We start from the raw sequence: 113,080 nt of genomic DNA, 5'->3' as shown, positions 1-113,080 counted from the left end.
TGATCTTCCGGATCGAGGACACGGATGCCGCCCGCGACAGTGAAGAAAGCTACGGGCAACTTCTCGACGCGCTGAAGTGGCTCGGCATCGACTGGGACGAGGGCGTCGAGGTTGGCGGGCCGCACAAGCCGTACCGCCAGTCCCAGCGGGGTGGGATCTACCAGGACGTCATCGCAAGGCTGGTCGCCGCCGGCCACCTCTACAAGTCGTACTCCACACCCGACGAGGTTGAGGAGCGGCACAAAGCCGCCGGACGGGATGTGAAGCTCGGCTACGACAACTTCGACCGCGATCTCACCGAAGATCAGAAGGCAGCCTACGAAGCGGAAGGCAGGCAGGCGGTCCTGCGTCTACGCATGCCGGACGAGGACATCACCTTTACCGACCTGGTGCGGGGGGATATCACTTTTGCGGCCGGGAGCGTTCCGGACTTCGCAGTTGTGCGGGCGAATGGTGCTCCGCTCTACACACTCGTAAACCCCGTTGATGACGCGCTCATGGGCATCACGCATGTGCTGCGTGGTGAGGACCTCCTCTCCTCGACGCCGCGCCAGATAGCCCTGTACCGCGCGCTTATCGATATCGGCGTCGCCCGCTACATGCCGCTGTTCGGCCACCTTCCGTACGTCATGGGTCAGGGCAACAAGAAGCTGTCCAAACGGGACCCGGAATCGAATCTCTTCCTGCACCGGGAGCGCGGCTTCATCCGTGAAGGTCTGCTCAACTACCTTTCGTTACTGGGCTGGTCCCTGAGTGCTGACGAGGACATCTTCACTGTCGACCAGCTTGTTGAAAAGTTTGACGTCCATGACGTCCTCGCAAACCCGGCCCGCTTTGATGTCAAGAAGGCCGAAGCGATCAATGGTTCCCACGTGCGTCTGCTGGACCCGGAGGACTTCCGGATGCGGCTCGTTCCCTATCTGCAGTCCGCAGGGTTGCTTGGCCAGACGATCAGCCCCCGTGAACTGGGGATCCTTACTGAGGCTGCGCCGCTCATCCAGGAACGAATCACCCTGCTCGGGGAGGCTCCCGAGATGCTCGGTTTCCTGTTCAGGGCGGACGACGAGATCGAGGTCGCTGAGGACGCCCGCAAGGGTCTGCCTTCGAATTATCAGGAGGTTCTTGATGCCGCTCTGCGCGCGCTCGAGCCGCTTGAGGACTGGAACGCCGAGTCCATTCAGGCGGCCCTGCGCGCGGCCCTCGTCGATGAACTCGGACTGAAACCGCGCGTTGCTTTCGGGCCCATGCGCACAGCGGTTTCCGGACGCAAGATCTCACCGCCCCTGTTCGAGTCCATGGTCATTCTCGGCAAGGAATCATCACTGGTTCGGGTGAGGTCGCTTCGTGAACAGTGAGGATGCCTTGCCGGCTATCGAGGGAGTGCTGTTCGACATTGACGACACGCTGGTGGATCTCGCCACAGCGATGGGGCGCACTCTCCATCACATCGGCGCGGAGACACTTGCGCACCTCAGCGAGGCGGAGTGGACGGAATACAAGGATCTGTATACCCGGGATCCGCTCGGTTACTACGAAGAGTTTCTCGCTGGAAAGCTGACCTTCACGGAACAGCGTATTCACCGTGCGCGGCATGCCCAGGCATCGTTCCTCGCTGACCCCCTTGAGGGCGAAGCTGCCGTGCGGTGGAACAATGCGTACGAAGCCGTCCTGCCGCTGCACTTCGAACCTTACGACGACGTCGTTCCTGTCCTTGACGCGTTGGACCGGCAAGGAATTCCGTACGGTGCGGTCAGCAACAATGTGCACGACTACCAGCGGGCCAAGCTGGACAAGGCCGGACTTCAGCGAGTTGCCGCGCTCGTTGGAATAGATGCCGTCGGCGTTGCCAAACCCGACCCGGCGATTTACCTGGAGGGTGCCCGACGGCTCGGCACCGACCCGGCGCACACGCTCTATGTGGGCGATAACGTGGCGTTGGACGCTCAGGGGGCGGACGCAGCCGGCCTGATCGGCGTCTGGCTCGACCGTCGTGGGGGTCAGGATGAGACTTTCTCGGGCCGCCGGATCACTACTTTGGACGACGTTTTGCGAATCGTGCAGGGAATCCGGTAAAGTCGTATCTCGGCGCGGACGGGGTTGACCTGCTGCGAAGCAGGGAAAAGCCGCCGGAAAGTGCCATTGGGGTATGGTGTAATTGGCAACACATTGGTTTCTGGTACCAACATTCTAGGTTCGAGTCCTGGTACCCCAGCGCTGTAAAACAGCAAAAATTGAGCGGATTGCCACTTCGGCATCACGGTCCGAATCAATTTGGTTCACAGCATCAGATGTGAAACAATCATCTAGCTCGTTTGGCGGGAAACCGGCAGGCAGCACAGTACTGGCCCCATCGTATAGCGGCCTAGTACGCCGCCCTCTCACGGCGGTAACGCGGGTTCGAATCCCGCTGGGGTCACAAAGGTTCCGCCTCAACCGGTTACGGTTGGGGCGGAATTTTCGTTTAAGCGGTCAATCCCCGCCTGGTCCTCCGGAACTGGCATGATGGGATCATGGATGCCTCGCTGCCCGACGCTGATGCTGCGGGACTTGTCGAGCTGCTGGGCAGCGTACGCACAACGCTCACGAGTCTCACGTTTCCGCTGGAGTCACCGGGCGCCGGTGACGCCCGGTGCGAAACGCGCGCCGCCGCAGCGCAACTCGATGACTACATCCTGCCCCGCATCAAGAGTCTTGACGCGCCACTGCTGGCCGTAGTGGGCGGGTCCACCGGAGCCGGCAAATCTACGCTCGTGAACGCTCTGGTCGGACACCCGGTGACGCGGTCCGGAGCGATCAGGCCCACCACCCGGCAGCCAATCCTGCTGCACCACCCCGCTGAAGGACACTGGTTCGCCGGCGACCGGGTGCTGCCGTCGCTGACCAGGCAGCGCGCCGTCGTCGTCAACGCGGGAGAGGAGTCTGTGCCGGCGTCGCAGATCTCCTCGTCGAACGACACCGCGGGAGCAGCTGCGTTGCTGCTGCAGCCGGACGCAACGATTCCCCTTGGGCTGGCGCTGCTGGATGCGCCGGACATCGACTCGATTGCTGATGAAAACCGCCGCCTCGCCTCACAACTGCTCGCGGCAGCTGACCTGTGGCTGTTCGTCACCACAGCCAACCGCTATGCCGACGCCGTTCCCTGGCATCTTCTCAGGGAAGCGGCGCAGCGCGACATCCTGCTCGCCGTCGTGCTGGACCGCGTTCCCCACGGCGTGGAAGAGGAGATTCGGGCGGATCTGCATACGCTGCTCGCCGCCGAGCAGCTGGGACACGCGCCCATCTTCGTGATCCCGGAGGAACGGCTGGATCCGCTCGGCATGTTGCCGCCCGAGAGCGTGGACCCGTTGCGTCGCTGGCTCGGTGCCATCTCCGCAGACGCTGAGGGACGGCGGGAGATCGCCCGGCGCACCCTTGAGGGCGCGCTGCGTGCACTGGGGCACCGGGTGGAGAAGGTGGCCGATGCCGTGGACCGGCAGGCGGAGACCGCCGGACGGCTCCAGGGAGTGGCATACGAGGCCTACGAGACGGCCCTCGACGCCGTCCTCGAATCAACCAAGGACGGCACCCTGCTTCGCGGAGAGGTGCTGGCCCGCTGGCAGGACTTCGTCGGCACGGGGGAATTCATGCGTGGACTCGAATCCACGGTTGGACGAATCCGTGACCGCATCGGCGGCTTCCTCACCGGTAAACCGCCGCGTGCAGTCACTGTGGAAAACGCCATCGAGACCGGGCTTCAAACCGTCATCGTGGAGGAAGCCGCGAAAGCTGCGGATCAGACGGAACGGCAATGGCTTGCCGAGACCGCCGGACGCGCACTGCTGGAGCCCGGAAGCCCGGTCATGTCGCCGGACTTCACCGATACGGTCGCCCGCGAGATCCGTGCCTGGCAGAAGGACCTGTTGGACCTCGTCCGCTCCGAGGGAGAAGACAAGCGCTTCGCAGCCCGCATGCTCTCCTTCGGCGTCAACGGTGTCGCCGTCGCGCTCATGATCGTGGTGTTCGCTTCCACGGCAGGGCTCACCGGAGGGGAAGTGCTCATTGCCGGCGGGTCCGCGGTTATCGGGCAGAAACTCCTTGAGGCCATCTTCGGCGAGGAGGCCGTCCGACGGCTCACCAGGACCGCCCGCATGCAGTTGCAGGAGCGGTGCGAAAGACTTATGGCCGAGGAGCGCGAGCGCTTCACCGACAGGCTTCAGGTGCTGGCGGACGAACCGTCGTCGCAGGATCTGCGCGCACTGGCAGTCAGCCTCACGGAACGGCGCTCGGTGGCGGAGGATCTTCGCAATGAAGGCTCTGTGCCGGAGAGTGGCCAGTGAGCCGTCACCGCGGGGAGGCATCCTCCTCCCGATTGCAGGTTCGTCTGGAAGCGCTGAACACCGCACGCGAACTCGCCGACGGGCGGGTGGACGACCGTCAGCTCGGGGCGGTCTACGACGTGCTGGACCGCGCGAGTTCGCGTAGGTCGCTCTCGTCCGCGCACACCGTTGTCGGCATCTTCGGGCCCACCGGGAGCGGAAAGTCCTCCCTGCTGAATGCGCTCACGGGCTCCGACCTGGCGGGCGTCGCGGCACGCCGCCCGACAACCGCCGAACCCCTTGCCGTGATCTGGGGCGAGGACGGCAGCGCAGACCTGCTCGACTGGCTGCAGGTGCAGAACCGCCACGTCATGCCCGACGGAGCGCCGCTGCTCGCAGTGTCCGGCGACGGTCACCGCCCGAAACGGAATGGTTCCGCTGATGGCGGGCTTATCCTGCTCGACCTTCCCGATTTCGATTCCACCGCGCTCGGCCACCGTGCGATCGTCGAGCGGCTCGCCGGGCAGGTCGACGTGCTGCTCTGGGTCACGGACCCCCAGAAGTACGCGGACGCCGCGCTTCACCGCGAGTTTCTGGAGCCGCTGGCAACGCATGAGTCCGTCACTCTCGTTGCGCTGAACCAGTCCGACCGCCTCTCCGGACAGGACCTCACGCAGGTAACCGGGTCACTCAAGCAGATCCTTGCCTCGGAGGGGCACAGCTCGGCGGTGGTGCACGCGATCTCCGCTGTCACCGGCACCGGGCTGGCAGGGTTGGCAGAGGAGGTTCGGGCGATTGTGCGCCGGAAGGAAGCTGCAACCGGGCGCTTGTCGGCGGATGTCGACGTGGCCGTCGAATCCCTGCGGGAGTTCACCGGACCGGAACTTCCGCCGCCGTCGAAAGCTGCGCGCAGCGCGCTCTCGGACCGGTTGGCCGGAGCGACCGGCGCCGACGCGGTGATTGACGCCGTCGTACGTTCCTACCGGCGGGATGCACACGCCGTCACCGGATGGCCCGTGACGCGATGGCTCGGCAATCTCCGTGCCGATCCGCTGCGGCGCCTGAACCTCAGGCGCAGCGATGTGCAGGAGTTCGTGGGCCGCACGTCCCTTCCCGAGCCGGGTCCCGCGCAGCGGGCGTCCGTTGACCGGGCGTTGCGCACGTTCGGTGAAGAGCTTTCGAGCGGCGCGGTGGAACCGTGGCGAACGGCCATCCGGGACGCGGCGAGGAGCCCTGAACCGGAGCTGCTCGAGCGTCTTGACGAGGCCGTTGCCCGCACCGATTTCACCTCCGGATCCCGCGCCTGGTGGTGGCCGGTGGCCGGTGTACTTCAGTGGCTGTTCCTCGCTGCGATGGTTGTTGGCATCGGGTGGTTGGCGCTGCTGGCCGGGCTCGGTTTCCTGCAGTTCCCGGTTCCCGAGTCGCCGACGGTCGAAGGTATCCCGGTCCCAACGCTCTTTGCGATCGGGGGAGTGGCCGCGGGCATAGCGCTCGGCATCCTGTGCGCCGGCCTGGCCCGTCTTGGCGCCCGCCGGCGGGGAAAACGCGTACGACGGCGCCTGGTTGCCTCGATCACGGAGACCACCGAGGCCGTGGCGGTCGGACCGGCCGCCGCCGAGATCGAGCGTTACAACAACTTCGTTCGGGCGGTAGAGACTGCAGGTTCACGCCGGTAGTCAGACCCGGAGGGCGACGAGCACCTTCTGAAGCGTCCGAAGGTTGCGGGTGGTTGTCGCGCTCTTGAAACGGGCCCGGTTGGTAAATGCGTTGAGCGGGCTCTCAAGCGTGCTCCCCTTCGGCGATTGCCACGCAGCAGCGACCGTTCCCAGCGCGTGGACCGGTTCGCCGATCGAACGCGCCAATTCGACCATTTCAGTGAGGACCGCGGGGTCCGAGAAGAGCGTGACGTACGTGTGGGTGGCGGGATCGTCCGCGGGAAACGGGCAATCGGCCACAATGCTTCCCACGGTGTCCGCCGCCAGCACCACCACCCAGGCTTCATATCCGAAGCGCTCCCTCAGGGCGAGTTCGCTCTGCGATTTCAGGTCGGCTGCCGTGAGGCCGCTGCTACAGACCACATTTCCGGATGCCAGCAACGTCTTGACGTCGGACACCGCCAGTGACCCGAAGGTCTCCCGAAGGTCGGCGGACCTGATGGTGATCCCGCCGACGTTCACGCCCCGAAGGAATACCGCGTATCTGGTCACGGAGCCAGCCTATTGGGCAGCGCAGGTCAAGACCTGCTATTCGGCTGATTTGCTGATCGCGTTGGTCAGTTGCAGGGCAGCGCTCACCACTACCTCGGCATGAATCCTGCCGGGCTGGCGAGTGAGGCGCTCGATGGGTCCGGAGATTGAGACCGCCGCAATTACACGCCCGGAGGGCCCGCGCACCGGAGCCGAGACCGAGGCGACCCCGGCTTCACGTTCGCCGAGACTCTGTGCCCAGCCGCGCCGTCGTACTCCGGCAAGCACCGTGGGAGTGAAGCGGGCGTTCTGAAGACCCTTGAGCAGCCGGTCATGGTCTTCCCAGGCAAGCAGGCACTGCGCGGCCGATCCTGCCCTCATGGACAACTGTGTGCCGACAGGGATGGTGTCGCGGAGACCGATCGGGCGTTCAGCGGAGGCGACGCAGACGCGCGCATCGCCCTGACGCCTGAAGAGCTGGGCACTTTCTCCGGTCGCATCTCGTAGCTGGAGCAGGACGGGGCCGGCGGACGCGATCAGGCGGTCCTCGCCGGCGGCAGAGGCAAGCTCCACAAGGCGGCTCCCCAGCACAAAGCGGCCCTGGATATCCCGGCTGACCAAGCGATGGTGGACGAGTGCGAGGGCAAGCCTGTGCACGGTTGGGCGAGCGAGCCCCGTTGAGGTAACCAGCTGGGCGAGCGTGGTCGGTCCGGCCTCCAATGCGTCGAGAACGAGTGCTGCTTTATCAATCACGCCGACACCACTAGAATTGTCCATAGACTGATATTGCCGTCTCATTATCTGAGACGCAAGTATCTGGACTAGCGCGGATCGCCGCGCTCCTGCTTCAGTTATTAAAAGATCTGATCGAAGGCACGCGGAGGAACCGGCCATGGGCAAGACGCTCGCAGAGAAAGTCTGGGAATCGCATATTGTGCGCAAGGGTGAGGTCGTAAACGGCCAGGCCGAGCCCGATCTGCTCTACATCGACCTGCACCTCGTCCACGAGGTCACGTCGCCGCAGGCGTTCGAAGGCCTCCGGCTGGCCGGCCGCAAACTGCGGCGGCCCGATCTCACGATCGCCACGGAAGACCACAACACTCCGACGATCGATATCGACCGTCCCATAGCCGATCCCACCAGCCGGACGCAGATTGAAACCCTGCGGGCCAACTGCAAGGAGTTCGGAGTGCGGCTGCACTCGCTGGGCGACGCGCAGCAGGGCATCGTGCACATCATCGGTCCGCAACTCGGCCTCACGCAGCCCGGCCTCACGGTCGTGTGCGGAGACTCACACACCTCCACGCACGGTGCTTTCGGAGCGCTCGCGATGGGCATCGGTACGTCCGAGGTCGAGCATGTCATGGCTACCCAGACACTCCCGCTGAATCCGTTCAAGACCATGGCAATCAATGTCGAGGGGACACTGAAGCCGGGCGTCACCTCGAAGGACATCATCCTCGCCGTCATTGCCAAGATCGGTACCGGCGGCGGGCAGGGCTACGTGCTGGAATACCGCGGCTCCGCCATCCGCGCACTGTCCATGGACGCACGCATGACCATCTGCAACATGTCGATCGAAGCCGGTGCCCGTGCCGGCATGGTCGCGCCGGATGAGACCACGTTCGAATTCCTCAAGGGCCGCCCGCACGCGCCGCAGGGCGCGGATTGGGACGCCGCCGTCGAGAACTGGCGCACCCTGCGTACCGACGACGACGCTACGTTCGACGCCGAGGTCTTCCTGGACGCCAATGAGCTGGAGCCCTTTGTCACCTGGGGAACCAACCCCGGGCAGGGCGTGTCGCTCAGTCAGTCCATCCCTTCGCCGGACGATTTCGCCGATGAGAATGAGAAGGCTGCGTGCCAGCGTGCGCTTGACTACATGGCGCTGGAAGCCGGCACGCCGATGAAGGACATCCGGGTTGACACCGTCTTCCTGGGCTCGTGCACCAACAGCCGGGTCGAGGACCTGCGCCTGGCGGCGGACATCATCCGCGGCCGGCAGAAAGACCCGAAAATCCGCATGATGGTGGTTCCGGGCTCCGCCCGTGTGCGCCTCGAAGCCGAAGCTGAGGGTCTCGACAAGGTCTTCAAGGACTTCGGCGCCGAATGGCGCTTCGCCGGCTGCTCGATGTGCCTGGGCATGAACCCGGACCAGCTGGCGCCGGGGGAGCGGTGCGCGTCGACGTCGAACCGCAACTTCGAAGGCCGGCAGGGCAAGGGAGGGCGCACGCACCTCGTCTCTCCGGTCGTTGCCGCAGCCACCGCCGTTCGCGGAACCCTGAGCTCGCCCTCGGACCTGGACCCCGTACCGCCAGCCGCTGCGCTGCCCGCTGAGAACGGCTCCACGAGCCACGCTGCCTGATTCGGGCAAGAGGAGAACACCATGGAAAAGATCACCACGCACACAGGGATCGGCGTTCCACTGCGGCAGAGCAACGTGGATACCGACCAGATCATCCCCGCCGTCTACCTGAAGCGGATTACGCGCACCGGATTCGAAGACGCGCTGTTCTCCGCCTGGCGGAAGGACGAAAACTTCATCCTGAACAGGGAGCCGTTCAACCGCGGATCCGTGCTGGTTGCGGGACCTGATTTCGGCACAGGCTCCTCCCGTGAGCACGCGGTCTGGGCCCTGAAGGACTTCGGCTTCAGGGCGGTGATTTCCTCCCGGTTCGCGGACATCTTCCGGGGTAACTCCGGGAAGCAGGGGCTTGTGGCGGCCCAGGTTGCTCAGGATGACATCGAGCTGATCTGGAAAGAGCTCGAGAACCACCCGGGCACCGAGATCACCGTCGATCTTGAGTCGCGCCTGGTCACCTGCGGCTCCATTGTTGCTCCGTTCCAGATCGATGACTACACCCGCTGGCGCCTTCTGGAGGGGCTCGATGACATCGGGCTGACCCTCCGGCACGAAGAGGACATCACTGCCTTCGAGTCCGAACGGCCGAGCTTCAAGCCCAAGACGCTGCCTGTCCGCACCTGAACTCCGCACCAGTGCAAGGAAGATCACTCACTGCACCGGAATTTAGGGCTGAACCCGGCCGTTTGAACTACCTGGTGGGATCACAACGATCCCAACACGATCCCGCTCGCGGGCCGTCGGTATTTCAGTCTGCTAACAGTAGCTCCTATGCTTAGCACGGGTCTTTTCTGCTGTTGGGGCTTACACGTTGAAGGAAAATAGGTGTTCATGGGTAGCGTTCTGACAATCCGTGGTGGTGTCCCTCTTGCAGGCAAGGTGACCGTCCGCGGCGCCAAGAACCTGGTGCCGAAAGCAATGGTTGCGGCGCTGCTGGGAAGTGCACCGTCGGTGCTGAGGAACGTCCCTGAAATCAAGGACGTCGACGTCGTAACCAGCCTTCTGAAGCTGCACGGCGTAGAGGTGGCCAAGGATCCGGTGACGGGTGATCTCACCATGGATCCTGCCAACGCCATGATGGCGGCATCCAAGGATATCGACGCCCACGCCGGCGATTCCCGAATCCCCATTCTTTTCTGCGGCCCTCTCATGCACAGCATCGGGGAGGCTTTCATCCCCGATCTGGGCGGATGCAAGATCGGCGACCGCCCCATTGATTACCACCTGCAGGTGTTGCGAAACTTCGGCGCCGTCGTCGACAAGCGCCCGGGCGGTATTTCCATCTCCGCTCCGAAGGGCCTTCACGGCGCCAAGCTGGAACTCCCGTACCCGAGTGTCGGCGCCACCGAGCAGGTGCTGCTGACGGCTACCCGTGCCGAGGGCATCACCGAACTGAGCGGCGCCGCTGTCGAGCCGGAGATCATGGATCTCATCGCTGTGCTGCAGAAGATGGGCGCCATCATCACAGTGCAGACGGACCGCACCATCCGCATCGAGGGCGTGGATGAGCTGAGTGGCTTCAACCACAAGGCCATTCCTGACCGCAATGAGACGGCTTCGTGGGCGTCTGCTGCGCTTGTGACCCGTGGCGATATCTACGTCGAGGGTGCCCGCCAGCTGGACCTCACCGCTTTCCTGAACACCTACCGCAAGATCGGCGGGGCGTTCGATGTGAACGACGACGGCATCCGCTTCTATCACCCGGGCGGGAAACTTTCGCCGTTGGTGCTGGAGACGGACGTCCACCCGGGGTTCATGACCGACTGGCAGCAGCCGCTGGTGGTTGCGCTCACCCAGGCTGAAGGCGTATCGATCGTGCACGAGACCGTGTATGAGAACCGGTTCGGCTTCACCGACGCGCTGGTACGCATGGGCGCCAACATCCAGGTGCACCGTGAATGCCTCGGCAGCGTTCCGTGCCGTTTCGGTCAGCGGAACTTCCTGCACTCCGCGGTGATCTCCGGTCCGGTGCAGCTGCACGGAACCGATATCGACGTGCCGGACCTGCGGGGTGGCTTCAGCCATCTCATCGCCGCACTGGCAGCGAACGGAACGTCCCGGGTCACCGGCATCGAGCTGATCAACCGAGGCTACGAGCGGTTCCAGGGCAAGCTTGAGGGACTCGGCGCGGACTTCGACATCTCAGATTCCTCAGAGCCGGGAACCGGCCGCTAAGCGCGGCCGCATCAGCATGACTGAACCCGTCTCGTCCCGCGCCACGTTCGCGGTTCTCGCGGCTTTCATCCGGCCGCTCATGAATGCCCTGATGGCCAAGAAATGGAGCGGAGCCGAGAACCTTCCGCGCGACACCGGCTTCATCGTCTGCCCCAACCACGTCACCGAGATCGACCCAATTGTGATCGCGCACTTCCTTTACAACAACAAGGTGATGCCACACTTTCTCGCGAAGGCCTCGCTATTCAAGGTCCCCGTGATGGGCACAGTGCTGCGTGCCACACTGCAGGTGCCGGTGGAACGCACGACGGCGGGCGCGAACCATTCGCTCGATGTCGCCAAGGAGGCGATCGAGGACGGCGGCGGAATCATCATTTATCCCGAGGGCACGCTGACCCGTGACCCGGATATGTGGCCCATGAAGGGCCGGACGGGAGCCGCGCGGCTGGCCCTGCAGACCGGCGCGCCGGTTGTGCCCATTGCGCACTGGGGTGCGCAGGAGGTGCTCCCGCGGTACGCGAAGCGCCTTTACCTGTTCCCGCGCAAGACATCCCGCGTCCTCGTCGGGAAGCCGGTAGACCTGTCTGACTTCCGGGGCGGCCCCATCACGCGCACCACGCTGGACGCAGCGACCACCCGCATCATGGACGCGCTTACAGAGCTCGTTGCCGAGCTACGCGGCGAAACGCCGCCTGCGGAGCGATGGGACCCCACCGCACGAAAGCAGAAGCAGACGGGCCGGAACTTCGAGTCCCCCGCGGGTGAGGGTCAGTGACGCGTCGGCCACCCGCCGTCGTCGCCGTCCTGGGGGCCGGCAGCTGGGGGACCACCTTCGCGAAGGTGCTCGCGGACGCGGGTGCGCGTCACGGCACCCAGGTGCGGCTGTGGGCGCGCCGTCAGGAAATCGCTGATGAAATCAATACCCGTCACACCAACAGCCGCTACCTCGCGGACACGGTGCTGCCGGACAATATTCAGTGCTCCACCGACGTCGCTGCGGTTCTTGAAGGCGTCGAGCTTGTGGTTATTGCCGTTCCCGCACAGTCCCTCCGGTCCCAGCTTTCAGCATGGAAACCCCTGATCTCACCGGACGTCGTCGTCGTTTCGCTCATGAAGGGCCTGGAAGTCGGCACGGATGACCGCATGAGCCAGGTACTGGCCCAGGAGCTCGGCCTGCCCGCGGACCGCATAGCTGTCGTCTCCGGCCCGAACCTCGCCATGGAGATCGCACGCCGTGAGCCGACCGCCTCCGTGGTGGCCTGCCCGGACGCCGAGGTAGCCACGTGGGTTGCCGCGGCCTGTACCGCCACGTACTTCCGCCCCTACACCAACACCGATGTGGTCGGGGTGGAAATCGGCGGCATTGTGAAGAACGTGATTGCCCTGGCTGTCGGTATCTGCGAGGGCAAGCAGATGGGTGACAACACCAAGGCCTCTGTCATCACGCGCGGACTTACCGAGACAACACGCCTGGCCGTTGCGCTGGGAGGCGAACCTGAAACCATGTCAGGGCTGGCGGGCATGGGGGACCTAATCGCCACGTGTTCCTCATCGCTCTCGCGCAACCACACCGCGGGCAGGCTGCTGGGGCAGGGACTCACCCTGGACGAGGTCACAGCCCACATGAACCAGACCGCCGAGGGCATCAAATCCGCACAGGCTGTGGCCGACCTCGCGCGCCAACTCAATGTCTATATGCCGATAACGGATAGTGTTGTTGCCGTACTTCAGGGAAACCTGTCCGTACATGACCTCGGCCCGCGCCTGCTGGCCCGCGAACTGAAATCCGAAGGCTAACTGTGACCTCATCTGCGAAGCCCCGCGTCCTCGTGCTTTTCGGCGGGCGTTCCAGCGAACATGCCGTCAGCTGCGTGACCGCTGCGGGAGTGTTGGATGCAATTGACCGGAACAAGTACGACGTCGTTCCGGTGGGGATCGCGAAGAACGGCCAGTGGTCACTGGTTTCCTCCGACCCCTCCCAATGGTCGCTGCGCTCCTCGGTGCTTCCCGAAGTCCCTGTGTCATCGGAGTCGGTGGTACTGGCAACTGCATCCGACGGCGAAACGGCGCAGGAACTCGTTGCGACCGCCTCCGAGCAATTGCCCCGGAGCCTTGGCGCGGTGGACGTCGTACTCCCGCTGCTGCACGGTCCCTTCGGTGAGGACGGCACCCTGCAGGGCATGCTCGAGATGGCCGACGTGCGCTACGTCGGTGCGGGCGTGCTCGCCTCCGCAGTCGGGATGGACAAGCACTACATGAAGGTGGTGTTCGCGGCCGCCGGGCTCACCGTAGGACCGTACGAGGTCATCACAGACCGGGATTGGGCCCGCGACCGCTCAGCATGCCTTGACCGGGCCGCGAAGCTGGGCTTCCCCGTATTCGTCAAGCCCGCCCGCGCCGGATCGTCCATGGGCATCTCCCGGGCTACCTCAACGGCGGAGCTCGAGGCCGCTGTGGAAACCGCCCGGGCATTCGACCCGAAGGTGATCGTTGAAGCCGGAATCGTTGGGCGTGAGATCGAGGTCGCCGTATTGCAGGGCCACGGCACGGAAGCGCCACGGACCAGCCTGCCCGGAGAAATTGCGGTCCAGCCCGGCGAGCACGAGTGGTATGACTTCGAGGCGAAGTACGTTGACGGTTCCGCGGCTGAGCTGAGCTGCCCCGCCGACCTCCCGCCCGATGTCACGGACCAGGTTCGGGAGCTCGCTGCCCGCGCTTTTGACTCCCTCGGTACGGAAGGGCTCTCGCGGGTCGACTTCTTCTACACCCCTGCCGGCGAGCTCATCATCAACGAGATCAACACCATGCCGGGGTTCACACCCATCAGTATGTATCCGCAAATGTGGGCCAAGTCGGGGCTGACCTACACAGAGCTGATCGACGAACTCATCGAGTTGGCGCTGGAACGCAGGACGGGCCTGCGCTAGGCGCGGCAGGCACCAGGTGATGACAGAGCCGAAGCGGACAACCCTGCGGGACATTGCCGAGGCGGCGGGCCTCTCCAAAGCAGCCACGTCCTACGCGCTGCGTGGACTTCGTGGGTCAGAGAAGACGGTCGCCCGGGTCCAGGCCATCGCAAAGGAGATGGGATGGACAGCGGATCCCGTAGCGCGGGCCCTCGCGGGCGGCCGGAGCGGCAACGTGGCGATCATCGGATCCCTGGGAGATCTCTGGCGGCAGGGTCTCGCGGTGATGCTTTCGGAAGCTCTGCACGATCAGGGCATGTTCTCGGCCATAGCGGACGTGGACACGTCGCCGGAACGTGAGCATAACGCGTTGCGGACGCTCGCTACCCGCCGGGTGGACGCCGCAATAGTGCTTCCTGTGGACCCGTCCGCCCTGTACTGGGCCGAGGTTCCGGAACGGATCCGGTTGGTGTCGGTCGGCGACGCGCTGCTTCACCGCCCGGTTGCCCGTACTGTCCTCTTCGACAACGAGTTCGGGATCAGCACTGCACTGAATCACCTCGCCGAATTGGGGCATCAATCGATCGGACTGCTGGCACCGTCGCTGCCGTCCACGCCCGGGCGCCCCGCGCAGCTGCTGGTGGAAAAACTCGGCGCGGACAAGGGACTGAGCGTTGCTGTTGCGCCGTCGACGTCGTCGGTAGCTGGGGCAGCAGAGGCGACAACAGTGCTTCTCGCCGGGCCCGAGCGTCCGACGGCGCTGCTGTGCCTGAGCGACTCGCTCGCTTTTGGTGCCTACCGGGCCTCCCGGTCCCTCGGCCTGTCCATCCCCGAGGATGTCTCGATCATGGGGTTCGATGACAGCGAGTTGGCCACGCTCGTCAGTCCCGCGCTCACCACCTTCGGCTGGGATGAGTCTGCCATTGTGGCGGCCGCGATTGAGTCGGTCATAAATGACGACGTCCCCGCCTCGGTCTCTTTCCGTCCCGAGTTTCTGGTCCGCGGCTCCACCGGGCTCTGCTCACGCCGCAACTGACTCCGTCGGGGGCTACAGTGCGTGAATGCGCCACCCCACTGAATGGCTCTCTCCCGGCTCCAGGACAATCAGGTCGGTGCCGGAGTTGAATGCGTCCGGCGGACACGTCATGGGTTCGGCGGCAAGGCCCAGCCGCGACACCGCCGGGTTCGGCTTGTCAGCGGTGTGGATCTGTACCCAGGTGCATGACTCGTCGAAGGTGATGGCTGCACCGCGGCCGTCGGCTGCGTGCACCGAAACGGTGGCGGCGCCGTCGTCGTACGTGATGTCCGTGTAGGCGTGGTCAACGAAGGTGTCCCCGATGGGACGCGGCTCGCGGAAGTCGAAGTGGGACGACGCCACTGACATCAGCTCTGTCGGGATCAGCCGGTCTTCGGTCACCTGCAGGACCGTTGACGCGGGGACCTGCAGCGTCCAGTCATCCACGAGTCCTTCGCCCGCGACAAGGTAGGGGTGCGCCGATGCGCCGTAGGGCGCTGCGGAGGGTCCGGGATTCGCGGCGGCGATCTTGGTCGTGAGGCCACCGTCGTCCAGCGTGTAAAGCACCTCAACCTCGAGCCGGAACGGGTAGCCCTTCTGCGGGATAACCGATGCCGCCAAACGGACCGACGCAGGGAACTGCTCGACCAGCGTCCAGTCCACCCAGCCGAGCAGTCCGTGGATGGCGTGGGAGCGCTGCGGCTCCGTCAGCGCGAGCTGATGCGACTCACCGTTGAAGGAATACTTGCCGTCCACCACACGGTTCGGCCAGGGCACCAGCACGGCGCCGCGGAAGGACGGGCGGATTTCCTCGGCATCGTAGGGCACAACGAGGTCCCGGCCGTCATGGCGGAGGTAGCGCAGGGTTGCTCCCACGCTGGCAATCGACGCCGTGTAAGGACCGTGCTGGAGGGTGTACTGGGTACCGGACAGGGGGGTGGAATCGGTAGTTTTCATCGAACCCAAGTGTAGAACCTGAGAGCGACGGCGGCGCTAGCTGTCCGTGGGCAGGTCCACCGTGTCGTTCAGACTCAAACACTGTTCCGACTGCTCGACCTGCGAGACGGCACCGCCGAGATCGACCAGGACTGTGCTGGAAGCGACCTGGTTGGGGTCGAAAAGAACCTCCACGGCAGGGTCGCGGCCGTAGGTTACGGCCGTCCAGATGTCCGTCTCGGTGGATTCCTGAATGATCCAGTCGACGTCGTTCACCGATGCGCATGCGTCGGTAGTGGGCCCGGGAACCTCGACTCCGCACCTGAGGACAACCTGCGACGGGTCACCCCACGCTGCCGTGGCCTGGCTGTTCGTTTCCCGCAAGTCGTTTCCCGCGACTTGTTTCGGCAAAGCGACCATGACGTTGGCACATGCAGGATTGACTGCATCGGGAGCCGCATCAACATCGACGATGGGAGAGCAGGCACTGAGCGACGCTACGAGCAACACACCTGAGCCGGAGGCGCTGAGGAAGGCGTGCAGTTTCAAAGGCATGGATTCAAGCCTAGCGGGCGCTGCGGCGGCACCGTTCCAGGTGGACATGGCGAGGATGTGCCAGTCGCCTCAGCCGCAACGGGCGAGCGCCTATCCCCGCGTCAGCCGGCCACCGGCGAGCAGGAACGCATCCTCGAGCAGCTCGTTGAGCTCCTCCACCTGGACCCGGGGCAGCCGTACGAGGACCAATTGTGGCGACCTCTCGTGATGTGGCGTCCAGAAGTAGGTCTCCGGGTCGGAGCCCGCGAGAGCATCCCGCTCGTGCGTTTTCACGGTCAGGACGCCTGGTTCCCACATTCGCGCCATCAGGGTCTTAGCGAACCAGGCGGGCTGGCCCCAACTCGGTCGTTCCACTACGTCCGGCAGAGAGAGGCAGATTCGCCGCACGTCAGTTTCGGTGACCATGTCCTACTTTCCCACCGCTGAGAGGCGGCAGGCCAGGAGAAGTCAGGATTCGACGTCGGCCGCGTCTATCGCCCGGTCTGTGAGGACCGGCATCAGGGTCAGCAGGGCGAGTGTGAGAACGCCCATGATGCCGAACATCGCCTGCAGCCCCAGCCACTGCGCAAGAAGGCCGCCGGCTATGGCGCCTAGCGGCATGGTGCCCCACGCGAGCAGGCGGTATGCGCTGTTCACGCGTCCCAGCAGCCGGTTCGGCGTAATACGTTGCCTCAGGGATACGGTGATGACGTTCCAGAGCATGACCAGCATGCCACCGATGAAGAATACGAAACCAAGGATGTAGGGATTGTCGGTGAGCGCGGGCGCTCCGACGAAAAACGAACCGCCAAGGATCGTCAGGGCGAGGGACCTGGACCTTCCCAGCTTCCGTTCCGCCCATTCCGAGATGAAGGAGCCAAGGAACGCGCCGAGTGCGGAGGTGGTGAGGAGCACTCCGAAACCCACTTCGGAAAGCTGCATCGCCGACGACGGGCCGACGGCGAACAGGACGAAGAGCGCAAAGGCTGCACTCGACGCAAAATTGAACGTTCCCGTCATTATTGCGAGCGTTCGCAGGATCTTCTGGTTCCAGAGGAACCGCAGGCCTTCGGCTATGTCGTACCGCAGCGTGGTTTTTTCTTCGCGTTCGATCCGGAAGCTCCCACGCACCAGGAACAGCGCGCCGACGGCGGCGAGCCACAACGCAGCGGGAACAGCGAATCCGCCGATGAGTCCGGCTGCCACAAGCAGTCCACCCAGCGGAGGGCCAATGAATTGGTTGGTGGTGAGCTCGACGGCGTAGAGCCGTCCGTTCGCCCGTGAGAGCTGATCCCGATGGACCAGTTGGGGCATGATCGACTGCGCGGATGTGTCGTAGAGGGTTTCAGCAACTCCCACCAGGAGTGCCGTGACGTAAAGCGCCCAGATGGACCCGAGATCAAGGAGGATGACTCCGATGAGCAGGGCGGGCAATGCGGCGCGGGTAAGGTTGGCTATCAGCATGAGCCGGCGGCGGTCCAGCCGGTCCGCCAGCGCGCCGGCAGTCAACGCGAAGAGCAGCCATGGAAGCGTAGCGACGAAGGACAGTCCCGCGATCAGGGTGGGCGACTGGGTGAACTGAATCGCGAGCAGGGGCAGCGCGATCTTGAAGACGCCGTCGGCAAGGTTGGAGAGACCGGATGAAGTCCAGAGTTTCCAGTAGGAAGCGCCGAGCGGCGCCCGGACCCGATCATTGACTTCAGTGGAGTCGCTTGCCATGTGTGAACAGTCCCACAGCGATTGGGGAAACTCAAGGGCGCCGCTGCGGGTGTCGGCGGAAGTGTTCCGAACCGCAGTGAGTACCATGGGCAAACTGACTATCGGTGGGGACGATCGGTTTGACCACGCGTGATTACTTCGAGGACGCGCCGCATCGGCCGGATGACGTCACCATGCGCGAGGGAGACGTCTAAGGAATGTTGCTTCCGGACGCGGGAGCCGGTAACGGCGGTCCAACCCAGGAAAAGTCGGGCCTTACCGGACTCATCAGCGATGTCATGAGCGCACTCGGTGAAGTCGGCGTCGGTTTCCTGATACTCCTTGAGACGGTATTTCCTCCCATTCCCAGTGAAGTCGCGCTGCCGCTGGCAGGGTTCCTGTCACAACAGGGCGGCATGAATGCCGCACTTGCACTGGCCCTGGCGACCCTTGGAAGCTATGCCGGTGCCTGGGCTACTTTCTCGGAACGCAGTACCACCTGGTCGACCAGTACTCCCGGTACTTCGACATCATGATCTACGCGGCTCTCGGGATGCTGGTTGTCTGGCTTATCGTGCGGCGGGCACGACGGCGCCCGGCTGGCTAGTACCGCAGCGGTCCGTTCGCACACCGATCGCCTCTCCACAGGCGTCACTGGAATGTCCTATCCGACAAGTACGGTGGAACCATGCCACTCACCGTTGCCCAGTTGAGCGAGTCTGCCCTGCTGGAGCGTATCCTGCCACGCCTCAGGGGAGGCCCCGGCGAATCTGCAGGCGTACTCCTCGGACCCGGTGACGACGCCGCCATGGTGGCCGCTCCGGACGGCAGGGTGGTGGTTTCCATCGACACCCAGGTCCAGGACATGGACTTCCGGCTGCAGTGGCCCAACGGATACAGAACCACGGGGTTCGACGTCGGATGGAAGGCTGCGGCCCAGAATCTCAGTGACATCAACGCCATGGGAGGCCGCCCCACCAGTCTGGTGGTCAGCCTCACGCTGCCGGGAGGCACAGCGGTCTCCTGGGTTGAGGATCTCGCGGATGGTCTCACCGCAGCGATTCGTGAACTTGGTGCCTCGACCTGCGCCGTGGTCGGCGGTGACCTGGGACGGGGGGCCGAAATTTCAGTTACGGCTGCCGTTACCGGTTCGCTGGATGGGCGGCTGCCGGTGGCCCGTTCCGGAGCGCGGCCGGGGGATGTCGTCGTCCTCGCTGGAACGGTCGGGCGCGCAGCGGCCGGGTTGGCCCTGCTGGAATCAGCCCATGATTACAGTTCGCTGGGAGCTGAACTTCGGGAATTGGTCGGCTCCCAGTGCAGGCCGTGTCCGCCGCTGCATTCGGGCCCCGCCGCGGCCGTCGCCGGAGCAACGGCAATGATGGATATTTCCGACGGCCTCGTGCGGGACGCCCAGCGCCTCGCCTCCGCCAGTTCAGTGCGGATCGACTTCGATCCCGCAGTTCTCCGACGCCTTGCCGGACCGCTCACACCGGCCGCTGATCTGCTGGCCAGGGACCCGCTGGAATGGGTTCTGGGCGGCGGAGAGGACCACGGGCTGCTGGCCACGGTTAACCCAAACGTTATGCCGCTGGCAGGGTTCGCTGCGGTAGGCTCGATAGAGGCCGGACTTGCCGAAGTGACCGTCGGGTCACAGTCTCCAGCCAACGTGGGATGGGATCACTTTGCAGACTAAAATCACCGCAAACGCGACAGCGATGAAGCGATGGTTAAGCAAAGCTGAAGAATCTCTCGGCAATCACAGCGACCGGCTGAATGCCATCAATATCTTCCCAGTGGCCGACGGTGACACCGGCACCAACCTCTACTTGACGGCCAGAGCGGCTGCACAGGCCGTTGCTGACGTTGAAACACATGATCTGGGCGAACTGCTGAAAATCGCAGGTCAGGCTGCCATGGAGGATGCCCGCGGCAATTCGGGCACTCTTTTCGCCGTCTTCCTGGCTGCGATAGCTGAGCCTCTGCACGGCGCTTCCCGACTGTCCGGGCCATTGCTCGCAACCGCGCTCAACCGCGCACAAATCCGCAGCTGGTCTGCGCTCAGCGACCCGGTTCCCGGCACAATGCTCTCTGTCCTCGAGGCAGCAGCCATCGGTGCAGCCACAGTAGACCAGTCGAACCAGGGTGATGACAGCAACCACGCGCTCGCCATGACGCTGCAGGGCGCCGTGGAAGCCGCACTCGAAGCCGTCGTGAACACCGAAAGTCAGCTCGGCGCGCTCACCGAAGCCCAAGTCGTGGATGCCGGGGGAGTGGGGTTCCTCCTCATCATGGACGCGCTGCGAGCAGCCTCATTGGGTGAAGAGCTGCAGGATGAGCTGCTCGACGGCCTGCACGGTTACGACGTCCAGGCACCGCATATCCACAGCAGCATGCCCGCTGAGGGCGTCGAAGTGATGTGCACCATCAATCTCAGCCCCCTCGATGCCGCGACCCTGCGCCTGCACCTGGACGAGGTCGGTGATTCCGTGATCATGAGCGCCGTGACGGAAGTCGAGGAAGGCTACCGTTGGCGCGTGCACGTTCACGTTCCTGAGGCCGCGTTGGCCCTGAAATTCATCGAGGAAGCCGGCGAGCCCAGCCACATCGCGATTACGCAGCTCGCAGGAGCGGGCGCGGTCGCGCCTCAGGACCCTCACTGAAGCGACGGGCAGAAGCGGCACGCCCCTGATTGCAGGTCCTGCGTTACGGGCCGCTTCGACGCGTACCCGGCGCTAGGGTGGAAGCGGATGCGCGGCGAAGCGCTCCTCTTGCTCTGAAGGACGGAAGAACGCACGATGCCCGCTGTCACCCGAAACGCGCCGGAACGAACTGCCCGGTTCGGATTCGCCTTCATCGGCGTCCTTCTCATTGCGGTCAACCTGCGCGTTTCCTTTGTCAGCGTTGGGCCCGTCCTCGCCAACATCAGCAGCGATCTCGAACTATCCAGCGCCGCGGCAGGTCTGCTCACAGGCCTGCCGCTCATCGCCTTCGCAGTTTTCTCGCCCATAGCGCCCGCATTCGCTTCCCGTCTGGGGCTCGACCGGGCGCTATGGATTTCCCTGCTGATCCTCGCTTCCGGAATCGTGCTCCGATCACTGCCCGTCCCAGGCTTCATCTGGGTAGGTACCGCCCTGATCGGTCTTGCGATTGCGTTCCTCAACGTCCTCCTGCCATCTCTGGTGAAACGGGACTTTCCGACGAAGGTGAGTCAAATCACCGGAAGCTACACCGCAACACAGGCCGCTTTCGCCGCGATCGGGGCCGCCGTCGTCGTACCGGTAGCGCAGACTTCGCCGGCAGGATGGCGGCTGGCCCTTGGTATCTGGGTGGGACTGGCACTGATCGCCATGGCGGTCCTGCTGCCGTGGGTGCGGCGCCACGCGTCTGGCACCGCGCACGCTGTCACGCCGCCCGCTGCCTACCGGTCGCCGTGGGGATCGGCCTTGGGCTGGCAGGTGACGCTTTTCATGGGGCTGCAGTCGATCGCGTTCTACGTCCTGATGGCATGGCTGCCTACCATCGAGCAGAGCCGAGGAGTGTCAGCGACGACAGCGGGTCTGCATCTGTCCGTTTTCCTGCTCGTCAGCGTGTTCGCGAGCCTTGCGACCGGCGGCATACTGAATCGGGGGTCGGATCAGCGCCTTGTGTCGTTCACGAGCAGCGCGTTGACGTTCGTTACCTTCCTCGGGCTCGCGGTTGCGCCGGCCTTCACGCTGTTGTGGGTGCTGTTGGGCGCGGTCGGCTGCGGCAGTCTCATCGTGATCGCACTGTCCCTGTTCAGCCTTCGAACCGTGAACTACCCGCAGGCCGCTGCCCTGTCCGGTATGGCCCAGTCTGTCGGGTATGGCTTGGGAGCGGCCGGCCCCGTGATGTTCGGCGCGCTGCGTGATGTGAGCGGAGACTGGACGCTTCCGCTCATTGTCACGGCGGGCATCATGGCCGTACTCGCGCTGATGGGCGTGCTTGCAGGAAGGGAGAGGGTGATCAGCCGTGAGGCGGCAGTCAGCGCCGGAGCACCCTAGGCGGAAACGGCCAACTCCGGCTCCGGAGTAACTCCGCGGGCGAGGAGATTGTCACGGGTGGCATTGATGACGCTGATAAGCGCCACACGCAGGTCTTCCTCCAGATAGCCCCCGCCTCCGAGAGGCACCCCTTCACCCTGCTGCACCTGGTCAAGGAGAGCCAGGCCTGCTGGGGTGAGGGTAACGAACGTCACGCGTCGGTCGGCTTTGCTCTTGCAACGGGTGATCAGTTCGCGGGCTTCCAGTCGCTCCAGGGCCTTACCTACGGTTTGAGCCTGGACCCGGACGGTCTGAGCCAACTTCACCTGGCTCATCGACCCGACGGTGGCTAGCACCTTCAGGATGGTCACGCCGGAATGGGTCACGCCGAGGCTGCGCAGCCGCTCATTGTCGCGGTTTTCATTCAGCCTGGCCGCTGTGCTCAGCAGACGGCTCGTTGACCAGTGCGAAGTATCCATGCCTCAACCTTCTAACCCCGAAAGAGGTGCGCACCGGGGTAGTGCTGCACACTCGAACTAGACCCGGTGGTACGGCACCGGCGGCGCCATCCCACGGACGGTAGGAATTTCCCTGAATTAAGAAGCGCGCTTAGTGAAGTATCCTATGCGATGAAAGTTGACGTTTGAACCATTGAAAGGATGGAACCGTGGGCGAATCCGTCTCCTTTGAGGCTGACGAGGAGATCTGCGCACCCGGTCCTGAAGCGGAACTGTCCGTTGCGGGTGCTCGGCGGTCGTTCCTTGAGGAGATGCAGGATCTCGTTCTGTCCACCTCTGACATGCAGGAATTCCTCAACGAACTGGCGGAGCTTTCAGCCCGCAGCGTGAGCCGGAACGGGGAAGACATCCTTTGCGGCATCACTTTGCTGCGCCGTCGTCGTGCCGCAACTGTGGCGTACAACACCGACAAGGCGAAAGCCATGGACGAGTTGCAGTACGCCTTCAAGGAAGGTCCGTGTCTCACTGCAGCCAGGGAGCAGCGCACCATCGTGGTGGAAGACTTCCGCACGGACGAAAGGTGGCCCGACTACGCGGGGGCGGTCTCCGAACATGGTCTCCGCTCGATTCTTTCGGCCCCCTTCACGATTGGGCCGGGTGCGCAGGCCGCGATGAACCTGTACTCGTACCGCCCACAGTCCTTCAGGGATAATGAAATCGACTTCGCCGAGTCGTATGCACGGCAGGCGTCGAAGGGACTGCAGCTTGCGCTTCGGATGTCGCACTACAGCGAGGAAGCCGACAACCGCAGCCGCGCCATGGAATCGCGTACGGATATCGACGTGGCTGTTGGCATTGTGATGGCTCAGAATCGGTGCTCACAGGTCGAGGCGTTCCAAATCCTGCAGCGTGCCTCGAGCACGCGCAACGTCAAGTTGCGGGTCATCGCGTCGGAAATCGTCCAGCGGGTCTCCGGTTCTTCCCCCGCGACCCATTACGAGGACTAGCAACATCGTCAGAGGCCTCCGCTAAGCTCGCACTGTCATCACGATGGTTCCTGCAACGCGCAGGAGGGCTGTTTCAGGAAGGTATATGGACAACAGGCGCACGCCCGAGCTTGCCACACCCTTGCACCTGAAACTGGGCAGTACCAAGTCGCTAAAGGCGCTCCAGGACAGCCTGGGGATTCACACAGTCGGTCAATTGCTCAACCATTTTCCTCGAACCTACCTTGCCGCGGGGGAACTGACTGCGCTGACTGACGTTCCGCTTGACGAAGAAGTCACCCTGATAGCGCGTGTCCAGTCCGCCAACTCCCGGCGTATGCGCACACGGAAGGGCAAGCTGCTGGACGTCGTGATTACCGGTGACGACGCCGGACGACTCGGCACCATGCACCTCACGTTCTTCAATAGTTTCGCGGCTGAGCGGCAGCTCACGGTCGGCACCCGCGCTATCTTCTCCGGTAAGACGGGCAGCTACCGTGGGCAGCTCACTCTCACCAACCCCCGGTTCTCCCTCCTGAACGAAGGAGAAGCCGGGGTGGATGAGCACCTGAGACCGGTTCCTGTTTATCCGGCAACCGAACAGATCAGCAGCGAAACAATCAAGAAATGCGTCTATCAGCTCCTCGACGGCCTCGTCCACTCGCAACTGAACGATCCCATTCCCGCGCACATCGCGCGCCGCGACCGGCTCATGAACATCACGCAGGCATACGAGATGATCCACCGCCCAAACGAGGTGGAGGATGCCTACCGTGCCCAGCACCGCTTTCGCTACCAGGAAGCCCTGGTCTTGCAGACGGCACTTGCACGACGGCGGGCGGAGGTGCTCGCAGAGGAAGCTACGTCGCGCCCACAGCGCCGGGGTGGCCTGCGCGAGCAGTTCGAAGCTTCGCTCCCGTTCGCCCTTACCGCCGGCCAGCGGGAGATAGGGGAGCAGCTGGCTGCGGATCTTGCTGCAGCGCACCCCATGAACCGATTGCTCCAGGGAGAGGTGGGATCGGGCAAGACACTCGTGGCGCTCAGGGCCATGCTCCAGGTCATTGACGCCGGAGGGCAGGCGGCGCTTCTGGCGCCGACAGAAGTGCTGGCCGCGCAGCACTATCAATCCATCACGCGGACGTTGGGCCCGCTGGCCGAGGGAGGCATGCTTGGGGGTGCGGAGGACGGCACCCGGGTGGTGCTGTTGACCGGCTCCATGTCGACAGCACAGAGACGCGAGGCGCTGCTTGCCGCCGCTTCCGGTGATGCGGGCGTTGTGATCGGAACCCATGCACTCCTGTCCGAGAACGTCCAGTTCTTCGACCTCGGACTGATTGTGGTGGATGAACAGCACCGCTTCGGTGTTGAGCAGAGGGACGCCCTCCGGGCAAAAGCGGCCGCGGCACCCCACATGCTGGTCATGACGGCCACGCCGATACCCCGGACCGTCGCCATGACGGTGTTCGGCGACCTGGACGTCTCCACGCTGACGGAACTGCCTGCCGGCCGTGCTCCGATTACCACCCACGTGGTGGGGCTCTCTGAGAATCCCCGTTGGATCGACCGCGCATGGGCGCGGGCAAGGGAAGAGATCAACGCCGGCCGGCAGGTCTATGTCGTGTGTCCCAAGATCGGCGACTCTCAGATGGAAGCAGACAGCGCAGACGCGCTGGAGCTGTACGAGGGGCCATCGGCACCGCGGCAGGAGCTGACGTCTGTCGTGGAGCTGTTCGAGTCCCTCTCGGACGTTCCCGCTCTGGAAGGTGTGAGCATGGGACTGCTGCACGGACGGCTGGACCCGGCCGAGAAAGCGGCAACCATGGCAGAATTCAATGACGGAACTGTCAGCCTCCTGATCTCCACCACCGTTATAGAAGTGGGGGTGGACGTTCCCAATGCCACACTCATGGTGATCATGGACGCAGACCGGTTCGGCATCTCGCAGCTGCACCAGCTGCGCGGTCGCATCGGCCGTGGGGGACACCCCGGCACGTGCCTGTTGGTGACCCAACTGGAACCGGAGCACCCCAGCAGGGAGCGGCTCGATGCAGTTGCGTCTACGTCCGACGGATTTGAGTTATCCCAGAAGGACCTTGAGTTGCGCAGGGAAGGCGACATCCTGGGTGCCTCCCAGTCCGGCGGGAGGTCGGCTCTCCGCTTCCTCAAAGTCGTCCAGCATGCCGGAGTAATCGAGAAAGCACGGACGGACGCGCAGGAACTCGTCGATGCCGACCCCACCCTCGCGGAGCACCCCGAGCTCGAAGAGGCACTGGACCTCTACCTGAACGCCGAGAAGGAAGCCTTCCTGGAACGCGGGTAAAGGGGTAGTCCCCGTCAGGAAGCGCGGGACGTTGTTTTCCGTGATTTGCTGGCGGTAGGAAGGCGGAAACGGGACCGCTCTGAGGCCGGTATCAACGGTGCCCATTCGGGATGCCCTGCGAGATACCCGCGTACGGCGGGGCAGAACGGCATCACTGCAAGCCGCCTCCTATGGAGGTTTTCCAGCACGTTCCCAATGAAGTAGTTATCCATGCGTGACCGCCTGAAGCGCTGTTCGATGGTTGTGTGCAGCAGCCAGATCTGGCCTTGTCGCGCCTCGTATTGGAGATGGCCGACATTGTCGCCGTCAACGTACAGTTCGAAACGGCTCAACTTCATATTGTCCCGAACGGCCGTGCGCAAGTTGGTTGAAGAGGCGTTTGTGGAACGCAGGTCCATGAGAACTCCCACAGTCAAAATGAGGCTGATGAGGCTCGCTGCTGAACCGTACAAACAACTATAGCGACAATCAGTAGGCTGACAAAGTGTTTGGCCTTATCAGGCAACGCCGGAGCTGATCTGGCGAAGTGTGAGCTCGTCGCAGACCGTTTGGTAGCGTTCCATGGCGCGAAGATCCGGCGTCTCTGAATCGAGTTCAAGGAACAGGGTGTCGCACAGTTGAAAGAGACGGGATTCCGGGGTGGTGGAAAGGTCCGTCGGGAAGTCGTCGTCGAACTCGGCTAGTGGAGGAGGGTCAACGGAAAAACTATAGGGCGAGGATTGGTGAGGTTCTAGGATTGAGCGCGACTGAGCGTCCATAGTGGTGGCACTCCCACAAGTAGTTCTTACTGTGGCTCGCTGCTGAACCTGTTGCCAGTCTAGTCGGCTCTCATCGCGTGGCAACCCCGGGACCGGTTCACATGCTCCCGTCAGCGTGTCATCCATCCGTAGTCCATAGGGTATGCGGAGGCTGGTTCGACGCTTGTTTCCAAGAAACTAATAAGCATACTTCCAATTTGGCTTCGGGTGTGCCTACGCTTGTGGCACCGGATACTTCGGAAGAAGTCCTCTGCTATCAATCTCAAGGAGATACCATGATTACGCAGGAACATATCGACCGCATCCTTGACGGCAATGGCAACGTTGTCGACCAGGACGGAACTAAGGTCGGATCCGCGGGCCAGGTCTACGTGGACGACCAAACGGGAGAGCCGAGCTGGGTCACTGTGAAGACCGGGCTCTTCGGCACCTCTGAATCTTTCGCACCGCTGCAGGGTGCTTCGATGGAGGGCGACGACGTCCGCATCGCCTACACCAAGGACCAGGTCAAGGACGCTCCCAAGATCGATCCAGACCAGAACCTGAGCGAGGCGGAAGAAGAGGAACTCTACCGCCATTACGCACTGAGCCGGCCAGGCGGCGACTACGACGCAGCCGATCGCGGCACCTACAACGCAGCCGATCGCGGAACCTACTCCGGAACCACTACCGGAACTGACGATCTGGGTGATTCCCGTCCGGGCATCGCCGACACGGGTGAGCGGGATCCATACGACGCGGACCGCGGTGACCGGACCGTGGGCCACGACACCTCGGGTCCTAGCACGGATGACGCCATGACGCTGTCCGAGGAGCGCTTGCGGGTAGGTAAGGAGAGCCGGGAAACCGGACGGGCCCGACTGCGCAAGTACGTGGTGACGGAGAACGTAACGAAGACCGTTCCAGTGCAGCGCGAGGAAGTACGGATCGAGCGCGAGCCGATCACTGATGCAAACCGCGACGCTGCTTACGACGGTCCGGCCATCAGCGAGGAGGAGCACGAGGTAACGCTTCACGAGGAGCGCCCCGTGGTCGAGAAGGAAGCTGTGCCGGTTGAGAGGGTGCGCCTCGACAAAGAGGTCGTCACCGATGAGCAGACCGTCAGCGAGGAAGTTCGCAAGGAGCAGGTCGAGACTGACGGGACGGACGACACCCGCCGCGGACTCTGATCGGGGCGGCATCCAGCAATGAAAGAAAGCTGGCCCCGCCGCGTACTCCGATGGGCCGGAATTGGGCGCCCGGAAGTTTCGCTTCCGGGCGCCCAGCCCTCGCCGGAGCGCACCGACCGAATACGAAATCTCAACTCCGCGCAGCTATGCCGGGCATGGAGAATAAGTTTCCTGGCCGTTGTCAGTGCAAAATCTGAGGCGGAATTGGAAGAGCTGGCGCAGAAGCGGCGGTTCTACCTGGAGGAACTTGAGCAGCGGAATCCCGAAGGTTTCAGGGCGTGGCTTGAGACATCCCCATCAGCTTCGAGCGATCCTGAGCCGTTCGTGCTTAATCATCTGAACTCGGAGCGGCGCCGATTCGGCTCGTGCTGAAGGTCCATCTTCCTAGGGGCAACGTCGCGCTGTAGCGGACATGTATCGCGTTAGGCCCGTCCTGCGCTCCGCCGGCGCACGACGACGGCGGCGCCCGTTGCTGCTGCCGCACCAAAACCTGCCAGGAGGGCGAGGTTCGTCGGATCGGTGGCACCGGTGTCGTGCGCTGCTGTCTGGATGTTCAAGCCACGCTGTTGCTGGGGGGCAGGCGCGCGAACCACAGGAGTCTGCACTGCGGGAGCCGAGCACGCCGCAACTGCAGCATCGGCGAGGGCGATGAGGTGCTCAGGGTCGGTTCCCTCAGTCAGCCCCAGACGGGTGAAGGCGTCCTCAAACGAAGCCATTGCTGCAGCATATTGTGCTTCCAGCGCAAGAATCTCGGGAGTTGCGTAGGCTGCGTCAACCGCCTCGTGGGCCTGAGCGAGCGCCTCATCAGCTGCTTCGAGAGTTTTCAACGCTGCATCTGCGTCGACCTGAGCCTTCGCGGTAGCCGCGACGGCGATGTCGTATCGTTCTTGCGCCAGCTCACGCTGAGCTTCAGCGGCTTCCACTGCAGCAGCGTCACCATCGGCGTCCAGTACTGCCTGTCCGGCAGCAGCAAGGTCGGAGCTCGCTGTAGCTTCGGTGGACTGAGCTGCTGTCAGCACCGCTCGTGCTGCTTGCTCTGCAATCCAAGCGTCGTAGGCAGCAGCGTCCGCTGCGTCCAGCGCAGCCAGCTCCTCCGGAAGCGTTAGCTCTACCTCAACGTACAGCGGCTTTAGCTGGGCATCGAGCGATTCAAAGGTAGCAAGTGCAGCTCGGAGTTGATTCGCCAGGTTGATATCGACGGATGCGACGCCGAGCTGAGTCTTCAGGGCGCTCTGCGCAGCGACACATTCGGCCGATCCGGGAGCGGCGGATGCCGGCGCAGCGGTAAGAACCGTACCTGTGGCGAGAAGTGCTGAGACACCTACAGTAAGCAGGCAGGAGCCAGTATTCATCTGTGTTTTGACTTTCGTGAAAAGCCCCCTAGTCCCCCTTGAGCGGCGCGCGCCGCTCGCACTTCGCTGACGCGGCTGCTTTCGGCTGCACTTATTTGACCATGCGGAACCTGTTTCTGCCAGTGGATTAGAGTATTTCTTCATGAGTCGAATCATCGCCGGCGCCGCGGGCGGAACTCCTCTTGCCAGCGTGCCCGGCAATGCGACGCGGCCCACAACAGACAGGGTGAAGGAAGCACTGTTCTCTAGGCTCGACGCATACAACGTCCTGACCGGCGCGCACGTGCTGGATCTGTTCGCCGGGTCAGGATCACTCGGAGTGGAAGCGGCGAGCCGGGGCGCAGCAACTGTTGACCTCGTGGAGTCCGCGGACCGCGCGGCCGCAGTCTGCAAAGCCAACGCCGATGCCATGAACCGGGTCTTGGGATGGACCTGTGTGCGCGTGCACCGATCCAAGGTCGAGACCTACGTGAACCGGGTCCCGGACGACGCCCTCTGGGACGTCGTGCTCATGGATCCGCCCTACCCGCTGGGGGATGCACCGCTGGTAACCATCCTCTCTGCCCTGCTTCCGCACCTTGCCGAGGGTGCCGTCATCGTACTGGAACGCTCGTCCCGCTCGGGGGAGCCGGAGTGGCCGGACGGGCTGGAGCGCTTCGCCGAGAAGAAGTACGGCGAGACCCGGCTCTGGTACGTGGAACCGGTGTGACGTTCGCGGGCGTATAGTCCGGCGCCGGCCTGACCACCCGATCTCATCTAACTCTCATCTCTAGTTCATCTGCGCCCCATCCAGGGTCCGTACCGTGTCTGCAGAAACACGTAACACGGAACAAGGGGCGTTGATTATGCGGTTGTCCGTCATCGGATGCGGGTACCTCGGAGCAGTGCATGCAGCCTGCATGGCTAAGCTGGGACACGAGGTGGTGGGCATCGATGTAGACGGTGCGAAGGTAGCCGACCTCAGCTCCGGGAAGGCTCCCTTTTTTGAACCGGGACTGTCCGAGTTGCTTGCGGATGCGCTCGGGACCGGCAGGTTGCGCTTCTCGACCAATATCGCCGATGCTGCCGGTTCGGCCGTGCACTTCATCGCGGTTGGCACGCCGCAGAAGCGCAGCGAGAACGGCGCCGACCTCAGCTACGTCCATGCGAGCGTCGAGGCGCTCCTGCCCCACCTGCGCGCCGGGGATGTCGTGGTCGGGAAATCGACCGTTCCTGTCGGCACCGCCCGCGGCCTCTCGGCCCGGATCAGAGAGGTGTGTCCCTCAGCGACTCTGGCCTGGAACCCGGAATTCCTGCGCGAGGGTTTCGCGCTGAAGGACACTCTGGAACCTGACCGGCTCGTCTATGGACTGGAGAACGCAGACAGTGGAGCCCAGCTGATTCTTGACGAGGTGTACGCGCAGGCGCTCGATGACGGTCGTCCGCGCCTGGTGATGGACTATGAAACGGCTGAGCTGGTCAAGGTATCCGCAAACGCGTTCCTCGCGACGAAGATTTCCTTCATCAATGCCATGGCGGAGGTGTGCGAGGCAACCGGCGCGGACGTGTCCATGCTTGCGGATGCTATCGGTCACGACGCGCGTATCGGCCGGAGGTTCCTCAATGCCGGGCTTGGCTTTGGTGGCGGCTGCCTGCCCAAGGACATCCGCGCATTTATGGCCCGTGCCGGGGAACTCGGAGCCGATCAGGCCCTGACCTTCCTGCGCGAAGTGGACTCCATCAACATGAGGCGACGCTCCCGCATGGTGGACCTGGCGCGCGAGGTCTGCGGCGGATCACTGCTGGGGCAACGGATTGCCGTCCTCGGTCTGGCTTTCAAGCCCAATTCCGACGACGTCCGCGATTCCCCCGCGCTCAGCGTCGCCGCCCAGCTTCAGCTTCAGGGCGCTGCGGTTACGGCCAGTGATCCGCAAGCCGTTCCAAACGCATCGCGTCGGTTTCCGGACCTCGCCTACGCGGCGTCAGCCGAAGAAGCAGTACAGAATGTCGACGCCGTCCTGGTTCTCACCGAGTGGGACCAGTACCGCACGCTGGACCCGAGGGTGCTTAGTGAGCTGGTGGCACGTCCGGCCGTTGTCGATGGCCGTAACTGCCTGGACCCGGCCGCCTGGCGCGACGCGGGGTGGACCTACCGTGCGCTGGGACGTCCCAAGGCGGCGCTGTTCCCACACGCGGCCCGGGAACCGGAAGGCCCGCTATTAGTTCCGTCCGGACCTGCGATTCATGCGGCGGGCGAGATCGACGACGGCGCCGCCTCCCAGCACGATTGAGCCAGCCACAGCAGCGAGAATCAGGTAGAGCCACACCACGCTGCCCACTGCGTTCTCAGGAACGCTGAGCATCTCAAACCATTCCAGCGACCCCCCGACCCAGAAAACCGCGACCCCGAGCAAAACGATTACTGCGGGTGCACAATCCCAGCGCAGTACCCGACGCACTTTTGACCTGACTGTCTCTTCGAACTGCTGCGTGCCCATGCACTCAGTATCAGACAGCCGGCTGACCATTACTGCATGTGTCGTCGTGTCGTTAGCTAATCGGCACAGGTCCGTTACCGCTGGTCAACTTTCCCGTGGTGAGGGCTTCACAATGCTGTCCCAGCGGGAAGATTCGGGCCGTGACCTACCCCTCCAATCGTGGGAGTAACGGATCACCCGAAGCGTCCCTGGACGGTGCGATTCGGCCTGCGACCCCGCAGAGCAGAAACGGAATGGTCCCTATTTCCCCAGTGCATGCAAAAGTGACCGTCCTTCCTGCAGAACAATTGCAGGAGACAGGCACTCATGGTTCAGCGCCGCAGGTAGTGACCTACCGGGGTTCGTAGGACAGGCAGTCGGCGAGGTCGGAACCTGATCCGATCTTCACATCGTGCTTGTTGCACATGAGATGGCTGTTGTGTACGCACTCGTTGCGCTGGCAGGCTCCAACGTGCGCAAGGATCATCGGAAGGCCGCCCGTTTCCGACGTGTCGATGAAGGTGGCGCAGGAAGCGTGATCGGGACTGCCGCTGACCGTGATCGCGTACGCGGTGCAGCCGTCGTGATTGAAGGCACAACTATGAACACTGCAATCGGATACTTCTGTGATTTCCGCGGTCATGATTCCTCCGTCAGTGATGAGTCGGAAACTTTTATCCGTGCTGTACTTCAACGGTACTGCGGCCTGCGGCCGATGACACGGGTTCAATAGCGCATGAAATTTGCGCGTAAATCAGTGCCCGTCGTGGGCGAAATCGTCGTAGTCGGCGCCTGTGAGGACGGCCGCGGGATGCGGTCCCGCAGCAACAAGGGCAGCTTCCCAGTCGGGATCCCAGCGCGGGGTCGCGGCGAGCACAATATTGCCGGCGTGCTGCCCGGTGAACATAGCAACCTCACCGAGGGCAGCGACGTGGTATCCCGTGTCCTGCAGCAGGCGCGCCTGCGCGCGGGCGAACGCAAGCGGAGGGTCGTCGCCGACATTGACGAGCACCACGCCTCCCGGCGCGGCCGCCCGGGTGAGCAGATCGTAGACCCCGGGCGTGGCCAGTTCCGTGGCTCCGTCGGCGCCGGAGAAAACATCCAGTACGACGGCGTCAAAGGAGCCTGCGGTACAGGCAGCGAGTGTGTCGCGTGCATCTTCGATGAGCAGCGTGCAGTCAGTGCCCGGCGGTAGCGGTAAATGTTCGACAACGAAGGCCAGCAGTTCCCGTTCCCGCTCGACCGCCACCTGGCGCGAACCGGGACGGGTGGCCTGGACATAGCGCGCGAGGGTCAGCGCGCCCGCTCCAAGATGCAGGACGCGAATCGGTTCGGCTTCTGGTTTGAAAACGTCAAGGACGTTCGCGATCCTGCGGAGATACTCGTAGAACACGTTCCGGGGGTTGGCAAGATCGACGTGGGACTGCTGTGCGCCTCCGATGCTCAGGATGAAAGCGCCGTCGTTGAAGGCGTCCCCATCGATCTCGGCATGAGCTCCCGCGGCCCGAAGGTAGCGCGACGGTACGCTCATAACCGGTCCCGGAGCTCGACCAGGCGAAGAACAGCCTCGGCCAGCACCTCCTCCTTCTTGCAGAAGGCAAAGCGCAGTAGCGAACGTGTGCGGCGTGCGCCGTCCTCGTGGCAGAAGACGGGAACGGGGATGGCTGCCACTCCGATCAGTTCCGGCAACCGTCTTGCCAGCGCCGTCGCATCCGTGATGCCGAGGGGAGCTGCGTCGACCACAGTGAAGTAGGTTGCCTGAGGAACAAAGACCTCAAAACCGGCGGCGCGAAGGCCGGCACCGAGCACATCCCGCTTGTGCTGGAGTGAATCGGCAATGGAGCGATAGAACCCGTCCTCCAAGCCCAGGCCCAATGCCACAGCGCCCTGGAACGGTGTGCCCGAGCTGTAGGTGAGGAACGACTTCACAGTGCGGACCGCATCCACGAGTACCGACGGCCCGGTCAACCAACCGATTTTCCAGCCGGTCACAGAGAATGTCTTACCCGCCGATGAGATCGAGACCGTGCGTTCCCAGGCGCCAGGCAGCGTCGCTACGGGAATGTGTGTCGCCTGAAACGTCAAGTGCTCGTAAACCTCGTCGGTCACAATGATGGAGTCGAACCGCTCTGCCAACTCGACGACGCGTTCGAGTGACTCTCGTGAGAAGACTGTGCCCATAGGGTTGTGCGGATTGTTCACCACGATCACCCGGGTCCGCTCGGTCATGGCGTTCTCGAGTGCATCCAGATCCGGCTGGAAGTCGGGTCCGACCAGCGGTGCGGTGGTGTGCCGGGCTCCGCTGAGTCCAATGATGGCGCCGTAGGAGTCATAGAACGGTTCGAACGTGAGCACTTCATCGCCGGGCCCGGCGAAGGCAAGGATTGAAGCAGCGAGGGCCTCAGTGGCGCCGGTGGAGACCACGACCTCCCGCTCGGCGTCGACGGGGAGCCCGTAAAAGCGCTGCTGGTGGGCCGCGATTGCTTCCCGCAATGCCGGCAATCCGCGCCCGGGCGCGTACTGGTTCATTCCCGAGGTGATGTTCTCCCGGGCGGTGTTCAGGAGGACATCGGGCCCGTCCTCGTCGGGGTAACCCTGGCCGAGGTTGATCGCATTGTGCTGCGCCGCGAGCGCCGTAATTTCCTCGAAGATGACGGTACCAAGCCGGCCGTCGGGGGAGAGGAGGTTCGCACCCTGCGCGGTGCGCTGCCAGCCGGAGAGCCGGCCTGTAGCGACGGGTTGGTTCGATTCCATGTCATCCAGTATGTCGAACGCGCTGGGCCAGGACAGTTCGCCGGCGGAAGGGGCCGCGAACGAATGGGAACAACGCAAGGGCACAAAAGGGTACATTCGTTGTATGCGTCGAGCCGTCTGCCCCGGATCCTTCGATCCCATCCATAACGGCCATCTCGAGGTCATCGCCCGCGCCGCCAGTCTTTTTGACGAAGTGATCGTCGCTGTCTCAACCAACTACGCGAAAAAGTACCGGTTCGAACTTGAGGATCGGCTGGACATCGCCAACGAGACCCTCACCTACCTCCGCGGTGTCTCCGTGCTGCCCATGGGGGACGGGCTGCTTGCAGAGTTCTGTCGTGAAAACGGAGCGAACCTGATCGTGAAGGGTCTTCGTTCCAGCGCCGACTTCGAGTACGAGCTGCCCATGGCCACCATGAACCGCCAACTGGCCGGTATTGAGACGGTATTCATTCCTGCGGAGGCAAGCTATTCCCACCTGTCGTCAACCCTCCTGAAGGAAGTCGCCGCTCTTGGCGGTGACATTTCGCCGTTCGTCCCGAAAGCGGTGCTCAAAAGACTCCGGGAGACAACCTCCTGAAACTGGGGCTGCGCCAGTACAATCAAGACTCCTATGGCAGGCGGACAGAGGGGACAGCAGTGAGCAAGAGTCGAATCAAGCCGGAGGACTCCTTTCCTGAGAACCTGAACACGTTGGAGGACGATCAGGTCGAAATTCTCAACAGCAAGGTCCACCGTCAACTTGAGGTCGAGTATGTCGATGAGGGTATTCCGCATCCGGAGACCGAGAACCGCCAGGAAGAGATCAACGAGGAACTCGACGATCGGGACCTTTTATCAGAAGCTTCGACCAAGCATGCTGTCGAAAGATTCTCGGATGACTACAACGACGGCGGCGTAGGATCAGCAGCGCCTGAAACCTCAGTGCCGGAACGGTCACCGGAGCACAATCCGGAGCGACGCTTCTGAGCTTCTGATCAGAGCAGGTAGATGCTCACCTCAGCAGACTTCACACCGAAGAAAACCTCCGCGCCGGGCAGCAGATCCAGTTCCGCTGCGGCCGCAGTGGTGATTTCCGCACTCAGGTGACCTGCCCGTACCGTTGTTCGTCCTCCGTGCTGTTCAAGGTCGGTGATGGTCACGGCCAGCACGTTCCGTGGACTACCTGTCGGTCGAACCCGGTGCACGGCGACGGCGCGGGGACTGAAGATGGCGGCCGCTTCTTCCCCCGCAAGAAGTTCCTGATCCGTCAGGGCTGCCAGGTGCATTCCGGATGAGGTAAGCAGGCCCCCAGGCATCGTTGTGCCGGTCATCAGATTCACACCCGCCAGCCCCGCTGCGAAGGAGCTCCGGGGCTGCTCGAGGACTAACCGGGTGGGTCCGTCCTCAACGATCCGCCCGCCGTCGACAACCATCACCCGATCGGCAAGCAGCAACGCATCGACAATGTCGTGCGTGACGATGATCGCGCTGCGCCCCTCAAGCACCCGGCGAAGGGTCCTGCGCAGCATCGGCGCTACTGAAATATCGAGGGCGGCCAGAGGCTCATCCAGCAGCAGGAGCGCAGGTTCAGCGGCGAGTGCACGCGCCACTGCAACGCGCTGCGCCTGCCCGCCGGACAGGCTCGCCGGTCGACGGTCTGCGAGATCAGCGGCGTCGACTTCCTGGAGCCAACGGCGCGCTGCCTCCCTGGCGGTCCTGCGCGGAACGCCGGCACACCGCGGCCCGAAGGCCACATTTTCGAGAACCGAGAGGTGGGGGAAAAGCAGCGCGTCCTGAGCCAGCAGCGCGATGCCACGGGCGTGCGGCGGCAACCACGTGCCGTCGTCGTACAGGGTCTGGCCATCCAGGGCAGCCGTGCCGTGGTCGGGACGGACCAGGCCCGCCAGCACGCCCAGCACGGTGGATTTCCCGGCGCCGTTCGGACCCATGACTGCCACGGTCTCCCCGGGCGAGAGGGAGAACCGAACATCGACGTTCCGTGCGTCAATCTGCGCGCTGCATTCAAGGCTCACGGCGCAGACCCTTCGTGGATCCGGTGGGCGAGGGCAACCACGAGGACGGCAACTGCGACAAGCACGAGCGACAGCGCGACGGCGGCGTCCGGATCCGTCTCCCTCTGCAGATAGATCTCCAGCGGGAGCGTCCGCGTGACGCCCTGCAGGCTGCCGGCGAATGTCAGCGTTGCCCCGAACTCGCCCAAGGCTCGGGCGAAGGACAGCACGGCACCGGAGACAATGCCGGGGCCCACAAGCGGAACGCTCACCCGCCGAAGGACGGTGGTGGGTCGTGCTCCCAGCGTCGCAGCGACGGTCTCATACCGTGTGCCCGCCGTCCGCAGCGCCCCTTCCAGGCTCAGGACGAGAAACGGCAGGGCGACGAACGTCTGAGCGAGAACGACGGCGGCTGTTGAGAAAGCGATATCCACGCCGACAATCCGGAGCGACTCCCCAAGCAGCCCCTGGCGGCCGAACGTGTAGAGCAGGGCAATGCCGCCGACGACTGGTGGGAGCACCAGCGGCAGGAGGACGAGCGCACGAAGCAGTCGCTGCCCCCTGAATCGTGTCCGTGCGAGGGCGAAGGCCATGGGAACACCGAAGATGACACACAGCACCGTACTCGTTCCCGACGTCTGGAGGCTCAGCAGCAGTGCGGCGCGGGAGGAGTCGGAAGCAATCAGTTCACCGAACCGGGGCCAGTCAACACGGAGCACAATGGCAAGCAGCGGAAGTACCAGAAACAGGGCTCCCGTTGCCGCGACCGCGAGGAGCCACCGCGGGATTCCGGAGTAGGTTCCGCTCACTGGTTCGACCCGCCGAACCCGTGACCCGAGAGAATCTGCTGGCCTCGCGGGCCGGCCACAAGTTCGATGAAGTCTGCCGCCAGGGCGCCGCCCGATTCCGTCGCCGCAATGGGGTAGACATTCTGGGCCTGTGCGGCCGCATCAAAGGGCACACCGTCGACGGTTCCGCCCGCGGCTTGTACATCGGTCACGTAGACAAGGCCGGCGTCGGCTTGCCCCGAGAAGACCTTGCCAAGCACGTCCGTGACCGATCCTTCCTCGCTGACAGGTTCAATGGAAACGCCGGCGGCTTGCTGGACTGTGGTGGCCGCTTCGCCACACGGCACCTGGGCCGCGCACAGCACCACCGATACAGCCGGGTCAGCAAGCGACTCCAACGAGTCAATTCCAAGGGGGTTTCCCTCTGCCACTGCGATTGTCAGGACGTTGGTGGCGAATGTCCGGGGCCCGGACGCCAGTAGTCCTTCAGCGGCAACCTTCGCCATCGTCGCAGTATTGGCCGACGCGAACACGTCGGCGGGTGCGCCCGCGATGATCTGCGTTGCGAGATCGGAGGAGCCGGCAAAGTTCAGTTGGACGCTCACTCCGGGATGATCGGCTTCGAACTCCGAGGACATCTCCTCGAAGGGTGCCTGCAGGGAGGCCGCAGCGTACACGGTCAGCGTGTCCTCCGCCGCCGGACTCGTGCTGCCGCAGGCGGTCATGAAAAGCACGACGACGCCCCCGTTCACCGCTCGGAGCAGGTGGTGCTTCATCGCGGTCCGCCTGGGAGGCGCGTTGTGAAAGGGGTTTCGGTTGGCGCTGTTTCCACGATCACATTGGTGGCTTTGATGACTGCCACCGCAACAGTGCCGGGTTCTATCCCAAGCTCCCGCACGGCTTCGCTGCTCATGAGGGACACGACCCGGTGCGGCCCGCACTGGAGCTCCACCTGCGACATCACCCTGTCGCTGATCACTTCAGTAACCAGCCCGACGAAACGGTTCCGTGCAGAGGTGGCTACGCTGGACAGGTCCGAGGGAAGGACGGCACGATCCCGAGCCAACCGGGCTAATTCGAGCCCGTCTATTGAGAGCACGCCCGAGGATCGCGTGGCGGAGAGCGTCCCGTCTTCGACCCAGCGCCGCACCGTATCCGAGCTGACGCCGAGGAACTGTGCGGCATCCCGCACACGTATCTGAGTCATAATTCCAAACTTACCGCGGTATTTGCGAGGATTTTTCTCGAAATGCCACAGATTTCCCGATCGTTGGCCGTGTGGGAGCCCCACCAGTTTGGGGTGGGGCTTCGTTTCGGGCTAAGATGGTTCGTCGGTCACATGTTCTACAGGAGTTTTCATTAAAAGCGATCTCAGTTCGCCCCTGGTCTTCAGTGTCAGGGATCTCGGGCGCAGCCCGGGAACCATGCGAACAGTCGAAGAACATGTGCCCGCACCGAAGGATTTTGGTGTGGCGCTCATCGGCGTTCAGGAAGGCTCCGAAATGGAGTTGGACCTGAGGTTCGAGGCTGTACACGAGGGGATCCTGGTATCAGGAACCGTATACGTCGAAGTAACTGGCGAATGCGGCCGATGCCTTGACCCGCTCAGCTATGGCAGCAGTGTCGATGTGCAGGAACTCTTCTACTACGACGCCCCTGAGTCGGCGGAGGATGAAGAGGAGGACGTGCAGCGCCTGGTTGAGAACGACACCGTCGATCTTGAGCCGGTGCTGCGGGATGCGGTAGTAACATCGTTGCCGTTCCAGCCGGTATGCCGGGAGGACTGCCAGGGTCTGTGCGCTGAATGCGGTGCACGCCTGGAAGAGGATCCCGGACACCAGCACGAGGTCCTCGACCCCCGCTGGGCTGCTCTGACAGGGTTGGCCGGCGCGGCCGCCGGCCCTGAGGCAGCGGAACCAGAAGTTAAGACAGAGTCAGACAAGAGAGAAGAGAGTTAGTCGTGGCTGTTCCCAAGCGGAAAATGTCCCGCTCGAATACGCGTGCACGCCGATCCCAGTGGAAGGCTGTTGCTCCCAAGCTGATGAAGACGGTGGAGAACGGTCGCGTCACCTACAGCCTTGCCCACCAGGCCAAGGTTGTCACCGACTCCGCCGGTACCGAGCTGTTCCTTGAGTACAAGGGCCGCAAGGTAGCCGACGTCTAAATGCTGACGGCACCGCTTCACGGTGCTGCCGGCAACGATCGCGAAAGCGTCGCCTGCGTGGAAAGTTCTGAAGATCTTTTGAAGCGTCTCGGTGTCAGTATTGACGCCGAGACGCTTCGTCTTGCCCTGACGCATCGGTCTTATGCGTATGAGCAGGGCGGCATCCCCACCAACGAACGCCTTGAGTTCCTTGGCGACGCCGTCCTTGGCCTTTCGGTCACGGACGCCCTGTACCGGGACAATCCGGATCTTTCCGAGGGCGAGCTCGCCAAGAGACGCTCCGCCGTCGTCAGTACGCGTGCCCTCGCCGAGATTGCCCGTGGTCTCGACCTGGGACAACACATCCTGCTGGGGCAGGGCGAGAAGCTCACCAACGGGTGGAACAAGTCGTCCATCCTCGCTGACACCATGGAAGCCATCATCGGCGCCACCTACCTCAGCAACGGCATGGAAACGGCGCGGCGTCTGGTCATGCGCATTATCGGTCCGGTTCTGCAGGACGCTGCCGCGCTCGGTGCTGGAACCGATTGGAAGACCAGCATCCAGGAAATCGCCGCCGCGCAGCGTATGGGCGTGATCGACTACAAGGTCACCGGATTCGGCCCCGACCACGACCGCAGGTTTGAAGCCGTGCTTGTGATCGGCGGAACCAGCTACGGTTCCGGTTCCGGCCGCTCCAAAAAGGAAGCCGAGCAGGAGGCTGCAGCAGCCTCCTGGAAGCTGCTGCAGCTAGGTAATATCGATGCGCAGACTGACACGGCGGCACGTCAGTCCACGTGATCCCGGGAGCTCGTGATGCCTGAACTTCCTGAGGTGGAGGTTGTGCGCCGGGGCCTCGCACGCTGGGTCAGCGGGCGCCGCATCGAGGCGGTTGACGTTCTTGACCCCCGCTCGATCCGCCGTCACGCCCTCGGCGCTGAAGACTTCAGGGGTAATCTTGTCGGGGCTCGCGTCACCGATGCGGTGCGACGCGGGAAGTTTCTCTGGCTACCGCTCGCTACTGATGACGACGACGGCAGTGGCCCTGCATCGTCGTCCCCGCCGACTCCGGCCGGACTCCCGGCGGGCAGGGAACCGGTAGCGCTGATGGCGCACCTTGGGATGAGCGGACAGCTTCTGGTCGAGGACCATAGCCAGCCCGACGAGAAACACCTGAAGGTACGGCTGCGGCTCTCCACGGCTTACGGACGCGAACCGCTGCCGGCGGAGCTCCGTTTCGTTGATCAGCGAATCTTCGGGGGACTCTTCGTCACAAGCATGATGTCCACACCGGACGGGCTTCCCGGTGGGCTGGGGGAGCATCCCTCACCACTCGTGCCGCTCGAGGCGGCTCATATCGCCCGGGACCCGCTGGACCCGGCGTTCTCCTTCGACGAGTTCTACCGGAAGCTGCGGGCTCGGCGCACGGGGTTGAAGCGTGCACTGCTCGACCAGACTCTGGTCTCGGGAGTCGGCAACATCTATGCCGACGAGTCACTGTGGGCTGCCAGGCTGCACTATGCGCGCCCCACCGACACTCTCCGCCGGGCGGAAGCTGCCCGACTGCTTGCGTCCTGCCGCGACGTGATGACTCGCGCGCTCGAGGCAGGAGGCACGAGCTTTGATTCCCTGTACGTCAACGTCAACGGCGCCTCTGGTTACTTCGAACGTTCACTCAACGCCTACGGCCGGCAACGTGAACCTTGCCGGCGATGCTCGGCGGACGGTCTGGACTCGCGCATCCGGCGGGACACGTTCATGAACCGCTCCTCGTACACCTGCCCCCGATGCCAGCCGCGGCCGCGCAACGGACGGTGGTAAGTATCCCCTGACGTGACAAAAGTAAGTATGCTGATTAGATTCGATGTTTCAGCATCCGACACGTCAGGAGTAACGCGATGAAGAACAAGTTGGTTTTTGCAGCAGGCATGGCGGCAGGCTACGTTCTGGGCGCCCGGGCAGGTCGTGCCAGCTACGAGCAGATCAAGGTCAAGGCAAACGAGCTCTGGAACAGCCCTAAGGTTCAGGGCAAGGTTTCCCAGGCATCCGAGACGGTGAAGGCCAAGGCGCCCGAGGTTCAGGCGCAGGCTGAGCAGGCTCTGAAGAAGGCGCAGTCAGCGATGCATCGCGGCGGCGATAACGACACTCCGAAAGACCCGAACATGGAGTACAAGATCTGATCCGATGCGCTGCAGTACGTGTGACCAGCCTCTCCGTGACCGAAACGTGACAATTCAACGATAGGTATGTAACGTTGTGGATACGCCGGGCTCAAAAGCCCGGCTTCCTTCTGGTGGATTGCCTAATCCTGCCGCCGCCGGAAGGTCCGTTCGCTACACACTGCGGCAGGAGCGGGGGAACCAGATTAGCGGACTTCTGTGAAGTCCTAGGGGTGAAGACGCACCGGCTGTAATGCCGGCCGTCCGGGTGGCTCCCATCCGAATCCGACAGCTAACTCCGCAGGCGTTGGGAGAGGCTATTTCCGTGTCCAAAAACCGTCATATCGCGCGCCACCGTGCAACTCCGCCCAGCACCATGCAGATCGTGTCCAAGGCAGTCAGCTCGCACGCTGGCACCGTTGGCCGCCCTGCAGCTGTAGTTGTAGCAGCCTCCGGCATCATGTTCGGAGCCGCCCTTCCGGCCAGCGCGGGAACCACCACCACTTCCGCCACCGCCCCGGCCGCTGAGGTCAGCGTCCAGGCACCAGCGGCGCCCGTTGCCCCGGCCCCCGTCGTCGAGGCTCCTGCTGCTCCGGCACCTGCTGTAAACGCTCCGACCCACACCGTTCAGGCCGGAGACACCCTCGGCTCCATCGCCGGCAACTACGGTGTCAGCCTCGACGCCATCTTCGCTGCGAATGGTCTCGGCTGGGAATCAATCATCTACCCGGGCCAGGTCATCAGCTTGTCCGGCAGCGCTGCAGCCGCTCCGGCTCCTGCTGCAGCTGCTCCGGCTCCGGCACCGGCTCCCGCACCCGCACCTGCACCGGCTGCTGCCGCTCCGGCACCGGCTCCCGCACCTGCACCTGCACCGCAGGTTCAGGCAGCTCCGGCACCGGCAGAGACCAGCACCATGAACATCACCACAGCGTCCTCCAAGATCACCGTGGCTGACGGTTCTTCAAGCGGCGCAGGCGCCTCGATCCTCGCTTCGGCCCGGGCACAGCTCGCCGGCGGCGCTGTTCAGGACTGCACCCGCCTCGTTGAGATCGCAATGGCTGCAGCCGGCAAGCCCGTCGGCGACCTCGGCCCCATGCAGTTCGCTGCCTACGGCGCTCAGGTAAGCACGCCGGCCCCGGGTGACCTGGTCATCACCGGTGGCCACGTGGCTGTCTACGCTGGCGGTGGCCAGGTCATCAGCAGCGGCATGAATGGTGCAAACCTCACCATGCAGCACCCGCTGAGCGACCTCGCCGGCGCGTTCTTCGTGCGCGTCTAGTCTTCGGCTAGCCTTTCTCACTGGGGAGGACCTGAAAAGGTCCTCCCCAGTGGTGTTTAATGTCGAGGCAAGTGTCCGGGAGGACCAAGTAGAAGGACGGTTTCTCGCCCTGCCGGTGCCGCTGCACACCGGGATAGGCTGTCTTCCTCAGAGCGACGCACGGGAGGTAATGCCCTGCCATGGAACCGGAACACGTGATCAAGGCTTCGCGCCTCGTCAAGAAGTTCGGCTCAGTCTTTGCGCTGACGGGACTCGACCTGCGAGTCCGTGCGGGTGAAGTCCACGGGTTCCTCGGGCCCAATGGCGCCGGGAAGTCCACCACCCTCCGGCTGTTGCTTGGACTCATGCGCCCCACCAGAGGCTCCGTACGGGTCCTGGGTGTGGACCCATGGGTCGAGCCCGTCCGCGCGCGCCGGGACATCGCCTATGTGCCGGGTGATGTGAATCTTTGGCCGGACCTGAGCGGCGGTGAAGTGATTGATCTGCTCACCGGCCTGCGCGGCGGGGCGGACGGGAGGCTGCGCCGCGAGCTTATCGAGGAGTTCAACTTCGATCCCCGACGCCGGACACGGACCTATTCGAAGGGCAACCGCCAGAAAGCTGCGCTGATTGCGGCGTTCGCGCGGCCCGCGCACCTCTATCTGTTGGACGAGCCGAGTGCCGGTCTTGATCCAGTCATGGACGCCGTGTTCCGACGACAGGTCCAGCGTGTAAGCACCGAAGGTGCAACTGTCCTGCTCTCCAGCCACATCCTGAGCGAGGTGGAGCAGCTTTGTGAGCGCATCACCATCATTCGTGCCGGGACTGTGGTTGAATCGGGCACGCTGTCCGAACTCCGGCACCTCCGCCGCACGCGGTTTCTCGTAGCAGGGGCGCGGACTGCAGCTGTACTCGACGGCCTCTCCGGCGTTTACGACGTGCATTCGGTGCCGGGCGGCATCCAGTTTGACGCCGACCAGACGCACTTGCCGACCGTGCTGGCCCACCTCTCCCGGGCAGGACTGACGGGGATCACTGCCAACCCGCCGTCCCTCGAGGAGCTGTTCCTCCGGCACTATACTCAGGCCGGCGCGGCTTCGGCGGATCGATCAACGTGATGCCCGGGGTCCTGCCGGTGCTGCGGATGCACCTGGTCCGCGATCGTTGGTTCCTCCCGGGTTGGCTGGCAGGAATCAGTGTGCTCGGGCTGCTTGCGGCCGCAGCAGTGTCCAGCCAGTTCGCCGCGTCCGCTGAGCGTGCGGGGATCGTGTCCGTCGCTTCCGCCAGTCCCGCATTCCGGTTTCTCCGCGGGCTGCCGGACGGCACGGGCGTCGGCTCCGTAGTGTTCTTCCAGGGTTATGCCTTCACGGCTGTCCTGGCAGGACTCATGGGAGTTTTACTCGTGACCAGACACACCCGGGCCGAAGAGGAATCCGGTCGTAGCGAGATCCTTGAGTCGACTCCCGTTCCGCGCACCGCCGCGCTGACAGCGACCCTCCTGCTCAGCCTGCTGGCCTGTCTCGTCCTGAGCGGTTCCTCCGGACTCGGGTTCGCCGCCGCCGGGCTGCCGCTCGCTGGATCGATGCTGGCGGGCGGCGCAATAGGCGTCGTCGGCCTTTTTTTTGCGGCCGCCGCAGCGGTCATCGCCCAGCTCATGCCTACGGGACGCGGCGCAAACGGGGTTTCAGCGGCCGTCGTCGGCCTCGCCTATCTGATCAGGGGAATTGGCGACGCGCTGGGCGAGCCCGACGCCGGGCTTCTGAGAGTCGACCCGGCATGGCCTTCCTGGTTTTCCCCCATCGGATGGGGACAGCGGGTCCGCCCCTTCACTGAAGCCGATGCCCGGCCGGTGGTCGCCCTGGGCCTCGTGGCTGGAATCTTGTGTCTGATTGCGCTCCTGATCCGGAGTCGCCGGGATCTGGGTGCCAGCCTCCTCGGTGAACGGACCGGAAGGGAAAGAGCAGGGCGAACAGGTCGATCCCTGGTCGGCCTGGCGTGGCGGTTGCAGCGTGGCACCCTCGTGGGGTGGTGCATCGCCGGAGCGGTCATAGGAGGTCTGGCCGGCGGATTGGCTCCGGTGGTTACCGATGTGATTGCGGGCAACCCAACCATGCAGGACCTGTTTGACCGGCTGGCTCCAGGAACGGCCCCCGGGGCAGGAATCGTCGATCTCTTCCTCACTGCGCTGCTGGGCATCGCCTCTGTTCTTGCCGCTGCTGCCGGTGTGCAGGCAGTTCTACGGCTGCGGGCTGAAGAAGTGGAAGGAAGGGCGGAACTGTTGCTGTCCGCACCCGCCACCGCAGGCCGATGGGTCGCCGCGAACCTGGTGGTGGCGGGCATATCGATCATTGTTCTCGTCGTCGTGGCCGGGTGTTCCGCGACAGCAGGCCTTGCGCTGTCAGGATCCCTTGGTACACGGGGAGCGTCCGTTGTGGGAGCCAGCCTCGCACATGCCCCGGCCGCGACCATATTTCCTGCCGTGGCGGCGCTTGTTTACTCCGTGTTCCCGCGCGTGAGCATTGGCGCCGGATGGGGCTTCCTAGCCGCCGCACTGGTCCTGGGACAGTTCGGCGGCCTCCTGGGGTTGCCCGTCTGGGTGCAGGACCTGAGCCCGTTCCGCCACTCCTCGGCAATGCCCGTCGAAGAGTTTGATCCGATCAGTGCCGTGTTGCTGGTCGCTGCGGCCGCCACCTTCGCGGGGGCCGCCGCCGTGCTGATCGGCCGCCGCGACGTCACTGCCTGAACCCTGGTGAGGACTCAAGGAAGGGCGAAGACTCAGGAAACGGAGGAATGCCGTGGTGTTCGGCTGCTGTAGTGCTCTGCCAGCCGTGCAAAGCCCTCGTCCAGGCTCACTTCAGGTGTCCAGTCCAGCAGGGACCTGGTCTGCCGCTGGTCAAACCAGTGCGCCGTGGACAACTGCTCGGCGAGGAACCGGGTCATCGGTGGCTCACCGTCGGGGTTTGAACCCCGCCACAGGGTCTCAACGGCGCTTCCTGCCACTCTGCCGAGCCACCCGGGGACTGACCTGCGCGGCTCCGGCACACCGCCGGCTGAGCAGATGCTCCCGAGGAGTTCACCGATTGGCCGCGGTTCGCCGTTCGAGACAACCAGCGGCAACCCGCGCACCCACTCCATGCGCTCCAGTGCGGCACTGATGGCCGATGCGGCATTGTCCACATAGGTTGTGTCGACGAGCGCGGTACCGCCGCTGAGTAGTGGCAGCCTGCCCGCGCGGGCACGGTTGAGGACCCGCTCCACCAACTGGGTGTCGCCGGGCCCCCAGACGATGTGTGGCCGGATGACGGCGACGGACATACTGTCGTCGTTTGCGCCCAAGGCGAGGATTTCCGCCTGCGCCTTGGTGCGGGCATAGGACCCCCTCGCGTGATCAGGATCGGCCGGTTCAGCGCCGGCCCCAAACAGCGATCGTCCCGCGTGGGCCACCGATGGCGAGGAAACGTGCACGAACCGCACGACACCGGCTGCCCTGGCGGCCTTCAGGAGATCCGCTGTTCCGAGTACGTTGACCCGGTGGAACTCATCGATACCGCCCGTGAACGACACTTTTGCTGCGAGGTGGATAACGGCATCAACCCCGGCTGCAGCGCGCGCTACGGCCGTAGGGTCGGTCAGATGGCCCGAGACGTCGACGGCACCGGGCACCCCGGAGGGACGGCGCTGGAAAGTTCGGACGGCATGCCCATTCCGCACGAGCAGGGAGGCTACGGCGCTCCCAAGCATCCCGCTGGCGCCGGTGACAAGGACCTTCACGGCGTCTTCCTCCTGTGCCCCTCGAGAACTTCCTCAGCCCAGCTCGCCACGGCTATCCGGTCGATTTTCGCGTTGTGACGGATGTCCGTGGGAAGAGACGGAAGGGTCAGCACGGCAGCGAGTTGTACTCCACTCGGCCGGAGCGCCTTCCTGATGCTCTTGGACAGACTGCTCGGAGCAAGGCCGGCGGCGCTCGTTCCGTCAGCAGTCACGACGACGGCGACCACAGCCTGGGTGCCCGATGGGCCAACACCAACAACGGCTGCCTGACGGACCTCCCGGAGCTGTTCGATCGTCTGCTCGGGACCCACCGGCGTGACGACGCCGTTCGGGGACGTGATGATGTGCGCGAGCCTGCCTTCCACCCAGAGTCGCCCCTCCGCGTCAAGGTGCCCCACGTCGCCGGTACGGTGCCAGCCCGTGGTACGCGAGGATTCGCGTTCGGTAACCCACAACCGGTAATAGCGGTCCTTGACGTGGGGAGCACGGACAAGAATCTCACCGGTGACGGCCGGTTCCGCTGAGGGCTCGCCTGAGGCCAGGCCCTGGTGATCGAGCGCACTGACCCTGATCTCTGCCCCTGGAACGGGCCTGCCCACACAAACGCCGTTGCCCGCTCCTGTTACGGATCCGGTGAGAGCTTCGCGAATCTGCTCCAGCTGTATGTCCGTGACAGGAAGCGCCTCGGTCATTCCGTAGGGGGTGTGCAGTGAGGCATTCGGCACCAGTGGCTGCAGGTGCTCAAGGAGGGTTACGGGGATGGGCGCCCCAGCCGAGAGCACGACCTTTACCCGCTGGAGCGCCTGTTTTCCGTGAGAAGTGATGCCCGAGGCTGTAGCGAGGACGTTGCGCAGGGCGGCGGGGGAGGCAAACACCGTGGTGGCTTCGATTGCAGCGGCGGCATCGGATAGAGCACGCGCTGTCAGCGTACGCGGCGCGGTGACATCCATATCGGGGGTGACGGAAGCTGCTCCCAGTGCGGGGCCGAGGAGGGCGAAAGGAGCAAATCCCGCAACCAGCGCGCTGCCGGTCACCAGATCCAGAGTGGCAGCGAGGGTGTCGCGCATTGCGGACAACTGGCGGTGCGTGTACACGACCCCCTTCGCCGGTCCTGTTGATCCGGAGGTGAAGAGGATCGCCGCGTCCGAGTCGGGAGCCGGATCGGCGCCATCATAAGTGATGCGCTCTGCTGCGAGGTCCTCGAGTCGGTGGTTCACCCTGAGCAGGCGGGCACGCGCCGGCGGCACCTGTCCAACGCTGATGCGGACGCCTGGCCATCCGAAGACTCGACCGGCGGCCAGTGCCCGTTCAATGCCGACCAGGAAGTCCGGCACCGTGCCGCGGACTGCCCGGCTCAGTCCTTTGGCGCCAAGCCCGGCGTCCGCAAGGACTATCACAGCACCGAGACGGAGGCAGGCGTAGATGAGAACGGTCAGTTCGATGCCCGGGGGAACCATCAGGCTGACCCGGCTGCCGGCCGTCACACCGATCCTGTTCAGCGCCGCAGCGAGGCGGCTGACCTGGGCGTCCAAGTCCCGCCAGGAGCGCGAGTTGGCCACCGCGCCGTCGTGCCCCATGTCAGCGATAGCGAGCGTGTCCGCAGCCGGACCGCTGCCCCGTTCCCGGATCTGCTGCCATAGCGGTATAAAGGTTCCGTCGGAACCATGTGCCGGCCGGCCGTCGTCGTTTGCGGTGGGTTGATCCAGCCAATCGAAGAGCGGCGTGGCGATGTCGCGGTCTTCAATAACCAGGTGGCTCGCACCTTCGAACCGGTGCACATCGGCCTGGGGAAGGCGCCGGACAAGGTCCTCGAGGTACGTGTCGGAGAAGATGGGATCGCCCGGGCCCCAGAGCATGAGCACTGGTACCTGAAGGGACCGTATGCCTTCGGCGATCCGGGTCAGGTCTGCGTGGCTTGGGTGTTCCGGACCGACGGGGATGTCGGCGACGAACTGCTCAATGCCCCGACGCCGGGCCGCCGAGCGGTAAGGCGCGCGATAGGCGGCACGCACATCACCGGAGAGGCGTGGGCGCGCCAGCGCCAGCGTTGTCTCGAGGAAAGCGGGCGTGGTCGATGTTCCCATCCGGTGAACAGCGCCGTTGAGTGCGAGGCGCAACGGCGCGGGGATGGGTGAGCCCGGGTCCTGGTGGATGGCCGTGTTGGTGAGGACGACCGCGGTGAGGTCGGCACGGTTGCGGTCGGCGAATCCGAGACTGACGACTCCGCCCCAGTCGTGGCCGACGGTCACCAGCGGTCCGCTCAGCCCGAGCGAGGAGACGAAGTCCTCGAGGTCGCGAACGCGGTCGGCGAGCCGCCGTTTCCGTCCCGTCCGCTCGGAGAAGCCCATCTCAAGCTGATCGACAGCGACGACGCGCCAGCCGTGTCGGACACCTGCGGCCAGCAGGCAGCGCCAAAGATAGGACCAGGTCGGATTTCCGTGCACACACAGCAGCGTGCCGTGAACCTCACCGCTCAGGGAGGGCAGGTTGTCCAGGTAGTGCCAGCGGTTGACAGTCCCTTCGGGATCCACTCCAGCGGTCGATGGCACGTCGAGATAGGCCGACCACGCCGGGTCGACGCCGGGAAGTTCTACCACTCAATCTCCAGCATCGCGGTGTTGAGACCGGAGCCGACCCCCATGCACAGTACGCGGTCGCCTGTGGTCAGCGTCTGCGCCTCCGATGCGAGCGTCATGGGCAGCGACGCAGGTCCGACGTTTCCCCATCGCGGGAAGGTCTGCGGGACCTTCGTCGGGTCGAGTTCAACGGCGTCGATGATTGCGGCTGTGTGGGTGGTGCTCACCTGGTGCGTGATGTACCGGTCCATGTCCGCCCACTGCCAGTCTTCCTGTGCCTCGTTCCAGGCCTCGACCACCAGCTGGAGACCGCCATCGAGCAGCCCCTGGGCGTTGGTGTACATGCCGTCGACACCGCCGACACACAGTTCGTGATGTTCGGTCCCGGCCCGTGCAACACCCCCGAGGATCCGATGGGAACCCGGGTGCAGGTCGGCGGGACCGAGAATTGCCGCAGCAGCACCGGAGCCCAGGGTCAGGGTCGCAAACTCCTGCATGAAGCTCCCCCGTGTAGCGGTCGGTTCATTCAGGCGGCGAAGCGTTGCTTCCTGCGTTGCCTGGGCATCTTCCCCGTTGACGATCATGGCGTACTGAATCTGCCCGGCTTCGATCATATTGGCCGCCAGCGTCATGCCGTTGACGAAACCGAGACAAGCGTTGGCGACGTCGAAGTTCATGGCGGAGGAGGGAAGTCCAAGCCCGTTATGGATCTTCACGGCGACGGACGGTTCAAGATTAGTGCGCGAAACCGATGTGTTGATCAGGAGACCGATCTGGGAGGCTTCGATACCGGAAGAGGCGAGCGCCTTCGCGCCTGCCTCGATGGCTCCGTCTTCGAAGCCCGTACCGGGGGCCCACCAACGCCGCTCGGTAATGCCGGCCACGCGCTGCAGGAGACCCTTTGAGAGCCGCAGGCGTCTGAGAGCCGGAGAGAGTATTCGATCGAATTCTGAGGAGGTGATAATGACCGGTGCCTCAACACTTTCCACGCCTATGAGCGCGGTGTTGTGATGTCGGAAGTTAGAATTACCGGTCAAATTTCCTGCCTAGTGTTCCGCGGATAATCCGCTGGTCCGCTCTTTGCTGCACCGGAACCGATAGCGCATTGCCGGCAGTGAATGCCAATCTGGAAATGATAAGCATACTTCGGTTACTAACGATCCTGAAGAAAGCCTAGTTCCTCCAGCAGATAACGGCATCTCGCCCCGCAGACGCGAGAGGGGCCCGTGCCGGGCGAAATGCCCCTGAAATAGCCGTGAACACAGTAGATTGTGGGGTAACAATCCCGATCGGAGAACCCGAGACCCGTGCATCTGAAAAGTCTGACCGTTCGAGGTTTCAAGTCTTTTGCCTCTGCAACGACCTTCGACTTTGAACCCGGAGTCACCGCCGTGGTCGGTCCCAACGGCTCCGGCAAGTCCAACGTTGTCGACGCTCTGGCCTGGGTGATGGGGGAGCAGGGGGCGAAGACCCTCCGTGGCGGGAAGATGGAGGACGTCATTTTCGCGGGCACCTCCGGAAGGCCCCCGCTGGGCCGGGCGCAGGTGTCGCTCACCATCGACAACGCCGACGGCGCACTGCCGATCGAATATTCGGAAGTGACGATCTCCCGCACGCTTTTCCGGGCCGGTGGGTCGGAATACGCCATCAATGGCAGCAGCTGCCGTCTTCTCGACATCCAGGAACTCCTCTCCGACTCCGGGCTCGGACGGGAAATGCACGTCATCGTGGGGCAGGGCCAGCTGGACCGCGTCCTGCACGCAACACCGGAAGACCGGCGCGGTTTCATCGAGGAGGCAGCCGGAATCCTGAAACACCGCCGGCGCAAGGAAAAGACGGTCCGCAAACTGGAGGCAATGCAGGCGAACCTCACACGCCTCACGGACCTCACGGGGGAGATCCGCCGGCAGCTGACGCCGCTCGGTAAGCAGGCAGACATTGCACGCCGGGCCCAACAGGTGCAGTTCGAGGCCCGCGATGCACGCGCACGCCTGCTGGCTGACGACCTGGTCCAGCTGACTACCACGTTCGAGCAGGAGATCGCCGACGAAACAGCCTTGAAGCAACGGCGGGCAGAGGTTGAGGCCCTTCTTGAGTCGGGGCGATCCCGGCAAGCTGAGCTTGAGCGCCTCGCCGCAGAAGCTACACCGCGGCTGAACGCAGCACGCGATGCCTGGTATCGACTCTCCTCCGCTCGCGAGCGGTTCCGCTCCCTCGGCACCCTCGCTGAGGAACGGCGTCGTCTGCTGGGGTCGGTGTATACGGCAGCCGAAAGTGGACGGGATCCGGATGAGCTGGACCGGCAGGCTGCATTGGTCCGGGCAGAGCAGGCCGAGTTGGAGGAACATATCGCTGAGCGTTCCGACATGCTCGAGGACGCGCTGGAACAACGGGCCGAAGCCGAAGACGCAGCGGCCGCGGAGGAGCAGCACCTCGCCTCCCTCCTGAGGGCAGCTGCCGACCGGCGCGAGGGGCTGGCGAGGCTGTCCGGCCAGGTCGGTGCAGCGCGGTCCCGGGTCGAGGCCGCAGAGGCGGAATTGGGAAGGCTCCGTGACTCCGTCGTCGAAGTTGCGGAACGCCGCCGTCGTGCGCAGAGCGAGTTCACGGCCCTCGAAACCCAGGTAGCGGGCGCAGAAGAGGGAGAGGAAAGCCTCGACGCCGATTATGAGGAAGCCAGCGCTGCCCTCGACGCCGTGCTTGAAACCCTGGAGGAACTCCACACCGAAGAGAGGACCGCAGAGAGGGAACGCGATGCGCTGCAGGCACGTATCGAGGCGCTGCGGCTGGGGTTGAAGCGCAAGGACGGTTCACGCACGCTGCTGGACGCCGGTATGGACGGGGTACTCGGTCCTGTCGCTGAGCTGTTGACTGTGGAGCCGGGCTATGAAGCCGCCATTGCGGCAGCGCTGGGCACGGTGGCCGAAGGCGTAGCGGTCGATTCGCTGGAGGCAGCGGGTGCCGCCCTTCGCCGGATGAAGGACGACGACGCCGGCCGGGTCGAGTTGCTGGTCTCGTCTGCTGACGGGGCGGCTGGCGCTGAGAGCGCCCCGGCAAGCGGCGACCTGCCCGACGGCCGCCGCGCGGCCGCCTCGCTCGTTTCCACCCAGGGTGGACTGGAAGGCGCGGTCCGAACGATGCTCTCCGCCGTCGTCGTCGTTGATTCCCTGGCCGACGCCGCCGATCTGGTGCAGCAGCACCCGCTACTGACTGCAGTCACCCGCGAAGGCGACGTCTACACGGCCGTGTCGGTGCGGGGAGGAACCGCCGCAGCTCCCGGCACCCTCGAGGTCCAGGCCGCCGTCGACGAGGCTACTGAAGCCCTTCGCATCGTCACTGAGCGGTACGAGCGCGCCCGCTTCGGTATCTCGGCGGCCACCGCCCAGCGCCAGGAGGCGCAGGAACGGACAGATGCAGCGCTTGAACGGCTTCACGAGTCGGACGCGCGGCTTGCAGCAGTAGCCGAGAAGCTCGGCCAGCTTGGATCCGTGCTCCGCTCGGCATCGGGTGAAACGGAGCGCCTGACCCGCCTGGCCGAGACCGCGGAGGGAAATCTCGCTGCGGAGCAGGCGCGCCTGGAGGAAATCACCCAGCGGCTTGCCCAGGTCCAGAACGCCCCGGCGGACGTTGAACCCGACACCCGGACGCGCGACATGCTCGCGCTCGCCGCCACCCACGCCCGCCAGGCGGAGATGGAGGCGCGGCTCGCGCTGCGCAGCGCGGAGGAGCAGCTGCGGGCAACCTCCAACCGGGCCGCTTCACTGGAGCATGCCGCCCAGACGGAACGGAAGGCCCGCGAACAGGCTGCGGAACGGGCGCGGATTCGAAGGCTTCAGGGGGCCAAGGCTGCCGCGGTCGGGAAAGCAGTCGTGCAGGCGCTCGCCTTCCTTGATGTCTCCGTTGACCGCGCCGGCCGGGCACGGGACGCTGCCGAAGAGGTGCGGTCAGCATGGGAGACCGAGCTTGCCGCCGTCCGCAGCGGCAATGATGCGCTGATGATCGAGCTGGCAGAGCTGACCGACTCCGTGCACCGGGACGAACTGGCCCGCGCTCAGCAGCGGCTGAGGATCGAGTCGTTGGAGAACCGGTCCATTGATGAGCTCGGGCTCACCGCGGACCACCTTGTCGCGGAGTACGGCCCGGACCAGCCGGTGCCTACGGCGGCCAAGTCCGCGGACAAATGGGCGGAACTGCGCGTGGCCGTGGACGACGACGGCACACCGATCCGCGAGGGCGTGCCGTTTGTGCGCGAGGAGCAGGAAAAGCGGCTCAAGCGTGCCGAACGGGACCTGTCTGCGCTGGGCAAGGTGAATCCGCTGGCACTTGAGGAGTTCGCGGCGCTCGAGGAACGGCACCAGTTCCTCAGCACGCAGCTCGAGGACCTGAAAGCCACCCGGAAGGATCTGCTCGACATCATCCGCGAGGTCGATGAGCGGGTGGAGCAGGTGTTCACCGCCGCCTACCGTGACACAGCTGAGCAGTTCGAGCGGGTCTTCGGGCGCCTGTTCCCGGGAGGCGAGGGCCGTCTTGTGCTGACCGACCCGGAGAACATGCTGACCACGGGTATCGAGGTCGAGGCGAGGCCGGCGGGCAAGAAGATCAAGCGGCTCTCACTGCTCTCCGGGGGCGAAAGGTCCCTGACCGCCGTCGCGCTGCTGGTGGCGATCTTCAAGGCGCGGCCGTCGCCGTTCTACGTGATGGACGAGGTCGAGGCGGCCCTGGATGACACCAACCTCGGCCGGCTCATCACCATTTTCGAGGAACTGCGTGAGTCCAGCCAGCTCATCGTCATCACCCACCAGAAGCGCACCATGGAAGTCGCGGACGCGCTCTATGGAGTGACCATGAGGGGTGATGGCGTGTCCACAGTGATCAGCCAGCGGCTGGTGGACGCGTGACGGATCGGCCCGTGTCGACCAGGGTTTCGCGTGCGGCCAGCCACATCAGGAAGGCCGCGAGAGCCGTGACACCGGTCAGCCCGAACGCCCAGCCATAGGAGAACGCATCCACCAGCAGGCCGGCAAGGATGGGACCGAAGATAGCTCCGGTATCGGTGCTCATCTGGAAGGTTGCCAGAACCTTGCCGCCGCTTCGATCGTTCCCGATGACGTCGGCAACCGCTGCCTGCTGGGCCGGGTTGAGGATTCCAGCACCGATGCCCGCAACCACCGAGACGACCAGGAACGTCACCACGTCACCGGTCAGGCCGAGGCACGCCATCGCGGTGCCGTTGACCGCCAGCCCGGTAAGCACCAGAGGCTTCCGGCCCACTGAATCGGCGAGCCTGCCCGAGACAGTGAGCGCGAGCGCGGTGCCTCCCGCGAAGAAGGCCAGCGAGATACCCGCCACTTCCGGGCCTGCTCCCAGCACGGCCGCCGCAAACAGTGGAACAAGGGCCATCCGGACCCCGAATGATGCCCAACCGTTGGCGAACCCGGACACCAGCGCTGCGCGGTACGCTGAGTCGCGAACCGCCTCCCGCACCGTGAGCGCCGGCTGCGCTGCGGCCCCTTTCCGACTGCCCAGCGTCGTGTCCTTGAGCTGGAAGAAGACGACGGCGGCCGCTACCAGCAGAGCGCCGGCATAGACCAGGAACGGAACCCGCAGGCCGAACCCGGCCAGCAGCCCGCCCAGGAATGGCCCGCCGATGCTCCCGAGAAGGAACGCCGACGCGTAGGCGCCTGTTACCCGCCCGCGCATCCCCGCCGGCGCCATCCGGACAATCAGGCCCATCGCCGAAATGGTGAACATGGTCGAGCCGATGCCCCCGAGTCCGCGGAAGATCAGCAGCTGCCAGTAGTCGGCAGCGAACGCGGTCGCTGCCGTCGACAGTGCTACGATCAGCAGCCCCGCCACGTACACGGGCCGCTCACCGAGACGCTCAACGAGCTTGCCGCCAGCGGGCGCGAAGACCAGCCGGGTGAACGCGAAAGCACTCACGATGACAGCCGCGGCGGTCGCCTCCACGCCAAAGCTTTGCGCAAACTGGGGGAGGACCGGTGCAACCAGCCCGAAGCCGATAGCAATGACAAACGCCGCGGCGATGAGGACCTTCAGTTCCCGCGGCAGGCGCGGGCGTTCTTCGGTATCCCGGTCCTGCTTGGCGCGTCGGAGAAAGTTTCGAGAAGCAACCACGATTCACGATTCTCCCAGCTTCTTCGCCCCCCGTCTGTCTGCTGGCCGTGTGAGAAGCTTGGGAGCGTGAATGAGATCCTCCCGATAGTAATTTACGTAGTCGTAGCCTTGGCCCTTTTGGGGTCCCTTGCAGCCCTGCTCGTGCGCTCCCGCCGCACGCCGCCGGGTACCTATACCACCACGCGGGACTCCGACGACGACGGCGGTATCGCCGCGCGCCGAGCAGGCACTGACACGCTCGAGAGGCCCACGGACCTCGACCCCGGACCCGATGTCATTGTTCCCGATGACCTGCGTGACCTCGAGGAAACCCAGACCGGCGTCGAAACCATTCCGGTCGAAACTCCGGACCCGGTACAGGGCCGCCTGGCCCGGTTGAGGGCGCGGCTCGCCAAGTCCAACAATGCTCTCGGCAAGGGCCTTCTGGCCCTGCTCTCCCGTGACCGCATCGATGAAGACGTGTGGGACGAGATCGAGGAGACTCTGCTCCTGGCCGACCTCGGTACCGAACCGACCGGTGAGCTCGTGGATGCCCTCCGTCAGCGGGTCAAGATCGCCGGCAGCCGCAGCCCCGAAGAGGTCAAGGACATGCTCCGGGACGAGCTGATCAAACTCGTCGACCCCACCATGGACCGTTCCCTAGCCACCTACCGCCACGCGGACCGCCCCGCCATTGTCATGGTGGTCGGCGTGAACGGCGTCGGCAAGACCACCACGGTGGGCAAGCTCGCGCGTGTCCTCGTGGCCGAAGACAAGGACGTGCTGCTCGGCGCAGCAGACACTTTCCGGGCCGCCGCTGCTGAGCAGCTGGCCACCTGGGGACAGCGGGTCGGGGTGCCAACCGTGAAGTCCGACGTCGACGGCGCCGATCCCGCGTCGGTTGCCTTCGAAGCTGTCAGGGCCGGAATTGAGGGAGAGGTCGACGTCGTCATGATCGACACGGCCGGCCGTTTGCAGAACAAGGTAGGGCTGATGGACGAGCTCGGAAAGGTGAAGCGCGTCATCGAGAAGCAGGGCACCGTCGATGAGGTGCTGCTGGTCCTTGACGCGACGACCGGACAGAACGGTCTCAACCAGGCGAGGGTCTTCGCCGAGGTCGTCAATATCACTGGAATTGTCCTCACCAAGCTGGACGGCACCGCAAAGGGCGGCATCGTCGTGGCCATCCAGCGCTCGCTCGGTGTGCCGGTGAAGCTGATCGGCCTCGGTGAAGGTGCCGATGACCTGGCGCCGTTCGACGCAGAAGAATTCGTGGACGCGCTGCTGAACTGACGTCGAAGTTCAGGTGCACTGCGCAGTCGGCACCCGGTACGCCCCGCGAAGGAAGTGATCCTAGCGGGGCGTACTTGTCTAACAGGCCCCGGCGCTATTCCTGCGTCCAGGAAACACGAAGGAAACATGGCCGATACGCACTCTTTACGTCGGTGAATCGCCCGTAACGTCCCGGCAACACAATTCCCAAGACGACGAAACACGCCATTGCGAGACTTTTTGACAGCGGGAAGTGCCCGCCACTCGCGAGAGGACGTAAAGATGGATCTGACAGCAGGTCACGTCTGGGTCATGGTTTCCGCCGCCCTGGTATTGCTCATGACCCCCGGACTGGCATTTTTCTATGGGGGCATGACTCGTGCCAAGGCAGCCCTGAACATGATGATGATGAGCTTTATCGCTGTGGGCCTGGTAGGCATCGTGTGGGTGCTCTGGGGTTACTCGATGACCGGCGGCGACGGTGTCGCCCAGCTCTTCGGAAACCCCTTCGCCTCATTCGGGCTTGAAGGACTCATCGGGACGGAAGACATGATCGGCGCCGGTTACGGCGTAACGTTCGCGATCATCACAGTCGCGCTCATCAGCGGTGCCATCGCAGACCGGGCCAAATTCGGAGCCTGGTCGCTCTTCGTGCCTATCTGGGTCACCGCCGTTTACTGCCCGCTGGCATTCATGGTGTGGGGAGGCGGCCTGCTCAGCGCCGAAGGTGCCGTCGGCAGTGCAGTCGGTGAGGCCATCGACTTCGCCGGCGGAACCGTCGTCCACATCAGCGCAGGCGTTGCCGCTCTGGTCCTCGCGATCATCCTCGGCAAACGACAGGGCTTCGGCAAGGACCCGGCCCACCGCCCGCACAACGTTCCCCTCGTCATGCTTGGTGCGGCACTGCTGTGGTTCGGCTGGTTCGGTTTCAACGGCGGTGCCGCGGGTACTGCCGAGGAAGCGGGCTTGATCTGGGTCAACACCATGGCAGCACCGGCAGCGGCAATGGTCGGTTGGCTCGTCACTGAACGCTTCCGCGATGGCCGCCCCACCTCCCTCGGTGCAGCCTCCGGTATCGTCGCCGGTCTCGTCGCGATCACACCGGCCTGTGCAAGCGTCAGCCCCATCGGCGCCGTCGGACTGGGACTTGTGTCCGGCGCTGTGTGTGCGCTGGCCGTGAGCCTGAAGTACAAGCTCGGCTTTGACGACTCACTCGATGTGGTGGCCGTGCACTTGGTGGCGGGCACTCTGGGAACCGTCGCGATCGGCTTCATCGCAATGCCGGTTGATGGCGAAGGTGGCGGCCTGTTCTATGGCGGCGGTGCCGGTCAGCTCGTCGCACAGATCGTCTCCGTGCTTGTAGCGGTCACGCTGTCCGCGGTGATGACGGCCCTGATCGGTCTGGCAATTCACAAGACCATCGGCTTCCGGGTAACCCCCGACAACGAGGTATCCGGCGTTGACCTCTCCGAACACGCAGAGACTGCCTACGAATTCGGCGGGCTGGGCGTTGGAGGACAGTTCCACCCGTTCCACGCAACCAGTCAGGCTCCCGTCGCCGACGCGGCCGAGCAGAAGGTGAACTCATGAAACTAGTTACAGCGATCGTTCGTCCCGACAAGTTGGATAGCGTGCGGGGAGCTCTCGAGAACTACGGAGTCCAGGGACTCACCGTCAGCCAGGCGAGCGGCTACGGACGCCAGCGTGGGCACACCGAGGTCTACCGCGGTGCGGAATACACCGTTGACCTGCTCCAGAAGGCCCGGGTCGAGGTCCTTGTGTCGGACTCCTCCGTCACTGACATCGTGGACGTGCTTGTCTCGACGGCCAACACGGGCCGCGCCGGGGACGGCAAAGTCTGGGTCCTCCCCGTTGAGGACGCAGTCCGTGTCCGCACAGGCGAAAGAGGCGAAGCAGCCCTCTGACAATCCGTACTCATAGGACAGGCCGCGTGATTACCACGCGGCCTGTCCTTTGTTGTTGCAGATGGGAGTAAGCGCCAACGGATGTGGCCGCCGCTACCAGTTTGATGGGCCGGCGGACCCGGCAGGGTATTCGTCCATGGGAACCTCGTTCGCGTCCCAGGCGGCGAGTACCGGCTCCACTATGCGCCAGCAGTCCTCAGCGGTATCCCCGCGAACGGACAGCGTGGGGTCGCCTGAGAGCACGCTGTCGAGAACCTCTCCGTAGGGGAGCAGGTCAGAGGCATTCAGCTTTGCCTGCAGAGTTGCCCGGTCCAGGCAGAACACGTCGCCGGGTCCGTTCACGTCGATGTCCAGCTCGAGCGTGTCCGGGCCGAACCCGATCCTTAGCCGGGTGGGGGAGTCAACCCCTGTGAAGCCGTCCGGGAGGTGGTTTACCGGCTTGAAGGTGATCACTGCTTCCTTGCGGGTCCGGCCGAGCGACTTTCCTGACCGCAACCGGAACGGCACCCCCGCCCAACGGTCGTTGTTGATCGACACGACTATTTCAGCGAGCGTCTCGGTTCCGCGGGACGGATCGACACCGTCTTCATCCACATAGTTTGGTACGTCGCGTCCGTCGATGCTGCCGGCGGTGTAACGGGCCCGACGTGTGCTGGTCCGGAAGTCCGGGTGCACCGAGCTGGCGCGCAGCACCGAACCGATATGATCCCGCAGATCCCTTTCATGCAGGGTTGACGGCGCGTTCATCGCGATAAGGGCCATCACCTGCAGGAGATGGCTCTGGATCATGTCCCTCAGGGCGCCGGCGCCGTCGTAATAGCGTGCACGGTTCTCGAGCGTCAGTTTCTCGTCGAACACGATGTCCACGGAATCGATGTGGAGGCTGTTCCACACCGGTTCCAGCAGGCGGTTCGCGAAGCGGAGGCCGAGGATATTCAGCACGGTGGCTTTGCCGAGGAAGTGGTCAACACGGTGGATGTGGTCCTCAGGTACCAGCCGGCTGAGGATCGTGTTCAGCCGGGTTGCCGATTCCGTGTCGGTGCCGAACGGTTTCTCCATCACCAGGCGGGAGCCTTCCGGAAGATCTTCCGGCTCGAGCGTGGCGCAGGCTTTTTCACTGATGGCCGGGGGCAGCGCGAAATAGGTCGCAACCGGCGGTTCCAGCCCGGCAATGAGTTCTGCCAACGCCCCCTTCGCCGTGACGTCGACCTGATGATAGGTACTGGCGGCGCAGATTTCTGCCAGGGCGCCGCCGTCGTCCCGGGTGCCGGAATCAGGCGACGCGGCGGCAAATGAGGTGGCCAGTCGCTTCTGCCAGTCCTCCGCATTCCACGCATCGGATCCGGCCCCTACCAGGGCGAGCCCTTCGGCCTTTCCGTGCCTGACCAGCCGGGCGAGCCCGGGCAACAGCAGCCTGCCTGTCAGGTCGCCCGAGGCGCCGAGAATCAACAGCGTACGAATTGCCTGCCCCCGGAACTGTTGCCCGGATGCCTGTTCGTCAATCGCATGAGTAGTCACCCTTACACCCTGCCACTGCCGGGGGGTGGCTGTCTGCTGCCCGTGGGAGCGAACCCAGTTGATACCCTAGATAGTTGAATCCACTCCGTTCGAGGAAAGCAGTTCACGCACCGTGTTCAATTCACTCTCAGACCGGTTGACAGCGACCTTCAAGAACCTCCGCGGCAAGGGCCGTCTGTCGGAGGCAGACGTTGACGCAACGGTCCGCGAGATCCGTCGCGCCCTGCTCGACGCGGATGTCGCCGTGCCGGTGGTGCGAGCCTTCGCCGCGCAGGTCAAGGAACGCGCCCTCGGACTCGAAGTCTCCCAGGCGTTGAACCCGGGGCAGCAGGTCGTCAAGATCGTGAACGAGGAGCTCGTTGGCATCCTCGGCGGCGAGACACGCCGGCTCCGCCTCGCCAAGAACCCGCCGACGGTCATCATGCTCGCGGGCCTGCAGGGCGCGGGCAAAACAACCCTGGCCGGAAAGCTCGCCAAATGGCTCAAGGGTCAGGGCCACAGCCCCCTGCTGGTCGCATGTGACCTCCAGAGGCCCAACGCGGTCAAGCAGCTGGAGGTCAATGGGCAGCGCGCCGGTGTTCCCGTCTTTGCTCCGCATCCGGGCGTGAGCTCGGAGTTCGAGGCCGCCACCGGCAACCCCGTGGAGGTAGCCCGCCAGGGTGTCGCCGAGGCGCGGACCAAGCTTCACGACGTCGTCATCGTCGACACTGCCGGTCGCCTCGGCATCGATGCCGAGCTCATGCAGCAGGCATCCGATATCCGCGATGCCGTCAACCCGGACGAAGTGCTCTTCGTCATCGACGCCATGATCGGCCAGGATGCAGTGAACACTGCGCAGGCCTTCAACGAGGGCGTCAACTTCACCGGCGTCGTCCTTACCAAGCTCGACGGCGACGCCCGCGGCGGTGCCGCCCTCTCGGTCGCGTCCATTACGGGCAAGCCGGTCATGTTTGCCTCCACCGGCGAGGCGTTGACGGACTTCGAGGTCTTCCACCCGGACCGCATGGCCTCGCGCATCCTCGACATGGGCGACATCCTCACCCTGATTGAGCAGGCGGAGCAGGCGTGGGACAAGGACGAGGCTGCCCGGATGGCGAAGAAGTTCGCCGATCAGGAAGACTTCACCCTCGACGACTTCCTCGCGCAGATGCAGCAGATCCGCAACATGGGCTCCATGAAGAAGATGCTCATGATGATGCCCGGCGCCGCCAACATGCGGCAGCAGCTGGAAAACTTTGACGAGCGCGAGATTGACCGGGTCGAGGCAATCGTGCGCTCCATGACCCCGCATGAGCGGGTTGCTCCGAAAATTATCAACGGCTCACGGCGAGCCCGCATCGCGCGCGGTTCCGGCGTCCACGTCTCTGAGGTGAACGGGCTGCTGGAGCGTTTCGGGCAGGCGCAGAAGATGATGCGCAAGATGGCTGCCGGTGGTGGTATTCCCGGTATGCCGGGGGTGCCGGGTCCCGGCGGCTTCAGTGGTGGTGCACGGAAGGGTAAGGCGAACGCCAAGGGGAAGAAGAAGCCGCGCTCGGGCAATCCCGCGAAGGCTGCCCAGGAGGCTGCTGCCGCGGAGGCCCGCCGGAACGGTCAGCGTGCGTCGGTGCCCACCGGTGCAGCGTTCGGCCAGCAGAACGATTTCGACCCGGCGTCGTTGAACCTTCCGAAGGGGTTCGAGAAGTTTCTCGGGAAATAGACCGTCCAAACGGTGGTAACGCCGTCCGGCCCGGTTTGTCCGGCGCGGCAGCTAGGTTGAGGTCATGAAGGGCGATCGCGTTGTCTTCGTGCATGGCGCGGGAACGTTCGGTGCGGCGGCCTGGCCGAGACAACACGGAATGGCGCTCGAGTTCGATTGCCTGTTCGTGCGCCGCCACGGCTTCGACCCCGTTGCAGCTCCGCTCCCAACCGATTTCTCCGCGGACCAGCGGATCCTGGAGGAGGCGCTGGGGGAGGGCGGCCACCTTGTGGCCGCATCGCAGGGCGCCGTTGCTGCAATGATGCTTGCGGTTGAGCGGCCAGAGCTGGTTCAGTCGCTCATTCTTGCCGAACCGGCGTGCCTGTCCCTCACGGAGGAGCTGCCGGCAACAGCGGCGCACCGCGCCCGGGTGGACCCGTTGTTCTCACGTGCAGCGGAATTGACTGATGAAGAGTTCAATCGCGAATTTGCGCGTGCGGTCTTCGCTTCCGAACCGCGGCCGCTCGATACCGCCGAAGATCGTCACCGTGCCCGGCGTCTCAGGCTTCAGGCGCCGCCGTGGACGGCGCCGCTGACAATTGTTCCCGGTGTGCCCACTCTCGTCCTGACCGGTGGCTGGGAGCCGCTCTATGAAGAGGTGGCGGAGTACCTCGCGGGAACCGGTGCCATGCACAGGGTTGTTGGAGGCGGGCATCGTCCGCAGGATACGGATGAGGGCAACGCCCTCATCCGTGAGTTTGTCGCGAGCCATTGATTCCGTCGCCGTTCGTCTGAGTCGGAGCTGTCAGGGAATAAGTTTAATCTTCAAGTAGTTGTGATGAGTGAACCACATGCTTGGAGGACACCATGAATACAAAAGACCTGATGCCGGCGGATACCACGATGAGCACCGTGATGCTCACAGTTGGGAATCTCGACCGTATGGCCGGTTACTACCGGAGCGCGCTCGGCCTGGTTGATATTGCCGAGTCTGACGGTGGCCTCTACCTCGGCCGCGGGAATGAGCGGTTGATCCATCTTTCGGCCGCAACCGGGCTCAAGCTGCCGCCACCCACGGAGGCCGGCCTCTTCCATACCGCGCTCTTGTTCCCCGACCGCGCTGACCTTGCAGCAACGGTCGCATCCGCTGCACAGGCAGCACAGTCCGCCGAAGGCCGGTATGTGGGAAGCGCGGACCACCTGGTGAGTGAGGCATTCTATTTCTCGGATCCGGAAGGAAACGGGATCGAGCTGTACTTCGACAAGCCGCGTGACACCTGGGACTGGACCATCAGCGAGGGCCGGCGCACCGTCGTCATGGACAACGCGCCGCTCCCTCCAAGGCAATACCTCGAAAGCAACCTCACTGAAGAGTCCGTTGCGCACCAGCAGCAGGCGGCTGCCGGCGTCGGGCACGTCCATCTGCAGGTGGGTGATGTCCAGACCGCGGAACAGTTCTACGTCAACACGCTCGGATTCGAGCGGACTGCCGGCTGGCATGGCCAGGCACTGTTCGTCTCCGCCGGCGGATACCACCACCACATGGCGATGAACGTGTGGAACAGCCGCGGTGCCGGTCCCCGCAAGGACACCCTCGGGCTGGGAGAAGTCCTCATCCGGGTGCCCCACCCGGATGAGGTCGGGGCGCTTGCCGAGCGCCTGAAGGGCGCCGGCATCGGGCATCACCACACCGGCCTGGAGCTGCGCTTCGAAGACCCGTGGCGGAACAAGCTCCGCGTCGCCGTCCGGTAAGACGCGACCCATACCGGGCCGAAGTCGCTAGTAGGCGTGAACTTCTGGCACAATGGATCCGTACCCAATCCGCGCAGCCCCTCTCTCTGCGCGCATTGTGTCCTCTAGGACTCCAATGTATGGCCCGCCCCACGGGAGCAGAAACCGGAGTTCGCCCTTTTGATCAACAAGGAGTGACCACACAAGTGGCCGTAAAGATTCGCCTGAAGCGCTTCGGTAAGATGCGCGCACCGTACTACCGCATTGTCGTCATGGACTCCCGCGCAAAGCGCGATGGACGCGCCATCGAGGAAATCGGCAAGTACCACCCCACCGAGGAGCCCTCGTTCATCGAGGTCAAGTCGGACCGTGCACAGTACTGGCTTGGCGTCGGTGCACAGCCCTCAGAGCAGGTTGCCGCGATCCTGAAGATCACCGGTGACTGGCAGAAGTTCAAGGGCATCGAGGGCCAGGAAGGCACCCTGAAGACCAAGGCTCCCAAGGAGTCCTTCACGGCTCCTGAGAAGGGCTCGGTCATCGTTCCTGAGGCCATCACCCCGAAGAGCAAGAAGGCCGACGAGTCCGAGGCTGAAGCTACCGAGGCTGAGTAAGTTGCTCGCTGAAGCGCTGGAGCACCTAGTCCGCGGAATCGTGGACAGCCCTGATGATGTGCAGGTTTCCTCCAAGTCGAACCGTCGTGGTGAGACTCTCGAGGTGCGCGTCCATCAGGAGGACCTCGGCCGCGTGATCGGTCGTCAGGGTCGAACGGCACGCGCATTGCGCACCGTCATTTCCGCCCTCGCGGATGGCGAGCCGGTGCGGGTCGATGTCGTGGACACTGACCGCCGCCGCTGATCAGCAGCACAAAATGCCTGAAGTCCGGCCCCACCACACAGGTGTTGGGGCCGGACTTTTTTACTGTTTGACACGCCACCTATACACGGAGAACCCATGGATCTGCAGGTCGCCCGCATCGGAAAGCCCCACGGTATTCGGGGTGAAGTAACCGTCCAGCTGTTCACAGACGCACCCGAGGAGCGCTTCGAACCTGGCGCTGTCTTTCGTGTCGAGCCGGCGGCGCAAGGGCCGCTCACCGTCTCCAGCGCGCGATGGAACAAGGAAATTCTCGTTCTTGGCTTCGAAGAAGTTGCCGACCGGAATGCCGCTGAAGTGCTGCGCGGAGCGAAGCTCTTCATCGAATCCGACGAGACTGCCGACGACGAGGATGACGCCTGGTATGAGCACGAACTGGTGGGGCTCGAGGCTCGCGTTGGAGACGAAGTCGTTGGCAGGGTCAGCGCGCTGCGCACCATGACCGTCCAGGATCTGCTCATCATTGAGCGGTCCGACGGCGAGGAGATCCTGGTGCCTTTCGTGGAAGAGATTGTTCCCGAGGTCGACGTCGAGGGCGGCTTCGTGCTCCTGACCCCGCCGGAGGGCTTGCTGGAACTGAACCTTCCCGGGTCCAACCAGGCAGAAGCCGACCAGGCAGAGTTCGATCAGGCAGAGGGTATCGGCGCTGAGAAGAAGGCTGACGGTAGCTAGTGCGTATCGACGTTGTCAGCATTTTTCCGGAGTACCTCGCCGCCCTGGATCTCTCATTGATCGGGAAGGCGCGGCAGGACGGGCTTCTCAACCTCACCGTTCACAATCTCCGGGACTTCACGACCGACCGGCACCGCACGGTCGATGACACTCCGTACGGCGGCGGCGCGGGCATGGTGATGAAGCCGGAGCCGTGGGCACAGGCACTGGAGAGTGTGCGCGGTGGGGCGCGCCCGGTCCTGGTGGTTCCCTCACCGGCTGGAGCAGTTTTCACTCAGGCGATGGCGCACGAACTGGCCCAGGAAGAACATCTGGTGTTTGCGTGCGGGCGCTACGAGGGCATAGATGAACGTGTAATCGAATGGGCCGAAGAATCGTTCGACGTACGTCCGCTCAGCCTGGGCGACTACGTACTGAACGGCGGTGAGGTGGCTGTCCTGGCAATGGTGGAGGCAGTGGCGCGGCTGCTTCCCGGAGTTGTTGGCAACCCGGAGTCCCTCATCGAGGAGTCGCACTCCGACGGACTGTTGGAATATCCCGTGTACACGAAGCCCTCGTCCTGGCGGAAGCTGGACATCCCGGACGTGCTCCTCAGCGGCAACCATGCCCGCATCGCGCGGCACCGCAGGGATGAGCAGCTGCGCAGGACGGCAACCCGCCGGCCGGATCTTCTGGAAAAGCTCGACGCCGGGACGTTGGATGCCGCGGACCTGAGAGTTCTCTCCGTGGCGGGTTACGCGGTCGTCGATGGGAAGGTGCGGCCGGTTGTACCGCCGTCGTCCGATTCACCGTCCGATTCCAGGTGAAGCGCCGCCTGTGGCATAATTGAAGCTCGTGCCAACTGGTACGCGCCTGCCACAGGGGGAGCGTAGCCAACAGGACGGCACACCGGAATTCGCCAAAGGGCGCGCCGGTACGAATTTTCAACGGCAATTGCCTGCGTGCAGGTCTTCGTCGTTGTGACCAACGTGAGTGACCTGTGGCGTTCACCAGGAGCAATCAAATGCATATTCTCGACAATGTGGATGCAGCATCGCTGCGCAGTGATGTCCCCGACTTCCGTGCGGGCGACACCCTGAAGGTTCACGTCAACATCATCGAAGGCAAGAACACCCGTGTTCAGGTCTTCCAGGGCTTCGTTCTCGGCCGCCAGGGTGACGGTGTCCGTGAAACCTTCACGGTTCGCAAGGTCAGCTTCGGCGTCGGCGTTGAGCGTACCTTCCCGGTGCACTCCCCGGTAATCGACAAGATCGAGGTCGTCAGCAGGGGCGATGTGCGCCGTGCGAAGCTGTACTACATGCGTGATCTTCGCGGCAAGGCTGCAAAGATCAAGGAAAAGCGCGATCCGAAGACCGCCAAGTAACTCCTTCGTTTCTCATGCCTGAATTTTCCGTTGCACGGAAAGCACCCAGGCAGCCGTCGAAGCGCTGGCCCGGTATCACGGGCTGGCGCTTCGCCTTTTGTACCGTGGCTTTCGTGTGTGCTGCCGTCATCGCCGTCCGTGCGCTCCTGGCTGACGTGTTCTACATCCCGTCCAGTTCGATGGAGCCACTGCTCGAGGAAGGCGATCGAGTCCTTGTCTCGCGAACCGACTATGTGTTCGGCGACATCAGACGGGGCGACGTCGTCGTCTTTGATGGCAAGGGATCGTTCGCACCGCTCGGTGAGGGTGGACTCCACCAGACGCTGACAGATACGGCCCGCTTCTTTGGTCTGGGCGCCTCCGAGACCACATATGTGAAGCGTGTGATCGGAACCGGCGGTGACACCGTCGCATGCTGTGATTCTGACGGGCGGCTGACCGTCAATGGGAACGCCTTCGAGGAGCCCTACGTTTTCCCCATGGACACAGCCAGCGAAACGGGGTTCGAGGTAGTGGTCCCAGAGGGTAAGTTGTGGCTCATGGGTGATCACCGGTCGGAGTCCTTCGACTCACGAGGCCTGCTCGGCGCACCGGGAGGGGGCCTCGTCTCGGCGGAACGGGTCATCGGTCGTGCCACCCACGTGCTCTGGCCCTTCGAGCGCTCCACCACAGTCCCGCGCCCCGCTGATCGGTCGCCCTCGGCCAGTCCTACCCCGAACGTACAGCAGAGGAATTACACATAATGGCTAAAGCCCACTCCGGGACCCCGAACGACGGCGCTGAAGATCCCGCAGACGCGCCGCGTTTCGACAGGTCCGGCAAGGATGGGTCCTCCGGCGGTTCCGCGGTCCGCAGTCTGGGCAGCTGGGCCAAGGAGATCGTCATCATCGTAGCGGTCGCCTTGCTGCTCTCCTTCCTCATCAAAACGTTCCTCTTTCGCGCGTTCTTCATCCCCTCGGGGTCTATGGAGAACACTCTTGAGATCGACGACCGTATCTTTGTCAACCAGCTGGTTCCCCAACCGTTTGAGCTGAAGCGCGGCGACATCGTCGTCTTTCGCGATGCCGAGGGCTGGCTTCCCGAGTCAGCGGCCGGAACCGCGACAAGCAACTGGTTCAAGGACGCCGTCATATTCGTCGGTCTTCTGCCGGATGAGTCCCAGCAGCACCTCGTCAAGCGCGTCATCGGCCTTGAAGGTGACCGGGTGATATGTTGTGACGCCGAGGGCCGGATCACGGTGAACGGTGAGCCCCTCGATGAGCCGTACCTGTTCCCGGGTGCCAACCCCTCGGACACCCCCTTCGACGTGACCGTGCCCGAAGGAAAGATCTGGGTCATGGGAGATCACCGGAACGCCTCTGCGGACTCCCGCGCCAACACCGGCAAGTCCGGGGGTGGATTCATCGACGTGGATGAGATCGAGGGCAAGGCATCCGTGATCGCGTGGCCCCTTGACCGCATGGGCTTCCTGGGCAACTACCCTGATGTTTTCGCCGATGTTCCTGACGCAGCACAGAGCAGCACCGGACGGGATCAGTCGACGCCGTGACCGGTAAGGCACCAACGCTGCGCTATGAACGCTCCTTCCTTGATGTGGGGCACCGGTTCGTTGCCGGTTGTGACGAGGTGGGGCGGGGTGCCCTAGCCGGGCCGGTCACTGTCGGCCTCGTAGTCGTTGATCTGGCAGCCGTGAAGGGCCTGCGCGGGGTCCGGGACAGCAAGCTGCTCAGCGCGCCGGAGCGGGAAGCGCTGGTGCCGAGAATACAGCGCTGGGCAGTGGCCTATGGCGTGGGCCACGCGACCGCTGCGGAGATCGATGCCGTCGGCCTCATGGCGGCGCTGCGCTCCGCCGGCAACCGTGCATGGGCACAGGTCACACGGGTAGTCCGGCCCGATGCGGTCATCCTGGACGGCAACCACAATTGGCTGGCGCCCACTTCCCAGGGGTCGCTGTTCGACGATGTCGATATCCAGGAAGCCAGCTGCGATGCCCCGGTTCATACCCGGATCAAAGCGGACCTGCAGTGCCTGAGCGTTGCCGCGGCCAGCGTCCTGGCGAAAGTGGAACGGGACCGGCTCATGGTGGATTTCGCCGAGAACTATCCCGGCTATGGCTGGGAGGTGAACAAAGGCTATGCAACGGCTGCCCACCGGGCTGCGATTGACGGGCTTGGACCCAGCGCCGAACATCGGCGGACCTGGCGCCTTGGCAGCATGAGCGCGGATACCGGCATGCCCGGTGCCGAAATTGGGGGATGATGGGTTCATGAGCGCCGAAGATCTCGAAAACTATGAAACCGACATGGAGCTGCAGCTCTACCGTGAGTATCGCGACGTCGTCAGCCTCTTCAACTATGTGGTTGAAACGGAGCGGAGGTTCTACCTCGCCAACCATGTTGACCTGCAGGCGCGCTCGGCGGACGGCGAGATCTACTTCGACCTCACCTTGAATGACGCTTGGGTGTGGGACGTGTACCGCTCAGCGCGCTTCGTCAAGACAGTGCGCGTCATAACGTTCAAGGACGTGAACGTCGAGGAACTGGCGAAGAGCGATGATATCCCTCTTCCGAAGGACGGCTCGCTGGGCAGCTGACTGCCGCTCCACACCCCGATGGCTTCCCTGCAGTTACCCACATAGCCCCAAACTCCCGGCACCTCCGGTACCAGTTGCAACACGCTGGTACCGGAGGTGTTTATGAGAACCAAGGATGAACTGGGTAAGCGGGGTGAGGACCTTGCTGCCAATTATTTGGAGGATGGCGGACTCCGGATCATCGACCGCAACTGGCGGTGCCCGATCGGCGAAATTGACCTTGTAGCGGTCGACGGCGCCACGCTGGTCGTCGTTGAAGTCAAGACGCGGTCTTCCGAGGCATTCGGCCACCCACTGGAGGCGATCACGCCCGGGAAACTGGAACGGCTGTATCTGTTGGCGTCACGCTGGGCGCGGGCGCACGATCTCCGGTTCTCCGGGTTCCGCGTGGACGCAGTCGCTATCGTGGATGACGGCACCGGTCAGCCCGTCATCGAGCACCTGCGGGCGGTGAGCTGATGCCGCTCGGACGCACCTACGCCGTTTCACTGGTGGGACTGAACGGCTACATCGTTGAGGTCGAGTCCGACATTGGGCAAACGCTCCCGGCATTTGTCCTCCTCGGGCTACCCGACGCTTCGCTCTCGGAGGCCAAGGAGCGCATCCGGGCAGCCGCAAGGAACGCAGGTCTTCCACTCACGCGCCGGAAGATCACGGTGAACCTCGTTCCGGCCTCGTTGCCCAAGAGAGGTTCCGGTTTCGACCTTGCCATCGTTATGTCTGCTTTGGCAGCAGCGGGAGACGTGCGCAACTGCGGCCGCACAGTTTTCCTTGCTGAGCTGGGTCTGGACGGGCGCCTCAGGCCCATCCGCGGGGTGCTGCCGGCAGTTATGGCTGCTGTGGGTGCCGGTTTCACCAGTGTCGTGGTTGCTGGCGGGAACGCCGCAGAAGCGGCTCTTGTGCCGAGTGCTGAGGTGAGAAGCTATGACTCCCTTGCCGAGGTGGCGTTGGCGTTCGGAGCGGATCCGGCCACCGTTGAGTTTCCTGTGCCGCAGGTGTCGGAGTTTTCGTCCGGGTCCCGTGCGAGTGCTGACCTTGTCCCCAAGGATCTGTCTGATGTGGCTGGGCAGTCGGAAGCACGATTCGCGGTGGAGGTGGCCGCCGCTGGAGCACACAACCTGATGATGGTTGGCCCGCCCGGTGCTGGAAAGACCATGCTGGCCGAGCGCATGCCCGGGATCCTTCCGGATCTCACAGACAAGCAGGCGATGGAAGTGACGGCCATACACTCTCTCGGGAGCGCGGAATCGTGTCGGGAGTTACGGCGTCGGCCCCCCTTTGAGAGCCCTCACCATACCGCCAGCGCAGCATCAATCATCGGGGGTGGCAGCGGCATCCCCCGCCCAGGCGCCGCTTCACGTGCCCATCGTGGAGTCCTGTTCCTCGACGAGGCGCCGGAATACCAACGCCGCATTCTTGATGCGCTTCGGGAACCGCTGGAGAGCGGGGAATTGGTGCTACATAGGGCGGCCGGAACGGCTACCTATCCGGCCCGGTTCCAACTCGTACTCGCGGCCAATCCCTGCCCGTGTGGGCTGGCCACGGGCAAGGGAATGGATTGTAGGTGTTCCGCCCAGCAACGCCGGCGTTACTTCGACCGGCTGTCCGGGCCTCTCCTTGACAGGGTCGACCTGCAACTGGCAGTGCACAGGGTGTCCCTCAAAGACTTCTCCGGGTCTGCCGCGACAGACTCCAGCGCCGCCGTCGCAAAGCGCGTTGCCGCTGCCCGGGTGGCGCAGCACGAGCGGCTACGCCGCTGGGATCTCTCCACCAACGCTGAGATTCCCGCCCGACTTTTGCACAACGAACTCAGGCTTACCCGGAAGGCAACCGAATCCGTGGACAGAAAAATGGAGCAGGCTGCCATCACGAAACGCGGCTACGACAGGGTCCTGCGGGTGGCGTGGACAATCGCTGATCTGGCGGGAAGGGCTGCGCCCAACTCCGACGACGTCACAACGGCACTGATCTTCCGCACTCAGGAGGCAGCATGAAGGCTTCCGGATGGAGCGAAGAGCAAGTGGCCCGTGCAGGGCTTGCGCGTCTGTTGGAACCATCCGACAATGTCGGGTTGGCGCTCGTGTCCGCCGCAGGTCCAGTTGAGGGCCTGCAGATCGCTACGGGCGCCGCAACCTGTGGTCCCCGGCTGCACCGGGCATTGCTCGAGATCCTGGCGGCGAACGGACACCGGATGAGAACGGACGCGCTCACGCAGGCACTTGACCGATGGCGGACACGCGCCGAGACTCTTGCACCGCTCAGGGACCTTGAAACCGTGCGCCGGTTCGGTGGGACCCTGCTCACCCCCGAATCGGACTGGTGGCCCCAGGCACTGCAGGATCTGCAGCTGGAAGAACCGCTGTGCCTGTGGGTGCGCGGGCAGAACGCCGTGGCCATTCCGTCACAGGACCGGGTAGTAGCGGTGGTCGGTTCGCGGGACAGCACTAGCTACGGAGCTTCCGTGACCGCCGATCTCGCAGCCGGCCTGGTCGGACGGGGTTACACCGTGTTGTCCGGCGGCGCTTACGGCATCGATGCGCAGGCACACCGAGGAGCGCTGGCGATAGCGGGGGAGGACCATCCGTTGCCCACTGTGGCGGTTCTCGCCTGCGGCATCGATCGGTACTACCCGGCCGGCAACGAGGGCCTGCTGCGGGAAATCGCCCAGCGTGGACTGCTGATCTCCGAGGTGCCACCGGGTTCATCACCCACGCGCTACAGGTTTCTTCAGCGCAACCGGCTGATCGCTGCGCTCAGCTCAGTCACTGTGGTGGTTGAGGCCCGCTGGCGCTCGGGAGCACTCAGCACGGCACATCACGCGGCAAACCTGGGCCGGGCGGTCGGAGCGATTCCAGGCCCTGTCCAGTCACCCAATTCCGCCGGTTGTCATCGGCTGCTCCGGGACGGCAGCGCGATCTGCGTCACTGACGCTGCCGAGGTCGCTGAGCTCGCGGGTCCCCTCATGGGGGTGTGCGGCGAAGAGCGCCCCGGGCAACCGGCGCCGCATGACGGCCTGGCCGTGGAGGATCTGCTGCTTCTGGACGCGCTGCCTGTTCGAGCCTCCTCCACGGTCGACAAGCTCGCGGTGGTTGCCGGCCTCAGCGTGCCTGGAGTCCTTGCGGGCCTTGGCCGCCTGGAAACCGACGGCCTTGCGCAGCGTACCGATGACGGCGGATGGCGTAAGAGTCCACGTTGAACCGCTCGTACGGACACCTTCACAGATTCAACCAACAGGATCCCTGCATCACCCGGCACGAAGAAAGGAACCAACCGTGAATACATTCAGGATCGTTGACAGCCCAGTAGGAGGCCTGGTTCTTGTGGCCCGAAATGGAAGACTGGTCGGTCTCTACCACGAGTATCACTCGCCGGAGCCCTCGCCGGTTCTCCTCGGACTGCCTTTCCCGGAAGGATCAGAAACGACCCCTTTCGGGGAGGACGGGTCGAATGATTTGTCAGCCCCTGACCAGGAAGCCGCATCGGAAGTGTTCCATGAGACGGGTGACTGGCTGCGACGCTACTTCAGCGGAACCGTCGAGCAGCCGGTACCCTACGACCTTCTCAATGGGACCGCGTTTCAGCGCACTGTCTGGGAAGCGGTTGCGGCGATCCCGTACGGTGAGACTCGCACCTACAAGGACATCGCAGACGCTCTGGGCAATGAATCGATGGGACGGGCTGTCGGCGCGGCGGTGCGCGCCAACCCACTATCGATAGTCATCCCGGGGCACCGGGTGGTGGGCGCAAGCGGGGCGATCACAGGCTACGCGGCTGGTGTCCCCGTCAAGCGTGCACTGCTCGAATTGGAAGTTGCGGTAACCGCCCGAGTTGCAGCGTGAATTCTATTGGCGGTTCGCTGATGGGGTGACGAATAGCAGGTGGCCTCGACATGCATCCAAGAAGCTGCATGGCGCCATTGGAGGGTTGGCGGTGCGCCTCCTTGCTGGGGGCCCCATCGTGGTGCACAGTAGGTTCACGCATCAGGGGAGGAGTTGGGAGGCAGGGCATGAGCGCACCGCCCGGGAGCGGGCCTCCGTCCCTTTTCGTCCGCGAAGCGGACGGATTCATTCGCTACCTGTCCCGGGAACGGAACCGTTCCGCCAACACGGTGCGTGGCTATCGCGGCGACCTTGATGACTTTGCGTCTTTCTCCGCCGCGCGGGGCATAGGGGCTCTTGCGGAAGTGGATCTAAGCTGTCTCAGGTTGTGGCTGGGTTCTCTCGACCAACAGGGTCTATCAAGGGCGACCATCGCCAGGCGGGCAGCGACCGTCCGCAATTTCCTTGCCTGGGCCACCCGCGAGGGATACATCGGTGACAATCCGTCGCTCAGGCTGAAGGCGCCCCGACGGCAGAACGGTCTTCCCGACGTCCTGTCCGAGTTACAGCTCGAACCGTTGCTGGCGACCACACAGAAAGCGGCGATAGGAGGGAATCCCGCAGCGCTTCGTGCCCGGGCAGTGCTGGAATTGCTCTACGGATCGGGGATTCGCGTCGGTGAGCTCGTGGGTCTGGACATTGACGACGTGGACCATGATCGCCGCACCATACGAGTCCTGGGAAAAGGGAATAAGGAGCGCACTGTGCCGTACGGTGTGCCGGCTGCTCAAGCCCTCAAGGACTGGCTGGCCCGCGGCAGGAATCAATGGGCCAAGTCGGACAGCGGTGCCGCGCTCTTCCTCGGACCACGGGGCCGCCGTCTCGACCAGCGTCAGGCGAGGTCGATCGTCCAAAAGCTTCTTGCTACCGTCGAGGGCACGGGTGCCAGCGGCCCACACGCCTTGCGCCATACGGCTGCAACCCACCTGCTCGACGGCGGGGCAGATCTGCGTGCCGTGCAGGAACTCCTGGGACACCGGAGCCTCGCAACCACCCAGCTCTATACCCACGTGTCCGTGGACCGGCTCCGCCGCAGTTACGAGCAGGCTCACCCCCGTGCATGACCGACCAGTCGGGTTGAGCGGTCGCGTGGAATACGGCGGGAGTAATTACAGTGGCGCGATTTGCGTTCATGGGGCAGAATGAGCGTAGTTCAATAAAGTGCGGACTGAGCACACCATACCCGAGCAACAACGGGACAGGACCACCAAGGGTTGAAGGTCGTTGGGGAAGACGTACCTACAGCTATGGAGGATGGAATGTCTGTTGTGATGGCGCGCGGTGTTTTGTATATCCACTCAGCCCCTTCTGCGTTGTGCCCTCATATCGAGTGGGCCGTCGGATCGGTCATTGACCAGCGTGTGGACCTGCAGTGGTCCGCACAACCTGCCGCGCCCGGAATGTTCCGTGCCGAGCTCTCCTGGGTTGCTGCACAGGGATCCGGAGCCAAGCTGGCATCCGCATTGCGGGGATGGGCACACCTGCGGTACGAGGTGACCGAAGAGCAGAGCGCCGGGGCCGATGGCGGCCGCTGGTCGCACACACCGGAGCTGGGAATCTTCCACGCCACCACGGACGTCCACGGCAACGTCATGATTTCTGAAGACCGCATTAGGTACGCCTATGAGACCGGAGCCGGCGACCCGGCCGCGGTCTATCACGAGCTCTCCCTTGCCCTGGGTGAGTCGTGGGACGAGGAATTGGAGCCCTTCCGGCATGCAGGAGAGGGCGCGCCTGTACGCTGGCTCCACCAGGTCGGCTAGGATCGCCCACTCAACGCAAGAATGAAGCCCGGATACCGGCTGGTACCCGGGCCTCATGCAGTCTGCAGGTTGTCGGCAGGTTAGACGTTCTTCACCACAATGACCGCATTGTGGCCACCGAAGCCGAACGAGTTGCTGAGTGCAACGATATCGCCCGAAGGCAGGTCACGCGCCGACGTCACCACGTCAAGCGGGATCTGCGGATCCTGGTTCTCAAGGTTGATGGTGACCGGTGCGCGGCGGTCGTGGACCGCGAGAACAGTCATCACGGCCTCGACAGCACCCGACGCACCCAGCAGGTGGCCGGTTTGCGACTTTGTGGCCGAAACGGCGACCGAGTCCAGCTGTCCACCCAGAGCGGTCTTCAACGCCACGTACTCCGGCTGGTCACCCACCGGTGTGGAGGTTGCGTGCGCATTGACATGCACTACGTCCGAGGGCTGAACCCGCGCATCAAACAGCGCGGCCTTCAGCGCCCGGGTTGCCCCAAGGCCCCCGGGATCAGGCGCGGTGATGTGGTACGCGTCGGCTGTGACGGATGTGCCCGCGAGCTCGCCATAGATGCGGGCGCCACGGGCGAGGGCATGCTCTTCCGCCTCGATCAGCAATGCTCCAGCGCCCTCACCCATCACGAAACCGTCGCGGTCGATGTCGTACGGGCGTGAGGCGTGCTCAGGATCATCGTTGCGGCGCGACAGGGCTTGCATGGATGCAAAGGCCGCGATCGGCATAGGGTGGATGGCGGCTTCAGCGCCGCCGCACATGACGACGTCCGCCTTGCCGGAACGAATCAGTTCCAGTCCCTGGTGAAGCGCTTCGGTGCCGGACGCACACGCCGATACGGGTGTGTGTGCACCAGCCCGGGCGCCGAGATCCAGGCTCACAGCAGCCGCAGGACCGTTGGGCATGAGCATCGGAACCGTCATGGGCAGCACCCGACGAGGTCCCTTGGCCTTGAGCGTGTCCCAGGCATCGAGCAGTGTCCACACGCCGCCGATACCGGTTGCAAACGCTACGGCAAAGCGGTCGTGGTCAACTTCTTCGATACCGGAGTCGCGCCATGCCTCCCGGGCAGCGATGACAGCGAACTGGGTGGACGGGTCCATCCGCTTCGCTTCGACGCGGGTCAGCACCTCGCCTGCCGGGGTCGAAACCTGAGCAGCGAAGGTTACCGGAAGCTCATACTCCGCCACCCAGTCGGCTTCGATGGTTCGTGCGCCTGAAATGCCCTTCAATGCGTTCTCCCACAGGGTGGGAACATCGCCGCCGATGGGTGTGGTGGCGCCCAAGCCGGTGATGACTACTTTGCGTGCCATGGTTCACTCTCTGATGCGTCGTTGTTTCCGTGTGGAAGATGTGCCTGATGTGCCTGATGTGGCGGCGATGGCGGAGTCGGGATGCCATCGCCGCACGCCACTAGGACTGGGCGCTGGCGATGAAATCCACTGCGTCGCCGACGGTCTTGAGGTTCTTGACTTCTTCGTCGGGGATGCGCACTCCGAACTTCTCCTCAGCGTTGACCACGATGGTCATCATGGAGATCGAGTCGATGTCAAGGTCGTCGGTGAAGGATTTGTCCATCTCCACGGACTCCGGGGCAAGGCCCGTCTCTTCGTTCACGATCTCGGCCAGTCCTGCGAGGATCTCTTCATTGTTAGCCATGATGGCTCCTTTTCTCTTTGTTCCGGTACATACCGGATCCGTTTGATCAGGCCGCGGGCTGCGGCCTGAAGTGGAAAACTACGGGAGAACAACGACCTGGGCGCCGAACACCAATCCAGCGCCGAAACCAATCTGCAGGGCGAAGCCCCCGCTCAGGTCCGGATTTTCGGACAGGAGGCGATGCATCGCGAGTGGGATTGAGGCAGCGGAGGTGTTGCCGGCGTCGACGATGTCACGCGCGACTGCCACGTGTTCGGGCAATCCCAACTGCTTCACCATCTCGTCGATGATGCGGATGTTCGCCTGGTGCGGGACGAACGCCACGAGGTCCTCGGCCTTGATGCCGGCAGCGTCGAGAGCCTGCTGCGCAACCTTGGCCATTTCCCATACTGCCCACCGGAACACCGTGGGGCCGTCCTGGAGCATCGTGGGCCAGATTGCGGATTCAGCAGCCCTTGCCAGCGCGTCCGGTCCGTCTGCAAGCGCTGCAAGCGACAGGTCGCGCACATCGAGGAGCGAATGGGTCATACGGATTGACTCGTGCTTGCTGCCGTCAGAACCCCAGACGGAGGGACCGATCCCGGGTGAGTCGGACGGGCCGATTACGACGGCGCCGGCTCCGTCGCCGAGCAGGAAAGAGATGGTCCGTTCAGTGTTGTCAATGAAATCGGAGAGCTTCTCGACGCCGACCACGAGGACGTAGTCAGCGGTTCCTGCGTGTACCAGGGCGTCGGCCTGGGCGATTCCATAGCAGTAACCTGCGCAGGCTGCCGAGATGTCGTACGCAGGAGCCGGGGTGGCGCCCAGACGGTCCGCCAGCTGCGCGGCTGCAGAGGGAGTGGCATACGGGTGCGTGACGGTGGAAACCAGCACGGCGCCCAGCTGGGACGCCTCGATGCCTGCGTCAGCGAGGGCCGCCCGTGCCGCTGCTTCACCCATGTCGATGACACTGGTGTCTTTGTCAGCGCGGTGTCGCGTCACAATGCCCGTGCGTTGGCGGATCCACTCATCCGAGGAATCGATCCACTGGCAGATGTCCTCATTGGTGACGATCACCTCCGGACGGAAGATACCCATGCCGAGGATGCGGGTGTGTTCCCGCAGCGGGGACTGTTGAAGAATAGGAGTAGTCACGCGTTTCCTTCTGCGATTGCAATGGGGGCGTCGGCCGGGGAAGGGGTGCGGGAATGTTCTGCCATGAAGTTCCGTGCCGCGCTCAGGTCCTCAGGGGTCTTTACTGCGAGGCTGGCTGTCCCGCGCATCCCGCGCTTGGCCAGCCCTGTCAGGGTACCCGCTGGAGGAAGCTCAAGCACGCCCGAAACGCCCATGTCCTGAAGCCGCTGCATGCATAGGTCCCAACGGACGGGACGGGAAACCTGCGCAATCAGGCTGTCGAGATTGAGGTCACCGGATGCCACCGGTTCACCGTCGTAGTTCGAAAGCAGCGTGGCGAGAGGCTCGGCCGGTGAGAGGGAAGGCCGCAGCTCCTCGAGCGCTTCCACAGCCGGGGCCATGTGATGGGTGTGGAAGGCACCGGCCACCTTCAACGGGATAACGCGGGCCTTTTGCGGTGGATCCGCAACCAGCGCGGAGAGCTGCTCGAGCGTGCCCGCCGCAACGATCTGGCCACCGCCGTTTGCGTTCGCCGCGGTCAACCCATGGCGCTCGAGGGTAGCGACGACGTCGTCGGGATCGCCGCCCAGAACCGCGCTCATACCGGTCGGGGTGACCGCAGCCGCGGTAGCCATGGACTGCGCCCGTGTGCGCACAAGCGTGACGGCGTCCTGCTCAGTTAGTGCTCCGGCCACGGCCGAAGCGGTCAGTTCTCCCACCGAGTGCCCGGCCACGACGGTGGCCGACGTAAGCGGCGTGTCACCAAGGAGCACGCGGGCCGCGACCAATCCGGCGGCAACAATCAGCGGCTGCGCTACTGCGGTATCGCGAATCGTTTCCTCATCGGAGACGGTGCCGTGACGCACCAGGTCGACGCCGGCTGCCTCGCTGAGGGCGTCAAGGTGCTCGCGCACGCCCGGAAGGTCAAGCCACGGGGTCAGGAATCCTGGGGACTGGGACCCTTGTCCAGGGCAGAGAATTGCAAGCACGTATCAAGCTTTCCAAATGGGCGGTCATAAGCAGGGTGTTCCGGTGCACCAAGCTCCCGAAGCCACTTTGTAGGAAGTCTACAACGAAGCTGCCCGCTCGACCCTTGTCGATGACCGCTCTGTTGCGGCCTTGGGAGGGGGTGCCAGGCGTCCGATCACGAGCGCTGTCTGAAGCACGAACGCCTCGCGGGGGAGGAGCGGATCCCATCCGGTGATGTCGCAAACGCGTCGCAGGCGGTAGCGGACGGTGTTGGCATGGACGAAAAGTTCGCGGGATGTCGCTTCGAGGGAATGACCAAGCGCGAGGTACGCGGAGAGTGTTTCTTCCAGACCGTTCTGCGCGTTAGCGAGTGGCCGGTAGATGTTGCGCAGCAGTGCCTTGCGGGCTGTGTCGTCGCCGGAGATGACGCGTTCGGGCCAGAGATCGTCGGCGGCGACCGGACGGGGGGCCGAGGGCCAGGCGCGCGCTGCAGTGAGTCCGGCGAACGCTGCCTGGGCGGAACCGCTCGCCGCCACGAGTGAGGCTGATTCCGGTCCGTAGACAACCGGCCCGGGCCCGAACAGTTCGCTCAGTCTGGTATAGGAACTATCGCGGTCCTGGACCCCTCCGAGGACGAGGATGAGGCGATCACCCTGAATGCCGACCAGGGTGTCTTCAGCCAATCTGCCGGTGGTCCGTCGCAGATCATTAAGAAACATTGCGTTCGGCTCGGCTGGTGAGGTGCCCACCATGACGGTGATCGGTGCCTCCGATTTCCAGCCGACCGCTGCAATCCGGGACCGAAGCGCGTCAGAACTTTCTCCTCGGAGGATCGCATCAACCACCAGCGCTTCAAGACGCGTATCCCAGGATCCGCGGGTTTCAGCCGCGCGGGCATAGACGTCAGCTGCCGCGAAAGCCACCTCACGGGAGTACCTGAGCACGGCCTCGCGGAGGAGGCCCTGGTCGGCGTCCGAGGCGAGATCAGGAACCTGATCTTCAACCACCTGCACGACGACGCGGATCAGCTGGAGTGCCTTCTGGAGGCTGATGGACCGGGTGAGTTCCGTCGGTGCAGTCCCGAACACATCGCTGAGGACCCACGCTGGCGACACCGGCTTCTGGTACCAGTTCACGAAAGACGCGATGCCCTTCTGAGCGACCAGGCCGAGAGCTGATCTTTCATCCGGGCGCAGGTTGCGGTACCAGGGCAGGGAGGCGTCGAGCTGCTTCAGCGTGGTCGTCGAGAGGGCGCCGATCTGCGTCCGCAGCCGGTCCACGGTGGCCGGATCCGGAGCGGGCAGGGATGTCCCGCGCGGGGGATTGGGCGATGCCATGAATTGAGCATACGGCTCCAATACGTCAGGCTCCATTTTGTACGAAGGCTACAAAGTGGGCTTAAACGGCGAGCAGGATCCGCCGGCTTATCTCGTGAGCCGGCGGATCCTGCTACGGCGGTGTGTAGGTTAGGACTCTCCGCCCGTATTACCCGTAGTGCCTGCGTTGACGTCGAGGAGGGAGTACTTCTCGATTGCCTGGCGTGGTGCATCCTGGTCGACCTCGCCTCGTCTGGCGAGAAGTTCGAGGGTGCGTACGACGACGGAGTGTGAATCGATCTTGAAGAACCGGCGGGCGGCGGCGCGGGTATCCGAGAAGCCGAAGCCATCGGCGCCGAGGGTGGCGAATTCCTGCGGGAGGAACTGCCGGATCTGGTCGGGTACGGCTTTCATGTAGTCCGTGACGGCGATGACCGGTCCGGGTGCTTCGCCCAACTGCTGCGTGACGAACGGGATGCGGGTTTCGGCACCGGGATTGAGGAATGCTTCTTCCTCGGCGGCGAGGGCGTCACGCCGCAATTCGTTCCAGGAGGTCACCGACCACACATCGGCAGATACACCCCACTCGTCGGCAAGAATCTGCTGCGCTTCCAGGGCCCACGGCACGGCCACGCCCGAAGCCAGGATCTGCGACTTCGGAGTGTTCTCCGCCGAGTGTCCGTCCTTGAGCTTGTAAATGCCGCGGAGCAGTCCATCCACGTCGAGGTTTTCCGGCTCAGCAGGCTGGAGTATGGGCTCGTTGTAGACGGTGATGTAGTACATGACATTCGGGTCAGACCCGGACACAGCGTTGCCATCTCCGTACATCCGCTCGAGGCCGTCCTGGACGATGTGGCCGATCTCGTAGCCGTAGGCCGGGTCATAGGTGACGACCGCAGGATTGGTGGCGGCGAGGATCGGTGAGTGCCCGTCAGCGTGCTGGAGGCCTTCGCCGGTCAGGGTGGTCCGGCCGGCCGTGGCGCCGATGATGAACCCGCGGGTCATCTGGTCACCGGCCGCCCAGAAGGAGTCCCCGGTCCGCTGGAATCCGAACATCGAGTAGAACACATAGATCGGGATCAGCGGCTCCGCCTGGGTGGCATACGCTGTGCCCGCGGCGGTGAATGCCGCGACGGAGCCCGCCTCGTTGATGCCGGCGTGGAGAATCTGGCCTTCAATGGATTCCTTGTACGCGAGCACAAGGTCGCGGTCCACGGAAAGGTAGTTCTGGCCCTTGGGGTTGTAAATCTTTGCCGTCGGGAAAAACGAGTCCATACCGAACGTGCGGGCCTCATCCGGGATGATGGGGACGATCCGCTTACCGAACTCCTTGTCACGCATGAGGTCCTTCAGGAGCCTCACGAACGCCATGGTGGTGGCAGCCTGCTGCTTCCCGGATCCTCGCTTGGCAACCTCGTAGGTCTTATCCCCCGGGAGAGCAACCTGGGTGTGCTTGGAGCGTCGCTCCGGCAGGTAGCCTCCGAGCGCCTTGCGGCGTTCGTGCAGGTACTGGATCTCCGGCGCGTCGGGGCCCGGGTGGTAGTAGGGAGCGTTGTAGAGATCATCGTCGATTTGCTCGTCCGTGACGGGGATGCGGAGGTGGTCGCGGAAGGCCTTGAGGTCTGCATTGGTGAGTTTCTTCATCTGGTGGGTCGCGTTGCGGCCCTCGAAGTGCGGTCCGAGACCGTAGCCCTTCACTGTCTTGGCCAGGATCACCGTGGGCTTGCCCTTGAACTCCGTGGCGGCCTTGTATGCCGCGTAGACCTTGCGGTAGTCATGCCCGCCGCGCTTCAGGCCCCATACCTGCGCGTCGGTCATGTCCGCCACGAGGTCTTTGGTGACCGGGCTCTTCCCGAAGAAGTGATCGCGAACGAACCCACCGGATTCAGCCTTGTAGGTCTGGTAGTCACCGTCAGCGGTTTCATTCATGATCTTCACCAGGTCCCCGGAGGTGTCCCGGGCCAGCAGATCATCCCACTCCCGTCCCCAGACAACCTTGATCACGTTCCAGCCCGCTCCGCGGAAGAACGCCTCGAGTTCCTGCATGATCTTCCCGTTGCCCCTGACAGGGCCGTCCAGGCGCTGCAAGTTGCAGTTGATCACAAAATTCAGGTTGTCCAGGCCGTCATTGGCGGCCAACTGGAGCAAACCCCGGGATTCCGGTTCGTCCATTTCGCCGTCGCCGAGGAACGCCCAAACCTGCTGCCCGCTGGTGTCCTTGATACCACGGTTCTGCAGGTACCGGTTGTTCTGGGCCTGGTAGATCGCATTCATCGGCCCGATGCCCATCGACACCGTGGGGAATTCCCAGAACTCCGGCATCAACCGCGGATGCGGGTACGACGACAGGGCGTGTCCTTCCTTGGACTTCTCCTGCCGGAACCCGTCGAGGTCCTCCTCGGTGAGTCGGCCTTCCAGATATGCCCGGGCGTACATACCGGGGGAGGCATGGCCCTGGAAGAACACCTGATCGCCGCCGGAGGGGTGGTCCTTGCCTTTGAAGAAGTGGTTGAAGCCCACCTCGTACAGCGTCGCCGCGCCCGCATAGGTGGAGATATGACCGCCTACACCGATCTCGGGGCGCTGCGCCCGGTGCACCATGACCGCGGCGTTCCACCGCATCCATGCACGGTACTTACGCTCGATCTCCTCGTCGCCCGGAAACTCAGGCTCCTCGTCAACCGGGATGGTGTTCACATAGTCGGTCGTTACGACGCTGGGCAAACCGACCGACCGGCCTCCGGCACGGGCAAGCAAGCGGCCCAAAACCTCGCGGGCACGTTCGGAACCTCGCATGTCAACCAGCTGATCAAAGGACTCAACCCACTCAGCCGTCTCCTCCGGATCCGAATCCCCACCGGTACCCGAACCCACAATCCCCTGATCAGCAACCATGCCAAACCCTCCCAATCCGCAGATTATGTCTGCGACGTGTACGACTTCGTGCTTCGGGCCGTTGCTCGTCGAAGCGGTCAGAATCCGATCGGCGTTCGCCTGACCTTGGATTCACTGTGACACTCTAGCCCTGTGGGGTGTTTGATGCGTAGCTGAAAGATTGGCAGCTGGGCCAGGTTACGCCGGCATGGCGGGCCTCGTGCCCGGATTGGGTGGGCCCCCGCCGTAGTGCTGGGCTGGGAAGGGCCTGTCGGGCGCCGTCGTGGCGGGCTGTTGTGAGCGCGGGTTGAAGCGTAGCGCTTAAGGGTGTTGGCTGGTAATAATGCATATCAACGTACTGTGGGTCCGGGGTCAGAGATATCACCGGGATCAACGCAGCCTTTCGGGAGGAATAAAGTGAGCGAGGCCGAAGCCGCCACAGCAGGAAGCGTGGCGGGCAAACTGGGTTTCAAGGACGGCGACCTTGTTCAGGAACTTGGGTACGACGAGGATGTGGATTTCGACTTCCGTGGCGACCTGGAAGACGAGATCGGCTCCGAGCTCCTCACGGAGGACGACCAGGATGTGGTGGACGGCGTCGTCCTATGGTGGCGGTCCGACGACGGCGACCTTGTGGATGCGCTGGTCGACTCCCTGACATGTCTGGATGACGGCGGCGTCGTCTGGCTGCTCACACCCAAGTCGGGGAGGGACGGTTACGTGCCTCCATCGGAGATCCAGGAGGCAGCGCCGACTGCCGGTCTTCACGCCACATCCTCAGCCGGAGTCTCCCAGGACTGGGCTGCAACGCGCCTAGTGGCCCGCCGCAAGCAGTAAATGACTGTACTGCCTGCGCTCGGCGAGCCCGCTCCCGGGTTCGAGCTTTGCAACCAGCACGGGGAACCCGTCGGCCTGGGCGCGTTGCGCACCGCCGTCGTATTGGTGTTTTATCCGTTCGCGTTCTCGCGGGTCTGCACCGATGAACTGGACGAACTGCAGGAGAACCTTGACGAGTTCCGCCGGCGGCACGTGAAGGTCCTGGCAGTTTCCGTCGACCACAAATACGCCCTCCGCACGTACGCGGAGGAGCGGGGATACGCCTTCGACCTCCTGGCCGATTTCTGGCCGCATGGGGAGGTCGCCGGACGGTACGGCGTTCTGGACACGTCCGACGGCTATGCGCGGCGGGCGACCTTCTTCATCGATTCCACTGGCATCCTGAGGTCCCGTATCGATGCCCCGTTGGGGCAGCGGAGGTCGTTCGAGGATTACCGGGCAGCACTGCGTGAGCTCCCTGAACAGACAGTTGCACCTTCGCAATGACGTCCTCGCCGCTGCCGCATGCCTCGTCACTTCCTGGATTCGGAACGACTGGATTCGCCAGGGCTGAAGCAGCTGCGGTCGGCACCCTGTCGGAGGAACAGATCAGCTACCTTCGTTCCGCCGTCGGCCTTCTCGCCGGTAAGCGCCTGGCGGCCCTGACCGGGGCTGGGCTGAGCACCGACTCGGGTATCCCGGACTATCGCGGAGCGGACTCTGTTCCCCGGAACCCGATGACCTACCAGCAGTTCACAGGTGATGAGGCCCTGCGACGGCGCTACTGGGCCCGGAATCATGTGGGCTGGCACCACCTGCGGCGCGCGGACCCCAACGACGGACACCGGGCGCTGGCTCAGATGGAGCAGCGCGGTCTCCTTACCGGGCTGATTACCCAGAACGTGGACAGGCTGCATTCAATGGCCGGCAGCATCAACGTGGTGGATCTGCACGGAACCTACGACCGCGTAGTGTGCCTCAGTTGCCCCAGCTCGTTCAGCCGCCAGGACATTGCGGGCCTGCTCGAACGGCTGAACCCCGGTTACCTCGAGCGCGCGGGTGACGCGGGCGATGTGGCGCCGGATGCAGACGCCGATGTTGACGACACCTCAGACTTCACCATTGCGCCTTGCCCGGTATGCGGCGGGATGTTGAAACCGGACTTTGTCTACTTCGGAGAAAACGTGCCCAAGGATCGGGTGGAGCGTGCCTATTCGATGGTGGACGACGCCGGTGCCCTGTTGGTTGCCGGATCGTCGCTGACAGTGATGAGCGGGCTTCGCTTCGTTCGGCACGCAGCGAAGCACGACAAGCCTGTCGTCATCATCAACAGGGGGACGACGCGCGGCGACGAGTTCGCGTCACTGAAGCTGGAACTGGGCGTCTCGGAAGCCCTGGCCTACCTCGCGGAGGCGCTGCCCAGCCTTGGAGCGAACGACGCCGAAACCTCGATGGGCTGATTGGCCTTGGGGCACCCCGATCCGGTACAGTAATTGATCGTGGCAAAAGGGAGGTAACTCCTCTCCTGTTGCGTCAAGGGTCTTTAGCTCAGCTGGTAGAGCGCCACGTTTACACCGTGGATGTCATCGGTTCGATCCCGGTAGGACCCACCACTAAACCCCGCTGTTCCCGCCCATAACGGGCCGGAAGAGCGGGGTTCTTGCGTATATCCGTTGTCACGAAGCCCGACGCAGTTCCTCCACGAGTCGCGGCGCGAGTGCTTCCGCCATGGGCGCCGACAGATGGTGTGAGTCCCGGTAGGCGAGGATGTCACCGATGATCGCCGGACAATCTTCAGCGCACAGGTATCTGTTCATGTCCACGAATGTGGCTCCGGTCTCAACGGCCACTTTCCGTTCCGCTGCCGCCCGAACCGGATCAATAGCTTCCTCTCGTTCCGCATCGCAGGTTGAGGCGCGGTCGATGTTCCGTGACAGGCAGGATGCCGGGGCAGCATCGTGGAACGGCGTGTCGGCGAGAACCACAACCTTCGTCTCAGCAGGCATTGCCTTGATGGTGTCCGTCAGACCCTGCTTCCACTGGGTGCGCAAATCCTTTGAGGAGTTGACAGGCGTCACCTGTCCGTAGTTGCTCAGTACAACGAGCCGCGGCTTCATCGCCCGAATTTCCTGCAGAGCGCTCTCCCGCCACTGGTCGCACGCCGTGTACGGCTTCCCGCTGAGCTCGACGGAGATGGAGACAGACGGACACGACGACTTGGTGAAGGTGTGCAGTCGCGCGGACGTGCGCTGTGCAAGGTGTTCCACACCGGCGAACCACTGTTCCGCATGAGAGTCCCCGAAGAGCACGATGTCTTCTGAAGCGCGGGTGTCGCCATAGACACACTGTGTCTGGAGGTGTTTTTGTTCGGCCTGCGCATGGCAGCCGTCCCCGTTCGTGGGAGGTGCGCTGGTCGAAGCCTCTTCAAGCAGCGGAGTCATGTTGGACGGCACGAAGGTTGTCCCTGATGGGTACGGTGTGCCCGCTTCACGCTGCGCCGAATCCCGGGCCGTGAGGGGCACACGGTCGATGTGGGCGCCCACGCCGTAAGCCGCTCCCGCCATCACAACCGCGCCCGCAGTGGCAACTACAGTCGCCGGCGCCCCGCGCATGAGCAGGGTCCTGGGTGCTGATGAGCCGGCGGACGGAAGCTTCCTGGGGTAACGGAAAGGCTCCTCCACGAAACGGTGAAGCAATATTGCCAGCGGCACACTCAGCGCACCGAGTGCCAGGGTGAGGGCAAGCGGCAACTCATTCTCAACTCCGACGGCGAGTTGCGGGATGGTCAGCAGAGGCCAGTGCACGAGGTAGGTGGAATAGGACCAGCGGCCGAGCGCCTGCATCACCGGGTTGGTGAGCACTCGCGGACGCGGCCCGTTCACTCCTCCCACTATGACGGCGGCCGTTGAGAGAACGGGAAGCAGCGCAGCTGAGCCTGGAAAGGCGGTTGCAGAGGTTAGCAGCACGAAGCTTGCGACGATTCCAACGAGGCCGCACCACACCAGAAACCGTCTAACCCACCCAGGTAACGCCCGCGTGGCACCGCTCAGTGCCCATGCCGCGAGGGCACCGACGCCAAGTTCCCAGGCCCTGGCAGGGAGCGAGAAGAATGCCCACGCAGGGTAGGGCCCGAGCAGCATCAGGTTGCAGATGAACGACGCTGCAACCAAGCCGGCCAGGATGGCGCCAAAGCGTTTCCCGCCACCGCGTACAAGCAGGAACGCGCCCAGCAGCAGCAGCGGCCAGAGGAGGTAGAACTGTTCTTCGATGCCGAGGGACCAGTAATGCTGGAACGGAGAGGGAGAAGTCTCCGCCAGGTAATCCGTCCCCTCGACGGCGAAAAGCAGGTTCGGGACGTACAGCGCCGTCGCGGCGGCGTCGTTCATCGTGCCGGGCACGTCTACGCGGGGAACGAACAAGACCGATGCCACTGCAGTCAGCACCAATACCACCAGGGCCGCCGGAAGGATCCTCCGTATGCGACGCGAGTAGAACTGTGCAAAGCGGATGGTGCCGTCGGCTTGCAACATCGACAGCAGATGGCTGGTGATCAGGAATCCGGAGATGACAAAGAAAACATCGACGCCGGAGTAGCCGCCCGGGAGCGCGGAAATCCCGGCGTGGTACAGGACCACCGCAAGTACGGCCACTGCTCGAAGACCCTGGATATCCGGTCGAAGGTTGGCTGAGCTTCTGGCCGGTCGAACCGTTGCTGAATGTTCTGGTGGGTGGGACATTCCATTGAACATATCAATTCGATAACGGTCGGTGCATCTTGGTCGCTGATCTTGCGGACGAATTGTTGCGACGGATTACCTCGCAGCTGGAGGGCCGTCTGGCTTCAAACGTGACGCCGGTAATAGGGTGGGAGGGCCAAGGCGCACAGGGGCGTCGCTAAGTGATGTGCCCCTGACCACGGGGCAAACCTGCAGATGGAGACTTGATGAGTGCACAAATCGGCGTGACCGGCCTCGCCGTCATGGGAGCGAACCTGGCCCGGAACCTCGCTCGGAACGGTTACACGGTGGCCCTTCACAACAGGTCGGTTGAGAAGACCGACGCCCTGCTTGAGAAGCACGGCGACGAGGGCGAGTTCATTCGGACGGAGTCGCTCCAAGAGCTCGTTGACTCGCTGGAAAAGCCCCGCCGGGTCCTGATCATGGTCAAGGCGGGTACACCCGTTGACTCTGTGATCGAACAGCTCGAGCCGCTGCTGGAGCCGGGCGACATCGTCATCGACGCAGGCAACTCGCACTACGAAGATACCCGTCGTCGGGAAGCGGCACTGGCCGAGAAGAGCCTCCACTTCGTCGGCGTCGGCGTGTCTGGTGGTGAGGAGGGAGCACTTCTTGGCCCGTCCATCATGCCGGGCGGTTCACGGGAATCCTACGACTCACTGGGTCCGATGCTCGAGAAAATCTCCGCGAAGTACAACGGTGAGCCGTGCTGCCGCTGGGTCGGCACCGACGGTGCCGGACACTTCGTCAAGATGGTGCACAACGGCATCGAGTACGCCGACATGCAGGTCATCGGCGAAGCTTATGATGTCCTTCGCACGGCTGCGGGAATCGAGCCCGAAGAGCAGGCCAAGATCTTCACGGACTGGAACAGCGGGACCCTCTCGTCCTTCCTGATCGAAATCACCGCTGAAGTGCTCGGCCACACTGACACCCGCACGGGGAAGCCGTTCGTCGACGTCGTCGTCGATTCAGCCGGCCAGAAGGGTACCGGCCGCTGGACCGTCGTTTCGGCTCTCGAGCTCGGCAGCCCGACCTCCGGAATTGCCGAATCGGTATTCGCGCGCGGACTTTCTTCCCAGCGGGACCAGCGAGAGCTCGCGCAGGGCATCCTCGAGGGTCACGAGGGCGCCGTTGAGCTGCCCGAGGGCTTCGTGGAGGACGTCCGTCTGGCCCTGTACGCATCGAAGCTGGTCAGTTACGCGCAGGGGATCGATATGCTCACCGCGGCAGCCAAGGAGTACGGCTGGGACCTCAAGCTCGACGAGATCGCTTCTCTCTGGCGCGCCGGCTGCATCATCCGCGCCGAGCTGCTCGACGACATCATGAAGGCATACGCGGCAGACGAAAAGCCTGCCAACCTGCTTCTGGCCCCGGCGTTTGCCGAGTCCATAGCCGGGGCGGTTCCCGCGTGGCGTCGTGTCGTTTCGACTGCCGTGCAGTTGGGTATCCCGGTTCCGGTGTTCTCTTCGTCGCTGGCCTACTACGACGGACTGCGCCGCAAGCGCCTCCCTGCTGCCCTGACGCAGGGCCTCCGGGATCTCTTCGGAGCCCACACCTACAACCGTGTGGACGCTGACGGAACCTTCCACACGCTCTGGGGCGAAGACCGCTCAGAAGTCGAAGCAGTGGACACCCACTAGGAATCACAAACGCGCAAAAGCCCCGGCGGAAGAAATCCGCCGGGGCTTTTGCGTTCGCGAATGGAATTCAGATGTAGAGGGCAGGGTCGATGTATTCGGCCGGATCCACTGCAGGCAACGTCTCCCGCGCCGAGTCACGGTGCCGGAAAGTCGCGGGGATGCCCGTGACGATCGAGTCCGGAGGCGTGTCCTTAACGACGACGGCGTTGGCACCGACCGCGCTCCCCGCGCCGATGGTGATCGGACCCAGTACCTTGGCGCCGGCCCCAATCGCGACGCGGTCGCCGATGGTCGGATGACGCTTGACCTTCTCCAGGGAGCGGCCGCCGAGCGTGACGCCCTGATACATCATGACGTCGTCACCGATTTCCGCCGTGCCGCCGATGACCACTCCCATGCCATGGTCAATGAAGAAGCGCCGGCCGATGGTGGCTCCCGGGTGGATCTCAATCCCGGTGACGAACCGTGCCACCTGGGCAAGGACACGCGCCGGGAACCGGAGCACCGGAACCTGCCACATGCGGTGCGTCAGACGGTGTACCCAGATCGCGTGCAGCCCTGAGTAGACAATGCTGTTCTCGACGTCGCCCCGGGCAGCCGGGTCATGCACCCGGGCGGCTTCGAGGTCTTCTCGCAGTCTTGCTAGGAAGCTCACAGATCACTCTCTGTTGAAGGAATGACTAACCCCGAATGTCGTCGAAAAGCACCGTGGAAATGTAGCGCTCCCCGAAGTCACAGACAACGGCCACGATGAGCTTACCCGCGTTCTCCGGACGCTTGGCCAGTTCCAGCGCGCCCCAGACGATTGCTCCCGAGGAGATCCCGCCGAGGATGCCTTCCTGCGTACCGAGCGCACGCGCCACACGTACGGAATCCTCCACGCTCGCATCTATGACTTCGTCATAGATGGAGGTATCGAGGATCTCGGGGACGAAGTTCGCCCCCAGCCCCTGGATCTTGTGTGGGCCCGGGGCTCCACCGTTGAGGATTGCGGAATCTGCCGGCTCCACGGCGACGATCTTGACGTCCGGCTTGCGTTCCTTGAGTACCTGCCCGACGCCGGTCACGGTGCCGCCGGTTCCGACGCCGGCGACGAAGATGTCCACCTTGCCGTCGGTGTCATTCCACACTTCTTCGGCAGTCGTTGCTCGGTGGATTGCCGGGTTCGCCTCGTTTGCGAACTGGCGCGCCCAGACGGCGTTGTCGCTGGAGGCAACGATTTCCTTGGCACGGTCAACGGCGCCGCGCATGCCCTCCGAGCCGGGGGTCAGAACGATCTCCGCACCGTAGGCCCGCAGCATGACCCGGCGTTCAGTGGACATGGTTTCGGGCATCGTGAGGACAACCTTGTAGCCACGGGCAGCGCCCACCATGGCCAGTGCGATACCGGTGTTGCCCGAGGTCCCCTCGACAATGGTGCCGCCGGGCTTCAGTGCGCCGGCCTTCTCAGCTGCATCGATGATCGCTACGCCGATACGGTCCTTGACGCTGTTGGCCGGGTTGTAGAACTCGAGTTTGACTGCGACCTCCGCATCCAGTCCCTCGGTCAGGCGGTTCAGGCGCACCAGGGGAGTGCGGCCTACCAACTGGGTGACGTCGTCGTAAATCGGTGCCATGGGATTCCTGTCTGGGGGTTACGTACGGATTGCAGCAAAACTGTGCCCAGCCTAGTCAGCGACTACATGCAGAACTATGCGGTGAGCCATTCAGCGTAATATTTCCGCGCCTTGGCAAGCTTCGGATTGATAATCACCTGGCAGTACCCCTGCTCGGGGTGCTTGGCATAGAAGTTCTGGTGGTATTCCTCCGCTACGTAGAACTTCGGAAGGCGCACAACCTCGGTCACGATCGGGTTCGCCCAGTCTCCCTGATGCCGCTCGATGGCGCGCTCGAACAGTTCCTTCTGCTCGACGTCCTGGTAGAACATCGACGAGCGGTACTGGGTCCCGACGTCGTAACCCTGGCGGTTGAGTGTGGTGGGATCATGCGAGGCGAAGAAGATCCCCAGGATCACTTCAATGGGAACAACCGTCTCGTCGAAGGTGACGGCCACAACTTCGGCGTGCCCGGTGATTCCCGCGCACACTGACTCGTAGTCCGGGTCCTGGTCGTGTCCACCGGTATAACCGGAGACCACATCGGTAACGCCTCGGGTCTTTTGGTAGACGGCATCGAGGCACCAAAAGCAGCCCCCACCCAGCACGAAAGTCATCATGCCTCTTAACAATGCTTCAACGGACGTGATGATTCCCGAGCGCCGATACAGGGCATCGCGAAAGGACGCCGTTGAACCCGGAAACACCATGGAAGGCTGGTAGAACTAGGGCTATGGAAGCTGACGAAGAACACACCTCAGATACTGACGAGGCGAGTGTATCGAGGCCCACTGTCGGGGACGTGCTGCTCGCGGTCGAGGAGCTGTGGCCCGAATCGCTTGCGGAGGACTGGGATGCGGTTGGGCTCGTTGTGGGCCGTCCGGATCGGGAAGTCTCCACCATCGTCTTCGCCGTAGACCCGTCGGAGGCCGTCATTGACGATGCCGTGGGACGGGGCGCGGATCTGATTGTCGCCCACCATCCGCTCATGCTGAAACCCGTCAACTCGGTGGCGGCCACCCATGCCAAAGGTGCCGCGGTGCACCGGCTTATCGAGGCGGGCTGCGCACTGGTTACCGTGCATACCAACGGAGACAGCGCCGTCGGAGGCGTTTCCGATGTGCTCGCCGACGCACTCGGCTTATCCAACGTCCAGCCACTGGCCGGATCGGTGGAGGGGCTGCCCGAGGAGGGGATCGGCCGTGTGGGGGACCTGGCTGATGTGACCTCGCTGGGGGACTTCGCCGAACTTGTCTTCAGCCTGCTACCAGCGGTGGCCGGTGGAATGCGCGTCGCGGGCGACCGCCACGGTCTTGTCCGGCGTGTGGCAGTATGCGGCGGAGCAGGGGACAACCTCTTTGACCGGGTGCGAGCGAGCCGGGCCGACGTCTATGTCACCGCCGACCTTCGGCATCACCCTGCCCTTGAAGCGCGGGAAGCGGCCGTGAACGGCCGCCCCTACCTCATTGATGTCTCGCACTTCGGCAGCGAATGGCTGTGGCTGACCCCCGCCGCCAACGCATTGTCCAACGTCCTGTCCGATCAGGGCTTCACCATTGATGTGCGGGTCAGTACGGTCAATTCCGATCCCTGGGACTTCGTGCTCACCCCGGGCGGGAACTAGCTCTCCACCGTCCTGTCCAGCGTGTCGGGTCCCCGCCTGTGTGCCATAAGGTAGTGAGAACGGAATATGGCGACGGCGGAGGACTATCGGTGGCAAAAGCACCTCAGGCGGAACAGCTGCGGCTTCTTGATCTGCAGGCTCATGATTCGAAGCTCAACCAGTTGCAGCGGCAGGCGGCTACCGTCAGAGCCAACCCGGAACTGGCGGCCCTCGCAACCCAGGTGGCAACCGCAGAATCCGAACACGTCACGGCGGCCACAAATCTCAGCGACGCCGAGCGGGACCTCACAAGGGCGGAGGATGACGTCCAGGCCGTTGTCACCAGGCTCGAAAGGGACGAGCAGCGGCTGAACAGCGGAACCGGATCATCGAAAGACCTGACAGCTCTCCAGAGCGAAGTCGCCTCGCTTACCCGCCGTCGCTCTGACCTGGAAGATGTCGAACTTGAGGTGATGGAGCGGGTCGAAGCGGCGCGCGCAGCACGTGATGAGGCCCGGAAGCGCGCTGAGTCCATTCAGGCTGAACTCCGCGAACTTGAAAATGCCCGCGACGAGGAGCTGGCCCGCATTGAAGCCGAGCAAGCGGAGGTCCAGGCAACACGCAACGAACTGGCCGCTTCCTTCGAGCCTGCACTGCTTGCGCTCTACGACAGGACACTGGCCAAGCGCGGAGTTGGCGCGGCCAGGCTGTTCCACGGCCGGTCCGAAGGCTCAGGTCTGCAGCTCAGTCCCGGCGACCTTGCTGACATCTCCCGCGCTGCTGACGACGACGTTGTGATCTGCCCCGACTCCGGATGCATCCTCGTGCGGTCCGCCGAGTGGGGAAGCTGACGGGGTGCACGGTTCCGCTGTGACCCTGTTCGACGACGCGTTCCCTTCCGCTGCGGACGAAGGCGCCGCTCGCCCGACCCACGACCTCCTCATCGTCGAAGCCGACGGCGGCTCCCGCGGGAACCCGGGACATGCAGGGTACGGCGCGCTGGTTCGTGACCCGGAGACCGGCGCCATTCTGGTGGAGAAGGCCGGTTACGTCGGGATCGCCTCCAACAACGTCGCGGAGTATTCCGGACTTCTCGCCGGCCTGGAACTCGTGAATGAGATCGATCCGCACTGCCGGATCCTCGTCAAGATGGACTCAAAGCTCGTTGTCGAGCAAATGAGCGGGCGCTGGAAGATTAAGCATGCGGACATGCAGAAACTGGCAGGGCAAGCCCGCCGCATCGTGGATCCCCGCCGTGTACGGTACGAATGGATTCCCCGCGAACGCAACAAGGACGCCGACAGGCTGTCCAATGAAGCCATGGACGCCGGCATGGCGGGCGTGGAATGGAAGCCAAAAAAGGCCGTGGCAGCCAAGCCGGCTGCCCGGACGAGCGTGGAGGCCGCCGTCGTCGATCCTCCTCGTGTGCCTACCGGAACGCTCCATCACGTTGAGGTCTGGGTCAAAGACCTGGACTCCGCGCGCAACAGCATGGGCTGGCTGTTCGAACGGCTGGGTTTTGTATTGAAGGACACCTGGAACGACGGCGCGAGCTGGGAAGGGAATGGCTTGTACCTCGTGCTCGAGTCAGGGCCGGACATCCTGCCCGGACCGCACGAACGCCGTCGGCAGGGTGTCAACCATCTCGCCTTCAACGCGGGCACGCGCGCTGAAGTTGACCTGCTCGCGCGTCGGGCGGCCAGCCATGGGTGGACCCTCTTGTTCGGCGATAGGCATCCCTTTGCCGGCGGGCAGAACCATTACGCGGCGTACCTGGAGAACGCTGAAGGGTTCGAGGTCGAGCTCGTCGCGCGGTCCGACGCCTAGCACCCAAGCTGGAGGCGGCGGCCGTCAGCTGCCCGAGAGGACGATATTCAGCTGGGCGGCCTTCTTCGCAGTAGCGGGCACAAGCTCGCAGGTCCACCGCTCCGATGCCGCGCGAAGCAGTTGTTCGGCAGAGGCAGGCTGCTTCCCCCGGCGGGTCAGCAGATGATGGGCCAACTCGCCGCGCGTGTGTTTCGCGAAGTGCGAGACCACGGTTCGGCGTCCATTCCGTTCCTGAAACACGTTGACGGCGACCGACCGCTCGGGTGGCCCGGCCCACACCGTCGCGTACGTGCTTGAACGGCAGTCGACGATGAGCGAGTCACGGGCCCGTTCGTCCAGAACGACCGCCAGGTGCTTGCGCCAGAAGGGGGTCAGCTTTCCGATGCCGGGAAGCTCGACGGACATCGACAGCCGGTAGGCCGGTACGGCATCGGCGAAGCCGAGAGCGCCCCAGAGGGCCGAAACGACGACGACGGCGGCGTCGGCCTTGCGTTTCTGGGCGGGGGTCATGCTCCGGTACCCGAGAGCGTCATACAGGACACCCGAATAAACGGTATGCGCGGGCGCCGCGGGAGTTTCGCGCAACTCGATGTTGCGCCGCACTTCCTCCGCCAGCGAGTCTCCCACCCCGAGGACGGCGTGAGCGTCATCGTGTGCGCTGACCTTCGAGAGCGCGGCGAGCACCGTGGAACGGGCATCAGTCAGCTCCGGAAAGGCCAGAGAGTCGAGATCGAGCCGGCGCCCCTTTCCTGCGGCCGTTTTTCCTTCAGAGGGCGGAAGCAGAATAAGCACCTCAATACTCTACTGTGCCCGTCAGGGCAGTAAGCGGTGACCCAGCGCTCGTCCCGGTGCGCACCATGTCAACCGACACGTAGAATTGTTGTGGATGGGTTGGCCAGGCGGCCGCGTGGGAAGCCGTTCTTGGCTTCTCCCGAGGAACGTCCGGGCTCCGAAGGGCAGGGTGGTGGGTAACGCCCACTCGGGGTAACCCGCAGGCAAGTGCCACAGAAAAGAGACCGCCCCGATGGTTCGTCCAGACGGGGTAAGGGTGAAACGGCGGTGTAAGAGACCACCAGCGCACCGGGTGACCGGAGCGGCTAGGTAAACCCCACCCGGAGCAAGGCCAGACAGGGCACGATTGAGGGCTGCCCGCCCGAGTGTCCGGGTAGGCCGCTGGAGGGCGTCGGCAACGGCGTCCGTAGATGGATGGCCGCCACTGCTGCTCTTTACGGGCGGCAGGACAGAACCCGGCGTATCGGCCAACCCATCCATCCATCCGGGCTGCGCCACCGGCGCAAGATGGTCCATCGGCTCTGCCGTTTAGTCAAGGGTGCTGGGTCCGTTCGCGACCGGTCATCCACAAATGGGCTTAACACCCATTACGCTCCATTACCCTGAGGGGATGGCCGAGACGACTGCACCCAGCGCGTCCCTGGTGCGTCGCAACACGAACTTCAGGGCCCTGTGGTTATCCGCCACGGCTGGAGTGTTCGGCACGGCCGTCGCCGCCGTTGCTCTTCCCATCATTGCGGCGGTGGAACTTGACGCCAGCGACTTCGCCGTGGCTGCCCTTTCGGGGATGGCCTTCCTGCCCTGGCTGCTCTTTGGTCTGCCGATCGGCGTCTGGGTGGATCGCTGGCCGCGCAAGCCCGTTATTGTCTGGTCGCTTGTGGTGCGAATAGTGGCACTTGCGACGCTGCCCGTGGCCTATTGGTTCGGGATGCTCACAGTAGCCCAGCTATTCATCGTGGCCTTCATCGCCGGGTTGTCGTCGGTGTTCTTCAGCCTGGCAGACCAGGTCCTGGTGCAGCAGGCCCTGACCGGAGATGAACTGGTCGAGGGGAACGGCATCATTACGGCATCCGGAGCCTCCGCGGATGCGGCCGGGCGGGGCATCAGCGGGTGGCTCACGGTTGCCCTGGGAGCCTCCAACACGCTCCTGGTGCAGGTGGGAGCGTCTCTTGCCTCCCTGGCTGCAGTATCCTCCCTTCAGATCCAGGAAAGGACAGTAGCTCAGGGGGAGCGACGCATCTTTGCAGACATGATGGATGGGCTGCGCTACACCTTCAGTACAGCCCCGCTGCGGGCAATCCTCTTCAACGCGGCGCTGTGGAACCTTGGCGGCAGCATGGTCGCTTCACTGATGGTGCTGCTGGTGATGCGGGTACTGGGGGAGTCGGAGATTTGGCTGGGCCTGTTGATGGCTGCAACGTCCGTGGGTGGGGCAGTCGGCGGTTTCGGCGCCAAACGGCTTACTGAGCGGCTGGGGTCCGGCCCGGTGTGGCGTTGGTCGATGGTTCCCGGAGTGTTGGGCTACGCATCGCTGCTCGTTATGACACCCGGGTCGGGGATGATCTTTGGGCTAATCGGGATGTTCGTCATGGGGGTCTCGATTGCGCTGAACATCGTCGTCGGTACGAGCTTCCGTCAGCGTGTCTGCCCGCCGGCTATGATGGGCAGACTGGGAGCGGCGACAAGGATGGTCAGCTGGGGGATGCTGGGCATAGCCAGCATCCTTGGCGGGATTCTCGCCGAGACGCTGGGCATCACCCCTGCGGTCCGGGTAGGTGTCCTGCTGGCGGCCACAGCACCGCTCATTGCGCTTCTCGGACCATTGCGGTCGGTTCAGCGCTTGGAAGACCTTGACCGCGAGCCGATGCCGGCTGCTTAGTGGCCGAATGGATCCGGATCCACACCCGGCATCCAGGTCAGTCCCGGCTGACCCCAGCCGTTCACCTTGACGGCCTTCTTTGCCTTGCGGGCGTACCGGGGATTGAGGCGATCCACGTACAGCGTGCCGTTCAGGTGGTCGAACTCGTGCTGCATGCAGCGGGCGAACCATCCGGTCGCCTCGAATTCGACCGGGGTGCCATCGCCGTCATAACCGTTCACCTTGACCCACTCCGCGCGCTTGAGCGGAAATGCCTCACCGGGAAAGGAGAGGCACCCTTCTGATTCTTCTTCATCCGGCTCAGCTCCCGAGACCTTCGAGGTGACCAGGGTGGGGTTCACCAGAACCCCACGGGGCGGCACGTCGTCGTCGTTCGCCATTCCGTACACGAAGATACGCAGGCCGACGCCGATCTGCGGGGCCGCGAGGCCCACTCCATTGGCCTCGTCCATCGTCTCGTACATGTCCGAAATGAGGGAGCGCAGCCCATCATCGAATAGTTCGACGTCGACGGCCCGCCGGTGTAGCACGGGCTCGCCGGCGATGGTGATAGGGCGAACAGGCATGGGGAACTCTTCCTTGCTCCGGGCTTAGCGGTCGATGTTGCGGCCGATGGTTTCACGCATGATTTCGCTGGTGCCGCCGAAGATGCTCAGGAGGCGGACGGCCAGGAACGCCTGTGCAACAGGGTATTCCAGAATGTAGCCATAGCCTCCGTGCAGCTGCAGGCAACGATCGGTGATCGACTTCACCCGTTCGCTGGCCCACAATTTGACCCTGGCGGCACTGACGGCGTCGAGCGCTCCCTCATTGAAGGCCAGGACGGCCCGGTCGACGTAGGTCTCCATGACCTCAACCTCGGTCAGGATGTCCGCGAGTTCGAATCGGGTGTTCTGGAAGTCGATGACACGCTCGCCGAAGGCGTTGCGCTCCCTGGTGTACCGAACGGTTGCCTCATACATTGTTCGCCCGACAGCCGAGGATGCGACGGCGATGGCCAGACGTCCCTGCGGCAGCTGCTCGGTGACGTACCGCAGTCCCTGCCCTACCTCGCCCACGAGGTTGGCCTCAGGTACCCGCACGTTGTCGAAGAAAAGCTCAGCCGTGTCGGAAGCCTTCAGCCCCATTTTGTCGAGCTGCTTGCCGGTTTCGTAACCCTGGCCCTTTTCCACCATGAACATGGAGAAGGATTCGCCGCCACCCCGCCCGGTGGAGCCGTCAGTGCGGGCGAGAACCAGGGAGGCATCACCGCTGATGCCGTTACCGATGAACGTTTTTTGTCCGCTGATCAGCCAACCGTCGCCGTCTCGTACCGCCTTGGTGCGCACGCCGCGCAGATCGCTCCCGGCACCGGGCTCGGTCCATGCCACTGACGTGACTTTCTCACCGGTGACCATGCCGGGCAACCAGTTCTGCTTCAGCTCGTCAGATCCGTAGGCAAGCAAATGGGGGAGGACCAGGTCGTCGTGCAGATGGAAAGCCAACCCGGTTGCCAGGTGGTTGGCGCGGGCGAACTCTTCATCAAGGACTACGCGGAAACGGTAATCCGGCATCCCGGCTCCGCCGAACTCCTCAGGCACAGCCAGGCCCAGCAGCCCCTGTTCTCCGGCGGCGCTCCACATGGTACGCGGCATCATGTGCTCACGGTCCCACTGCGCATAGTTCGGCGCGACCTCACGTGAGTTGAACTCCTGCGCTACTTCGCGGAAGAGTTCGTGGTCTTCCTCGAACAGAGTGCGTTTCATGCAGCTTTCCCTTCTGATGAGGCTTCGTTCCGCACGCCGGAACAGACCGAAGAAAAACCAATGGCCGCCCCGAACATCCAGGGCGGCCACCGAAGCCTGCGGCTACTGCCGGCGGGCCAATGGGGTGAGTAACGGGGTTTGAACCCGCGACCTCCTGGACCACAACCAGGCGCTCTGCCAACTGAGCTATACCCACCATGCGCCTCGAGTAACCGGCCCGCGCGTCACCTGCTGGGAAGCGGGCTTACTGGGGCTGAACGAGGCAGCGCAGACAATTCTACACACATTTTTGCGCACTTTTTCCGCCGCCCCCGACACAGGGCTCGGCGGCCCGCGCAGCGGCTCAGCTTCCGGCGAGCAGATCCCGCGCTGCTGCCCTGCTGGTCTCCGAATCCGGTCCGGGGCCAGGGACAAAGATGGTGCTGCGGTAGTACTGCAATTCACGGATGGAGTCCCTGATGTCTCCAAGCGCACGGTGGTTCCCGCTCTTCTCCGGCGCCTGGAAATAGGCGCGGGGATACCAGCGCCGAGCCAACTCCTTGATCGTTGACACATCCACCACCCGGTAGTGCAGGTGCTCCACCACGGCGGGCATGTCGCGGGCAAGGAACACTCTGTCGGTTCCCACCGAGTTTCCGCCCAGCTGCGCACGCCGTGGTTCCGGGACGTGCGCAGTGATGTACTCGAGCACGCGGTCCTGCGCCTCCTGCATCGTCACTCCCTGCGGGAGCTCTTCGAGCAGGCCGGAGACGGTGTGCATGTTGCGAACGAAATCGCCCATGGATTCGAGCGCGCCTGGCGGCGGTGCAATAACGACGTCGACACCCTCGCCCAGGATGTTGAGTTCGGAGTCAGTGACGATGACCGCCACCTCGATCAGGGCGTCCGCGACAGGATCCAAACCCGTCATTTCACAGTCGATCCAGACGATGGGTTCACTTGTTATCGGCACCCGACAAATGTACCGGGTTATTCGCAGTCGGGAGCCGGACCAGGCTCGTGAGGTCCGAACCCCCCGGCCCTGCCGCAACCTGCAACCCGGCGGTTTGCAGCTGCTCAAATGGTAAAATCGAGCGACCTCGATCCCCATCACCGCCCGTGTCAGACCGACGATCGGATCCCCCTGCAATGACCGCCCCTGCGCCTGCTTCTGTTGCAACTGCGCACATCGGGCGTCCCCGGATAGCAATCATCCAGGGGTTCGTCGGGTCCATGCTCATGCTCGTGGGATCTTTCGGCGTGGGTTGGCTCTCGCTCGCGTCCCGCGAACTCCGCCAGGTGCCGGTGATCATCTGGTTGCGGTTTGAACCCGTTGGCGCTGTGCTCTCCGTCCTTCTACTGGCACTTGGTGGGATGCTCCTCGTTCGAGCGTGGCTGCGACTCGGCCAGCGCCTGCAGGGATGGGGCCCCGAGTCGAGACGGACAATCCTGACGGCCACCTTGGCGTGGGCCGCGCCGATGTGCTTTGCACTGCCACTGTTCAGTCGGGACGTTTTCGCCTACATCGCTCAGGGCCGGGTCATGGTCGGCGGACTCAACCCTTACAAGGACGGCTATTCGCAGATTTCCAACTACCTGCAGATCGGAGCAGACGATCTGTGGGCGCAGAGTCCCACACCGTACGGTCCCATCTTCCTTTGGCTGGAAGAGGGTGTCGTGCGCCTCACTGGTGGCCAGCCGGACCTGTCGATCCTGCTTTTCCGTCTTCTCGCAATCGTGGGCGTCGTATTGTGCGTGTACTACGTGCCACGGCTGGCCGAACTGCACAACATCAACCCCAACCGGGCGCTGTGGCTGACCGTGGCGAACCCGCTGTTCCTCACCAACTTCGTGGCCAGCATCCATAACGACTCCCTCATGGTGGGTCTCGCGCTGGCCGCGCTCTATGTGGCTGCCAGAGGGCGGTACGTTGTGGCGATCCTCCTCGTCACACTCTCCATCGGCATCAAGCCCATAACCTTGATTTTCCTGCCCTTCATCGGCTTGATGTGGGCAGGTCGCGGTGCGAGCTGGCCCCGGAAAATCTTGTACTGGGCAATTACGGCGGGGTTGTCGCTTGGCATCCTGTGGGTCCTTGGGATCATGAACGGGTTCGGGTTCGGCTGGGTCGGTGCGCTCAGCACTCCCGGAAGCGTGTGGATATGGTACGCGCCCGTCGGTTTCCTCGGGATGGTTGTTGCCATCACCGGTGACGCGCTCGGATTCGATGGCTGGTCCTGGGCAGACGTCGTCCACACCACCGGCACCCTGGTATCGCTCGTCCTCATCACATGGTTCATCTTCAAAGGTGATTACGCCCACCTGGTGCGCCGGCTGGCGCTGGCCCTTTCCGCCGTCGTGCTCCTGGCGCCGATGATCCAGTCCTGGTACGTCGTCTGGTTGATTCCGCTGTTCGCGGTGACCGGTATCCGGGACGACTGGCAGGTCAAGATCCTGTACTTCGCCGTGTCCTTCTTCATGATCTATGCGATCTCGGATCAGCTGGATATCTTCCCCTACATCGAGTTGAGCCTGCACACTGCACGGCAGCTTGCCGCCGTGGTCGGAGTCGCATTCGCAACCTACCTCGTGGTGCTCGACCCCCGGACCAAGACGCTTTTCCGGGGGCCGCGCACACCGGATCAGGTCCCTCTTAGCCGATAGACAGCGGTTTCGCGAACATGCGAAGGGCGCTCGATGGGGCGATACTGGTGGGATGAGCGAACTGCAGGAACAAGTCATACGGGCAGCATTCGACATCTCGCACTGGGAACCTGAGTCGTATTCGGTTGACGGAGTCGACAGCGAACTGACGCGGGTTAGCGCAACGAAAGAATTCGTCGGGGACATTGAGGGGTCCTCCGTGGCCGAGTTGCTCATGGCAGGAAATAACCGCGGAGCCGGTTATGTGGCGTCGGAGGTTTTCACCGGGAGCATCCTTGGCCGACGCGGGAGCATGATCGTGCAGCACTGGGGGCTCGCGGAAGGAAGCGCAGCGGCCAGTTCGGGACATGTCATTCCAGGGTCCGGGACAGGGGACCTGGAAGGGATCGCCGGCCGCGTGGAGTACTCGCAGGACGTTTCCGGTCAGCACTATCTTGAACTGCGAGTGACATTCCCCGGGTGATTCTGTGCCCCCGGCGCGACTCGAACGCGCAACCTACGGATTAGAAGGCCGTTGCTCTATCCATTGAGCTACGGGGGCCTGGGCGGGCGAAGCGCCCACACAAGTTTAGCGGTTCTTAGTCTGCGTTATCTCCTCCACAGCCGACAAATTTCACTGCGGTTGCCCACATAGCCACGGACAACGATCACACGGTTCACACCCCGTCAGAGACTTGAGCTAGCCGATGCGCCGGCGTCGGTCCTCAAACATCTGAAGGGAAAGAACGATGAGCAACTATGTGACGATTCGTGGTTTTGTCGGCACCGATGTCAAGTGTTCCGTGGCAAGCAGCGGACTGCCGATCACCAAGTTCAGGCTCGGCAGCTCCGCCAGGTACTTCGATAAGAAGGCCAACACCTGGGTGGATGGTGACACCAACTGGTATTCCGTTTCGATGTTCCGGCAGTTGGCCACAAATGCCGGAGTCAGTTTGCAGAAGGGTGATCGCGTCATCGTGACCGGCAGGCTCCGGGTCAGAGCCTGGGTCAATGATGAAGGAAAGAGCGGCACCACGGTGGAGATTGACGCCGACTCCGCCGGGCATGATCTGTTGTTCGGGACGGCGAGTTTCAGGCGTTCCAGCGCCGACCGTAACGACCCCTCGATGCAGACAGGGACTGATGACGGATTCTCGGGCGTCGACTACGGCACGGGTGAACTGCCGCCAGGTTTTGGCGCTCCCGGCACAGCTGCTGAGTCACCGGAGAGCCAGTCCGACCCCGATCCGGATCCCGATGCCGAGTCCGGTGCGGACGACGAGCTGGTTACGGCGCCCTTCTAGGCCTTGCCGCCGCCGGTGCCGTGTCAGAATTGGGTCATGCGGGGATATCGGACACGGCCGGAGACCGAAACCAGAGGGAAACATACGGTCGTGGCGTTGTGGCTCCTCCCCGCACTGATCCCCCTCGTGATCAGCGGATGTGGGGCCGCCTCTGTCGGGATCCAAACCCTTGCGTCAACGGTGTCGCCGGCAACGCCAGGCCCTGATCCTGCAGCATCGACTCTGCCGTCGGTTGCTTCCACGGCAGACGCCGTTACCTCCCGCATCGCCGACGCCCTGAACTCGCTGGCAGCCGAGACAAGCAAGCCGGACGCAGAAGCACTGCGGGCTGCCTTCGAGTCGGCGGGCGTCGATGCTGACTCCGTTGAGGTATCCATAGACACCACTCCGACCGGCCTGGAAGTGGACGCGATGACCGCGGCCGTGCCCGTCGGGGAGACATGCGTCTTCGGGCACGTTCGTGACGGCACCGCAACAGCGACGCAACTTCCTGCACTTTCCGACGGACGGTGCTTCGTAGGAGACCAGAGGTAACCGGACGGGCGGCTTATCCTGCGACGCCCGAATATGTTCTGGAGGTCTCCACGCACTAGCCTTGTCCTATGGCGGAATTTATCTACACAATGACCAAGGCCCGCAAGGCTGTTGGCGACAAAGTAATTCTCGACGACGTGACCATGTCCTTTTACCCCGGCGCCAAGATTGGCGTGGTGGGGCCGAATGGTGCGGGTAAGTCCACCATCCTCAAGATCATGGCAGGTTTGGACACTCCCTCGAATGGAGAGGCAAGGCTCAGTCCCGGTTACACCGTGGGCATACTCCTTCAGGAACCGCCCCTGAACGAGGAAAAGACGGTCCTCGGCAACGTTCAGGAAGGCGTTGGCGAGATCTACGGCAAGATCCAGCGCTTCAACGAGATCTCCGAGGAAATGGCTAACCCGGACGCCGACTATGACAAGTTGTTGGACGAGATGGGCAAGCTACAGGAAGCCATCGACACTGCCGATGCGTGGGACCTTGACTCGCAGCTTGAGCAGGCAATGGACGCCCTCCGTTGTCCGCCGCCGGAAACTGATGTATCCATCCTTTCCGGCGGAGAGCGACGCCGGGTTGCACTCTGCAAGCTGTTGCTCCAGAAGCCCGATCTATTGCTGCTTGACGAACCTACCAACCACCTCGACGCCGAGAGCGTACTGTGGCTCGAGCAGCATCTGTCCGCGTATCCGGGCGCCGTACTGGCCGTTACCCACGACCGGTACTTCCTTGACCATGTAGCCGAGTGGATCGCTGAAGTGGACCGCGGACATCTGTACCCCTACGAGGGCAACTACTCGACCTACCTTGAGAAGAAGCGCGCCCGCCTCGAGATTCAGGGCAAGAAGGACCAGAAGCTTTCCAAGAGGCTCTCGGAAGAGCTCGAGTGGGTGCGTTCCAACGCCAAGGGCCGTCAGACCAAATCCAAGGCCCGCCTGGCCCGCTACGAGGAAATGGCATCCGAAGCGGAGCGGACCAGGAAGCTGGACTTCGAGGAGATCCAGATCCCGCCTGGCCCCCGTCTCGGCAGCCAGGTCATCGAGGCACACGATCTCCAGAAGGGCTATGACGACCGCATCCTCATCGACGACCTGTCCTTCTCGTTGCCCCGAAACGGCATCGTTGGAGTCATCGGGCCCAACGGCGTCGGCAAAACCACGCTCTTCAAAACCATCGTTGGACTTGAACCGCTCGACGACGGGGAACTGCGGATCGGTGATTCGGTCAAGATCTCCTATGTTGACCAGTCGCGTGGTGGGATCGACCCCAATAAGTCACTGTGGGAAGTGGTATCGGACGGACTGGACTACATCCAGGTCGGTCAGGTTGAAATGCCATCCCGTGCGTACGTCTCCGCGTTTGGCTTCAAGGGACCCGATCAGCAGAAGAAAGCAGGAGTGCTTTCAGGTGGTGAGCGCAACCGTCTGAACCTCGCGTTGACCCTCAAGCAGGGCGGCAACCTGCTGCTCCTCGACGAGCCCACCAATGACCTGGACGTGGAGACACTCTCCAGCCTCGAGAACGCGCTGCTTGAGTTCCCCGGTTGCGCAGTCGTGGTGTCCCACGACCGGTGGTTCCTCGACCGGGTAGCCACCCACATCCTCTCCTACGAAGGCACTGAGGAAGACCCGGCGAGCTGGTACTGGTTTGAGGGTAACTTCGAAGCGTATGAGGAAAACAAGATCGAGCGTCTCGGCCCCGAAGCAGCCAAGCCGCACCGGGTGACCCACCGGCGTCTTACCCGCGACTAAGTCTTTCGCCGTCAGGTAAGCCACAGATAGAACCGGTAAGCCACTGATGAAGGGAGCGTGCATTCAGCACGCTCCCTTCATCAGTTCTCCGGCGACCCTTATCAGTTCTTCCAGCGACGCATCTTCTGGTCCATCAGCTTTTTCTGTACTGCGCCCTTGAGGCGGCTGCCGGCGTCGTCGGGCACACGGATCATCCCCTCCTGCGCAACGGTTGCCACCAGGTCCCCGGCCCGGTTGTAGATCTTCCCCAGCGCCAGTCCACGGGCCCCCGACGCACTCGGCGAGGCCTGAACGTATAACAGCCACTCGTCGACACTGACCGGGCGATGCCACCACATGGCGTGGTCGAGGCTCGCCACGCTCATTCCCGGTTGTATCCAGGTGAGCCCGTGGGGACGCAGGATCGATTCGAGCAGGGTGTAATCACTCGCGTAGGCCAGAGCGGCCTGATGCATCGCGGGATCTGCGGGCATCGAGCCGAAGGTCTTCATCCAGACGGCGTTGACCGGTTCCCTGGAGCCGGAGTTCTCGACATAGAGGGGAGAGTCGATATGGCGGATGTCGAACGGGCGGTCATAAGCCCACGCCTGCGCGACCGGATGATCGAACCGGCCCAGCAGGTCCGCGGTGGAGGGGAGCGATTCCGGATCGGGAAGGCCTGACGGCATGGCTTCCTGGTGGGTGATGCCTTCGTCCGGCTGCTGGAAGGACGCGATCATGGACAGGATCGGTACGCCGTTCTGGTAAGCGTGGACCCTCCGCGCCGAGAATGAGCGCCCATCGCGCAGCCGCTGCACGCCGAAGGTGATGGGAAGATCGGCATCACCGGCCCTGAGGAAGTAGCCGTGCATCGAGTGTACGGAGCGCACTGGTTCCACGGTTCGAATTGCGGCAATGAGGGCCTGGGCGAGTACCTGCCCTCCGAAGACCCGCTTGCCCGGCTGTTTCACCGGCGTCGCGACGTAGATTTCCTCATCCGTCTGGGCTCCGGCGGCACTGTCCAGGTCGAGGAGGCTGACGAGGGCGGCGGTGGGATCCTGCACGGGTTGCGCGGACATGGTGATGATTGGCTCCTTGTATTGCGGGCGGTGTCCCTGGACGGCTCCGGGCTTATCCGGCGAAGCGCCGTCAGGGGAACCATGACCGACATTAGACTGCGCGGCTTGCTGCCTCAACTGACCGGTGTCTGTGCCGCATTATCTGACCGCAACCGCTGTCGCCCTGAACATTACGGAAATGGAAGGGGCTGGCGCGCAGATGAGAGTATTGCACCATGTCCCACTCCTCCACGATGGCCCGAGAACTGACCGTTGCCGAACCCCAGGTGATGCTGGACCTGCGCACATATGTCGGTCGCGCCCGCGCCGCCCAGGATGGTGCGGTGCGGCTGCAGGCCATCGGGAACGTCCTTGCTGCGTACGTATGCATCCTCGCTCCGCGGGTCCTCGGGGAGGCGACGCCCACGGTGCTCGGGCTGCGGACCATGCCGCTTCGCGAAACGGCGCAACTCGATACAACGGTGGCGCTTGCCTCAGTGTCGGACCGCCTGGCCCATATGGGGGATAACGACGTCGTCCTGCCGGTCCCACCGACAACGGTCACCGAAATCTGGGCAGGGGTCCTGCCGCCGCGGTCGGGCTGGCGGCCCGAGGGCACAATTCCATCGGACCAATTGCTCGCCGCGGCCTCTGACGGCATCCGGGAAGTTGCTGAATCCGTGCCGGAGTCGCCGGGAGCCATCGTAGTCAACAACGCCCGCGGAATCATCTGGGGACGGCCCATCGAAGGAGCCCCGCCGAATCTGCCGGCGGGCGCTGCCTTCGGAGGTTTCGCTCTCGGGTTTCTGGTACCGGGGGAGCAGGCAGGCGTATTCACAAATGGCCGCTGGACGCGGCTCAGCACCGGGAGCGGACACGTCCTCGTCCGACAGGCTGCCGTTCTTTGAGAGTCAGCAGCCGTGGAACTGATCAGGCAGAGTTGACCATGGAGTGCGCAGCCCGTTCAAGGTAGTCCCACAGCGTTGATTCGTGCAGGGGCGAGAGCTCGAGGGAATCAAGCGCGTTCCGCATGTGCACCAGCCAGCGGTCACGAGCAGCCGGAGTCACGCGGAACGGCTGGTGGCGCATCCGCAGACGCGGATGGCCGCGAGTCTCACCGTACGTTCTCGGGCCTCCCCAGTATTGCTCCAGGAAGAGCAGGAGGCGCTCCTTGGCGGGGCCCAGGTCCTCCTCCGGGTACATGGGGCGCAGTAGTTCATCCGATGCCACGCCGTCGTAGAACGCATCAACGAGGCGAACGAATGTGTCGTGTCCGCCAACGGCTTCGTAGAAGTTGTCCGTGTAGGAAGGCTGGTCGAACCGCGGACCCACCGGCGTCAAGCGCGCGATGGGTTCACCGAATCGGGACGGGATAGGGATGGGGCCGGGTGTTTCACTGCTCATTGGCTTTTTTCCATTTTTTCGTCGTCGGTCGCGGGTGGGACGTAGTTCCCCTGGGATCTGTTGCCTACCTTCATAATGTCACCGTTGCGGATGTACCAGATTGCTCCGTTCTCATCCACCATGCGGGTTATCCGAAGTCCGACCGACTGCACGACCCCGACGGTGTCGCCCACTTCAATGACATCTCCGATGCCGTACTGATCCTCGATGGTGATGAAGAACCCGAGGAAAGCATCCCGGATAACTTCCCGGGCTCCGAAACCAATGGCTATACCGACGATCCCCACACTTGCGAGGATTGGGCCAATATTGACTCCGAGCTGCTCAATCGCGGTCATCAGCGCAATGAGCGCGATCGTTACCGCGGTGGCACTGCGCAGGAGCGCACCGATCGTTTCAGCCCTCTGGACACGGCGCTTGTGATCCAGCGTCCGCAACACCGGCTGAGCCCACCGGAAATGCGGCTTCTTGAACATGTCATACCCGTTTTGCACGCGCTGAACCATGCGGTTGATCAGCACACGCAATATCAGCCACAGTACGAGCGCGGCCAGCAGGATCAGCACGGCGGCGATGATGTTACCGCCGTAACCGAGCTGGTCAAGGAACTGCATGGGGACACCTTTCATTGAGTGCGCTCACGTACGGGGGAGGTCACGGTACGTGGGAGGCAGCTCAAGGTTACCGTCGCAGGGTGGGCGCAGTCGCATTCCTGTCCTGGGCGGTTTGCCTTTCCCGGGCTTTGGATCAGGCTGTCGTCATCGCATGAGGAGGCTCAGCAAGTGGCCCTGCGGCAGCACCGACCGTCACAACAGGCTCGTGCAGGACGGGGAAGTTGACCGACCGTCCGATGAAGCAGGCAGCAGCAGCTGCGCTGTGGATTGACTGCGCCGTGCGCTTGGCCTTCTTGTCCGTAATAGTGACGCGGGGCCTGAGCGTCACGCTGGTGAACTGGCCACTGCCGTCGGGGTTGAGCCGCATGGTGCCTTCGGCGGCGTCCTCGTAGGCGGTCACGATGATGCTGTGTTTCACCGCCATGTGCAGATAGGACATCATGTGGCACTGCGAGAGTGCGGCGAGGAGGAGCTGCTCCGGGTTCCAGCGTTCGGGATTGCCATGGAAGGTCGCGTCCGCTGACCCGAGGATCACCGGCACGCCTGGCGAGGACACCTCGTGGTCCCGGGAGTAGGACCGGTACGTGGCCGTACCTTCGCCATGATTTCCGGTCCACACCACACTGACACGATAGTGATGCTCAGAGAGGTTCATAGGCACAAAGTACACCCGTTGGCCCGGACGTGCAGGTGTGCATTTCCGGGCCAGCTGGTGGGCTGCTACTTGTCTGCCGCCTGAGCCCTGAGCGCCCTTGCTACGCCGTCGCGGTTCTCCAGGGTGAGCCGACGGAGGGAAGCCAGATCCGAGTCCAGTGTGGCCAGGAAGTCATCGGTCGCATCCAGGGTCGCCTGGGTTGTCAGGCGGGAGGGGTAGAGCCCGACGATGATCTGCTGAGCGATCTCATGCGTGCGATTCGCCCAGATTTCTTTGGCCGCGGCGAAGTACTTCGCCGCGAAAGGCTCCAGAAGGGCCGTGTCGTGGACGCGGGTGAAGCCGTTGATCGCTGAACGCTGTGCAGCGTTCGGCATATCGGAGCGTTCGACGACGGCCGCCCAGGCCTCTTGTTTGGCCTCCGCTGTAGGAATTGCGGCCTTGGCCTGCGCGGCGGCAAGCGCGCCGGTAGCGGTGGCATCCCGTTCGAGCTCGGCGTCGATGTCCTGCTGCGTCTTTCGGCCACCCGCCACGAGACTGGTCAAGAGCTCCCAACGCAGGTCGGCATCAACTGAGAGTCCTTCCGGCGCACCGGAGCCATCGAGAATTTTCTCTACGATGTCCAGTTGCGGATCGGTCTGAGCATGCACAGCGAAGGCCTTCACGAACTGCAGCTGCGAGTCCGAGCCGGCGTCGGCGCCTTCCACCAACTCCCACAGGCTGTCTGCTGCAGCTATTTCCATGGCTTGACGATCTTCAGGGTTCACGTAGAACGTCAGCGTGGTCGCGAGTTGCCGCAGGAGTACCAGAACCACCGAGGAGTCGGATTCCGAGGCGATGTTTTGGAGAATCAGCTCAACGTAGTTGCGGGCGGGAGTTTCGCCGTCCCTGGCGGCGTCCCACGCAGAAGCCCACACCAGGGTGCGAGGCAGGGACGCGCTGAAATTCTTCAGATGACGGGTGGCCGTGCGCAGTGACCGATCGTCAAGGCGAATCTTGGCGTAGGCGAGATCATCGTCATTGAGGAGCACCAGGTCGGGCCGCTGCATGCCGACCAGTTCCTCGACATCCGTGTGTTCACCCGCAACATCGAGCTCCACCCGGTGGGAGCGCTCAAGCTTCCCGTCCTCTGACAGGTCGTAGAATCCAATCCCCAACCGGTGTGAACGGATCGTTGGATGCTCGGCGATGGCGGATTGGAGGACAGCGAACGAGGTGATGGCGCCGTCGTCGTTCCACTCGATCTCCGGGCGGAGGGTGTTCACACCGGCTGTCTCCAGCCACTGGGTCGACCACTCCGTGAGGTCGCGGCCGCTTGCCCTTTCAAGCTCGACGAGTAGGTCGGAGAGCTCGGTGTTGGACCAGGCATGCTTGCCGAAGTATTCGCGTACGCCCTCCATGAACTTGTCCTGCCCCACCCAGGCCACAAGCTGTTTGAGGACCGAAGCGCCCTTGGCATAGGTGATCCCGTCGAAGTTGACCTGCACATCCTCCAGGTCATTGATCGGGGCCACGATGGGGTGCGTGGAGGGGAGCTGGTCCTGACGGTATGCCCAGGCCTTCTCGAGGGATGCGAACGTGGTCCACGACTGCGTGAACCTGGTTGCCTCTGCGGCGGCAAGGGTGGACATGAATTCGGCGAAGGACTCATTCAGCCAGAGGTCATTCCACCAGCGCATGGTCACCAGGTCACCGAACCACATGTGCGCAAGCTCGTGCAGGATGGTGATCGCCCGGCGCTCGACGGTTGCATCTGTAACCCGCGAGCGGAAGACGTAGCTCTCCAGGAAGGTCACCGCGCCGGCGTTTTCCATCGCTCCGGCGTTGAACTCCGGCACGAACAGCTGATCGTACTTCTCAAACGGATAGGGCGTGCCGAACTGGGCTTCGAAGAACTCGAAGCCCTGGCGGGTCAATTCGAATACGTTCTCGGCGTCGAGGTGCTGCATGAGCGACTTGCGGGCGAAAACACCCAAGGGGATAGTGCGTCCATCGGAGCTTGTCAGCTCGCTGCGTACGGACTGGTACGGTCCCGCGATCAGCGCAGTGACGTAGGAGGAGAGCACCGGAGTCGGTTCGAACGCCCACGTGGAACTGGTGCTGCCGTCGTCCGCTGAGCTCGCAGCGACAGGCTGGGGAGTGGGGGAGTTGGAGATGACATCCCAGTGTGACGGCGCCGTCACGGTGAAGCGGAACGTCGCCTTGAGATCCGGCTGCTCAAAGACGGCGAAGACGCGGCGGGAGTCCGGGACCTCAAACTGGGTATAGAGGTAGACCTCGTTGTCAACAGGATCAACAAAGCGGTGCAGGCCCTCGCCGGTATTCATGTAAAGCATGTCCGCATCGACAACCAGCTCGTTGGACGCAGCAAGATTATCCAGACGGATCCGGATGCCGTCGGCGACGGACCCGACGTCCAGGTCCACACCGTTGAGCGTCACGCGGTGGACGGATTCGGTGACGGCGTCAATGAAGGTGGAAGAACCCTGCTCGGCGTCGAAGGACACCACGGTGGTCGATCGGAAAACCGAGTCGCCGCGGGTCAGGTCGAGGTTGATGGCATAGCTGTGGACGCTGACTGTGGCCGCGCGCTGGCGTGCTTCGTCCCGCGTCAGGTTCATACCTGGCAAGGTGGTGCCTCCGGGAGTTGGGGGTGGACTACCGCGGTTACACGGTGTGACCCACCATACGCAGAACCGCGCACCTTCGGGAAACGAGCTCAACCTGTTCCCAAGGTCGTATCCCTACCGTTGCAGCAGCACGACAGTCGTGCAACGTCCCGCCACCTGTGGCGGCATGCCGATGCGGCTGTCCGGACTGCATAGGAGTGTGAACATGTCCCCGAGATGGAGCACTGCGAGGGCTACCGCAATTGCGTCGGCTCTTGCTATCGGCGGTAGCGCCGTCGTCGCGACGCCGGCGCTCGCCGCACCGGGTGACGCGACCGCGTCAGCGGTGAATATGGAGTTGTCCCTGGAGCTCCTCGGCGCGAACCTGCTGGACGTTGACGCTATTGCGGCAGCGGAGGGCCCGCCCGGAGAGACGGCTATTCCCGACCTCTCAGCCCATCTCGGTGCCTTGACGGGCGCGAGCGTGGCCGGCGCCGCCGAGCTGTCCACCGCGTCCGGCGCAGCGGGAACATCCAGTTCTGCACTGGTCGATGACCTTTCTGTGTCGGTGCTCGGTGTTCAAGCGGTTGAGGCAAAGCAGGTGTCCTCCTCAGCGGACTGTCTACCTGGCGCCCTCCCCGTAGCAGAGACGGATTCGCAGGACGTGGCCGTGCTGGGAACACCGGTTGACCTGGACGAAATTGCACCCGAAGGTTTGCAGGTGTCCACCCCAGCGACCGTTCCCGGGATGACCAGCGCCGAGATCTTAGCCAAGGTACGGCCCGGAACCAACACCCACAATGCTTCATCAGCGAAAGCCACCGGTGTCACAGTCAACCTCACGCTCAAGGGAACGGTTCCCGGCGTTGGGATGGTCGCGGCGATCTGGTTGGGCAACGTCACCATCGGTGACGTGAGCTGCGAGCGTCTGGACGCACCGCCGGCGCCAACGGCCCAGGAGCTGACGCCGACCAACGGTGTGAGCACCGGTGGGGACACCGTGACCCTTCGCGGCTCCGGCTTCACGGCCGGTACAAAGGTGGCTGTGGGCGGGACCACAGCTACCGACGTCGTCGTTCTGTCAGACAGTGAGCTCACCTTCACCACTCCGGCGAACCCTGCCGGCACGGCACTGGTGACGGCGACAACCTCTTCAGGGACGACGGGCGGCCTCGAGTTCACTTACAACCAGCCTGCGCCCGAGAAGCCCGTCGTCGAGGAGATCGACCCGGACGAAACGGCTGCGACCGGAGGGGAGGAGATCTGGGTCTTCGGTTCAGGCTTCGCCAGGGACCGCACCAGCGTCACCGTGGGCCAGACCGTCATATCGCCGTCCGACGTCGAGGTACTCAACACGGGCACACTCATCGTCAAGGCACCCCCGCACGCGGCAGGACCTGTACCGGTAAGCGTGACCACACCCGTCGGCACCAGCGGCACGATCGACCTGAACTACGTCGCGGTAGCGGTGCCTCCGACCATCACCTCGGTCACCCCGGACTCAGGTCCGCTCACGGGGAACGCAGTGGTAACGCTGAGGGGCACAGGCTTTGTGCCGGCGGCAACCACTGTGACCATGGATGGCGCCTCGTTCCTGGACGACGACGTCACGGTCGTTTCCGATACGGAGCTCTCCTTCACCGTTCCTGCAGGCACAGCAGGGCCGGTGAACATCGATGTCACGACGGCGGCAGGCACCTCCAACCAGGTGGTCTACACCTACACTGAGCCTGCGCTCCCGCCGGCGCCGACAGCGACAGCGCTGTCACCGACCTCCGGGCCGGCCGAAGGCGGAACGCTGGTGACCGTTGTCGGAGAGGGATTCCTGGCAGGGGAGACCTCAGTGACAGTGGGAGGAGTAAACATCCCTGTGGAGAGCGTCACGGTCGCTACAGCGACGGAACTCTCGTTCACTACTCCCGCCCATGCAGCGGGCAGCGCCGACGTCGTCGTTTCAACCCCGAACGGTGACTCGGGAACGCTGAGCTTCTCCTACCTGGCTGCTCCTCCGCCGCCCGCCGGTGTGGGGGGACACGACTTCTCCGGCGACGGTAATGCGGATGTGCTGGCTCGTGATCGGGATGGGCGGTTGTGGCTGTACCAGGGCAACGGTTCCGGTGGCTGGCTGATGCGGGTTCAGGTCGGTTCGGGTTGGAACACGATGACCACCATCGTCGCGCCGGGAGACTTCTCCGGCGACGGTAAGGCAGACGTGCTGGCCCGTGATCGGGATGGGCGGTTGTGGCTGTACCAGGGCAACGGTTCCGGTGGCTGGTTGAAGCCGGTCCAGGTCGGGTCCGGTTGGAACGGTATGACGAGCATTGTCGGCCCCGGTGACTTCTCGGGTGACGGGAAGGCTGATGTCCTTGCTCGTGATCGGGACGGGCGGTTGTGGCTGTACACGGGCAACGGCTCCGGCGGTTTCCTGAAGAAAGCTCAGGTCGGATCCGGTTGGAACAGCATGACGAGCATTGTCGGCCCCGGTGACTTCTCGGGTGACGGGAAGGCTGATGTCCTTGCTCGTGATCGGGACGGGCGGTTGTGGCTGTACACGGGCA

Annotated in this window: 109 protein-coding genes, 5 tRNA genes, 1 other RNA gene and 1 riboswitch (1 of these 116 cut by a window edge); of the genes, 71 read left to right on the top strand and 44 right to left on the bottom strand. The window is 63.7% G+C overall.

Going from position 1 to position 113,080, the window contains the following annotated elements; all coding sequences use genetic code 11:
- From gltX to AC5RTB_RS15575, 6 genes are all read left to right on the top strand, one after another.
- On the top strand, positions 1–1,355 hold the 3' portion of the coding sequence (gltX, locus tag AC5RTB_RS15600) for a glutamate--tRNA ligase (protein ID WP_494061960.1). 145 nt of this gene lie to the left of the window's left edge; only the last 1,355 of its 1,500 coding nucleotides appear in the window; its start codon lies off the left edge, out of view; the stop codon is at positions 1,353–1,355.
- Complete coding sequence (locus AC5RTB_RS15595) at positions 1,345–2,073, top strand: HAD family hydrolase (RefSeq protein WP_494061959.1); 729 nt, start codon at positions 1,345–1,347, stop codon at positions 2,071–2,073. Before gltX ends, AC5RTB_RS15595 begins: the two co-directional genes overlap by 11 nt.
- A gap of 67 nt (positions 2,074–2,140) precedes the next feature.
- Positions 2,141–2,212 (top strand) — tRNA-Gln (locus AC5RTB_RS15590).
- Between the two features lie 131 nt (positions 2,213–2,343).
- Positions 2,344–2,416, top strand: a tRNA-Glu gene (locus AC5RTB_RS15585).
- 94 nt (positions 2,417–2,510) lie between these two features.
- A complete protein-coding gene (locus AC5RTB_RS15580) occupies positions 2,511–4,316 on the top strand; it encodes a dynamin family protein (protein ID WP_494061958.1) in 1,806 nt (601 codons plus the stop codon).
- On the top strand, positions 4,313–5,971 hold the full coding sequence (locus AC5RTB_RS15575) for a GTPase family protein (RefSeq protein ID WP_494061957.1): 1,659 nt from the start codon (positions 4,313–4,315) through the stop codon (positions 5,969–5,971). Before AC5RTB_RS15580 ends, AC5RTB_RS15575 begins: the two co-directional genes overlap by 4 nt.
- Here AC5RTB_RS15575 and AC5RTB_RS15570 read toward each other — a convergent pair whose 3' ends face one another.
- Both AC5RTB_RS15570 and AC5RTB_RS15565 read right to left on the bottom strand, forming a co-directional pair.
- Positions 5,972–6,502: a DUF1697 domain-containing protein gene (locus tag AC5RTB_RS15570; protein WP_494061956.1), complete on the bottom strand. Its 531-nt coding sequence runs from the start codon at positions 6,500–6,502 to the stop codon at positions 5,972–5,974.
- 36 nt (positions 6,503–6,538) lie between these two features.
- Positions 6,539–7,258, bottom strand: coding sequence for an IclR family transcriptional regulator (locus AC5RTB_RS15565; RefSeq protein ID WP_494061955.1), 720 nt, complete (start codon positions 7,256–7,258; stop codon positions 6,539–6,541).
- Between the two features lie 115 nt (positions 7,259–7,373).
- Between AC5RTB_RS15565 and leuC the strand changes: the two genes are divergently transcribed.
- The 7 genes from leuC to AC5RTB_RS15530 all read left to right on the top strand — a co-directional run bounded on the left by leuC (position 7,374) and on the right by AC5RTB_RS15530 (position 14,960).
- Positions 7,374–8,846, top strand: coding sequence for a 3-isopropylmalate dehydratase large subunit (gene leuC, locus AC5RTB_RS15560; protein ID WP_494061954.1), 1,473 nt, complete (start codon positions 7,374–7,376; stop codon positions 8,844–8,846).
- A 21-nt stretch (positions 8,847–8,867) separates the two neighbouring features.
- The gene (gene leuD / locus AC5RTB_RS15555) at positions 8,868–9,467 is read left to right on the top strand and encodes a 3-isopropylmalate dehydratase small subunit (protein ID WP_494061953.1); all 600 of its coding nucleotides are present in this window, start codon (positions 8,868–8,870) and stop codon (positions 9,465–9,467) included.
- Between the two features lie 207 nt (positions 9,468–9,674).
- On the top strand, positions 9,675–11,018 hold the full coding sequence (gene murA / locus AC5RTB_RS15550) for a UDP-N-acetylglucosamine 1-carboxyvinyltransferase (protein WP_494061952.1): 1,344 nt from the start codon (positions 9,675–9,677) through the stop codon (positions 11,016–11,018).
- A gap of 16 nt (positions 11,019–11,034) precedes the next feature.
- The gene (locus tag AC5RTB_RS15545; RefSeq protein ID WP_494061951.1) at positions 11,035–11,793 is read left to right on the top strand and encodes a lysophospholipid acyltransferase family protein; all 759 of its coding nucleotides are present in this window, start codon (positions 11,035–11,037) and stop codon (positions 11,791–11,793) included.
- Positions 11,790–12,815 carry an NAD(P)H-dependent glycerol-3-phosphate dehydrogenase gene (locus tag AC5RTB_RS15540; RefSeq protein WP_494061950.1) on the top strand — a complete coding sequence of 342 codons (1,026 nt, stop codon included), beginning with the start codon at positions 11,790–11,792 and terminating at the stop codon, positions 12,813–12,815. The genes AC5RTB_RS15545 and AC5RTB_RS15540 overlap by 4 nt, the downstream gene beginning before the upstream one ends.
- The gene (locus AC5RTB_RS15535; protein WP_494061986.1) at positions 12,803–13,945 is read left to right on the top strand and encodes a D-alanine--D-alanine ligase family protein; all 1,143 of its coding nucleotides are present in this window, start codon (positions 12,803–12,805) and stop codon (positions 13,943–13,945) included. The genes AC5RTB_RS15540 and AC5RTB_RS15535 overlap by 13 nt, the downstream gene beginning before the upstream one ends.
- Before the next feature lie 19 nt (positions 13,946–13,964).
- Complete coding sequence (locus AC5RTB_RS15530) at positions 13,965–14,960, top strand: LacI family DNA-binding transcriptional regulator (protein ID WP_494061949.1); 996 nt, start codon at positions 13,965–13,967, stop codon at positions 14,958–14,960.
- Between the two features lie 12 nt (positions 14,961–14,972).
- On the opposite strand, the gene AC5RTB_RS15525 is transcribed toward AC5RTB_RS15530, so the two are convergent.
- The 4 genes from AC5RTB_RS15525 to AC5RTB_RS15510 form a co-directional block, all read right to left on the bottom strand.
- Positions 14,973–15,896 carry an aldose 1-epimerase family protein gene (locus AC5RTB_RS15525; RefSeq protein ID WP_494061948.1) on the bottom strand — a complete coding sequence of 308 codons (924 nt, stop codon included), beginning with the start codon at positions 15,894–15,896 and terminating at the stop codon, positions 14,973–14,975.
- Between the two features lie 36 nt (positions 15,897–15,932).
- Positions 15,933–16,430 (bottom strand): DUF3515 domain-containing protein, encoded by a 498-nt coding sequence (locus AC5RTB_RS15520; RefSeq protein ID WP_494061947.1) that lies wholly within the window; start codon positions 16,428–16,430, stop codon positions 15,933–15,935.
- A gap of 90 nt (positions 16,431–16,520) precedes the next feature.
- Complete coding sequence (locus AC5RTB_RS15515) at positions 16,521–16,835, bottom strand: MmcQ/YjbR family DNA-binding protein (RefSeq protein WP_494061946.1); 315 nt, start codon at positions 16,833–16,835, stop codon at positions 16,521–16,523.
- A 42-nt stretch (positions 16,836–16,877) separates the two neighbouring features.
- Positions 16,878–18,128 (bottom strand): MFS transporter, encoded by a 1,251-nt coding sequence (locus AC5RTB_RS15510; protein WP_494061945.1) that lies wholly within the window; start codon positions 18,126–18,128, stop codon positions 16,878–16,880.
- A 197-nt stretch (positions 18,129–18,325) separates the two neighbouring features.
- Between AC5RTB_RS15510 and AC5RTB_RS15505 the strand changes: the two genes are divergently transcribed.
- The 4 genes from AC5RTB_RS15505 (at position 18,326) to AC5RTB_RS15490 (ending at position 22,129) form a co-directional block, all read left to right on the top strand.
- Positions 18,326–18,643, top strand: a complete 318-nt coding sequence (locus tag AC5RTB_RS15505; RefSeq protein WP_494061944.1) for a DedA family protein — start codon at positions 18,326–18,328, stop codon at positions 18,641–18,643.
- A gap of 152 nt (positions 18,644–18,795) precedes the next feature.
- The gene (gene thiL / locus AC5RTB_RS15500) at positions 18,796–19,800 is read left to right on the top strand and encodes a thiamine-phosphate kinase (protein ID WP_494061943.1); all 1,005 of its coding nucleotides are present in this window, start codon (positions 18,796–18,798) and stop codon (positions 19,798–19,800) included.
- A gap of 22 nt (positions 19,801–19,822) precedes the next feature.
- Positions 19,823–20,767, top strand: a complete 945-nt coding sequence (locus AC5RTB_RS15495) for a DAK2 domain-containing protein (protein ID WP_494061942.1) — start codon at positions 19,823–19,825, stop codon at positions 20,765–20,767.
- Between the two features lie 135 nt (positions 20,768–20,902).
- Entirely contained in the window at positions 20,903–22,129 is a 1,227-nt protein-coding gene (locus AC5RTB_RS15490) for an MFS transporter (protein WP_494061941.1), read from the top strand.
- Here the strand turns inward: AC5RTB_RS15490 and AC5RTB_RS15485 are convergent.
- Positions 22,126–22,587, bottom strand: coding sequence for a MarR family winged helix-turn-helix transcriptional regulator (locus tag AC5RTB_RS15485; RefSeq protein WP_494061940.1), 462 nt, complete (start codon positions 22,585–22,587; stop codon positions 22,126–22,128). The genes AC5RTB_RS15490 and AC5RTB_RS15485 overlap by 4 nt on opposite strands.
- 188 nt (positions 22,588–22,775) lie before the next feature.
- Between AC5RTB_RS15485 and AC5RTB_RS15480 the strand changes: the two genes are divergently transcribed.
- Both AC5RTB_RS15480 and AC5RTB_RS15475 read left to right on the top strand, forming a co-directional pair.
- Positions 22,776–23,573, top strand: coding sequence for a GAF and ANTAR domain-containing protein (locus tag AC5RTB_RS15480; protein ID WP_494061939.1), 798 nt, complete (start codon positions 22,776–22,778; stop codon positions 23,571–23,573).
- Between the two features lie 85 nt (positions 23,574–23,658).
- Positions 23,659–25,872, top strand: coding sequence for an ATP-dependent DNA helicase RecG (locus tag AC5RTB_RS15475; protein ID WP_494061938.1), 2,214 nt, complete (start codon positions 23,659–23,661; stop codon positions 25,870–25,872).
- A 14-nt stretch (positions 25,873–25,886) separates the two neighbouring features.
- Here the strand turns inward: AC5RTB_RS15475 and AC5RTB_RS15470 are convergent, their stop codons facing one another.
- A complete protein-coding gene (locus AC5RTB_RS15470) occupies positions 25,887–26,270 on the bottom strand; it encodes a GNAT family N-acetyltransferase (RefSeq protein ID WP_494061937.1) in 384 nt (127 codons plus the stop codon).
- A gap of 99 nt (positions 26,271–26,369) precedes the next feature.
- Complete coding sequence (locus tag AC5RTB_RS15465) at positions 26,370–26,630, bottom strand: hypothetical protein (protein WP_494061936.1); 261 nt, start codon at positions 26,628–26,630, stop codon at positions 26,370–26,372.
- Between the two features lie 275 nt (positions 26,631–26,905).
- On the opposite strand from AC5RTB_RS15465, the gene AC5RTB_RS15460 reads away from it, so the two are divergent.
- Entirely contained in the window at positions 26,906–27,799 is an 894-nt protein-coding gene (locus AC5RTB_RS15460; protein WP_494061935.1) for a DUF2382 domain-containing protein, read from the top strand.
- Positions 27,800–28,221: 422 nt separating this feature from the next.
- On the opposite strand, the gene AC5RTB_RS15455 is transcribed toward AC5RTB_RS15460, so the two are convergent.
- Complete coding sequence (locus tag AC5RTB_RS15455; RefSeq protein ID WP_494061934.1) at positions 28,222–29,151, bottom strand: hypothetical protein; 930 nt, start codon at positions 29,149–29,151, stop codon at positions 28,222–28,224.
- 142 nt (positions 29,152–29,293) lie between these two features.
- Between AC5RTB_RS15455 and rsmD the strand changes: the two genes are divergently transcribed.
- Positions 29,294–29,860: a 16S rRNA (guanine(966)-N(2))-methyltransferase RsmD gene (gene rsmD, locus AC5RTB_RS15450; RefSeq protein WP_494061933.1), complete on the top strand. Its 567-nt coding sequence runs from the start codon at positions 29,294–29,296 to the stop codon at positions 29,858–29,860.
- Between the two features lie 136 nt (positions 29,861–29,996).
- The gene (locus AC5RTB_RS15445; protein ID WP_494061985.1) at positions 29,997–31,421 is read left to right on the top strand and encodes a UDP-glucose dehydrogenase family protein; all 1,425 of its coding nucleotides are present in this window, start codon (positions 29,997–29,999) and stop codon (positions 31,419–31,421) included.
- On the opposite strand, the gene AC5RTB_RS15440 is transcribed toward AC5RTB_RS15445, so the two are convergent.
- From AC5RTB_RS15440 to AC5RTB_RS15425, 4 genes are all read right to left on the bottom strand, one after another.
- The gene (locus tag AC5RTB_RS15440) at positions 31,350–31,628 is read right to left on the bottom strand and encodes a hypothetical protein (RefSeq protein WP_494061932.1); all 279 of its coding nucleotides are present in this window, start codon (positions 31,626–31,628) and stop codon (positions 31,350–31,352) included. The two genes, AC5RTB_RS15445 and AC5RTB_RS15440, sit on opposite strands and share 72 nt — an antisense overlap.
- 331 nt (positions 31,629–31,959) lie before the next feature.
- On the bottom strand, positions 31,960–32,250 hold the full coding sequence (locus tag AC5RTB_RS15435; protein WP_490897915.1) for a DUF1540 domain-containing protein: 291 nt from the start codon (positions 32,248–32,250) through the stop codon (positions 31,960–31,962).
- 111 nt (positions 32,251–32,361) lie between these two features.
- Positions 32,362–33,138 (bottom strand): spermidine synthase, encoded by a 777-nt coding sequence (locus AC5RTB_RS15430; RefSeq protein ID WP_494061931.1) that lies wholly within the window; start codon positions 33,136–33,138, stop codon positions 32,362–32,364.
- Positions 33,135–34,361 carry an aminotransferase class I/II-fold pyridoxal phosphate-dependent enzyme gene (locus tag AC5RTB_RS15425; RefSeq protein WP_494061930.1) on the bottom strand — a complete coding sequence of 409 codons (1,227 nt, stop codon included), beginning with the start codon at positions 34,359–34,361 and terminating at the stop codon, positions 33,135–33,137. The genes AC5RTB_RS15430 and AC5RTB_RS15425 overlap by 4 nt, the downstream gene beginning before the upstream one ends.
- A 103-nt stretch (positions 34,362–34,464) precedes the next feature.
- Here AC5RTB_RS15425 and coaD point away from each other — a divergent pair, with 103 nt between their 5' ends.
- A complete protein-coding gene (gene coaD, locus AC5RTB_RS15420; protein ID WP_494061929.1) occupies positions 34,465–34,941 on the top strand; it encodes a pantetheine-phosphate adenylyltransferase in 477 nt (158 codons plus the stop codon).
- A gap of 59 nt (positions 34,942–35,000) precedes the next feature.
- Positions 35,001–35,330 (top strand): hypothetical protein, encoded by a 330-nt coding sequence (locus AC5RTB_RS15415; protein WP_494061928.1) that lies wholly within the window; start codon positions 35,001–35,003, stop codon positions 35,328–35,330.
- Positions 35,331–35,338: 8 nt separating this feature from the next.
- Here the strand turns inward: AC5RTB_RS15415 and AC5RTB_RS15410 are convergent, their stop codons facing one another.
- The 4 genes from AC5RTB_RS15410 to AC5RTB_RS15395 are packed head-to-tail and all read right to left on the bottom strand — an operon-like array spanning position 35,339 to position 38,350.
- Positions 35,339–36,376, bottom strand: a complete 1,038-nt coding sequence (locus tag AC5RTB_RS15410) for a sulfate/molybdate ABC transporter ATP-binding protein (RefSeq protein WP_494061927.1) — start codon at positions 36,374–36,376, stop codon at positions 35,339–35,341.
- Positions 36,373–37,164, bottom strand: coding sequence for an ABC transporter permease (locus AC5RTB_RS15405; protein ID WP_494061926.1), 792 nt, complete (start codon positions 37,162–37,164; stop codon positions 36,373–36,375). Before AC5RTB_RS15405 ends, AC5RTB_RS15410 begins: the two co-directional genes overlap by 4 nt.
- Positions 37,161–37,919 carry a molybdate ABC transporter substrate-binding protein gene (modA, locus tag AC5RTB_RS15400; RefSeq protein ID WP_494061925.1) on the bottom strand — a complete coding sequence of 253 codons (759 nt, stop codon included), beginning with the start codon at positions 37,917–37,919 and terminating at the stop codon, positions 37,161–37,163. The genes AC5RTB_RS15405 and modA overlap by 4 nt, the downstream gene beginning before the upstream one ends.
- On the bottom strand, positions 37,916–38,350 hold the full coding sequence (locus tag AC5RTB_RS15395; RefSeq protein ID WP_494061924.1) for a TOBE domain-containing protein: 435 nt from the start codon (positions 38,348–38,350) through the stop codon (positions 37,916–37,918). Before AC5RTB_RS15395 ends, modA begins: the two co-directional genes overlap by 4 nt.
- Before the next feature lie 217 nt (positions 38,351–38,567).
- Between AC5RTB_RS15395 and AC5RTB_RS15390 the strand changes: the two genes are divergently transcribed.
- The 8 genes from AC5RTB_RS15390 (at position 38,568) to AC5RTB_RS15355 (ending at position 45,446) form a co-directional block, all read left to right on the top strand.
- Positions 38,568–39,101 (top strand): YceD family protein, encoded by a 534-nt coding sequence (locus AC5RTB_RS15390; RefSeq protein ID WP_494061923.1) that lies wholly within the window; start codon positions 38,568–38,570, stop codon positions 39,099–39,101.
- A 2-nt stretch (positions 39,102–39,103) separates the two neighbouring features.
- Positions 39,104–39,307, top strand: a complete 204-nt coding sequence (gene rpmF / locus AC5RTB_RS15385; protein WP_494061922.1) for a 50S ribosomal protein L32 — start codon at positions 39,104–39,106, stop codon at positions 39,305–39,307.
- 57 nt (positions 39,308–39,364) lie between these two features.
- Positions 39,365–40,087: a ribonuclease III gene (gene rnc, locus AC5RTB_RS15380; RefSeq protein ID WP_494061984.1), complete on the top strand. Its 723-nt coding sequence runs from the start codon at positions 39,365–39,367 to the stop codon at positions 40,085–40,087.
- A gap of 15 nt (positions 40,088–40,102) precedes the next feature.
- Positions 40,103–41,107 (top strand): bifunctional DNA-formamidopyrimidine glycosylase/DNA-(apurinic or apyrimidinic site) lyase, encoded by a 1,005-nt coding sequence (mutM, locus tag AC5RTB_RS15375; RefSeq protein ID WP_494061921.1) that lies wholly within the window; start codon positions 40,103–40,105, stop codon positions 41,105–41,107.
- A 77-nt stretch (positions 41,108–41,184) separates the two neighbouring features.
- Positions 41,185–41,466 (top strand): YtxH domain-containing protein, encoded by a 282-nt coding sequence (locus tag AC5RTB_RS15370; protein ID WP_494061920.1) that lies wholly within the window; start codon positions 41,185–41,187, stop codon positions 41,464–41,466.
- Positions 41,467–41,607: 141 nt separating this feature from the next.
- A riboswitch (cyclic di-AMP (ydaO/yuaA leader) is annotated at positions 41,608–41,766 on the top strand.
- A gap of 4 nt (positions 41,767–41,770) precedes the next feature.
- Positions 41,771–42,724 (top strand): LysM peptidoglycan-binding domain-containing protein, encoded by a 954-nt coding sequence (locus AC5RTB_RS15365; RefSeq protein WP_494061919.1) that lies wholly within the window; start codon positions 41,771–41,773, stop codon positions 42,722–42,724.
- 179 nt (positions 42,725–42,903) lie between these two features.
- Positions 42,904–43,821 carry an ABC transporter ATP-binding protein gene (locus AC5RTB_RS15360; RefSeq protein ID WP_494061918.1) on the top strand — a complete coding sequence of 306 codons (918 nt, stop codon included), beginning with the start codon at positions 42,904–42,906 and terminating at the stop codon, positions 43,819–43,821.
- Positions 43,821–45,446, top strand: a complete 1,626-nt coding sequence (locus tag AC5RTB_RS15355; RefSeq protein WP_494061983.1) for an ABC transporter permease — start codon at positions 43,821–43,823, stop codon at positions 45,444–45,446. The genes AC5RTB_RS15360 and AC5RTB_RS15355 overlap by 1 nt, the downstream gene beginning before the upstream one ends.
- Before the next feature lie 32 nt (positions 45,447–45,478).
- Here AC5RTB_RS15355 and AC5RTB_RS15350 read toward each other — a convergent pair whose 3' ends face one another.
- The 3 genes from AC5RTB_RS15350 to AC5RTB_RS15340 are packed head-to-tail and all read right to left on the bottom strand — an operon-like array spanning position 45,479 to position 50,087.
- A complete protein-coding gene (locus AC5RTB_RS15350) occupies positions 45,479–46,474 on the bottom strand; it encodes an NAD-dependent epimerase/dehydratase family protein (RefSeq protein WP_494061917.1) in 996 nt (331 codons plus the stop codon).
- On the bottom strand, positions 46,471–49,071 hold the full coding sequence (locus AC5RTB_RS15345) for an alpha/beta fold hydrolase (protein WP_494061916.1): 2,601 nt from the start codon (positions 49,069–49,071) through the stop codon (positions 46,471–46,473). Before AC5RTB_RS15345 ends, AC5RTB_RS15350 begins: the two co-directional genes overlap by 4 nt.
- Positions 49,065–50,087 carry a 3-oxoacyl-ACP synthase III gene (locus AC5RTB_RS15340; protein WP_494061915.1) on the bottom strand — a complete coding sequence of 341 codons (1,023 nt, stop codon included), beginning with the start codon at positions 50,085–50,087 and terminating at the stop codon, positions 49,065–49,067. The genes AC5RTB_RS15345 and AC5RTB_RS15340 overlap by 7 nt, the downstream gene beginning before the upstream one ends.
- Before the next feature lie 270 nt (positions 50,088–50,357).
- Between AC5RTB_RS15340 and smc the strand changes: the two genes are divergently transcribed.
- Positions 50,358–53,945: a chromosome segregation protein SMC gene (gene smc / locus AC5RTB_RS15335; protein ID WP_494061914.1), complete on the top strand. Its 3,588-nt coding sequence runs from the start codon at positions 50,358–50,360 to the stop codon at positions 53,943–53,945.
- Here the strand turns inward: smc and AC5RTB_RS15330 are convergent.
- Positions 53,920–55,182, bottom strand: a complete 1,263-nt coding sequence (locus tag AC5RTB_RS15330; protein WP_494061913.1) for an MFS transporter — start codon at positions 55,180–55,182, stop codon at positions 53,920–53,922. The two genes, smc and AC5RTB_RS15330, sit on opposite strands and share 26 nt — an antisense overlap.
- A 66-nt stretch (positions 55,183–55,248) precedes the next feature.
- Between AC5RTB_RS15330 and ftsY the strand changes: the two genes are divergently transcribed.
- From ftsY to AC5RTB_RS15315, 3 genes are all read left to right on the top strand, one after another.
- On the top strand, positions 55,249–56,454 hold the full coding sequence (gene ftsY, locus AC5RTB_RS15325; protein ID WP_494061912.1) for a signal recognition particle-docking protein FtsY: 1,206 nt from the start codon (positions 55,249–55,251) through the stop codon (positions 56,452–56,454).
- A gap of 261 nt (positions 56,455–56,715) precedes the next feature.
- Positions 56,716–58,023 carry an ammonium transporter gene (locus AC5RTB_RS15320; protein ID WP_494061911.1) on the top strand — a complete coding sequence of 436 codons (1,308 nt, stop codon included), beginning with the start codon at positions 56,716–56,718 and terminating at the stop codon, positions 58,021–58,023.
- The gene (locus AC5RTB_RS15315) at positions 58,020–58,358 is read left to right on the top strand and encodes a P-II family nitrogen regulator (protein ID WP_490888917.1); all 339 of its coding nucleotides are present in this window, start codon (positions 58,020–58,022) and stop codon (positions 58,356–58,358) included. The genes AC5RTB_RS15320 and AC5RTB_RS15315 overlap by 4 nt, the downstream gene beginning before the upstream one ends.
- Before the next feature lie 93 nt (positions 58,359–58,451).
- On the opposite strand, the gene AC5RTB_RS15310 is transcribed toward AC5RTB_RS15315, so the two are convergent.
- Positions 58,452–59,876 carry a glucose-6-phosphate dehydrogenase gene (locus AC5RTB_RS15310; RefSeq protein WP_494061910.1) on the bottom strand — a complete coding sequence of 475 codons (1,425 nt, stop codon included), beginning with the start codon at positions 59,874–59,876 and terminating at the stop codon, positions 58,452–58,454.
- Positions 59,877–59,988: 112 nt separating this feature from the next.
- Between AC5RTB_RS15310 and ffh the strand changes: the two genes are divergently transcribed.
- The 18 genes from ffh to AC5RTB_RS15220 all read left to right on the top strand — a co-directional run bounded on the left by ffh (position 59,989) and on the right by AC5RTB_RS15220 (position 74,424).
- Positions 59,989–61,572, top strand: coding sequence for a signal recognition particle protein (ffh, locus tag AC5RTB_RS15305; protein WP_494061909.1), 1,584 nt, complete (start codon positions 59,989–59,991; stop codon positions 61,570–61,572).
- Positions 61,573–61,636: 64 nt separating this feature from the next.
- Positions 61,637–62,326: an alpha/beta fold hydrolase gene (locus AC5RTB_RS15300; protein WP_494061908.1), complete on the top strand. Its 690-nt coding sequence runs from the start codon at positions 61,637–61,639 to the stop codon at positions 62,324–62,326.
- A gap of 92 nt (positions 62,327–62,418) precedes the next feature.
- On the top strand, positions 62,419–63,303 hold the full coding sequence (locus tag AC5RTB_RS15295; RefSeq protein ID WP_494061907.1) for a VOC family protein: 885 nt from the start codon (positions 62,419–62,421) through the stop codon (positions 63,301–63,303).
- 185 nt (positions 63,304–63,488) lie between these two features.
- Positions 63,489–63,893 carry a 30S ribosomal protein S16 gene (gene rpsP / locus AC5RTB_RS15290; protein ID WP_494061906.1) on the top strand — a complete coding sequence of 135 codons (405 nt, stop codon included), beginning with the start codon at positions 63,489–63,491 and terminating at the stop codon, positions 63,891–63,893.
- 1 nt (position 63,894) lies between these two features.
- Entirely contained in the window at positions 63,895–64,137 is a 243-nt protein-coding gene (locus tag AC5RTB_RS15285) for an RNA-binding protein (RefSeq protein ID WP_026543804.1), read from the top strand.
- Between the two features lie 96 nt (positions 64,138–64,233).
- Positions 64,234–64,827, top strand: coding sequence for a ribosome maturation factor RimM (rimM, locus tag AC5RTB_RS15280; protein ID WP_494061905.1), 594 nt, complete (start codon positions 64,234–64,236; stop codon positions 64,825–64,827).
- Positions 64,827–65,633 (top strand): tRNA (guanosine(37)-N1)-methyltransferase TrmD, encoded by an 807-nt coding sequence (gene trmD / locus AC5RTB_RS15275; RefSeq protein WP_494061904.1) that lies wholly within the window; start codon positions 64,827–64,829, stop codon positions 65,631–65,633. The genes rimM and trmD overlap by 1 nt, the downstream gene beginning before the upstream one ends.
- Positions 65,634–65,830: 197 nt before the next feature.
- Positions 65,831–66,190 carry a 50S ribosomal protein L19 gene (gene rplS, locus AC5RTB_RS15270; RefSeq protein ID WP_494061903.1) on the top strand — a complete coding sequence of 120 codons (360 nt, stop codon included), beginning with the start codon at positions 65,831–65,833 and terminating at the stop codon, positions 66,188–66,190.
- Positions 66,191–66,204: 14 nt separating this feature from the next.
- The gene (gene lepB, locus AC5RTB_RS15265; RefSeq protein ID WP_494061902.1) at positions 66,205–66,933 is read left to right on the top strand and encodes a signal peptidase I; all 729 of its coding nucleotides are present in this window, start codon (positions 66,205–66,207) and stop codon (positions 66,931–66,933) included.
- Positions 66,933–67,739: a signal peptidase I gene (lepB, locus tag AC5RTB_RS15260; protein ID WP_494061901.1), complete on the top strand. Its 807-nt coding sequence runs from the start codon at positions 66,933–66,935 to the stop codon at positions 67,737–67,739. Before lepB (AC5RTB_RS15265) ends, lepB (AC5RTB_RS15260) begins: the two co-directional genes overlap by 1 nt.
- Positions 67,736–68,449 carry a ribonuclease HII gene (gene rnhB, locus AC5RTB_RS15255; protein ID WP_494061900.1) on the top strand — a complete coding sequence of 238 codons (714 nt, stop codon included), beginning with the start codon at positions 67,736–67,738 and terminating at the stop codon, positions 68,447–68,449. Before lepB (AC5RTB_RS15260) ends, rnhB begins: the two co-directional genes overlap by 4 nt.
- A gap of 7 nt (positions 68,450–68,456) precedes the next feature.
- Positions 68,457–68,783, top strand: coding sequence for a DUF2469 domain-containing protein (locus AC5RTB_RS15250; RefSeq protein ID WP_490888892.1), 327 nt, complete (start codon positions 68,457–68,459; stop codon positions 68,781–68,783).
- A gap of 102 nt (positions 68,784–68,885) precedes the next feature.
- Positions 68,886–69,242, top strand: coding sequence for a YraN family protein (locus AC5RTB_RS15245; protein WP_494061899.1), 357 nt, complete (start codon positions 68,886–68,888; stop codon positions 69,240–69,242).
- Positions 69,242–70,777 carry a YifB family Mg chelatase-like AAA ATPase gene (locus AC5RTB_RS15240; protein WP_494061898.1) on the top strand — a complete coding sequence of 512 codons (1,536 nt, stop codon included), beginning with the start codon at positions 69,242–69,244 and terminating at the stop codon, positions 70,775–70,777. The genes AC5RTB_RS15245 and AC5RTB_RS15240 overlap by 1 nt, the downstream gene beginning before the upstream one ends.
- Positions 70,774–71,979: a DNA-processing protein DprA gene (gene dprA / locus AC5RTB_RS15235; protein ID WP_494061897.1), complete on the top strand. Its 1,206-nt coding sequence runs from the start codon at positions 70,774–70,776 to the stop codon at positions 71,977–71,979. The genes AC5RTB_RS15240 and dprA overlap by 4 nt, the downstream gene beginning before the upstream one ends.
- Positions 71,980–72,055: 76 nt before the next feature.
- The gene (locus tag AC5RTB_RS15230; protein ID WP_494061896.1) at positions 72,056–72,622 is read left to right on the top strand and encodes a methylated-DNA--[protein]-cysteine S-methyltransferase; all 567 of its coding nucleotides are present in this window, start codon (positions 72,056–72,058) and stop codon (positions 72,620–72,622) included.
- 167 nt (positions 72,623–72,789) lie between these two features.
- Positions 72,790–73,725: a tyrosine recombinase XerC gene (locus tag AC5RTB_RS15225; protein ID WP_494061895.1), complete on the top strand. Its 936-nt coding sequence runs from the start codon at positions 72,790–72,792 to the stop codon at positions 73,723–73,725.
- Between the two features lie 195 nt (positions 73,726–73,920).
- Entirely contained in the window at positions 73,921–74,424 is a 504-nt protein-coding gene (locus tag AC5RTB_RS15220; protein WP_494061894.1) for a DUF3145 domain-containing protein, read from the top strand.
- An 80-nt stretch (positions 74,425–74,504) separates the two neighbouring features.
- Here the strand turns inward: AC5RTB_RS15220 and fabF are convergent, their stop codons facing one another.
- The 6 genes from fabF to aceE form a co-directional block, all read right to left on the bottom strand.
- Positions 74,505–75,740, bottom strand: a complete 1,236-nt coding sequence (gene fabF, locus AC5RTB_RS15215; RefSeq protein ID WP_494061893.1) for a beta-ketoacyl-ACP synthase II — start codon at positions 75,738–75,740, stop codon at positions 74,505–74,507.
- Between the two features lie 100 nt (positions 75,741–75,840).
- On the bottom strand, positions 75,841–76,086 hold the full coding sequence (locus tag AC5RTB_RS15210; protein WP_490888870.1) for an acyl carrier protein: 246 nt from the start codon (positions 76,084–76,086) through the stop codon (positions 75,841–75,843).
- 78 nt (positions 76,087–76,164) lie between these two features.
- Positions 76,165–77,220 carry a beta-ketoacyl-ACP synthase III gene (locus AC5RTB_RS15205; RefSeq protein ID WP_494061892.1) on the bottom strand — a complete coding sequence of 352 codons (1,056 nt, stop codon included), beginning with the start codon at positions 77,218–77,220 and terminating at the stop codon, positions 76,165–76,167.
- A complete protein-coding gene (locus AC5RTB_RS15200; RefSeq protein WP_494061891.1) occupies positions 77,217–78,188 on the bottom strand; it encodes an ACP S-malonyltransferase in 972 nt (323 codons plus the stop codon). The genes AC5RTB_RS15205 and AC5RTB_RS15200 overlap by 4 nt, the downstream gene beginning before the upstream one ends.
- Positions 78,189–78,266: 78 nt before the next feature.
- On the bottom strand, positions 78,267–79,505 hold the full coding sequence (locus AC5RTB_RS15195; RefSeq protein ID WP_494061890.1) for a PucR family transcriptional regulator: 1,239 nt from the start codon (positions 79,503–79,505) through the stop codon (positions 78,267–78,269).
- 129 nt (positions 79,506–79,634) lie between these two features.
- Positions 79,635–82,379: a pyruvate dehydrogenase (acetyl-transferring), homodimeric type gene (gene aceE, locus AC5RTB_RS15190; protein ID WP_494061889.1), complete on the bottom strand. Its 2,745-nt coding sequence runs from the start codon at positions 82,377–82,379 to the stop codon at positions 79,635–79,637.
- Between the two features lie 396 nt (positions 82,380–82,775).
- On the opposite strand from aceE, the gene AC5RTB_RS15185 reads away from it, so the two are divergent.
- From AC5RTB_RS15185 to AC5RTB_RS15170, 4 genes are all read left to right on the top strand, one after another.
- A complete protein-coding gene (locus AC5RTB_RS15185) occupies positions 82,776–83,195 on the top strand; it encodes a DUF3052 domain-containing protein (protein ID WP_494061888.1) in 420 nt (139 codons plus the stop codon).
- Positions 83,196–83,681, top strand: a complete 486-nt coding sequence (locus AC5RTB_RS15180) for a peroxiredoxin (RefSeq protein WP_494061887.1) — start codon at positions 83,196–83,198, stop codon at positions 83,679–83,681.
- Positions 83,678–84,634 (top strand): NAD-dependent protein deacetylase, encoded by a 957-nt coding sequence (locus AC5RTB_RS15175; protein WP_494061886.1) that lies wholly within the window; start codon positions 83,678–83,680, stop codon positions 84,632–84,634. Before AC5RTB_RS15180 ends, AC5RTB_RS15175 begins: the two co-directional genes overlap by 4 nt.
- A 77-nt stretch (positions 84,635–84,711) precedes the next feature.
- A tRNA-Val gene (locus AC5RTB_RS15170) sits at positions 84,712–84,787 on the top strand.
- A 63-nt stretch (positions 84,788–84,850) separates the two neighbouring features.
- Here AC5RTB_RS15170 and AC5RTB_RS15165 read toward each other — a convergent pair.
- Positions 84,851–86,911, bottom strand: coding sequence for an acyltransferase family protein (locus AC5RTB_RS15165; RefSeq protein WP_494061885.1), 2,061 nt, complete (start codon positions 86,909–86,911; stop codon positions 84,851–84,853).
- Between the two features lie 206 nt (positions 86,912–87,117).
- Between AC5RTB_RS15165 and gnd the strand changes: the two genes are divergently transcribed.
- Positions 87,118–88,554, top strand: coding sequence for an NADP-dependent phosphogluconate dehydrogenase (gene gnd, locus AC5RTB_RS15160; RefSeq protein ID WP_494061884.1), 1,437 nt, complete (start codon positions 87,118–87,120; stop codon positions 88,552–88,554).
- 67 nt (positions 88,555–88,621) lie between these two features.
- Here the strand turns inward: gnd and epsC are convergent, their stop codons facing one another.
- The 3 genes from epsC to msrA form a co-directional block, all read right to left on the bottom strand.
- Positions 88,622–89,209 (bottom strand): serine O-acetyltransferase EpsC, encoded by a 588-nt coding sequence (gene epsC, locus AC5RTB_RS15155; RefSeq protein ID WP_494061883.1) that lies wholly within the window; start codon positions 89,207–89,209, stop codon positions 88,622–88,624.
- 25 nt (positions 89,210–89,234) lie between these two features.
- Positions 89,235–90,170, bottom strand: a complete 936-nt coding sequence (gene cysK / locus AC5RTB_RS15150) for a cysteine synthase A (protein WP_494061882.1) — start codon at positions 90,168–90,170, stop codon at positions 89,235–89,237.
- Positions 90,171–90,244: 74 nt separating this feature from the next.
- Positions 90,245–90,769: a peptide-methionine (S)-S-oxide reductase MsrA gene (gene msrA / locus AC5RTB_RS15145; RefSeq protein WP_494061881.1), complete on the bottom strand. Its 525-nt coding sequence runs from the start codon at positions 90,767–90,769 to the stop codon at positions 90,245–90,247.
- 113 nt (positions 90,770–90,882) lie between these two features.
- On the opposite strand from msrA, the gene AC5RTB_RS15140 reads away from it, so the two are divergent.
- From AC5RTB_RS15140 to AC5RTB_RS15130, 3 genes are all read left to right on the top strand, one after another.
- Positions 90,883–91,773, top strand: coding sequence for a Nif3-like dinuclear metal center hexameric protein (locus AC5RTB_RS15140; RefSeq protein WP_494061880.1), 891 nt, complete (start codon positions 90,883–90,885; stop codon positions 91,771–91,773).
- Positions 91,774–91,862: 89 nt separating this feature from the next.
- Positions 91,863–92,603 (top strand): zinc ribbon domain-containing protein, encoded by a 741-nt coding sequence (locus AC5RTB_RS15135; RefSeq protein WP_494061879.1) that lies wholly within the window; start codon positions 91,863–91,865, stop codon positions 92,601–92,603.
- A gap of 19 nt (positions 92,604–92,622) precedes the next feature.
- Entirely contained in the window at positions 92,623–93,579 is a 957-nt protein-coding gene (locus AC5RTB_RS15130; protein ID WP_494061878.1) for a reverse transcriptase-like protein, read from the top strand.
- Positions 93,580–93,603: 24 nt separating this feature from the next.
- On the opposite strand, the gene AC5RTB_RS15125 is transcribed toward AC5RTB_RS15130, so the two are convergent.
- Positions 93,604–94,371 (bottom strand): YaaA family protein, encoded by a 768-nt coding sequence (locus tag AC5RTB_RS15125; RefSeq protein WP_494061877.1) that lies wholly within the window; start codon positions 94,369–94,371, stop codon positions 93,604–93,606.
- Positions 94,372–94,466: 95 nt separating this feature from the next.
- Here AC5RTB_RS15125 and rnpB point away from each other — a divergent pair.
- Both rnpB and AC5RTB_RS15115 read left to right on the top strand, forming a co-directional pair.
- An RNA gene (gene rnpB / locus AC5RTB_RS15120) (RNase P RNA component class A) lies at positions 94,467–94,850 on the top strand.
- Between the two features lie 131 nt (positions 94,851–94,981).
- Positions 94,982–96,250 carry an MFS transporter gene (locus AC5RTB_RS15115; RefSeq protein WP_494061876.1) on the top strand — a complete coding sequence of 423 codons (1,269 nt, stop codon included), beginning with the start codon at positions 94,982–94,984 and terminating at the stop codon, positions 96,248–96,250.
- Here AC5RTB_RS15115 and def read toward each other — a convergent pair.
- From def to orn, 4 genes are all read right to left on the bottom strand, one after another.
- Complete coding sequence (def, locus tag AC5RTB_RS15110; protein WP_494061875.1) at positions 96,247–96,816, bottom strand: peptide deformylase; 570 nt, start codon at positions 96,814–96,816, stop codon at positions 96,247–96,249. The genes AC5RTB_RS15115 and def overlap by 4 nt on opposite strands.
- Positions 96,817–96,840: 24 nt before the next feature.
- Positions 96,841–97,995, bottom strand: coding sequence for an acyl-CoA dehydrogenase family protein (locus tag AC5RTB_RS15105; RefSeq protein WP_494061874.1), 1,155 nt, complete (start codon positions 97,993–97,995; stop codon positions 96,841–96,843).
- A 120-nt stretch (positions 97,996–98,115) separates the two neighbouring features.
- Positions 98,116–98,191 (bottom strand) — tRNA-His (locus tag AC5RTB_RS15100).
- 147 nt (positions 98,192–98,338) lie between these two features.
- Positions 98,339–98,947 (bottom strand): oligoribonuclease, encoded by a 609-nt coding sequence (gene orn / locus AC5RTB_RS15095; RefSeq protein WP_494061873.1) that lies wholly within the window; start codon positions 98,945–98,947, stop codon positions 98,339–98,341.
- Between the two features lie 176 nt (positions 98,948–99,123).
- Between orn and mptB the strand changes: the two genes are divergently transcribed.
- Positions 99,124–100,638: a polyprenol phosphomannose-dependent alpha 1,6 mannosyltransferase MptB gene (gene mptB / locus AC5RTB_RS15090; RefSeq protein ID WP_494061872.1), complete on the top strand. Its 1,515-nt coding sequence runs from the start codon at positions 99,124–99,126 to the stop codon at positions 100,636–100,638.
- 52 nt (positions 100,639–100,690) lie between these two features.
- Complete coding sequence (locus tag AC5RTB_RS15085; protein ID WP_494061871.1) at positions 100,691–101,101, top strand: DUF3224 domain-containing protein; 411 nt, start codon at positions 100,691–100,693, stop codon at positions 101,099–101,101.
- Between the two features lie 5 nt (positions 101,102–101,106).
- On the opposite strand, the gene AC5RTB_RS15080 is transcribed toward AC5RTB_RS15085, so the two are convergent.
- Positions 101,107–101,179: transfer RNA gene (locus tag AC5RTB_RS15080), tRNA-Arg, on the bottom strand.
- A 187-nt stretch (positions 101,180–101,366) separates the two neighbouring features.
- Here AC5RTB_RS15080 and AC5RTB_RS15075 point away from each other — a divergent pair.
- The 3 genes from AC5RTB_RS15075 to ettA all read left to right on the top strand — a co-directional run bounded on the left by AC5RTB_RS15075 (position 101,367) and on the right by ettA (position 104,206).
- The gene (locus AC5RTB_RS15075) at positions 101,367–101,921 is read left to right on the top strand and encodes a single-stranded DNA-binding protein (RefSeq protein WP_494061870.1); all 555 of its coding nucleotides are present in this window, start codon (positions 101,367–101,369) and stop codon (positions 101,919–101,921) included.
- Between the two features lie 90 nt (positions 101,922–102,011).
- Positions 102,012–102,455 carry a DUF6993 domain-containing protein gene (locus AC5RTB_RS15070; protein WP_494061869.1) on the top strand — a complete coding sequence of 148 codons (444 nt, stop codon included), beginning with the start codon at positions 102,012–102,014 and terminating at the stop codon, positions 102,453–102,455.
- A 68-nt stretch (positions 102,456–102,523) separates the two neighbouring features.
- Entirely contained in the window at positions 102,524–104,206 is a 1,683-nt protein-coding gene (ettA, locus tag AC5RTB_RS15065) for an energy-dependent translational throttle protein EttA (RefSeq protein ID WP_494061868.1), read from the top strand.
- Between the two features lie 101 nt (positions 104,207–104,307).
- On the opposite strand, the gene AC5RTB_RS15060 is transcribed toward ettA, so the two are convergent.
- Complete coding sequence (locus AC5RTB_RS15060; protein WP_494061867.1) at positions 104,308–105,264, bottom strand: acyl-CoA thioesterase; 957 nt, start codon at positions 105,262–105,264, stop codon at positions 104,308–104,310.
- A gap of 215 nt (positions 105,265–105,479) precedes the next feature.
- On the opposite strand from AC5RTB_RS15060, the gene AC5RTB_RS15055 reads away from it, so the two are divergent.
- Positions 105,480–106,151: a DUF8185 domain-containing protein gene (locus AC5RTB_RS15055; protein WP_494061866.1), complete on the top strand. Its 672-nt coding sequence runs from the start codon at positions 105,480–105,482 to the stop codon at positions 106,149–106,151.
- Positions 106,152–106,173: 22 nt separating this feature from the next.
- Here the strand turns inward: AC5RTB_RS15055 and AC5RTB_RS15050 are convergent, their stop codons facing one another.
- From AC5RTB_RS15050 to pepN, 4 genes are all read right to left on the bottom strand, one after another.
- Entirely contained in the window at positions 106,174–106,647 is a 474-nt protein-coding gene (locus AC5RTB_RS15050) for a globin (RefSeq protein WP_494061865.1), read from the bottom strand.
- Positions 106,644–107,261, bottom strand: a complete 618-nt coding sequence (locus tag AC5RTB_RS15045; RefSeq protein WP_494061864.1) for a mechanosensitive ion channel family protein — start codon at positions 107,259–107,261, stop codon at positions 106,644–106,646. Before AC5RTB_RS15045 ends, AC5RTB_RS15050 begins: the two co-directional genes overlap by 4 nt.
- Before the next feature lie 133 nt (positions 107,262–107,394).
- Positions 107,395–107,916: an OsmC family protein gene (locus tag AC5RTB_RS15040; RefSeq protein ID WP_494061863.1), complete on the bottom strand. Its 522-nt coding sequence runs from the start codon at positions 107,914–107,916 to the stop codon at positions 107,395–107,397.
- 65 nt (positions 107,917–107,981) lie between these two features.
- Positions 107,982–110,534, bottom strand: a complete 2,553-nt coding sequence (gene pepN, locus AC5RTB_RS15035; RefSeq protein WP_494061862.1) for an aminopeptidase N — start codon at positions 110,532–110,534, stop codon at positions 107,982–107,984.
- A gap of 214 nt (positions 110,535–110,748) precedes the next feature.
- Between pepN and AC5RTB_RS15030 the strand changes: the two genes are divergently transcribed.
- The coding region (locus AC5RTB_RS15030) for an IPT/TIG domain-containing protein (protein WP_494061861.1) at positions 110,749–113,080 on the top strand (2,332 nt) is incomplete at its 3' end.

Source organism: Arthrobacter sp. M71 S08 (genome assembly GCF_059089725.1).
Note: the sequence above shows the minus strand (reverse complement) of the source record. Positions and strands in the feature narration are given on the sequence as shown.

Bases quoted from the DNA above. Each gene is read 5' to 3' on its own strand.
- AC5RTB_RS15505 (WP_494061944.1), top strand. From the start codon at position 18,326: ATGTTGCTTCCGGACGCGGGAGCCGGTAACGGCGGTCCAACCCAGGAA.
- AC5RTB_RS15525 (WP_494061948.1), bottom strand. From the start codon at position 15,896: ATGAAAACTACCGATTCCACCCCCCTGTCCGGTACCCAGTACACCCTC.
- msrA (WP_494061881.1), bottom strand. From the start codon at position 90,769: ATGATGACTTTCGTGCTGGGTGGGGGCTGCTTTTGGTGCCTCGATGCC.
- AC5RTB_RS15085 (WP_494061871.1), top strand. From the start codon at position 100,691: ATGAGCGAACTGCAGGAACAAGTCATACGGGCAGCATTCGACATCTCG.
- modA (WP_494061925.1), bottom strand. From the start codon at position 37,919: ATGAAGCACCACCTGCTCCGAGCGGTGAACGGGGGCGTCGTCGTGCTT.
- AC5RTB_RS15510 (WP_494061945.1), bottom strand. From the start codon at position 18,128: ATGGCAAGCGACTCCACTGAAGTCAATGATCGGGTCCGGGCGCCGCTC.
- AC5RTB_RS15490 (WP_494061941.1), top strand. From the start codon at position 20,903: ATGCCCGCTGTCACCCGAAACGCGCCGGAACGAACTGCCCGGTTCGGA.
- AC5RTB_RS15465 (WP_494061936.1), bottom strand. From the start codon at position 26,630: ATGGACGCTCAGTCGCGCTCAATCCTAGAACCTCACCAATCCTCGCCC.
- AC5RTB_RS15430 (WP_494061931.1), bottom strand. From the start codon at position 33,138: ATGAGCGTACCGTCGCGCTACCTTCGGGCCGCGGGAGCTCATGCCGAG.
- leuD (WP_494061953.1), top strand. From the start codon at position 8,868: ATGGAAAAGATCACCACGCACACAGGGATCGGCGTTCCACTGCGGCAG.
- mptB (WP_494061872.1), top strand. From the start codon at position 99,124: ATGACCGCCCCTGCGCCTGCTTCTGTTGCAACTGCGCACATCGGGCGT.
- AC5RTB_RS15520 (WP_494061947.1), bottom strand. From the start codon at position 16,430: ATGCCTTTGAAACTGCACGCCTTCCTCAGCGCCTCCGGCTCAGGTGTG.
- AC5RTB_RS15495 (WP_494061942.1), top strand. From the start codon at position 19,823: ATGAAGCGATGGTTAAGCAAAGCTGAAGAATCTCTCGGCAATCACAGC.
- AC5RTB_RS15440 (WP_494061932.1), bottom strand. From the start codon at position 31,628: ATGGGCACGCAGCAGTTCGAAGAGACAGTCAGGTCAAAAGTGCGTCGG.
- AC5RTB_RS15140 (WP_494061880.1), top strand. From the start codon at position 90,883: ATGGAAGCTGACGAAGAACACACCTCAGATACTGACGAGGCGAGTGTA.
- AC5RTB_RS15245 (WP_494061899.1), top strand. From the start codon at position 68,886: ATGAGAACCAAGGATGAACTGGGTAAGCGGGGTGAGGACCTTGCTGCC.
- AC5RTB_RS15565 (WP_494061955.1), bottom strand. From the start codon at position 7,258: ATGGACAATTCTAGTGGTGTCGGCGTGATTGATAAAGCAGCACTCGTT.
- thiL (WP_494061943.1), top strand. From the start codon at position 18,796: ATGCCACTCACCGTTGCCCAGTTGAGCGAGTCTGCCCTGCTGGAGCGT.
- AC5RTB_RS15425 (WP_494061930.1), bottom strand. From the start codon at position 34,361: ATGGAATCGAACCAACCCGTCGCTACAGGCCGGCTCTCCGGCTGGCAG.
- AC5RTB_RS15295 (WP_494061907.1), top strand. From the start codon at position 62,419: ATGAATACAAAAGACCTGATGCCGGCGGATACCACGATGAGCACCGTG.
- ettA (WP_494061868.1), top strand. From the start codon at position 102,524: ATGGCGGAATTTATCTACACAATGACCAAGGCCCGCAAGGCTGTTGGC.
- dprA (WP_494061897.1), top strand. From the start codon at position 70,774: ATGAAGGCTTCCGGATGGAGCGAAGAGCAAGTGGCCCGTGCAGGGCTT.
- murA (WP_494061952.1), top strand. From the start codon at position 9,675: ATGGGTAGCGTTCTGACAATCCGTGGTGGTGTCCCTCTTGCAGGCAAG.
- AC5RTB_RS15315 (WP_490888917.1), top strand. From the start codon at position 58,020: ATGAAACTAGTTACAGCGATCGTTCGTCCCGACAAGTTGGATAGCGTG.
- AC5RTB_RS15240 (WP_494061898.1), top strand. From the start codon at position 69,242: ATGCCGCTCGGACGCACCTACGCCGTTTCACTGGTGGGACTGAACGGC.
- AC5RTB_RS15225 (WP_494061895.1), top strand. From the start codon at position 72,790: ATGAGCGCACCGCCCGGGAGCGGGCCTCCGTCCCTTTTCGTCCGCGAA.
- AC5RTB_RS15445 (WP_494061985.1), top strand. From the start codon at position 29,997: ATGCGGTTGTCCGTCATCGGATGCGGGTACCTCGGAGCAGTGCATGCA.
- AC5RTB_RS15475 (WP_494061938.1), top strand. From the start codon at position 23,659: ATGGACAACAGGCGCACGCCCGAGCTTGCCACACCCTTGCACCTGAAA.
- lepB (WP_494061902.1), top strand. From the start codon at position 66,205: ATGCCTGAATTTTCCGTTGCACGGAAAGCACCCAGGCAGCCGTCGAAG.
- AC5RTB_RS15105 (WP_494061874.1), bottom strand. From the start codon at position 97,995: ATGAAACGCACTCTGTTCGAGGAAGACCACGAACTCTTCCGCGAAGTA.
- AC5RTB_RS15050 (WP_494061865.1), bottom strand. From the start codon at position 106,647: ATGAGCAGTGAAACACCCGGCCCCATCCCTATCCCGTCCCGATTCGGT.
- AC5RTB_RS15455 (WP_494061934.1), bottom strand. From the start codon at position 29,151: ATGAATACTGGCTCCTGCCTGCTTACTGTAGGTGTCTCAGCACTTCTC.
- AC5RTB_RS15165 (WP_494061885.1), bottom strand. From the start codon at position 86,911: ATGTCCCACCCACCAGAACATTCAGCAACGGTTCGACCGGCCAGAAGC.
- AC5RTB_RS15180 (WP_494061887.1), top strand. From the start codon at position 83,196: ATGACTGTACTGCCTGCGCTCGGCGAGCCCGCTCCCGGGTTCGAGCTT.
- AC5RTB_RS15470 (WP_494061937.1), bottom strand. From the start codon at position 26,270: ATGGACCTGCGTTCCACAAACGCCTCTTCAACCAACTTGCGCACGGCC.
- AC5RTB_RS15355 (WP_494061983.1), top strand. From the start codon at position 43,821: ATGCCCGGGGTCCTGCCGGTGCTGCGGATGCACCTGGTCCGCGATCGT.
- AC5RTB_RS15250 (WP_490888892.1), top strand. From the start codon at position 68,457: ATGAGCGCCGAAGATCTCGAAAACTATGAAACCGACATGGAGCTGCAG.
- AC5RTB_RS15060 (WP_494061867.1), bottom strand. From the start codon at position 105,264: ATGTCCGCGCAACCCGTGCAGGATCCCACCGCCGCCCTCGTCAGCCTC.
- AC5RTB_RS15460 (WP_494061935.1), top strand. From the start codon at position 26,906: ATGATTACGCAGGAACATATCGACCGCATCCTTGACGGCAATGGCAAC.
- rimM (WP_494061905.1), top strand. From the start codon at position 64,234: ATGGATCTGCAGGTCGCCCGCATCGGAAAGCCCCACGGTATTCGGGGT.
- AC5RTB_RS15320 (WP_494061911.1), top strand. From the start codon at position 56,716: ATGGATCTGACAGCAGGTCACGTCTGGGTCATGGTTTCCGCCGCCCTG.
- AC5RTB_RS15360 (WP_494061918.1), top strand. From the start codon at position 42,904: ATGGAACCGGAACACGTGATCAAGGCTTCGCGCCTCGTCAAGAAGTTC.
- AC5RTB_RS15515 (WP_494061946.1), bottom strand. From the start codon at position 16,835: ATGGTCACCGAAACTGACGTGCGGCGAATCTGCCTCTCTCTGCCGGAC.
- aceE (WP_494061889.1), bottom strand. From the start codon at position 82,379: ATGGTTGCTGATCAGGGGATTGTGGGTTCGGGTACCGGTGGGGATTCG.
- AC5RTB_RS15045 (WP_494061864.1), bottom strand. From the start codon at position 107,261: ATGCAGTTCCTTGACCAGCTCGGTTACGGCGGTAACATCATCGCCGCC.
- rplS (WP_494061903.1), top strand. From the start codon at position 65,831: ATGCATATTCTCGACAATGTGGATGCAGCATCGCTGCGCAGTGATGTC.
- fabF (WP_494061893.1), bottom strand. From the start codon at position 75,740: ATGGCACGCAAAGTAGTCATCACCGGCTTGGGCGCCACCACACCCATC.
- AC5RTB_RS15390 (WP_494061923.1), top strand. From the start codon at position 38,568: ATGCGAACAGTCGAAGAACATGTGCCCGCACCGAAGGATTTTGGTGTG.
- AC5RTB_RS15210 (WP_490888870.1), bottom strand. From the start codon at position 76,086: ATGGCTAACAATGAAGAGATCCTCGCAGGACTGGCCGAGATCGTGAAC.
- AC5RTB_RS15530 (WP_494061949.1), top strand. From the start codon at position 13,965: ATGACAGAGCCGAAGCGGACAACCCTGCGGGACATTGCCGAGGCGGCG.
- AC5RTB_RS15195 (WP_494061890.1), bottom strand. From the start codon at position 79,505: ATGGCATCGCCCAATCCCCCGCGCGGGACATCCCTGCCCGCTCCGGAT.
- pepN (WP_494061862.1), bottom strand. From the start codon at position 110,534: ATGAACCTGACGCGGGACGAAGCACGCCAGCGCGCGGCCACAGTCAGC.
- mutM (WP_494061921.1), top strand. From the start codon at position 40,103: ATGCCTGAACTTCCTGAGGTGGAGGTTGTGCGCCGGGGCCTCGCACGC.
- AC5RTB_RS15040 (WP_494061863.1), bottom strand. From the start codon at position 107,916: ATGAACCTCTCTGAGCATCACTATCGTGTCAGTGTGGTGTGGACCGGA.
- AC5RTB_RS15395 (WP_494061924.1), bottom strand. From the start codon at position 38,350: ATGACTCAGATACGTGTGCGGGATGCCGCACAGTTCCTCGGCGTCAGC.
- AC5RTB_RS15115 (WP_494061876.1), top strand. From the start codon at position 94,982: ATGGCCGAGACGACTGCACCCAGCGCGTCCCTGGTGCGTCGCAACACG.
- AC5RTB_RS15435 (WP_490897915.1), bottom strand. From the start codon at position 32,250: ATGACCGCGGAAATCACAGAAGTATCCGATTGCAGTGTTCATAGTTGT.
- cysK (WP_494061882.1), bottom strand. From the start codon at position 90,170: ATGGCACCGATTTACGACGACGTCACCCAGTTGGTAGGCCGCACTCCC.
- lepB (WP_494061901.1), top strand. From the start codon at position 66,933: ATGGCTAAAGCCCACTCCGGGACCCCGAACGACGGCGCTGAAGATCCC.
- AC5RTB_RS15055 (WP_494061866.1), top strand. From the start codon at position 105,480: ATGTCCCACTCCTCCACGATGGCCCGAGAACTGACCGTTGCCGAACCC.
- AC5RTB_RS15300 (WP_494061908.1), top strand. From the start codon at position 61,637: ATGAAGGGCGATCGCGTTGTCTTCGTGCATGGCGCGGGAACGTTCGGT.
- AC5RTB_RS15370 (WP_494061920.1), top strand. From the start codon at position 41,185: ATGAAGAACAAGTTGGTTTTTGCAGCAGGCATGGCGGCAGGCTACGTT.
- coaD (WP_494061929.1), top strand. From the start codon at position 34,465: ATGCGTCGAGCCGTCTGCCCCGGATCCTTCGATCCCATCCATAACGGC.
- AC5RTB_RS15545 (WP_494061951.1), top strand. From the start codon at position 11,035: ATGACTGAACCCGTCTCGTCCCGCGCCACGTTCGCGGTTCTCGCGGCT.
- AC5RTB_RS15485 (WP_494061940.1), bottom strand. From the start codon at position 22,587: ATGGATACTTCGCACTGGTCAACGAGCCGTCTGCTGAGCACAGCGGCC.
- leuC (WP_494061954.1), top strand. From the start codon at position 7,374: ATGGGCAAGACGCTCGCAGAGAAAGTCTGGGAATCGCATATTGTGCGC.
- def (WP_494061875.1), bottom strand. From the start codon at position 96,816: ATGCCTGTTCGCCCTATCACCATCGCCGGCGAGCCCGTGCTACACCGG.
- AC5RTB_RS15220 (WP_494061894.1), top strand. From the start codon at position 73,921: ATGTCTGTTGTGATGGCGCGCGGTGTTTTGTATATCCACTCAGCCCCT.
- rsmD (WP_494061933.1), top strand. From the start codon at position 29,294: ATGAGTCGAATCATCGCCGGCGCCGCGGGCGGAACTCCTCTTGCCAGC.
- AC5RTB_RS15580 (WP_494061958.1), top strand. From the start codon at position 2,511: ATGGATGCCTCGCTGCCCGACGCTGATGCTGCGGGACTTGTCGAGCTG.
- AC5RTB_RS15075 (WP_494061870.1), top strand. From the start codon at position 101,367: ATGAGCAACTATGTGACGATTCGTGGTTTTGTCGGCACCGATGTCAAG.
- gnd (WP_494061884.1), top strand. From the start codon at position 87,118: ATGAGTGCACAAATCGGCGTGACCGGCCTCGCCGTCATGGGAGCGAAC.
- AC5RTB_RS15175 (WP_494061886.1), top strand. From the start codon at position 83,678: ATGACGTCCTCGCCGCTGCCGCATGCCTCGTCACTTCCTGGATTCGGA.